Genomic DNA, 109,574 nt, shown 5'->3' on the forward strand with positions numbered 1-109,574 from the left:
GAGAATGGAGGACAACACCAAAGGAAAACCCACGACCACCACACGCACACAACGCACGAAGATGGCCACAGGGGTTACAACATTGGCATCAACACTTGGCACACTGTTGAGTTCTCAAGAACCGGACACACACCTCAGCTCGGCCCTTTCGGGCTCTGCCGGGGAAGTGCTCCCAGCTTAGACCATCCGCCGGCTCTCACCGACCAGGCCCTGTTGCTCATCCCGCTGCTTCCGCTACTGTCACCAGTGGCTCCGGCAGCTCCCCAGCGGGCTGGGCAACGAGGAAGAACACTAGACCTCGCGCAGCGCCGATGCAAGTCGGCTGCGCCCTGGAGCCGGAAGTCGTTGCAGGGCACCACCTCTCACGGCTCCCGCAGCCCTCGCGCGCCACACCCTCCCCCACCGCGGACGGCCCCGACCCGGCAGGATGAGCGGGTGAGCGCACCGCAGGAGCCCCACGCCCCCCTCCCGCCGCAGCCGGCGGGCGCGGCGCACCCGTCCGCCGAGCACGCCCGGATGGCCGAGTCCCCCGGCGCCGACGGTCCCTGGCGCCTGTGGGGGCCCTACGTCGCCGGGCGCCAGTGGGGCACCGTGCGCGAGGACTACTCCGCCGGCGGCGACGCGTGGTCGTCCTTCCCCTTCGACCAGGCCCGCAGCCGCGCCTACCGCTGGGGCGAAGACGGTCTCGGCGCCGTCTGCGACCGCTTCGGCTTCCTCAACCTCGGCGTCGCCCTGTGGAACCGGCGCGACCCCATCCTCAAGGAGCGGCTCTTCGGGCTGGCCAACGAGGAGGGCAACCACGGCGAAGACGCCAAGGAGCACTGGTGGGCCGTCGACGGCACCCCCTCGCACAGCTGGATGCAGTGGCTCTACCGCTACCCGCACGCCGAGTACCCCTACGAGCAGCTGCGCGCCGAGAACGCCCGCCGCGGCCGCGACGAGCGCGAGTACGAGCTCGGCGACACCGGCGTCCTGGACGAGGACCGCTTCTTCGACGTCCTCGTCACCTACGCCAAGGCCTCCCCCGACGACCTGTGCGTCGTGATCAGCGCCACCAACCACGGCCCTGAGGCCGCCCCGCTCGACCTCGTCCCGCAGCTGTGGTTCCGCAACACGTGGGTGTGGGGCCTGGACAAGCGCCGCGGCACCCTCGAGCAGGTCCTGCCGCCCACCCTCACCGTCGGCGGCCTGGAGGCCGTCGAGTGCGAGCACGCCCACCTCGGGCGCTACTTCGTCGCCGCCGAGGGCTCGCCCGAGGTGCTCTTCTGCGAGAACGAGACCAACGCCGTCGAGCTCTTCGGCGCCGCCCGCAACGCCACCCCCTACACCAAGGACGGCATCGACCGGCGGATCGTGCGCGGGGAGACCGGCGCGGTCAACCCCGGCCGGCAGGGCACCAAGGCCGCCTTCTGGTACCGCTTCGACGCCGTCGCCCCCGGCGAGACCGTGCAGGTGCGGCTGCGGCTGTCCCACAACGCGCCGACCCTGGACACCTTCGGCGCCGGCTTCGACGCCGTCCTGCGCGACCGGCGCGTCGAGGCCGACGCCTTCTACGACGTCGTCCTGCACCCCGACCTCGACGCCTCCGACCGGCACATCGCCCGCCGCGCCTACGCCGGGCTGCTGTGGACCAAGCAGCTGTACCGCTACGACGTGCGCCAGTGGCTCGACGGCGACCCCGCCGGCGAGCCCGCCCCCGACTCGCGCCGCCAGCGCGGCGGCCGCAACACCAGCTGGCGCCACCTCGCCCTGGCCGACGTCGTCTCCATGCCCGACGAGTGGGAGTACCCCTGGTTCGCCGCCTGGGACCTCGCCTTCCACACCATCCCCCTGGCGCACGTGGACCCCGAGTTCGCCAAGGAGCAGCTCGTCCTCATGTGCCGCGAGTGGTCCATGCACCCCAACGGGCAGCTGCCCGCCTACGAGTGGGCCTTCGGCGACGTCAACCCGCCCGTGCACGCGTGGGCCGCCTGGCACGTGTACCGCCTCGACGGCTACCGCGACCAGGGCTTCCTCGTGCGCGTCTTCACCAAGCTGCTGCTCAACTTCTCGTGGTGGGTCAACCGCAAGGACGCCCACGGCTCCAACCTGTTCGAGGGCGGCTTCCTCGGGATGGACAACATCGGCCTGTTCGACCGCTCCGCCGAGCTGCCCCCCGGGTACCGGCTGGAGCAGTCCGACGCCACCAGCTGGATGGCCTTCTACTGCCAGCAGATGTTCAAGATCGCCCTGGAGCTGTCGCGGCACGACCCCGCCTGGGAGGACGCCGCCACCAAGTTCCTCGAGCACTTCCTGTCCATCGCCCAGGCCATGACGCGCTTCGGCTCGCACGACGTGTCGCTGTGGGACGAGGAGGACGGCTTCTTCTACGACGTCCTGCTGCACCCCGACGGCACCGCCGAGCGCATGCGGGTGCCGTCGATGGTCGGGCTGCTGCCCGTCCTCGGCGCCACCGACGTGCCCTCCTGGATCGCGCAGGAGTGCCCCGACCTGACCTCCCGGCTGCGCTGGCTGCAGCGGCGCCGGCCCGACCTCACCGAGCCGCTGCTGACCCGCTCCGGGCCCGAGGGGCGCCGGATGATGCTCTCCCTGCTCGACCGCGAGCGCCTCGTGCGCATCCTGGAGCGGATGTTCGACTCCGAGCAGTTCCTGTCCCGGTACGGCATCCGCTCGCTGTCCGCGGCCGTCAAGGAGCAGATCACCACCTCCGTCAGCGGCCGCGACTCCTCCATCGCCTACGAGCCCGGGGAGTCGCGCACCGGCATGTTCGGCGGCAACTCCAACTGGCGCGGGCCCGTGTGGTTCCCCGTCAACGTGCTGCTGGCGGACAAGCTGCGCACCTACGGGCGCTTCTTCGGCGACGACCTGACCATCGAGGTGCCCAAGGGGTCCGGGAAGCGGATCAACCTCGTGCAGGCCGCCGACCTCGTCGACGAGAGCCTCGTCGACCTGTTCCGGCCCGTGGACGGGCGCCGGCCCGCCGACGGGCAGCGCATCGAGGCCACCGACAGCCCCCTGTGGCGCGAGCACCCCACCTTCAACGAGTACTTCGACGGCGACACCGGCGAGGGGCTCGGCGCCACCCACCAGACGGGGTGGACCGCGCTGGTGGCGCACCTGCTGCACCCGCGCCTGCCCCCGGGCCCGCCCGGGCGCTGAGGGCGCTCAGAGCATCAGCAGGCCGCGGACGACGGCCGCCAGGCCACCGGCCAGCGCCACCGCCATCACCAGGCGCTGGCCGGCGTCCACGGGCACGCGCGGGGCGACGCGCTCGCCCACCACGGCGCCCGCGACCAGCGCGAGCGCCGCGACCAGCCACGTCGAGCCGGGCACGTCCGGCGGGCCCTTGACCGCCAGCGAGGAGGCGTTGGCGACCAGCAGGAAGCACTGCATCGTCGCCACGAACGTCTCCCGCGGCCAGCGCTGCGCCACCCCGTAGGCCGCCGCGACCGGCCCGCCCACCCCCGCGGCCACGTTCATCGCCCCGCCCAGCGCGCCCGCGCCCACCGCCACCAGCGCACCGCCGCGCACCGCGCCGCGGCGGCTGAGCAGCACCACCAGGTCGGCCAGCACCGCCAGCGACCCGACGACGACGAGCATCGGGGCCTCCGGCACGTCCGCGGCCAGCCGGGCCACGAGGGGGACGACCGCGAGCGCCGGCAGGCACAGCAGCAGCGCCGGGCGCCGCGCGATCCGCCGCCAGGTGCGCAGCACCACGAACGCGCACAGCGACGCCGACAGGGCGTTGCCCAGCGTCACCCCGTCGTGCGGGCCGGCGATGAGGACGAGGAACGGGGAGGCGACCAGGGCGAAGCCCAGCCCCGTCGAGCGCTGCGTCACCGCGCCCAGCAGGACGGCGGCACCGACCAGCGCGGTCGTCACGACGGGCACCGCGCCATCCTCCCCGCGCGGCGCGGGCGCTCGCGGCGGGGGTCGCGGCGGTAGGGGCACCACCCGGTCGGCCCCTGCGCGGGCCCGTGTCGGAGGCCGATGCCACTCTTGCGGAGCCGGTGCACGCCGGCGTCGAACCACGGCGCGAGAGGCGGTGCGGGCGGTGTCCCCGGTGGCGGTCGTCGTCGCGCTGTCCGCCGTCGTCTCCCTCGCCACGGCCGTGCTGGCCTGGCGGCGGCGCGGCCTGGCCCGCTCGGCCACCCCGCTGGCCGTCGGCCTCGTGGCCGCCGCGGCGTGGGCCGGGGCGGCCGCCGCGATGCACGCCGGGCTGCCGACCGCCGTGCAGGACCGCCTCGTCCTCGTCCAGTACGCCGGGATCACCGGGGTCGTCCTGTGCTACCGGCTGTTCGTGGACGCCGTCACGGGGCACCGCGGCCGGCCCCGGCGCGTGGCGGCCCTGGCCGTCGAGCCCGTCCTGCTGCTGTCGCTGCTCGTGGCCGACCCGTGGCTGCACCTCGTGCACGCCGAGGTGACCTACGTGGGCGACCCGGCCGTGCGCACCCCCGTGCCCGGGCCCGCCTTCTGGGCGCACACCGTCTACAGCTACGCCGTCCTGGCCTGGAGCGCCGCCGACCTCGTGCGGCTGCGGCGCAGCGCCACCGGGCCGCTGCGCCGGCAGACCACCACGATGCTGCTGGCGATGGCCGCGCCCGTGGCCTTCAACGCCGTGAGCATCTCCGTGCCCGCGCCGTACCTGCCGGTCGACATCACCCCGCCCGCCTTCGTCGTCACCGGGGTGCTGTTCACCGTCGCCGTGGTGCGCCACGAGCTGCTGCGGCTGGTGCCCGTCGCGCGCAGCCTCGTCGTCGACACCGTCACCGACGCCGTGCTCGTCGTCGACGCCGCCGACCGCGTCGTCGACCTCAACCCCGCCGCGCGGGCGCTGCACCCGGGCGCGGACGGGGAGGTGGTCGGGGTGCCGCTGGCGGAGGTCGCCGGGCCCGTGCTCGCCGCGGCCGTCGGCGACGACGAGGGCGAGACCGTCGTCGCGCTGGAGGACGGGCGCAGCCTCGACGTGCGCACCCGCTGGATCCGCGACGAGCGCGGCGACCTCGTCGGCCGGGTCGTCGTCGCCCGCGACGTCACCGGCGTCCTCGCCCAGCAGCGCGCCCTCGAGGACGCCAACGCGCAGCTGCGCGCCCACGTGGAGACCATCGACCGGCTGCGCGCCGACCTGGCCGAGGAGGCCGCCCGCGACCCCCTCACCGGGCTGCGCAACCGGCGCCGGTTCGTCGACGACCTCGCCGGCCGGCTGACCGCGGCGCTCGCCGCCGGGCAGCCGCTGTCGCTGGTGCTGCTGGACGTCGACCACTTCAAGGCCGTCAACGACACCCACGGGCACGCCGCCGGCGACGCCGTCCTGGTGGCGGTGGCCGGGGAGCTGCGCCGGCACGCGCGCGCCGAGGACGTCGTGCGCTACGGCGGGGAGGAGTTCGTCGTCCTGCTGCCCCGGCTGGACGCGGCGGCCGCCGCCGAGCGCGCCGACGAGCTGCGGCGCGCGTGCGCCGGGCTGGACGTGCGCGCCGGGACCGGCGGCGAGGCCGTGGAGGTCACCGTCAGCGCCGGCGTGGCCACGGCCCCCGAGCACGGCGGCACCCCGGACGAGCTGCTGCTGGCCGCCGACCGGGCGCTGTACGCGGCCAAGGCCGGCGGGCGCGACCGGGTCGCGTCCGCCGGCTGAGCCTCACCAGATCCGGACGCGCTCCGCCGGGTCCCGCCACAGCCCGTCGCCCGGCTGCACGCCGAACGCCTCGTGGAACTCGTCGAGGTTGCTGACCACCTGGTTGCAGCGGAACTCCGGCGGCGAGTGCGGGTCGATCGCCAGGCGCCGCGCCACCTCCGCCGGGCGCACCTTGCCGCACCACACCCGCGCCCAGCCGGCGAACAGCCGCTGCGGTCCCGTCATGCCGTCCAGGACCGGGGCTTCCTGCCCGCCCAGGGCGATCGTGTACGCCTTGTGCGCGATCGTCAGGCCGCCCAGGTCGCCGATGTTCTCGCCCACCGTCAGCGCCCCGTTGACGTGCTGGCCCGGCGTCTCCGGCGGCTCCAGCGCGTCGTACTGGGCGATCAGCGCGGCGGTGCGCTTGCCGAACTCCTCGCGGTCGGCGTCCGTCCACCAGTCGCGCAGGTTGCCGTCGCCGTCGTACTTGGAGCCCTGGTCGTCGAAGCCGTGACCGATCTCGTGGCCGATGACCGCGCCGATGCCGCCGTAGTTGGCCGCGTCGTCGGCGTCCAGGGAGAAGAACGGCGGCCGCAGGATCGCCGCCGGGAAGACGATCTCGTTCATGCCCGGGTTGTAGTAGGCGTTGACCGTCTGCGGGGTCATGAACCACTCGCCGCGGTCCACCGGGGAGCCCAGCTTCGCCAGCTCGCGGTCCACCTCGAAGGCGAACGCCCGCCGCACGTTGCCGACCAGGTCGTCGCGCTCGACGCTCAGCGCCGAGTAGTCGCGGAAGACGTCCGGGTGGCCGATCTTCGGGGTGAACTTCCCCAGCTTCTCCAGCGCGCGGTCCTTCGTCTCGCGCGTCATCCAGTCCAGCGCCTCGATGTCGACGCGGTACGCCTCGACGAGGTTCGCGACCAGCTCCTCCATGCGCGCCTTCGCCGCCGGTGGGAAGTGCTCGGCCACGTACAGCTCGCCCAGCGCCTCGCCCAGGTTCGACTCCACCAGCCCCACGCCGCGCTTCCAGCGCTCGCGCAGCTGCGGGGCGCCGGTCAGCGTCGTGCCGTAGAAGGCGAAGTTCTCCTCCACGAACGCCGAGCTCAGCAGCGGCGCCGCGTGGTGCAGCACCCGCCAGCCCAGCCAGTCGCGCCAGGTCGCCACCGGCGTCGAGGCCAGCACCTCCGCCAGGCCCTGCAGGTAGCCGGGCTGGCGGACCACGACCTCGGCGAAGGCCTCCTCGGGCAGCCGCGCGGCCGCCAGCCAGGCGGCGGTGTCCACGCCCGGCAGCAGCGCGTCGAAGCCGTCGCGGTCCACGAGGTTGTAGGTGGCGTTCGCGTCGCGGTTGCGCACCCGGTCCCAGTGGTGGCTGGCCAGCTCCGTCTCCAGCGCCAGGACCCGCTGCGCCGCGCCGGCCGGGTCCGGGCGCCCGCCCAGCTCCAGGACCCGCTGCACGTGGCGCACGTACGCCTCGCGCAGCTCGGCGGAGGACTCCTCGCGGTAGTACGACTCGTCCGGCAGGCCCAGGCCGGACTGCGTCACGTAGACGACGTAGCGGTCCGAGCGGGCGTTGTCGGTGTCCACCCAGTAGGCGAACGGCCCGCCCGTGCCCGAGCGCTCGAAGGTCCCCAGCAGCCGCACCAGCGCGGGCAGGTCCTCCACCGCGTCCACGGCGGCCAGGTCGTCGGCCACGGGGGAGGCGCCCAGCGCCTCCACCCGGTCGGTGTCCATGAAGCTGGCGTACAGGTCACCGATCTTCTGGGTGACCGACCCGCGGGGCGCGCCCCCGGCGGCCGCGCGCTCGACGATGACGCGGCACTGCGCCTCCGACTCGTCGCGCAGCCGCACGAACGCGCCGTCCACGGCGCGGTCGTCGGGGATCTCGGTGGTCGCCAGCCAGCGGCCGTTCACGTGGCGGAAGAGGTCGTCCTGCGGGCGGACCGACGGGTCGGCCCACTCGTCGGTGCCCGCAGGACGCTGGTCCGTGCTCGTCATCACCGCAGCCTACGGCGACGGGACCTCCGAGGACCGGGCCAGGCTGCGACGCACCGTGAACAGCAGCACGACGTTGAGCAGCGTCACGGTGACCACGACGGCCGCCATCGCCTCGTGGTCGCCGCCCAGCACACCCGTCAGGGTGCCGATGCCGCCGCCGAAGCCGGACTGCACCGCCGTCACGAGCGCCGCCGCGGCGCCCGCGCTGGCCCCGTACGGCTCCAGCGCCAGCGTCACCGAGTTGGGCATGATCAGCCCGAGGCTGCCCAGCAGGAGGTACAGCGGCACGACGATCACGAACACCGAGCCCGGGCGCGCCAGCAGGGCCGCGGCCGTCAGCAGCGCGAACGCGCAGGCCAGCGCCACGCCCAGCCGCAGCAGCGCCGGGGACCCGAAGCGGCCCACGAGCGCCGCGTTCAGCTGGCTGCCGCCGATGAGGGCCGTGCCGTTGACCGCGAACAGCGCCGCGAACGCGCCGCTGGACAGCTCGTACGTCTCCCCCAGCACGAACGGCGAGGTCGCCACGTAGCTGAGGATCACCGACATCGCCAGGCCCGGCATCGCCGCGAACGCCAGGAAGCGGCGGTCGCGCAGCAGCGCCCCGTACCCGGCGAACGTCCGGCGCACCAGCGCCGCGCGGCTGCGGGTCACCGGCTCCGACGGCGTGCGCGGCTCCGGCACCGCGTCCGGGCGCACCTCCGGACGGGTCTCCGGCAGCCGCCGGTGCACCGCCACGAGGACCAGGACGCCGACGACCGCGAGGACCGCCAGCACCGGCCGCCAGCCCCACCAGGAGTCCAGCACCCCGCCCACGGTGGGCGCGAACAGCGGCGCCACCCCGATGACGAGCACGATGCGCGACATCAGCCGCGCCGCCTGCGGGCCCACGAACAGGTCCCGGATGACCGCCATGCCGATGACGGCGCCCGCCGAGGCGCCCACGCCCGCCAGCACGCGGAAGGCGACCAGCGAGGGCAGGTTCGGGGCGACCGCGCACAGCAGGCACGCCAGGACGTAGACGGAGAAGCCGATCACGGCGGGCCGGCGGCGGCCGAACGCGTCGCTGAGCGGGCCCACGAGCAGCTGGCCGAGGGCCGCGCCGACGAGGACGCCCGTGATGGTCATCTGCGCGCGCGCCGGGGTCGTGCCCAGGTCGGCGGCCACCTGCGGCAGCGCCGGCAGGTACAGGTCGATGGTCACCGCGCCCAGCGCCGCCATCGAGCCCAGCAGCACGATCAGGGACACGGTGGAGCGGCCGGTCATCGCCGGCCGGGCGGGCGCGGCGGCGCCGGGGGTGGTCGAGGAGGCGGTGCTGGAGGAGGGGGTGTGCGGGGGCCGGGAGGGCGCGGTCATGCGCTAGGGGTCCTCAGGGAGCTCGGGCGGTGCCGTCCCCGACCGCGGGCTCGAGCGGGGAGCGTGGCAGGACGGGGCGGGACGCCCACCGTCCCCGCCAGCGTAGGGGTGAACCGGTTCGCCCGTCGCCCCAGTTCCGCGCCGGTCCCGCGCCTCAGACGCCGATCAGGGCGTCGAAGGCGTACTCGTCGACGATCGGCACGCCCGCGGTGATCGCCCAGCGGACCGCGTCCGCGCCCGAGCCGGCGTCGTTGGCGACCAGCAGCGCCGTGCCCGGGCCGGCGACGTCGTCCACGGCCAGGCCCGCCGCGCGGGCGCGCTCGGCCACCACCGGCCGCGGGGCGGAGAACGCCCCGCTGAACGCGATGCGGGTGCCGGGCGTCAGGGGCTCCCCCCACCACCAGGTGGGGGCGGTCGCGGGCAGCGTCGTCACCCCACGGGGATCGGCACGGGCGCCCGGCGGCTTGACCGCGGCTCAGACCCCCGCGCGCGAGGGCTCCGGGGCGCTCGCGGGGGCCGCGGCCGGCCGGCGCAGCAGCGCCGCGGCGGTCCCCACCGCCCCCAGCACCACCAGCGCCGCGGCGTAGCCGACGGCCACGGTCACCAGGCCCAGCCGCGGGGCGAGCAGCCCCGCCAGCACCGACGGCAGGCCGAAGGCCGTGTAGCTGAGCACGTACACCGCGGACAGGACGCCCGCCCGCTCGGACGGCGGGGCCGTGGTCAGCACCGCGCGCAGCGCGCCCTGGAAGCCCGCGCCGAAGCCCACGCCGGAGACGAGCGCGCCCAGGACGAACAGCGGCGTCGAGCGCAGCTCCAGCGCCACCACGAGCACGGCGGGGCCGAGGACGAAGGCCGACGTGCCCAGCAGCACGACCCGGGCGGGGCGCGCCGCGCGGGTCAGCACGCCGACCACGGCGCCCGTGCCGGCCACGCACGCCACCAGCAGCCCGCCGACGAGGTGGTCGCCGCGGCCCAGGACGCCCGCGGCGATCGAGGGGCCCAGCGACAGGAACAGCCCGCCCAGCGCCCAGCTGCCCACGAACGCCGGCACGAGGGACACCAGCACCGGGCGGGTCGGGCGCGGCACGCGCACCGCCGGGCGCAGCGAGGCCAGCGCCCCCGGCACCCGCGGGGCGGCGTCCGGCAGGCCTAGCAGCAGCGCGCCCAGCACCGCCAGGGACGCGGCCAGCACCAGGTACACCGTCGCCGTGGGCGCGGGGGCGAACTGCACGAGCAGCGCCGAGCCGACCGCGCCCAGCGTCAGGCCCACCGGGGGCGCCGCGCCGTTGACCAGCTGCGCCGTCGCCGCGCGCCGCGGGCCGGCCAGGTCCAGCAGCGCGGCGCCCAGCGCGCCGAGCACCGCGCCGGTGGCCAGGCCCTGCACGACGCGGGCCAGGACCAGCCAGCCGGTGGAGTCCGCCGCCGCGAACAGCGCCATCGCGGCCACCACGCCCGCGGTGCCCGCGACCGCCACCGGCCGCCGGCCCAGGTGGTCCGACAGCGAGCCGACGGTCAGCAGCGCGACGAGCAGCGCCGCGGCGTAGACGGCGAACACGCCCGTCACGGCGGTGGCGCTGACGCCCCAGCGCTCCTCGTAGACGGGGAAGACGGGGGACGGGGCGGCCGAGGCCGCCACGAGGACGGCCAGCGCGACCGTCGTGAGGCGGAAGCCGGCGGCGGGTGACCAGCGGGGGATCGACACGGGAGCTCCTCGGACCGGGACGGTGGTTCGCCGGAGCAACCGCGGTCCAGCACCGGGTGCAATCGCCGCCGGACCACCGCTGTTCCCGGCCCACCGGCGCGGGCGCGTGGCAGGGTCGCCGCGTGACCGCCCTCGACGCCCTCGACACGCCGTTCCTCGTGGTGGACCGCGCCGTCCTGCGGCGCAACGTCGAGCGGCGGGCCCGCTGGGCCGCCGACGCCGGGGTGGCGCTGCGCCCGCACGCCAAGACGCACAAGTCCGCCCACGTCGCCGCCGCCCAGCTCGCCGCCGGGGCCGTCGGCCTGACCGTCGCCACCGTCGGCGAGGCCGAGCACTTCGCCGCCGCCGGCGCGGGCGACCTGTTCCTCGCCTACCCCGTGTGGGCCGGCGGCGCGCGCGGCGAGCGGCTGCGCGCGCTGGCCGGGCGGGTGCGCCTGCGCGTCGGCGTCGACTCCGCCGAGGGCGCCCGGCAGCTCGCCGCCGCGTGCGGGGACCTCGCCGAGGTCGCCGTGGAGGTCGACAGCGGCCACCACCGCACCGGCGTGACCCCCGACCGCGCCGCCGGGGTGGCGCTGGCCGCCGCGCGCGCCGGGCTGCGGGTGGCCGGCGTCTTCACCTTCCCCGGGCACAGCTACGCGCCCGGCGCGCCGGCCGACGTGGCCGCGCAGGAGCTGGCCGCCCTGACCGCCGCCTCCGAGGGCCTGCGCGCCGCCGGCCTCGACGCCCCGCTGCGCAGCGGCGGGTCCACCCCCACCGCCGGACTGGCCGCCGAGGCCGCGCTCGACGAGGTGCGTCCCGGCGTCTACGTCTTCGGCGACGCCCAGCAGGTCGAGCTCGGGCTGACCGCGTTCGAGGACGTGTCCCTGTGGGCGGAGGCGACCGTCGTCAGCCGCCGCGACGGCGTCGCCGTCCTCGACGCCGGCAGCAAGGTCCTCGGCCGCGAGCGCGCCGCGTGGGCCAGCGGGTACGCGCGGCTGCCCGACGCGCCCGGCGCGCGCGTCGTCGCCCTCTCCGAGCACCACGCCACCGTCGACCTCGGCGGGACCCCCGTGCCCGCCGTCGGGGAGCGGGTGCGGGTCGTGCCCAACCACGTGTGCCTGGCCGTGAACCTCGTCGACGAGCTGGTGGCGGTCGGGCCGGAGGGGGTGGAGCGCTGGCCGGTCGGCGCGCGGGGGCTCAACAGCTGACGGTCCTCGACCGTCCGCGACCACCGCGGGGGGTCAGGCGCGGACGTAGGTGCGCACGCGCCAGCGCAGGCCCGTGCGGGACGTCGCCCAGCCCTCCGCGGGGTCGGTGGACGCCAGGACCCAGCCCTCGCCGCGCTCGGGGGCGCGGGTGTCGCCCTCCACCTGCGCGTCGACCTCGGTGACCACCAGGCGGTCGGCGCGCTCCAGCACCGCCGCGTACACCTGCGCGCCGCCGGCGACCCAGACCTCCCCCGGCCCGGCCAGCGCCGCGTCCACGTCCGCGACCACCTCCGCGCCCGGCGCGACGTACCCCGCGTCGCGGGTCAGGACGACGTTGCGCCGCCCCGGCAGCGGCCGGTAGCGCTGCGGCAGCGACTCCCACGTGCGGCGGCCCATGACCACGGTGCCGCCGTCGGTGGCGCGCTGGAAGTGCGCCAGGTCCTCCGGCAGCCGCCACGGCAGGGCGCCGTCGCGGCCGATGACGCCGTTCGCGGACTCGGCCCAGATCAGCGAGAGCACGCCGGCCTCAGACCGCGACCGGGGCCTTGATGGCCGGGTGGTGCCGGTAGCCGACGACCTCGAAGTCCTCGTACTCGTGCTCGAACAGCGACGGGGCCCGGCGCACCCGCAGCTGCGGGAACGGGTACGCCTCGCGGCTCAGCTGCTCGGTCACCTGCTCGACGTGGTTGTCGTAGACGTGGCAGTCCCCGCCCGTCCAGATGAACTCGCCCGGCTGCAGGCCGGTCTGCCGGGCGACCAGGACGGTCAGCAGCGCGTAGCTGGCGATGTTGAACGGCACGCCGAGGAACAGGTCCGCCGAGCGCTGGTACAGCTGGCACGACAGCTTCCCGTCGGCGACGTAGAACTGGAACAGGGCGTGGCACGGCGCCAGCGCCATCTTCCCCAGCTCCCCCACGTTCCACGCCGAGACGAGCATGCGCCGCGAGTCCGGGTCGGTGCGCAGCGTGTGCAGCACCTGCGCCAGCTGGTCCACGTGCTGCCCGTCCGGCGTCGGCCACGAGCGCCACTGCACGCCGTAGACGGGGCCGAGGTCGCCGTCCTCGTCGGCCCACTCGTCCCAGATGGTCACGCCGCGCTCCTGCAGCCAGCGCACGTTGCCGTCGCCGCGCAGGAACCACAGCAGCTCCAGCGCCACCGAGCGGAAGTGCACCCGCTTGGTCGTCACGAGCGGGAAGCCGCGCGAGAGGTCGTAGCGCAGCTGGTGGCCGAACACGCTGCGGGTGCCGGTGCCCGTGCGGTCGGCCTTGGGGGTGCCGTGCGCCATCACGTGGCGCAGCAGGTCCTCGTACTGGGTGTCCACCACGGTGCCCATCCTCCTCGTCCCCGGGTCCGCTCGGTCCCGCTCAGGCCAGCGCGCCGGCGCGCTCGGCGCGCGGGTCCACGTCGAAGTCCGCGTCGTGCAGGGCCTCGCCGCGCACGACCTCCGCCAGCCGGCGCAACCACGCCGCGCCCGCCTCGTCGTGGACGGTCGTGCGGGCCACGTGCACCGGGTACGGCTTGTCCGGCACCCCGTCGGCCGGGCGCACGTCCACGTGGGCGACCGGGTGGCCCTGCTCGTGCAGCCAGTCGGCCATCGCGTAGTCGGTGCGCGAGTCGCCCGCCGTGCGCCACGCCCGCGGCAGCGCGCCGTCGCCGGCCAGCAGCCGCAGGGCCACCTCCGCGCCGCGGTCCTTGCCCAGCAGCACCGACTCCAGGTCCGTGGAGATGATCGTCGGGTCGATGCGCCAGCCGACGCGGCCGTCGGCGTCCGGGCGCTCCTCGCCGCGGTGGGCCACGCCCAGGCCGAGCCCGGCGAGCAGGTCGAACACCTCGGCCTCGAAGCGCTCCTGCGCGCGCAGGTAGACGTCGCTCGCGACGTCCAGGCGCTGCTCCAGGGAGACCATCGCCCGCTTGCCGGGGTCGACGAACATCGTGTCCGCGTACCGCTCCTGCGCCAGCGCCTCCACGCGGCGGGCCGCGTCGGCGGGCACCGCGAGCGCCTCGTCCACCCGCACCTCGCCCAGCCCGCCGGAGGTCACGGTGGCCCACACGGCGCCCTTCTCGCACACCGCGTGCACGCGGGCGCCCGCCGGCAGGCCCGCGGCCAGCAGCGGCGGGACGACCTGCTCGCGCAGGAACCGGTCCGAGCGGCCCGTGTTGAACACCAGCGGCACGCCCGCGGCGGCCAGCTCGACGAGGCTGTCGACCAGGCCGGGGGCGCTGACCGTGCGGGTCACCGGGCTGGCGACCGGCCCGTCCACGTCGAGCAGGAGGCCGAACGGCGGGCGGGGGGCGTCGGTCGCGGGCACGTGCCCAGTGTCCCCGACCGCCGGGAGGCGCTGCGCCCCGCGGCGTGCGCTACTGCTGGCACCCCTCGACGACCCGGGAGGACCCCGTGCCCCGCCCCGACCTCGACGACCTGCTGCGCCGCGGCCTGACCTGCGGCGACCCGCTCGCCGACGCCCTCGCCGAGGAGGTGGCCGCGCACCCCGCGTCCCGGCGCGCGTTCACGACGGGCCTGGAGCGCGGGCTGGCCGCCGTCCCGGACGCCGCGCCCGCCGTCCGCGACCTGCTGGGCGAGATGGAGCGGGTGGCGGCCTCGGTGGACGGCGACGTGCTGGACGGGGCGGCGCGCGCCTCGTGGACCATCCCGTTCGCCGCGCACGCCCTCGACGTCGGCGCGGGCGCCCTGCTGCGCTCCTACGCCCCGCCGGACCCGGCCGCGGTGCTCGTGTCCACCGGGCAGCTGACCGAGCAGGCCACCCGCCGGCTGCTGGACACCGCGCGCTGGCTCAACGCCGCCTCGCTGCCCGGTGGGCTGCGGACGGGTCGCCCCGGGTACGTGGAGACCGGGCGGGTGCGGCTGCTGCACGCCGTCGTGCGCCGGGCGGTGCGCCGGCGCGACCCCGACGGGCCGCTGCCGCTGCACCAGGTGGACATGGCCCGCACCTGGCTGGACTTCACCCTCGTCACGCCCGACTGCGACGAGGCCCTCGGGCTGGGGCTCACCGCCGAGGAGCAGAACCGCCTCTACACGTACTGGCGGCACCTGGGCGCGCTGCTGGGCGTGGACCCCGACCTGCTGCGCGGCGTCGTGGACCGGCGCACCGCCGTGGACCTGGACCGGCGCATCGAGGCGCTGACGGGGCCGCCGAGCGCCGATTCGCGGGCGCTGACCGCCGCGGGGCTCGGGGCGCTCACCGAGGGGCTCTCGGACGCCTCCGGCGTGCCGCGGCGCGTGGCCGGGCCCGTGGTGGCGGTGGTGGCGCGCGCCATGCACGGGCCGCGGGTCGCCGACGCGCTGGGCGTGCCCCGGTACGGGCCGTCGCACCACCTGGTGCCCCTCGTCGCGGCCGTCCTGCGCCGGCGGCGGCGCCGGCTGCGGCAGCGGCCCGCGGCGTGGCACGCCGTCGTCGCGGCGAACATCGAGCAGGGCCGGCGGTTCGTGGAGGCGGGGGAACTGCCGGCGCCGGAGCTGCCGCGGCTGCCCCGGGTGCCGCGGGTGCCGCGTCCGCGGGCGGTGGGCGCGCCGGTCACCGGCGGGCGGTGAGCCCCTCGTCCACGGTTCTCAGCAGATCGGTCAGCACGGCCTCGCGGTCGGCCGCGCCGAGCCCCGCCAGCGGCCCCTCGACGAGGAGGACGGCCAAGCCGTGCACGGCGGCCCAGGCGGTGGTGCCCGCCACGGCGCGGCGGTCGGGATCGAGGTCGCCGGTCGCCGCGAGCTCGTCCAGGCGCTCCTGCAGCAGCCACCACGGGTCGGGGTGCGGGTCGCGGGGGTCGGCGGCGCCCGGTGGGCCGGCGACGGCGGCGCCGTCGAAGGCCGCGCGGAAGAGGCCGGGTTCGGCCACGGCGTACTCGACGTAGCCACGGCCGACGGCGCCGAGGCGGGCGTGCGCGGCGCGCGGACCACCGGGCACGCCGGCCAGGCGCTCGAGCATCGCGCGGGCCATGTCGCGGCGCGCGACGGCGGCGACGGTGGCCAGCAGGTCGGCGTGCGAGGCGAAGTGGCGGTAGGCGGCGTTGGGGCTGACGCCGACCTCGCGCGCGATCTCGCGGACGACGAGGGCCGCCGGCCCGCCGGCCCGCACGGCGGCGGTGGCCGCCTCCACGAGGGCGTTGCGCAGGTCGCCGTGGTGGTAGGTGGTGCGGTGCGCGCGACCAGGTGTGGACACCGTCCACACCCTGCCCTATGTTGACAGCGTTCACATGAGGCGGACCGGGAGGCCACCGTGGCGACAGTGCAGCGAGGACGACGGACCACCCGGCTGGAGGGCGACGGCGCCGTCGTCTTCCTGGTGGGGATGCGGGTCAACAGGGTGCGCGCCGTGCGGCGCTGGGCGCCCGTCGCGGCCGCGATGCCGCGCATGCTCGCCGAGCTCGGTCGCGACCCCGCGCTCGGGCTGCTGGGAGCCCGCACCTGGGTGTCCGGGCGCACCGTCATGGTCGTGCAGTACTGGCGGTCCGTGGAACTCCTGCACGCCTACGCCGCCGCGCACGACGCCGAGCACCTGCCGGCCTGGCGGGCCTTCAACCGTGCCGCGCGCGCGGGCGACGGCTCCGTCGGCGTCTTCCACGAGACGTACCTGGCCACCCCCGGCACCACCGAGACGATCTACGTCGACATGCCCGGGACCGGGCTGGCCGCCGCCACCGGGTCGGTGCCCGTGAGCTCCCGCACCGACCGCGCCGTCCAGCGCCTGGCAGGCAGCGCGGACCCGCTCGAGCACGCCTGAGGCGCCCGGTGGCGCCACCGGGCGGACACCGGGCGGGCACCGGTCAGGCCGTGGCGGGGACCTCGGCGCCGGCCAGGTCCAGGCGGCCGTGGGCGGCGGCGTGGCGCACCGAGTCGGCCGCCGCCGCGAGCGACGTCCAGCGCGGTGCGTACCCCAGCAGCCGGCGGGCCTTGTCGATCGAGACGGAGTGGCTGCGCGACAGGTGCTCCCAGCTGGCGTCGGCGTGCTCGCCGGCCGCGGCGCGGAACTCCTCCCACGGCACGTGCCGCAGCACCGGCTCGCGGCCGAACCACGCCGCCGCGCCCGCCGCGAACCCCAGCACCGTCAGCGCGCGGTCCGACACGACGTGGAAGGCCTCCCCCACCGACGCCGACGGCCGCTCCAGCGCGAGGTGGAACGCCTGCGCGACGTCCTCGGCGTGCACGTGGTGCATCGTCTCCAGGCCCAGCCCGGGCACCAGCACCTCCCCGCCGGTGGCCAGGCGGCGCCACACGTCCGGGTCGAGGTTGCCCACCGGGCCGATGACCGGCCAGCCCGCGCCGCTGATGTGACCGGGGTGCAGCACCGTCGTGGGCAGCCCCCCGCGGCGGGTCTCGGCCAGCAGCAGGCGCTCGGCGGCGTCCTTGCCGGTGCCGTACTCCCCGAACGGCTCGCGGGGGTCGTCCTCGCGCAGCGGGGAGGCCGCCGCCCGCCCGTGCACCCAGATCGTCCCGGCGTGCAGCAGGTGCGCGCCGCGCGGGCGCAGCGCCTCGACCAGCTGCGCCGCCGACTCCGGCGTGAAGCAGACCATGTCCACGACGGCGTCGGGGGCCAGGTCGGCCACCCGCCGCCCGAAGGTGCCGGCCGCGTCCTCCGCCTCCCGGTCGACGACGACCCGCTCGACCCGCTCCCACGCCGGGTGCGGGTGGTACGGCTGGCTCACCCCCCGGCTGAGGGCGACGACCTCGTGGCCCGCGGCGACCAGCCGGGGGACGAGGTGGGTGCCGGTGTGACCGGTGGCTCCGACGACGACGACGCGCACCGCGCCAGTCTCGGGGCGGCGGCGGTGTCGCGCCCGCCGGGCACCACCCGGGGCGCGCGCGCCGGCCGCGGTCCGTAGAGTCCGCCGACGTGCAGACGAGGACGCTGGGCAGGACCGGCCGCCAGGTCGGTGTCGTGGGGCTGGGCTGCTGGCAGCTCGGCGGTGACTGGGGGTCGGTGAGCGAGGACGACGCGCTCGCCACGCTCGGCGCGGCCGTCGACGCGGGGGTGACGTTCCTCGACACCGCCGACGTGTACGGCGACGGGCGCAGCGAGCGCCTCGTGGGCCGCTTCGCGCGCGAGCGCGGCGGTGACGGGCTGGTGATCGCCACCAAGATGGGCCGGCGCGCCGACCCGCACGTCCCGGACGCCTACTCGCTGGACAACTTCCGCGCGTGGAACGACCGCAGCCGCGAGAACCTCGGCGTCGAGACCCTCGACCTGGTGCAGCTGCACTGCCCGCCGCCGGACGTGTACGAGCGCGACGCCGTCTTCGACGCCCTGGACACGCTGGTGTCCGAGGGTCGCACCCGCGCCTACGGGGTGTCCGTGGAGACCGTCGCCGAGGGCCTGGCCGCCGTCGCCCGCCCCGGTGTCGCCTCGGTGCAGATCATCCTCAACCCGCTGCGGCTCAAGCCGGTCACCGAGTTCCTGCCCGCCGCCGCGGAGGCCGGTGTCGGGGTCGTCGTGCGCGTGCCGCTCGCCTCCGGCGTGCTGTCGGGCAAGTACGACGAGACGACGACGTTCGGCGACGACGACCACCGCACGTACAACCGCGAGGGCAAGGCCTTCGACATCGGCGAGACCTTCGCCGGGGTGCCGTTCGAGGTGGCCGTCGCGGCCGCGCGCCGGCTGCGCGAGGTCGCCGGTGACGCGCCGCTGGCGCAGTTCACGCTGCGCTGGATCGTCGAGCAGCCGGGCGTCAGCGTCGTCATCCCCGGCGCCCGCAACACCGAGCAGGCCCGCTCCAACGCCGCGGCCGCCGACCTGCCCGCGCCGACGGGCGAGCAGCAGGACGCCGTCCGCGCCGTGTACGAGGAGCTCGTCGCCGAGCACGTGCACCACCGCTGGTGACCCGCCGGCGGCGCCCGCCCCGCGGGCGCCGCCGCAGCGGTCTCAGGTCCAGTACAGGACGCGCGCGGCGGGCAGCTCGCGCGCCAGGGCGTCCTCGAACCAGCCGCGCAGCTCGCGCGTCGTGGCCGCGTCGTAGACGTACTTCACGGCGCCGAACTTGCCGTGCTTGCGGGAGCGCGCCGACTCGTCCAGGTCGAGCTTGGTGCGCGGGTACCAGTCGAGCTGGACGTCCTTGCTCTTGGGCGTGAACCGGTGGGTGATGCACTCCACTGTCAGGTCCAGGCCGGGCACGCCGTCCAGCTCGGCGGCGGCCGCGGCCAGGAGGGCGCCGTACTCGGCGCGCCAGTCGTCCACCGGCATGATCGGCGCGATCGTCAGGCCGACGGGGTAGCCGGCGCGCGCCAGGCGGCCCAGGGCGGCCAGGCGCGCGGGCACCCGGGCGGTGCCGCCCTCGAAGCGCTCCACGTCGCGCACCCCGACCGACGCCCGCACGCGCGTGCGACCGCCGTGCGGCAGGGCCAGCAGGTCCTCGACGTCGTCGTACTTGGTCGTGAACCGCAGCTGGACCGGGCCGGCCCACTCGTGCGTGCCGAAGTGGGAGATCGTCGCCGACAGCGAGCCGGTGACGTGTTCCAGGGCGAGCGGGTCGGTGTAGCAGGACGCCTCGAAGGTCGTGCCCTCGTGACCGCGCGCGGCCGTGCCGGTGGTCACCGACCCGGCGCCGACGACGTCGTCGAGACCGGCCAGGACGCGCGGCAGGTCCGCGTACACGCGGGTGATGGGCGGGCCGGACAGCGACCCGGCCAGGTAGCAGTACTGGCAGTGCCCCGGGCAGCCCTGCGCGATGGGGAACGACCAGTCGGCGCTCGGCGGGATCGGCACGGGCTTGCGCGTGCTGGCGGCGCTGGTGACGAGGGCCAGGGTGCGCTTGGCGTCGCCGTAGCTGGCGTCGCGCAGGTTGGGCAGGCGGTCGCCGGACAGGAACCGCACGTCCTGGACGCCGGCGCGCTCGAGGCGCTGCAGGACCTGCTGGCCGTGCGGCTCGGCGGCGGCGGAGGCGGTGACGAGGACGGTGCGGGGCGTCCAGCGGACGGGGCGCGCGGGGCGGTCGGTGGACGTGGCGGAGGTGGCGGGGGTCTCGGTCGGGGTGCTGCTGGTGGGTGCGGCGGGCACGTCGTGTCCAACCGCGCGCACCGCGTGGACCATCCGCTGCGGGGTGTGACCTCCCCTACCCCCCCACCGTGATCTTGCTGGGAAACCCTGCAAGATCACGGCAGGGGTACGCGGTGATCATGGATGGGTGAAGGTTCACCCGTGCATGATCACGGCGGGAGGAAGGGGTCAGCCGGGGGCGAGGGAGCGCAGGGCGCCGTCAGCGTCGAGGTGGACGGTCAGGCGGGAGGGGGAGAACTCCATCGTCACGACGTCGCCGGGGCGCACGACGCGCACGACGCGGCCCTCGGCGCGGGCGCGGTCCTGCGCCTCCTGCCGCGTCAGGTCCCGGTACGCCTCGAACCAGGAGACGTCGAACGGGTCGTCGGCGCTGCTCACGGGACCGAGGGTGCGCCGGTGCGGGCCCGGCCGCGAGCCGAGGTGCGCGAGCGCGGGCCGCCGGAAGACTGGGCGGGTGCTGCACCGCGCCTTCCACGTCCTGGCCGCCACCCGCCGCGCCCGCGCCCTGCACCCCACCGGGGCGCTCGTGCCCGCCCGGCTGCACCGGCGCGGGCTCGGCTCCGGGGCGACGGGCGTGCCGTGGCTGGACGAGGCCGCCGACGAGCCGGCCCTCGTGCGCTTCTCCCGCGCGGCGGGGCTGCCCGTCCCGCTGCCCGACGTCCTCGGGCTGGCCGTGCGCACCTGGGACGGCGACGGGCGCCCGCGCGACCTCATGCTGTCCACGACCGGCACCCGGCCGCGGGCCCGCCGCTTCATCGTGCCGCGGCGGGCGTGGGGCAGCACCTACTCCTCGGTGCTGTCGTTCGCGAGCCCCGCCGGGCCGCTGCTGCTGGCCGCGCGCGCCGACGCCCGCGACCCGCGCGCCTTCGAGCTGGGCGTCGCCCGCCCGCACGGGCGCTGGCACCCGTTCGCGGACCTGGAGCTGCTCGCGGACCCCGAGCGCGCCGGGGACGACGACGGGCCCCGCTGGGACCCCGTCCTCAACCCCGTGCCCGGTCTGGAGATCCCCCCGCCGTGGCGGGGCGTGCGCGAGGCCGCCTACGCGGGCTCGCGCGAGGGACACCCCGGCCGGGCGGGGGCGTCGGTCGCGCGCACCCCCTGAGCCGGGTACCAGTGCTCCTCGGGCTCGGCGCGCCCGAAGTGCCAGCCCTGCGCGTAGCGCCAGCCCCGCTCGGCCAGCAGCCGGGCCTGCGCCGCCGTCTCCACGCCCTCGGCCAGCGCCTGCAGGGACAGGCCCGCCGCCAGCGCCGCGACGGCGTCGGCGATGCGCGCGCAGTCGCGGTCCCCGGGCAGGTCGGCGACGAAGGAGCGGTCCAGCTTCACGCCGTCCACGGGCAGCCGCCGCAGGTACGACAGGGCCGCCCAGCCGGTGCCGAAGTCGTCGATGAAGACGGGCACGCCCCGCGCTGACAGCGCCCGCAGCTCGGCCACGGGCACCGGGTCGTCGGCCAGCAGCGCGGTCTCCAGCAGCTCCACGACCAGCCGCTGCGGTGCGACGCCGCGGCGGGCCAGGCCCTCGGTCACGGTCGCGGCCCACGTGCCGTCCAGGCGGCGGGCGGACACGTTGACGGCCACGTGGACGCCGGGGCGGCGCTGCAGGAAGTCCAGCGCGGCCGTCAGGACGACGGCGTCCACGACGGCGTCCAGGCCGCTCTCCTCCGCGGCGGGCAGGAAGTCGGCCGGCAGGAGCAGGCCGCGCTCGGGGTGGCGCCAGCGCGCGAGCGCCTCGAAGCCGACGCGGCGCTGCTCGCGCAGGTCCACGACCGGCTGGTAGTGCACCTCCAGCTCGCCGCGGCGCAGCCCGCGGCGCAGGTCCTCCTCGGCGTCCAGGGAGCGCAGGGCGCGCTCGCGCGCGGCCGGGCAGTGCAGCCGCACGGCGCCGCGACCGGCGCGCCCGGCCTCCCCCAGCGCCGAGGAGGCGTCGCGCAGCAGCGCCTCGGCGGCCCGAGCGGCCTCCTCGGGCCCGGCGCCGCCCGCGTCGGGGCGGGCGAGCGCCACCCCGGCGCGCAGGGTGGTGGTGACGTCGCGCCCGGCCAGCGGGACGACGAGGGGGGCGGCCAGGCGCCGGGCCGCGCGCAGCGCCGTCGCGGGGTCGGCCACCGCGCCGAGGACGGCGACGAACTCGTCCGGCGCCACGCGGGCCACGAGGTCGCCGGCGCGCAGTCGCTCCGGCAGGGCGCGGGCCACCACGGCCAGCAGCTCGTCGCCCGCACCGCGGCCCAGGGCGTCGTTGACGACGGCGAGGCGGTCGACGTCGCAGTGCACGACGGCCAGCGGCGCGGGGGCACCGGGCCCGTCGGCGCCCAGCAGCGCGGTCAGCGCCGCCAGGAGCGCCGGGCGGCCGGGCAGGCCGGTCAGGGCGTCGCGCCCGGCGCCGGCGGGCAGGGCGCGCGCGGGTTCGGCGCCGTCCCCGGCCGGGGCCAGGCGCGCGACGACGACGGGGCGGCCGGCCGCGGCGCCGCTGAGGCTGAGCGAGGAGCGGGCGGCGAACGACGTCCCGTCGAGGCGGTGCACGACGCCCTCGGCGCTCAGCGGCGGCGCTCCGGCGCCGGCGGCCAGCAGCCGCGCCACGGCGGCGGGCAGGTCGAAGAGGCCGCCGTCGACGCGCACGACCTCGTGCAGCCGCCGGCCCAGCAGGTCGCGGGGGCGGCCGGCGACGAGCGCGCAGTAGGCGGGGTCGACCTCCAGGACGACCCCGTCGTCGTCGGTGAGCGCGGTCCCGGCGCGGTCGGACCCCGCGCGGGGCGCGCGCCGGCCGTCCGCCCCGGGCTCCACGAGCGCACCGTGCGTCACAGCGCCTCCTCTCGACGCCTCCGTTCTAGAAGATGCCCGGTGCGCGGCCCGTTGTCGACCGCGACGGCGTGTCACCGCGCTGCGGCACCGTCGTCGTCGCGGCCGCGGGGGCGCCGGGCAGCGTCTTGGCGAAGAAGGTCGTGCCGGTGAAGGTCCCGCGCGGGGACAGGGCGTACCTCTCGACGGTGCCCACCCGCCGCCAGCCCCAGCGGGGGTAGACGGACTCGGCCGCGCTGCCGGTCTCGGTGTCCAGCACCAGCAGCCAGCGCCCGGCCCGCGCGGCCTCCGCCTCGGCGGCGGCCACCAGGGCGCCCGCCGTCCCGCGGCCGCGGGCGTCGCGGTGCACGAGCAGCTTGGCCAGCTCGGCGCGGTGGGCGCCGTTGGCGGGACCCGCGGGCACGAGGGACACCGTCCCGACGACGCGGCCGCCCCCGCGCGCCACCCACGTCCACGCCCCGCCGGTCAGCCAGGACGCCCACCAGGCGCGGGCGGCGGCCGGGTCGGGGACGGCGGGGAAGCCGACGCTGGCGCCGTCGTCGACGGCGTCGCGCAGGACGTCGGCCAGGCCGTCGAGGACGTCGGCGGGCGGCGGGACGGGGACGCGCTCGATCTCCACCGGCGCATCCTGCCCGCGCGTCCTGCCCGGTGCCGCCACCCGCCCGGTCCCCCGCTGGACGCCGGGCGCCCGGCGGCGGTCCCATGGGGCGGTGACGGGCGGAGCGCGGGAGGGCTGGCGGGCGGGGCGCGCCGGGCGGGCGTGGGCGGTGTACCGGGCGGTGCGCACGGCACCGGCGACCGCGCTGGCGCTGGTGTGGGCGCGCGCGCACGGGGCGCAGGTGCGGGTGGGGCCGGACCTGTTCGTGGAGTGCTCGGGGATGCCGCGCGGCACGTACGGGCGCGGAGGCACCACGGTGGGCTGCGTGTGGCTGCACGGCGGGCTGGGCGGGCCGGAGCGGCGGCGCCACGAGGTGCGCCACGCCGACCAGTACGCGCTGCTGGGGACGGTGCCGTTCCTGCTGCTGTACGGGCTGAACGCGGCGCTGACCCGCAACGAGCCGCACCGCAACGTCTTCGAGCGGTGGGCGGGCCTCGCCGAGGGGGGTTACGCGAGCGGGACGCCGGGCTCGCGCACCCGGACGGCGAGGACGGCGATGTCGTCCTCGGCGGCGCCGGCCACGAGGTCCAGCAGCCGGTCGCAGACCTCGTCGGGGGCCAGGTGGGCCAGCTCGCCGGCGGTGCGCCGCAGCCAGGCCAGCCCGTCGTCGACGGAGGCGCCGCGGCGCTCGACGAGGCCGTCGGTGTAGAGCAGGACGGTCGCCCCGGCCGGCAGGCCGTGCACGTGGTCGGCGCGCGAGCACTCGGCGTCCAGGCCGAGCAGCAGGTCGGGGTCGGTGCGCAGCAGCTCGGCGCGCCCCGGCCCGCCGTCCTCGCCGGGCAGCAGCACGACGGGCGGCGGGTGCCCGGCGTTGGACCAGCGCAGCCGCCAGGTGGAGCCGTCGGCGACCTGCTCGACGGTGGCCAGGACGGCCGTGGCCAGGGCGCCCACGCCGAGGTCGCGCATGGCGCGGTCCAGTGCGGTGAACGCGGCCGCGGGGGACACCTCGAGGCTGTAGCCGATGCCGCGCAGCAGGTTGCGCACCTGCCCCATCGCGGCGGCGGCCTCCTGGTCGTGGCCGGTGACGTCGCCGATGACCAGGCAGGTGGTGCCGGTGGCGGTGAGGAAGGCGTCGTGCCAGTCGCCGCCGACCTGGGCGTGCTCGGCGGCGGGCAAGTAGCGCACGGCGATCTGCAGGTGCCCGGGCTGGGGGGCGGCGGTCAGCAGGCTGCGCTGGAGGGTCTCGGCCAGCGAGCGCACGGCCTCGGCGGCCTCGCGCTCGGCGCGGCGGGCGCGCACGCGGTCCAGGGCCTGGGCGGTGGAGGCGGCCAGCGCGGACAGGACGTCGCGCTCCTCGACGGAGACGGTCCGCTGCCCGCGCCAGGACAGCCCGAGGGCGCCGACGAGGCGGTCGGCCACGCGCAGCGGGCGGGCCGCGGCGCCGCCGCGCTCGTCAGCGGTGAACTGCGCGACGCCGTCGAGGGCGCGCTCCAGCAGCGGCACGGACGGGTCCTCGCGGTCGCCGAGGACCCGCAGGGGCGCCCCGCCGGCGGGGTCGACGAGGCCGAGGACGACGCCGTCGGAGTGCACGAGGTCGGCGGCCTTGGCGGCCAGGACGCCGAGGACCTCCTCCTCGTCCTCGGCGTCGGGCAGCGTCTGGGCGACCTCGACGAGTCCGCGCAGGCGCTGGGCGTGCTCGGCCTGCTGGTCGGCGCGGCGGCGCTCGGCCTCGTAGGAGCCGGCCACGGACAGCGCGTCGCCCAGGGAGGAGGCGACCAGGCGCAGGAACCCCAGGTAGGCGGCGTCGACGGCCAGGTGGGGGCTCAGGCGCACGGCCAGGACGCCGACGGACTCGCTGGCGCGCACGCCGGGGATGCGCAGCCAGGCGGTGCGCCCGTCGGGGCCCTCGGCGACGACGGCGTCGCGGGCGCCCAGGTCGTCGGGCGGCGGCGGCAGGCGGTGCTCGCGGCGGGCGCCGGGCAGGTGCAGCTCGGCCAGCGGCATGTCGGCGGGGTCGGTGGCCAGGACCTCCAGGGCGCGGTCGGGGAAGTCCTCGCGCGACTCCAGCTCGGTGGCCAGGTCGCCCAGGCGGGTCAGCAGCTCCAGGCGGCGGCGGTCCAGGACCTGGTTCGTCGTCTCGGTGGACAGGTCGAGGATGCCGGCGAGGCCGCCGTCGTCGTCCATCACCGGGGAGTAGGAGAAGGTGAACCAGCACTCCTCGAGGAAGCCGCGCCGCTCCAGCATGAGCGGCATGTCCTCGACCCAGGTGGCGTGCCCGGCGCGGGCCTGGGCGAACAGGGGCTCGATGGCGTCCCACGCCTCGGGGAAGACCGCGCGCACGGGCCGCCCGAGCGCGCCGGGGTGCTTGTCGGCGACCATGGCGGCGTAGGCGTCGTTGTAGAGCATGGTCAGGTCGTCGCCCCAGCACAGGAGGGCGGGGAAGCGGGTGTCGAGGACTGTCTGCAGGGCCCGCAGCAGGGAGGCCGGCCACGTCGCGGGGTCGCCGACCGAGGTGGCCGACCAGTCGACCGCCTCGTAGGCCGGCTTCAGGTCGCCGGCGCGGGCGAACAGGACGCGGTGCGGCACCTGCTGACCGTAGGGCATCCGGCGGGCTCGTCCACCCGGGCGAGCGGCGGGAACACCCGGCCGGGCACAGTCGTTGAAGGGTCAACCAGATCGTCGAGGGAGGACACCATGGCCGGCATCGAGATCGGCGTCAGCTCGTTCGCGGAGACCACCGCCGACCCCGTGACGGGCGAGGTGATGAGCCACGCGCAGCGGCTGCAGGAGGTCGTCGAGGAGGTCGTCGTCGCCGACCAGGTCGGCCTGGACGTGTACGGCCTCGGTGAGCACCACCGCCCCGACTACGCGGCCTCCGCCCCCGCCGTCGTGCTGGCCGCCGCGGCCGCCCGCACCCAGCGCATCCGCCTGACGAGCGCCGTCACCGTGCTGTCCTCCGACGACCCGGTGCGCGTCTTCCAGGACTTCGCCACGCTCGACGGCCTGTCCGGCGGGCGCGCGGAGATCATCGCCGGGCGCGGCTCCTTCATCGAGAGCTTCCCGCTGTTCGGGCAGGACCTGTCCGACTACGACGAGCTGTTCGCCGAGAACCTCGAGCTGCTGCTGGCCGTGCGCGCCTCCGAGCGGGTGACGTGGCGCGGCGGGCACCGCCCCGCCATCCACGACCGCGGCGTCTACCCGCGGCCCGTGCAGGACCCGCTGCCGGTGTGGATCGGCGTGGGCGGCAACCCGCAGTCGGTCGTGCGCGCCGGCACCCTGGGCCTGCCGCTGGCCATCGCGATCATCGGCGGGATGCCCGAGCAGTTCGGCCCGCTGGCCGACCTGTACCGGCGCGCGGGCGAGCAGGCCGGCCACGACCCGGCGACGCTGCGGGTGGCGACCCACTCGCACGGCTTCGTCGCCGACACCACCGAGCAGGCCGTCGAGCTGCAGTTCCCCTCGTACCAGCACGCGATGAACGTCATCGGCCGCGACCGCGGCTGGCACCACTACAGCCGCACCAGCTACGAGGCCGGGCGCAGCCGCCGCGGGGCCCTGGCGGTCGGCTCGCCCGAGGACGTCGCCGAGAAGATCCTGTGGCAGCACCAGCACCTGGGCATCGACCGCTACATGCTCCACGTGAGCACGGGGACCATGCCGCACGCGGAGGTCCTGCGGGCCATCGAGCTGCTGGGCACCAAGGTCGCCCCGATCGTGCGCGAGCGCCTCGGGGAGTGATCCCGGCCGGCCCGGCGCGGGTGTCCGGCGCGTTCCCGGCCGGTGACGGACGGGTTGCCCCCGGGTGACCGGCGGGTTCCCGGCGGGTGACCGGCGGGTTTCGCCGCGCAGGTGACGAGCGGGTCACGGAGTGGTCCAGGACGGTCATCGACGTCCTGGACCTCTCCGGAACTGCCCTACCCTCGTCACGTGCCGTTCACGCGACTCCGCCTGATGACGGACTACCAGGCCCCCACCCCGCTGTGGGCGCCCGCCGACCTCGGGGGCTTCCCCCTGACGCGCACGCACCTGGACGACCTCGGCCTGCCGTGCGAGCTGTCCAACGACCTGCTGCGCTGGCAGGCCTTCTTCGACGAGCACCACCCCGTCGAGCTGTGCGGGTGGGACTCGCCCCTCTCGTGCGCGCAGTACGTCTCGCAGGGCGTCACCCTGCAGCGGCGGCTGTCCGAGGAGCTGCCCGGCGCGCGGGTCGACCTGGACCTGTGGCCGGTGCCGTCGGAGGACCACCACGACGAGCACCACCACGAGGAGCCGCGCCGGGCGTTCTCGCCGGCGCGGCCCACGGCGGGCGCCGGCCGCGCCTGAGCCCGGCCGGCACCACCGCGGGACGACCGCGCGTCAGTCCCCGGGCCAGTACCCGGTGAGGCGCTGGAAGGCCACCGCTCCCCCGCGGTCGGCGGCCGCCTTCACCACCGCGAAGACCATCCCCTGCAGCGCCGCGGCGAGCAGCACCTCCTTCCAGGGGTACTCCGCCTGCAGCGCGTCGGGCGCGTCGTCCTCGCCGGAGACCTTCTTCCACACGCGCTTGACGATCGCGCCGGCCAGCACACCGCCGAGGACACCGCTCGCGAGGCCGATGGGCCGGTAGGCCAGCTTGGCGCCGTTCACCGCTCGCGCCGCACGATCAGCCAGACGGCCACGGCCGTGGCCACGACGATGGCGCCCAGCAGGACACCGCTCTGCTGCTTCGGGCTGCCCGGCGCCTGCGCGCTGGTGTCGTGGACCTTGGAGGTGACCACGGACAGCTTGGCGGCCGCGGTGGCGCGGGCGTCCTCGGCGGCGTGCCGGGCCTGGCCCTTGACCTCCTCGACCTTGGCCTGGGCCTGCGCCTTGACGTCGGCCTTGGCGGCCAGGGCGTCGGCGGTCTCGGCCAGGCGCTCGCGCGTGACGGCGATGTCCCTCTCCAGGGCGTCGCGGTCGGCGGGCGGGCCGCTTCGCGGGTCGTGGGGAACGGTGCTCATCGGCGGAAGCCCTCCTTGACGGCGTCGACGTCCTTCTTCACGCCCTCCACGGCGGCCTCGGGCACCGGCGGGGTGGCCTGCTCGATCTCCTTCTTGCCGACCAGGCCGGCCACGGCGGCCAGCGCGAACAGCACGACGGCGACGATGAGCGCGGCCAGCCACGGGCTGACGACGAGGGAGAGCGCGAGGATCGCGGTCGTCACGACCGCGCCGATCCCGAAGAAGGCCAGCAGCCCGGCGACGGAGAAGGCGCCGATGCCGAGGCCGGCCTTCTTGCCCTTCTCCTTCAGGTCCATCTGCGCGAGCGCGACCTCGTCGCGCACCAGGCGCGACATGTGCTGCGTGAGGTCGCTGACGAGCTGGCCGACCGACGCGTCGGCCGGGGAGCCCTGGCGGGCGCCCGTGGCGACCGGGCCGGGACCCTCGGTGCGGTGCACGCTGAGGCCGTCCGCCGACGCGGCGGTGGCCCCGCTGGACGGGGAGCTCGTGGGTTGGCTCATGCCCGGTGTCCTACCCCGCCCCGCGCCCGGGGAAACCCGGGGCGCGGGACGGGTGTGATCACCCCATGTGGGGGTAGCGGTGGTCGGTCGCCGGCACGAACGTCTCCTTGACGACCCGGGGGCTGGTCCAGCGCTGCAGGTTGAGCACCGAGCCGGCCTTGTCGTTGGTGCCGGAGGCGCGCGAGCCGCCGAACGGCTGCTGCCCGACGACGGCGCCGGTGGGGCGGTCGTTGACGTAGAAGTTGCCGGCGGCGAAGCGCAGCGCGCTCGACGCCTCCTCCACGGCGGCGCGGTCGTCGGCGACCACCGCGCCGGTCAGCCCGTACGGGGAGCCGGCGTCCACGGTGCGCAGCACGTCGGAGAAGCGGTCGTCGTCGTAGACGTGCACGGCCAGCAGCGGGCCGAAGTACTCCTCGCGGAACGCCGCGTCGGTCGGGTCGTCGCCCAGCAGGACGGTGGGGCGCACGAAGAAGCCCTCGGAGTCGTCGTAGGCGCCGCCGGCCGCGACCTGCAGCCCGTCGGTGGCCTTGGCCCGGTCGATCGCGGCGGCGTTCTTGGCGAACGAGCGGTCGTCGATGACGGCGCCGCCGAAGTTCGACAGGTCCCGCACGTCCCCGAACGGCAGGGCGTCGACGGTGCCGAGGAAGTCCTCGCCCATCCGCGCCCACACCGAGCGCGGGACGAACGCCCGCGAGGCCGCGGAGCACTTCTGCCCCTGGTACTCGAACGCGCCGCGCACCAGGGCGGTCGTCAGGACGGCCGGGTCGGCCGAGGCGTGCGCGACGACGAAGTCCTTGCCGCCGGTCTCCCCGACCAGCCGCGGGTAGGTGCGGTAGGAGGCGATGTTCTCGCCCACGGTGCGCCACAGGTGCTGGAAGGTGGCGGTGGAGCCGGTGAAGTGGATCCCGGCCAGGCGCGGGTCGGCCAGCACGACGTCGGAGACGTCCCGGCCGTCACCGGTGACCATGTTGACGACGCCGTCGGGCAGGCCGGCGGCCTCCAGCAGGCGCATCGTCCACCACGCCGACAGCGTCTGGGTGGGCGACGGCTTCCACACGACGGTGTTGCCCATGAGCGCCGGCGCGGTGGGCAGGTTGCCGGCGATGGCGGTGAAGTTGAACGGGGTGACGGCGTAGACGAACCCCTCCAGCGGGCGGTGGTCCAGCCGGTTCCACACCCCCGGGCTCGACACGGGCTGCTCGGCGATGAGCCGGCGCCCGAACGCGACGTTGAAGCGCCAGAAGTCCACCAGCTCGCAGGGGGTGTCGATCTCGGCCTGCTGGGCGGTCTTGGACTGCCCGAGCATCGTGGCGGCGGCGATCCGCTCGCGCCACGGCCCGGCCAGCAGGTCCGCGGCGCGCAGGAACACGGCGGCGCGGTCGTCGTAGCTCATCGCCGCCCAGGCGGGGGCGGCGGCCGTGGCGGCCTCGACGGCCGCGCGGGCGTCCTCGTGGGTGGCGGTGCCGAAGGTGCCGAGCACCTCCGCGTGCGCGTGCGGCTGCACGACGTCGGCGCGCGCACCGCCGCCGAGGGCCTGCCGGCCGCCGATCGTCTGGGTCAGCTCGACCGGGGTCGCCGACTGGGCGCGCAGCTCGGCCAGGAGGCGCTCGCGCTCGGGACTGCCGGGCGCGTAGGAGTGGACGGGCTCGTTGACGGGGGCGGGGACGGAGGTCACCGACTGCACGGGGGGTTCTCCTCTTCGTGTCGGGGGTTCAGCGGCTGACGAGGGAGCGGGCGAAGAACGCGAGGTTGGCGGGGCGCTCGGCCAGGCGGCGGGAGAAGTAGCCGTACCAGTCGGTGCCGAAGGGGACGTAGACGCGCACGCGGCGGCCGTCGCCGGCCAGGCGCTCCTGCTCGTCGGTGCGGATGCCGTAGAGCATCTGGAACTCGCCGCGGGGCTCCCCGTCCGCGGCGGGTTCCCCGAGCAGCTCCTCGGTGATGGCGACCAGGCGCGGGTCGTGGGTGCCGGCCATCGGGTAGGCGCCGCCGTCGAGCAGGACGCGCAGGCAGCGCACCCACGCCCGGTCCACGTCGGCGCGGTGCTGGTGGGCCACGGACGCCGGTTCGGCGTAGGCGCCCTTGACCAGCCGCACCCGGCTGCCGGGGTGCGCCAGGTCGCGGGCGTCGGCGAGCGTGCGGTGCAGCATCGACTGCAGGACGCAGCCCACCCGCGGCACGTCCGCGCGCAGGGAGCGCAGCGTCTCCAGGGTGGCGTCGACGGTGGCCGAGCCCTCCATGTCGAGGGTGACGTCGACACCGCGGGCGGTGGCGCGCTCGACGAGGCGGTGGGCGCGCTCGGTCGCCGCGCGCGGTCCGTCCGGGCCGAGGGCCTGCCCCAGCGCGGACAGCTTCACCGACACCTCGTCGCCCTGCGCGAGGCCGGCGTCGGCGAGGCGGTCCACGAGCTGCCCGTACGCCTCGACGGTCGCGTCGGCCTGCGCCGGGTCGGTGACGTCCTCGCCGAGGACGTCGAGGGTGGCGCGCAGGCCGCGGGTGCGCAGCGCGGTCACCGCGCCCAGCGCCGCCTCGACGTCCTCGCCCGGCACGAACCTGCGCACGACGGGGCGGCTGAGGCCGCTGCGCGTGACCACCGACCGCACCGACCCGTTGCCCGCGACACCCAGCACCAGCTGACCGAACACGGCTCGCCCCTCTCGTCGTCGGCGCCCGTGCGAGCGCCGTGCGTCCGACGGTAGGAGCGGCGGGCGGGCTGCGGGAGGGACGAGCGTCACGTCCTGGCCCGCTTCCGTCATCCAGATGTACGACGATGGGCGGGTGACGCGCAGGGACGGCGGGACGGACGGCGCCGCGGCCGAGCTGCAGGAGCTCGTCGACGAGGTCGCCGCGGCCACGGGCGCGCCCACGACGCTGGAGGACCGCGACCTGCACCTGGTCGCCTCCTCCGGGCACGACGACGTCATCGACGAGGTGCGGCGCACCTCGATCCTGCGGCGGCGCTCCAGCGCGCAGGTGCAGGAGCTGTTCGGCGGGTTCGGCATCGCCCGCGCGCAGCGGCCGCTGCGCATCCCCGGCGGCGCCGTCCCCGGTCTGCTGGGCCGCTGGTGCGTGCCGGTGCGCTGGCGCGGCGTCACCCACGGGTACCTGTGGCTGCTGGACCCCGAGGAGCGGGTCAGCGCCGCGCGGCTGGACGCCCTCACCGACGTGGCCGTGCAGGTCGCCGCGACGCTGGCGCTGCGGGCGCGGGCGCGGGACCGCTCCTCGTGGGCGGTGGGCGAGCTGCTGTCGGGCGACGCCGGGTCGCGGGCGCGCGCGGTGGAGGAGCTGCGCCGCGACGGGCTGCTGCCCGCCGACCCCGCCGCGCCGGTGGTCGTCGTGGCGCTCGCCCCGCGCGACGCCTCCCCGCTGGGGCCGGTGAACTCCTGGCTGCTGCCGCGCGGGGTGCTCAGCGCCCCCGTCGGGCACCGCGCCGCGCTCGTCGTGCCCGCCGGCGCGCCCGAGGCGGCGGGGGTGGCGGCGCGTGCCGCCCGGACGCTGACCGCGCAGCACCCCGGCGGGGTGGCCGCGGGGGTGTCCGGGCCGGTGGCGGCCGGCGACGGGCACACCGGCTGGCGGCAGGCCGACGCGTGCCTGCGCGTGGCGCGCGGCGCCGGGGGCGGGGCCGGCGGGGTGTCGGTGCGGGCGTGGGAGGGGCTGGGCGCGCACCGGTTGCTCGCGCTGGCCGAACCGGCCGCGCTGGCCGCCGTCGTCGTCGACGCCCGGGCGCGCGCGCTGCTGGACGGCGACCCCGACCTGCTGCTGACGGCCCGCACCTACCTGGACCTGGCCGGCAGCGCGCAGCGCACCGCGCGGGCGCTGTCGGTGCACCGGCAGACGCTGTACGCGCGGCTGCGGCGGGTGCGGGAGGTCACCGGTGTGGACCTCGACGACGGGCGCGAGCGCCTGGCGCTGCACCTGGCGCTCGTGCTGGCGGAGGAGAGCGGGGGCTGACAGCCGGCAGGGCACCAGGGGTCTTCAGCCGGCGTCCGTCGGCACGTCACCGCCCCCGGCGCGGGGCACCGCCCGGGCCGGGACCGGGTCGCAGTCCGCCCGGCCGGTCCCGTCGACCCGCGTCGTCAAGGGTGGCCCGCCGAGGCCCGCGCAGTGGCGCAGCTGCCGGGGGGCCTGCCCGGAGCCGCCGGGAGCCGGCGCGGCGAGCGCGTCGCGGCGGATGGTGACCGCGGCGAGCAGCCCCCCGGCCACCAGCACCCCGGCCGAGATCCACACCGCCGTGCCGAACCCCGCGTCGAAGGCGGCCGGGTCGTCGTACACCTCGCCGCGCAGGCCCGCCAGGGCCGGGACGGCGGCGACCGCCGCGAGGCCGGCGGTGCGGGCGACCGCGTTGTTGACGCCGGACGCCGTGCCGGCGTGCTCGGGCGGCGCCGCCGCCAGGGCGGTGGCGGTCAGCGGGGACACCACGACCGCCAGCCCGAGACCGAACACCAGGACCGCCGGCAGGACGCTCCCGGCGTAGGTGGCGCCGGCGTCGACGCGCTGCATGAGCAGGACCCCGCCCGCGCAGACCAGCGGCCCGACGGCCATCTGCGTCCGGGGTCCGATCCTGGTGGCCAACGCGCCCGAGGGGGCGGACAGCAGCAGCACCACCACCGTCACCGGCAGCAGGGCGGTGCCCGCGGCCAGCGGGGAGAACCCGGCGACCACCTGCAGCTGCACGACGAGCAGGAAGAACACCGCCCCGAAACCCCCGTAGACCACGAACGTCACGGCGTTCACGGCGCTGAACCGCGCGTCGGCGAACGCCGTCAGCGGAATCACCGGCCGGCTGACCCGCCGCTCGGTCACGACGAAGGCGACCGCGGCGGCCAGCCCGACCGCCAGCGCGGCGAGCACCGCTGCGTCGACGCCCTCCTCGCCCGCCGCGATCAGGGCGTACGTCAGACCGGCCAGCGCGGCCGCGCCCAGGAGCGCACCCACCGCGTCGACGCGGCCCCCCGCTCCCGGGTCCCGCGTCTCGGGGACGTGCCGCACCGCCAGCCACACCGCGCAGCCCGCTACCGGCAGGTTCACCAGGAAGACCCAGCGCCAGGACGCCGTCTCGACCAGCCAACCGCCCAGGAACGGCCCGACGGCGGTCGCCACACCGCCCAGCCCCGACCAGGCACCGATGGCGCGACCGCGGTCCTGCTCGGTGAACGACGCCTGCAGCACCGCCAGGCTCCCGGGGACCAGCAGCGCCGCACCCACCCCCTGCAGGGCCCGGGCCGCGACGAGGAACCCCGTCGACGGGGCCAGGCCGCACAGCAGTGACGCCGCGGCGAACCAGACGACGCCGACCACGAAGATCCGCCGCCTGCCGAACCGGTCCCCCAGCACGCCCCCGAGCAGGATGAACGAGGCGAGCGTGAGGGCGTACGCCGTCACCACCCACTGCAGCGACGTGAACCCCGCGCCCAGGGAGGCCCCGAGCGCCGGCAGGGCCACGTTCACCACCGTGGCGTCGATGCCCGCGAGCCCGGAACCCAGGACGCTGGCCACCAGCAGCCACCGCCCCGCGGCCGAGTCGAGGCGCAGGGGCCGTCCCCGGTCCTCGTGCTCCTCGGCGGGAGTGCCCGACGGTCCCACCCCGGCCACCCTAGGACCGGGCGGGACGCTCGGGAACAGCGGCGGAGCGGTGACCTCCCCGACGCCGTCCCCCCGTCGGCTCAGACGGTCGGGACCGTGCCGCCGTCGACGACGTACTCGGCGCCCACGATCGCCGAGGCGCGGTCGGAGACGAGGAACCCGACCAGGTCGGCGACCTCCTCCGGCCGGGCGAACCGCCCGAGCGGCACCCCGCCCAGGGAGTCGAGGAGCGCCTCCTCCGCCGCGGCGCGGGTGGTCCCGCCGCCCTCGGCGAGGCGGTCCAGGAAGTCCCCGTAGGTCTCCGTCGCGATGCCGCCGGGGCTGACGGCGTTGACCCGCACCCCGCGGGGCGCGAGCTCGTTGGCCAGACCCTTGCTGTAGGTGCGCAGCGCCGCCTTGGCCGCGGCGTAGGCCAGGGTCGCGTCGTGCAGCGGGAGCTGCCGCTGGATCGAGGTGACGTGCACGACGACCCCGGAACCCGCCCGGACGACCGCCGGCAGGAGGGCGCGGTCGAGCCGCACGGCACCCAGCAGGTTGAGGTTCAGCTCGGACAGCCAGTGCTCCTCGGTGAGGGCCGCGAAACCCCCGGCCGGCGTCGAGGAACCCCCGACGACGTGCACGAGGACGTCCAGCGCGCCGGTGGCCCCGGTGATCGTCTCGGCCACGTGCTGCGCGCCGGCGACGGTGGACGTGTCCGCCGCGACGAACCGGTCGGGCCGGTCGTAGTCCTGGGGCAGCGTGCGGGCCGTCGTCCACACGTCGGCGCCCATCTCCCGCAGGCGCGCGACGACGGCCCGCCCGGTGCCCTTCGACCCGCCCGTCACCAGCGCGCGCCGGCCGTCGAGGCGGTCCTTCCCGTCGGTGCTCATCACGCCGCCTCGTGGTTCGCGATGACGAGCTCGGCGATCAGGCCCCCGCGCAGCGTGAAGCGGTAGTCCAGGTCGGCGACACCGCCGGGGAAGGTGCCCTCCAGGCGCAGGGTCACCACCCAGTGCTCGTCGTCGACGCGCCGGGCGCCGGTCTGCTCGGTCGTGTACTGGAACTCGGCGCCGGCGTCGCGCACGAACGCCCGCACCTGCTCGCCTCCCCGGAAGGTCTCGCCCTGGTCGACGACCACGACGTCCTCGGCGAGGAACGCCGAGGCCGCGTCGGCGTCGTGGACGGTGCTGGCGGCGAGGAACGCGCGGACGGTGGCGGGGAGGGCGCCGGAGCGGTGGTCGAGATCGTGGTCGGTGCGTGTCATGCCGCCACCGTGCGGCCTCGCGGCGCGGGAGGGTCAAGCGCTGGACCCTCCCCCGGGGAGAGCCCCCACACTGACGCGGTGCTGACCATCGGGGAGTTCTCGCGCCTGACGCGCCTGAGCGTGCGGACCCTGCGCCGCTACCACCGGACCGCCCTGCTGGAACCGGCCGTGGTGGACGAGGGCACCGGCTACCGCTACTACGCCGTCGAGCAGGTCCCGACCGCCCAGGTCGTCCACCGCCTGCGGGAGCTGGACGTCCCCCTGGCCGACGTGCAGCGCATCCTGCGCACGCCGGACCCCGGTGTCCGCTCGGCCCTGGTCGCCGAGCACCTGCAGCGCCTGGAGGAGCAGCTGGAGCGCACCCGGGCCGCGGTCACCTCGCTGCGCCGCCTGCTGCGGCCCGACCCCGCCCCGGTCGAGGTGGAGCTGCGCGCCGAACCCGCCCGCACGGTCGCGGCGGTGGGGGCCGTGCTCGGTGCCGGCGACGTCGAGGCGTGGTTCGCCGGCGCGGTGGCCGAGCTGGAGGCGGCCGTGGGTGACCGCGCGAGCGGACCCCTGGGCGGCACCTACGACGACGCGCTGTTCGAGGAGGGCCGCGGCCGCGCCCTCGTCTACCTGCCGACGCCCACCCCGCCGCGCACCGGCCGGGTCCGCGCCGTGACGCTGCCCGCCGTGGAGCTCGCGGTGACCGTCCACGTCGGCGAGCACGACGGCGTCGAGGTCACCTACGGCGAGCTCGGCACCTGGGTCGTGCGGAACGCGATGTCGGTCGCGGGGTCCGTGCGGGAGGTCTACCGCGTCGGACCGCGGGACACGAGCGACCCGGCCGCCTGGCGCACCGAGATCGGGTGGCCGGTCTTCCGGGTGACGTAGGGCCCGGCGCGCGACCGGCCCGCCGCCGAGCGGGGCCGCGGAAACCGCGTTGCCCCCGGGTGCGCGTCCCGGCGACGCTGCGCCGGTGCCCGCACCGAGGTTCCACCCGGACCAGGTCCCCACCGACGCCGACCTGGTGCGCCGCCTGCTGGCGCAGCAGCACCCGCGGTGGGCGCACCTGCCGGTGCGCGCGGTGGACTCCTTCGGCACCGACCACGACGTGTACCGCCTGGGCGACGACCTCGCCGCCCGCCTGCCCAAGGTGGCCTTCGCCGCCGGGCAGGCCGTCCTGGAGTCGTCGTGGCTGCCGCGCCTGGCCCCGCACCTGCCGGTGGCGCTGCCGGAGCACCTGGCGGCGGGGCGACCGGGGTGCGGCTACCCGTTCGCGTGGTCGGTGTGCCGGTGGCTGCCCGGGCGCGCGGCCTCACCGGCCACGGACGACACCGAGGCGCTGGCGTCGGACCTGGCGGGGTTCCTGGGCGCGCTGCACGCCGCCCCGACCACGGGTGCGCCCGCCCGCCGCGCCGGGGCGCGCGGCGGCCCGCTGGCCGAGCGGGACGCGCAGGTGCGCGCCGCGGTGGCCGAGCTGGGCGACCGCGTCGACGCGCGCGCCGTGCTGCGCGTGTGGGAGGAGGCGCTGGACGCGCCGGGCTGGGACGGACCGGAGGTGTGGGTGCACGGGGACCCGCTGCCGGGCAACCTGCTCGTCCGCGACGGGCGCCTGTCGGCGGTCATCGACTGGGGCGCGCTGGCGGTGGGCGACCCGGCGTGCGACCTGCAGGGCGCGTGGAACCTCCTGGGCGCCGCGCACCGCGCGCGCCTGCGCGACGACCTGGCCGTCGACGAGGCGCAGTGGCTGCGGGGCCGCGGCTGGGTCGTCGCCCAGGCCGTCGTGGCGCTGCCGTACTACTGGGGCACGAACCCCGGGATCGTCGCGCAGGGCCTGCGCGCGCTGGGCGAGGTGCTGGCGCCAGGGGACTGACCGCCGCGGTCAGCCGCCCGGCGTCAGCAGTTCGTCCAGGTGCCGGCGCACGAGCCGGTGCGCGCGCTCGGCGTCGACCCGGCCGGGTTCGGCGACGCGGGCGGTGGCGAGCCCGTCGAGCAGCGCGAGGAGCGCGGCGGCCTCGTCGCCCACCCGCTGCGGCGGCAGGTCGGGCCGGGCCGCGGCCAGCAGCCGCGCCAGCGCGTCCTCGACGCGCTGCCAGGCGGCGCGGTAGGCGAGCGCCGTGGGTTCGTGGACCGCGGCGCGGGCCACGTGCGCGAGCCAGACGACGGCGGCCGGGCGCTCCTCGGGGCCCGCGGGCACCAGCCCGGCGGCCACGGCCCGCAGGGCCTCGCCGGGTGTCGGCGCCCGCTGGACGCGCTCGGCGAGCTGCGCGCTCACCTGCTCGTCCACGCGCCGCATGGCGGCGGCGAGCAGCGCGTCCTTCGTCGGGAAGTGGTGCTGCACGGCGCCGATCGAGACGCCCGCGCGGGCCGCGACGCGCCGGATGCTCAGGCCCTCGAAACCCTCCTCGGCCAGCAGGGCGACGACGGCGTCGAGCAGGTCGTCGGACGGTGCGGGCACGCCCGCATCGTCGCACCGGTGCGCGGGGCTCCCGAACCATACGATCGTATGGTTTCCTGGTCCGCGTGAACGCACCTCCGACGGCCGGCCCCACCACCCGCGTCGCGGCGCTCGACGTCGCCCGGGGCCTGGCGATCCTCGGGACCCTCGCGACGAACATCTGGATCTTCACCGACCCGCAGGGCCTCGTCGGCTACCTCACCGGCGGGACGCTCGCCGAGCGGACGCCGCCGGCGTGGCGGGCCGTCGAGCTGCTGGCGCAGCAGCTCGCGCAGGGCAAGTTCCTCGGGCTGCTGACGCTGATGTTCGGCGTCGGGCTGGAGCTGCAGCGCCGCTCCGCCGTGCGCGCCGGGCGGCCGTGGCCGGGCCGGTACTGGGTGCGCGCGCTCCTGCTGTTCCTCGACGGGCTCCTGCACTTCGTCCTCGTCGCCGAGTTCGACGTCCTCACGGGTTACGCCGTCACGGCCGTGGTCGTCGCGGCCGTGCTGGCCACCGGCGAGCGCGCGCAGCGCCGGTGGCTGGTCGGCGCGGCTCTCGTCCACGGCGCGCTCCTGGCGCTGGTGACGACGGCCCTGCTCGCCGCGCCCGGCGCGGACGGCGGGCCGGCGCGCCTGGACCCCAACCCCTACGCCGACGGCTCGTTCGGGGACCTGGTGCTGTTCCGCCTGGAGAACCTCGTGCTGTTCCGCGCCGAGCCGGTGTTCGTGCAGGCGCTGTCGGTCGCGGCGTTCCTCCTCGGCGCCCGCCTCGTGCGCGCCGGGGTGCTCGAGGAGCGCGGGACCCGCCTGCGCCGGCGCCTGCTCGCGCTCGGGGCCGCGGCCCTCGTCGCGGACCTGGCGCTCGGGCTGCTCGGCGGGACGGCGGGTCTGGTGCTGGCCCGCTACGGCACCGCTCCGCTCGTCGCGCTGGGGCTGCTGGCGCTCGTCGTGGAGGTGGTGCGCCGGCGGTCGCGGCTGGGGTTCGCGGGCCGCCGGCTGGCCGAGGTCGGCCGGACGGCGCTCAGCTGCTACGTGCTGCAGAACCTGGTGGCGTCCGCGCTCTGCTACGGCTGGGGCCTCGGGCTGGCCGCGCGCCTCGGCCCGGACGCGCGGGTCCCCGGCACGCTGGCGCTGTACGCGCTGGTGGCCGCGGCCGTCGTGCTCGCCGCGAACCGGTGGGTGCGGCGGGGCGGTCAGGGACCGGTCGAGGCGCTGTGGCGGGCGTCGGCGCGGGCGCTCGGGGGGCGCTGAACCCGTTCCCGGTTCAGCGACGGGCGACGCTGCGCGCGGCGGTCAGCTCCTCGGTGCGCTCCCACACCAGGGCGGCGAACTCGCGGTCGCTCACCGGGGCCCGGAACTCCTCGAACCCGACGAGCGCGTCGCCCCGCGCCCCGACGGGCCCGGCGAACAGGTCGGGGCGGACGTCCGGGGAGGTGACCGCGAACAGCAGCGGACGCGCGCCCTGCTCGGGTTCCCGCGCGCCCCACAGCGCGCCGAGCACCGCCGCGAGCGCGCGGTCGCGGCGGGAGGTCAGCCCGGTGTTCATCGGGGTCCGCACCATCCCGGGGTGCGCGGCGATCGAGCGCACGGGGGAACCGGCGGCGCTCAGCCGCCGCTGGTGCTCCACGGTCCAGGTCATGTGCAGGGTCTTGGTGCGCGCGTAGGTGCCGCCGCGCGACCACCGGCGCCGGCCGTCGAGGTCCTCGGGGCCCAGGCGCACCGGGAACCGCCGGTAGAGGTTCGTGCCGGTCGTGACGATCCGCGGGTCGGGGGACCCGGCGAGCTGCTCGTGCAGCAGCCGGGCGAGCAGCGCGGGGCCGAGGTGGTTGGTGGCCAGCTCGAGCTCGTGCCCCTGCGGGCTGGTGCGGCGCTCGACCCCGCCGACGCCGGCGTTGTTGACGAGGGCGTCCAGCCGCCGGCCGCGCAGGCCGGCGGCGAAGCGCCGCACGCTGTCGAGGTCGGCGACGTCGAGCTCGGCCGGCTCGAGGTGCTCGCGGGGGGCGGTGCGGGACAGGGCGTCGCGGACGGCGGCGCCCTTGTCGAGGGAGCGCACGGCCATGACGACGTGGGCGCCGGCGGCGGCGAGGGTGCCGGCGAGGAGCTCGCCCAGGCCGCTGGAGGCGCCGGTGACGACGACGGTGCGACCGCTCTGGTCGGGGACGTCGTGGGCGCGGAAGGGGACGGCGGGGACGGGCACGGCGGGCCTCCTGAGGGATGTGGAACGTGTTCCGTTTCGACAGCGTCGCAGAACCGGAACATGTTCCGCAAGGGCTCGCCTCGCCTACCCTCGACGCGTGAGCACGCCCGACGCCCCCGGTGCCGCACCGCTGCGCGCCGACGCCGCCCGCAACCGCGAGCACGTCCTCGCCGTGGCGCGCGAGCAGCTGCGCCGCGGGGCGCCGCTGCCGCCGATGAAGGACCTGGCGCGGCTGGCCGGTGTCGGCACCGGCACCGTCTACCGCCACTTCCCCACCCAGCAGGCGCTGCTGGCCGCCCTCGGCGAGGACGCCACGTGCGAGCTCGCCGTGCGGGTGCGCGCCGCCGCCGAGGAGGACGACCCGGTGCGGGGGTTCGCCCGGGTGGTCACCGCCGTGGTGCGCGGGGTCCTGCACGACCCGGCCGTGCGCGCGGCCGTCACCGGCGCCGGTCCCGGCTGTGCGCCGCCCACGCGCGCGGCGGTGCAGCTGGACGAGGCGGTCGGGCAGCTGCTGCGCCGGGCCCGCGCCGCGGGCGCCGTGCGCGACGACGTCGACGCCGACGACGTCCGGCTGCTGGTGCTCGGCCTGGCCGCGGGGCTCGCGCCGGTCGCCGGCGACGACGCGCGCGTCGAGCGGCACGTGCGGGTGCTGCTCGACGGCCTGCGGGGCCGGGCCTGAGGGCGAGGACGCGCGGGGGCTGACAGCCAGCCTGCGAGCACGCCCCGCACCGCGGCGTGTCTGCCCCCGTCCGACGGCGTGTCGCACGGTGCCCGCAGGCTGGCTGTCAGCACCGCGCACCGCCCGGGTGCCAGGCTGAGCCGGTGGCCGACGACGCGAAGGACGAGCTGCACCGCTACCTGCGCGAGGGGCGCGAGGCGCTGCTGTGGAAGCTGGAGGGTCTCGGCGAGCGCGACGCGCGGCGCCCGCTGACCCCCACCGGGACGAACCTGCTGGGGCTGGTGAAGCACGTGGCGGGGGTGGAGGCCGGGTACTTCGGGGAGGTCTTCGCGCGCCCCTTCCCCGAACCGCTGCCGTGGACGCAGGACGACGCCGAGCCGAACGCGGACATGTGGGCGAGCGCGGAGGAGTCGCGGGCCGGTGTCGTCGACCTGTACCGGCGGGTGCAGGAGCACAGCGACGCGACGATCGCGGCGCTGCCGCTGGACGCGCCCGGGACGGTGCCGTGGTGGCGGCCGGAGAGCCGGTCGGTGACCCTGCGCCGCGTCCTGGTGCACGTGGTCGCGGAGACCCACCGCCACGCCGGGCACGCCGACGTCGTGCGCGAGCTCGTCGACGGCGCGGCGGGCCTGCGCCCGGGCGGGTCGAACCTCCCCGAGGGGGACGCCGCCTGGTGGTCGGCGTACCGGGCGCGCCTGCAGCGGGTCGCGGACGAGGTGGGCGGAGGTGCCTGAGCGGTCGGCGGGAGGCGCTCAGCTCTGCCGCGCCGGCCGGATCGTCAGGTCGCCGATCTCGACGTCCTCGGGCTGCTCGACCGCGAAGGCGACGGCGCGGGCGACCGCGTCGGGGTCGAGGCCGAGGTCGGCCATCTCGCGCTGGACCTGCTCGCGCACGGCCGGGTCGTCGACCGCGGTGTCGACGAACTCGGTGCGCACGTAGCCGGGGGAGATCGACGTGGTGCGCAGGACCCCGTCGGTGCTCTCCTGCCGCAGCCCCTCGAGCAGGGTGCGCACGGCGTTCTTCGTCCCGGCGTACACGGCCTGGGTGGGGACGATCTTCAGGCCGGACGTGGAGACCACGGTGACGAGGTGGCCGCGGCCCTGGCGGCGGAACACAGGCAGGGCCGCGGCGATGCCGTGCAGGACGCCCTTGACGTTGACGTCGACCATGGCCGACCAGCCCGCGACGTCGAGGTCGGCGACGGGGCCGATCCTGCTGGTGCCGGCGTTGCCGACGAGGACGTCGAGGCGGCCGAAGCGCTCGAGCGCGAGGGCGACGAGGGCGTGCAGGTCGTGCGGGTCGGTGACGTCGACGCGGGTGGCGACCGCGCGGCCGCCGGCGGCGGTGATCTCCTCGACCACCCGGTCCAGCCGGTCGGTGCGGCGGGCGCCGAGGACGACGGCGGCGCCGCGGGCGGCGAGGTGGCGGGCGGTGGCCTCGCCGATGCCGCTGCTGGCACCGGTGACGGCGACGACCTTGTCCTGGACGGTCACGGGGGACTCCTCTCGCGGGGCCGCGGGACCGGACGGGCGCACGAGCGCCCGCGCGTCGCGGCGGATAAGGTGGACACATGTCCGGATACGCCGACGACCCTAACGGACACGTGTCCACTTCTGTCAACACCGGTGCAGCGGGCGGCAGGAGCCCGCGCGCGGACGCCCAGCGCAACCGCGACCGGATCGTCGAGGCGGCCCGCGAGCTGGTGCGGGCACCCGGGGAGCTGAAGCTCAACGCCGTCGCCAAGGCCTGCGGCATCGGGCAGGGCACCCTCTACCGCCACTTCCCCACCCGCGAGGCCCTCCTGGCCGAGGTGTACCGGCACGACGTCGACGAGCTCGTCGCGGCCGCGTCCGACCTCCTGGCGACCCGCGCACCGCTGGCGGCCCTGGAGGGCTGGTTCGAGCGCGTCGCCGCCTACGCCCGGGTCAAGAACCACGTGTTCGCCGCCGTCGAGGCGGCGACGTGGCAGGACCTCGCCGCCCACAGCCTCGGGCCGATCGGCGAGGCGGTCGAGCGGCTGCTGGCCGCCGGCCGCGCCGACGGCAGCGTCCGCGTCGACGTCGACGCCGGCGACGTCGTCGTGCTCATCAGCTGGCTCTCGCGCCTGGACGACGACGAGCTCGACGCGCGCGGACCACGGCTGCTCGCCGTCGTGCTCGACGGGCTGCGCGCGCACCGGGCGCAGCCGGCGGGGCGGAGGTCCACCGGCCGATGAGTTCAGGCTCGGGCGCCGGTCTCCCCGCGGGGACGACGGCCGGTTCCGGGCCGCGCCGTCGCCGGACCACTGCCGCCCACGACCGAGGAGCCTCCGGTGCCGCAGATCCGCCGCTTCGACCACGTCGGGATCACCGTCGCCGACCTCGAGCGGGTGACCGAGTTCTTCGTCGCCCTCGGGCTGCGGGTCGAGGCGGGCCCGATGACGGTCGAGGGCGAGTTCCTGGACACCGTCATCGGCATCCCCGGCTCCCGGACCCGGATCGTCGTGCTGCAGGCGCCGGAGGGCGGCACGTCGGTGGAGCTGTCCACGTTCGAGCGGCCGGAGCACCAGCCGGGCTCGCCCACCGCGATGGCCACCGAGCTGGGGCTGCGCAACGTGGCGTTCGAGGTGGACGACCTGGACGCGGTCGTCGCGCAGCTGGCCGAGGGCGGGTACGAACTCGTCGGCGGCGTCGGCGCCTACGAGGGGATCTGGCGCATGGCGTACGTGCGCGGACCGGAGGGGATCATCGTGTCCCTGGCGCAGCGGACCGGCTGATGCGTCACCCGGCGGAGGTCAGGGATTCCCCGGCCGCGGCGTCGCGAGCACCGGCTCGCGCGCGGGCGGGACCGGGTCGCGGTCCGCGCCCACCGCGACGAGCGCGGCAGCCAGAGCGCAGCCGGCGGCGCTGACGAGCAGCACGACCTGGAACGGCAGCACCCCGACGAGCAGCGCACCCACCGCGATCGACGCCGTGCCCGGGACGGAGACGACCGTCTCGTACCCGGCGGCGACGCGGCCCATCACGGCGTTCGGGGTGCGGCGCTGCAGCGACGTCGCCGCGGCCACCGCCAGCACCGTCAGCCCCGCGCCGACGAGGAGGAACCCGGCGAGCACGACCGGCAGCGGGCCGACGGCGGCCGCGCCGGTCCCGGCGGCGACGAGGGCCGCGCCGGCGGCCACCAGGCGTTCCTCGCCGACCCGGGCGGCGAGCAGGCCGGCGCCGACACCGCCCGCGACGGCCCCGGCGCCCTGGACGCTGACGAGGACGCCGACGAACTCCGGCGGCCGGTGCAGCCCGTCCTCCACCAGCGCGTAGACGGTCGCCTCGACGAGTCCGACCGAGGCGGACAGGACGAGCGTGCAGCGGACCACGCGGCGCAGCGCCCGCGTGCGCCGCAGGTGCACCAGGCCGGCGAGGACCTCCCGGCGCCGGCGCACGCCCACCGGTTCGGCGGAGGCGGTCCGCTCCCCCGGGAGCCCCCGGAGCCGCAGCCGCAGCAGCACGACGACCGCGAGCAGGAGGGCGACGGCCGTCGCGGTGGCGACCCACCGGCCCCCGGCGGCGGCGAACAACCCCGCGCCGGCCAGCGGGCCGACCAGGCGCAGGCCCTGCCGCACCGTGCCCAGCGCCCCGTTGGCCGCGCCGAGCAGGTCCGCGGGCAGCACCGCCTGCACGAGCCCGGACACGGCGGCGTTCGTCACGACACCGGCGGCGCCGCACCAGGCGGCGACGGCGAACAGCAGCCACAGCTGCTCCGGTCCGCGGACCAGCCACAGGCAGGTCACGGCGGCGGCACCGGCGGAGTCCACCCCCACGAGCACGGTGCGGCGGGGCAGCCGGTCGACGAGGACCCCCGCCAGCGGGGCGAGGACACCGGGCGCGGCCATCGCGAACACCACGAGCCCGGCGACGGCGCTGCTGCCGGTGAGGGTCTTCGCCCAGATCCCCAGGACGAGCAGCAGCGTCCACTCCCCGAGCATCGACAGGGTCTGCGCGGCCAGCAGCAGCCGGAACTCCCGGTGCCGGAGCAGGTCACGCACCGCCGTCGTCCTCGCGCTGCGCGGCGACGGTTCTCGTGTCGGCGCGGGGCAGGAGGTGGGTCAGGACGTCGACGACGCGGGAACCCTCCGGGACCACGCCGTCGAGGGTCCGCCGCTGCAACGGCGCGATGAGCGCGGTGACGGCCGCGGACAGGTCGGCCAGTTCCCGCTCGGTGATCCGCAGCGTCCAGTCCGAGGTGCCGGCGACCTCGCGCCACGGGTCGCCGGAACGGCGGCGCGACCAGCTCTGGACGAGCTCCTGGTTGCGGGCGTCCAGCACGGTGCCCAGCGCCTCCACCGCGGCCCGCTCGGCCGGCGACCCGCCGGCGGTGACGCGGTTGCCGACGGGGACGCGCCGCCACGGCCGGTTCCTGCCGCGGCCGCCCTCGGCCTCCTCGACGAACCCGAACCGGGCCAGCTGGCGCAGGTGGTACGAGCACGACGCGGCCGAGTCGCCGATCCGCTCGGCGCACTCGCTGGCGGTCAGCGGTCCCTCGGCGATGAGCAGGTCCAGCAGCTGCAGCCGGCGGGGGTGCGCGAGGGCCTTGAGGTGCTCGGGCCGCTGCAGGTTCCGCAGCGGCACCCCGCGCTCGTCGCTGACGGTCGGCTGGTCGTCCCCGGTGGTCACCGTCGAAAGGTATGCTTCGAAAGAGAGTTTTTCAAGAAGGGGTCGGGAGACGTGCGGCACCCGACCGGTGTACGACGGGACCGTGACCGGCTCCTCCCCCGCGGCGCTCAGCGTCCTGACCCTGCGGGAGACGGCCCGGCCGCCGACGACGGGCACGGGCTACCGGCGGAGGGGCGAGCGCGTTCCGCGGCTGCGGCAGCCCCCGCCGCACCTGGACCTCCTCGTCGACGGCGTCCCGCTGCAGCGCCTCCTCGTGGAACTGCCCGTCCCCGAACCGGGGACGTACGGGTTCGGGGACACCTTCGACCTCGTCAGCGTCGCGGACCTCGCCCACCCCGGGTACGCCGCCGGCGACCTGCGCCGCCTCGCCGGGGAGCTGCCGCCCGACGACGAGCTGTGGCCGCTGGAACCCGGGCGGCTGCCGCTGTACGTGTGCCCGATCGACGGCGACCTGGCCTGCGGCGCCGTCACCGTCGCCGTCCACCACGACGCGACCACGACGACGTGGAGCGGTTTCCGCCTGCAGAACGGGTACTCCGACGACGAGCTCGGCCTCGACCTGTCGGCGCTGGGCCCGTTCGTCTTCGCGCGCGACGCCCACCGCGACGTCCTGCTGCGGGCGGCCGACGACCTCGACGCGCTGGAGGCCGAGGACCGGGCGGCGGAAGAGGCGCACCGGCGCGAGCACGGCCCGCGGGGCCGGTGGCGGCGGCTCACCGGACGCTGAGGGGGTCCCCTCACGCCGGCCCGCAACCCTCTCCCGTCCGCAGGGCCGCCACGTCCGGGCAGCGCACGTGCTCCCAGCCGCCGGAGCCGAACGAGTCGTCCGTGGCGTCGGTGAACACGTCGACACCGGCGCCGTCGGGCAGCAGCCGGTAGTGCGTCCTGACCGGGTCGCCCTCCTCGGTCAGAGTCGTCACCCGGACCTCCGCCCCCTCGCGCGCGGCGCCCGGCGCCGTCAGGCACGCCAGCACCGGCGGGAGCCAGGCCGCACCCAGCGGCACCTCCACCGGTGGGCACGTCGGGTACGGGACGCGGTCGGTGAACGCCCGCGGGGCGCGGCCGGGAGCGGTCACCTCCCAGGCCGCCCACACCGCCCCGGCGACGGCGAGGACCAGCAGCAGCACCGCGAGGACCGTCCCGGCCGGCGGGCGGCGGGTGGGTGGTGCGCTGGTGGTCACCTGTGCAGGGTGACCGTTCCGCGGTCCTTGCGGAGCCGGATCAACCCGACGTCCAGGGTGTCAGGTCCCCTGCGGTCGCCGCTGTCGATCTCGGCTCGCGGCATCCGGTCACCCAGCGCATCGGCGTAGGTGCCGAACTGAGCGGCGGTGCGCTTCGAGGCAGTGGGTGGGACAGCCGGTCCTGCTCGGTGCTCAGCCTCCCGGCATCCGGGCGAGGTGCTCCCACACGCGCCGAGCCGGGGACGGCGCCAGCCGACTCGCCGTGTCGGCGGCGAGCGAGACGCTGTACCCGGCGAGCGCGCCCGGCACCCCGTCGGCGTGGTCGGCGAGCGCCCGGCCGGCGGACAGGCCGCTGCGGAGCGCCGCGCCGATGCCCTCGCCGGTGAGGGCGTCGACGAGCCCAGCCGCGTCCCCGCACGTCACCGCTCCACCCTCGTGGTGCCAGCGCCGCTGCGTCCCGACCCACAGCGGCCCGGTACCACCGCGCGGGCGACCTGCGGGGCGCAGCCCGTGCTCGGACACGAACCGCTCAAGAGCCGGCCGCAGCGCCGCCGTGCCGTCGGTCACCGAGCACACTCCGACGTTGCCGCGTCCGCCGGAGAGGGGGAACTCCCACGCGTACCCGGTGAACGGTGTGGCCCCGAAGTGGAAGTCCGCCGACGTCGTCGTGGAGCCCTCGACGTACACGGACAGGGACCGCGCGATCGGGGCGTCGAGCCCGATGCCCACCTGCCGGAGGAGCCTGCCGTGGGCGCCGACCGCGAGCACGACGGCGTCCACCTCGACCGGCGGCCTGCCCGCGACCTCGACGGTCCACCGGTGGTCCCCGGTGCGGTTCACCGCGACCACGCGGTGGTCGTGGTGGATCGTGCAGCCGCGCGCGGCGACGGCGTCGCGCAGCCGCTGGTCCACCGCGGCGCGCGGCGCGACCCAGCCGGGGCCCGCACCGGCCGACGTCCGCCACAGCCGTCGCCCGCCAGCCCACAGCCCGACCTGGTCGAAACGTCGGGCCCCGGGCGGAGGGTCGGCCTCCAGGTCCACGCCGACCGCTCGGAGGTGCTCCACCGCGTCAGGCAGGAACGCGTCGCCGCACGGCTTGTCCTTGCCCGGCGGTCCCTGCTCGTACACCGTGACGGCGTGGTCCTGCGCGGTGAGCACGGACGCCGCGGCGCAGCCCGCCAGACCGGCCCCGACCACGGCGACGTCCACGGTGTCCCTCACGCCACCACTCGGGCGAGTCCTGAGGTCAGGCTCTGGCGCGCCATGTCGCACAGCACTGGCAGGACGGTGCTCGCGTCCACGTCCAGGTGGGCGAACCCGTCCTCCACCTCGCGCACCAAGGCGACGCCACGGGCGGCGACCACCTCGACGACGAGCGGCGCGCCGAGCACCCGGACGATCGCCGGCCGGACGTCAGCACCCGGGTGGGTGGCGCCGAGCGCCGCTGCGCAGTCGGCCACGACGGCGAGCACGGCGCTCCAGCGGTCAGCACGCAGGTCCTCCGCGACGTCCACGACATCGTCGACCCACCCGCCGAACCGGCCGATGGCGAACGCGAGGTCGCGGAAGGCGTCCGCCTCGAGCCCCGGGGGCCAGCCGCGCACGCAGAACGGCACGAGCGATCCCGCCCAGATCGGGTGCGTGGACTTCCCGACGACCCGCTCCAGGACCTCGCCACCCGGCGCGCCGCGCGACGCGGTCAGGTCGACGCTGGCGAGCTCGGCGGCGAACGCGGCACGCGTGGCCTGCGTGAACTGCTCGCGGACGACGGCGTCATCGCACCACGCCCGCCCGCCGACCACGGTGGCGATGACCGAGGAGGCGAGTCGGCACAGGGCGTCGGCGAGGAGCGACCGCGACGGCGCGGGCGCGAGCGGGGCGCCGTCGGCCCAGCCGTCGGGGTCCATCGCCCGGTGGAGCCAACCCGCCACCGGCGCGAGCTCGTCCGGCACCTCGTCCAGCAGCCCGTCCAGCAGCACCGTGAACATCCCCAGCTGCAGGGCGAGCTCCTCCACCTCCGGTGTGGTGTCGCCGAACACCGCGTGCTCGAGCGCGCTCGCGCGGGCCATCGAGATCACCGGTGCCTCGGGGAACGCGTCGAGGAACCGGTAGCGCCGTTCGACGGCCATCAGGCCCGAGAGCTGGTCGACGAAGGGACCGAGCCACGCCGAGCGGGTCTGGATCCGCGTGAACGCGGCCAGTCCGGCACCGGTGGCGTGGGCCACCCGCTGGTCCGAGTCCGCGAACGGACCCGGCAGGTGCTGCGCCAGCGCGCGGAGCTGCTCGCGGCGCAGGTGGTCGACGGTGCGCTCCAGGACGTCCACGGCGGGCGGTGGTCCGTCGCGGCGGATCAGTGCGACCCCTTGTTGTGGACCACCCACCCGCCCGCGACGTAAGTGTGGGTGCCGTCCAGCAGCAGGTTGTGCACGACCGTTGCCGGGTCGGCCGCCGCCACGCTGACGGAGGTGACGGCGCGCAGCGCGGCGCACGGGCGCCGCTCGGACCGGCCAGCCGACACCAGCACCTCGACCCCCACGACCCGGTACAGGCGGTCCCCGGCACGCAGCTCCCTCGCCCGGAGCGCGACGCCCTCGGCAGCCAGGGCCCACGGATCGACGCACCGCCAGCCGTCGTCGGAGGCGAACGGGTGCTCGGCGGTGACGAACGGCCGGCCGCCGTCGAACCCGTGGAGCGCCCGGTCCCCGAGGGTCGGCCTCTCGACGCCGACCACGGTGTTGACGCGGCCTTCCACGTCGAGCACCTCGTCGCCGACCCCGACCAGCTCGATGGGCCGGGAGGTGCCGTCGGCCATCAGCACCGGAGTGTCCCCGACGAAGCACGACGTCGCCGTGGGCGGCTGGGGCCTCAGCTCGACCACCTTCCAGTAGCCGTTGATCCCGTAGGCGGGGAAGTACGCGATGTCGGCTGAGGTGAAGTTCACGGTGGCGGAGTCGAACCCGCCCGCGGAGTGCGTGACGCTGATGCCCTCGTACCCCCAGTCGGCGTTCCAGATGCCGTTGCCGTCCGTCGCGGCGCAGTTGAAGGTCCCGGTGACGCACGCGTTGGCGAAGGGCAGGGCGACGTGGGTGCTGGCGTTGCGGATGACGCCTCCGATGAGAGCCATCTGTTCACTCCCTACTGCTCGGGACCGGTCGGGACGGTGGTGTCGGACGGCTCCTGGCCGCGCAACGACGCGACCGCGACCGCGACCGCGTTGTCGCGCCGGGGGGCTACCCCCGGCAGCAGCTCACCACGGGCGCGCCGCATGCGCGCAACACCGCTCTCGCTGTCCAGGTCGACGCCGAGAGTCGGCGGCACGCCGCGGACGAGCTCGCCCAACCGGGCCACCATGCTGCGCAGGTCGGCGACCGGGAAGGCGATCGACGGGAGCAGGCCGCGCAACGACTCGACGTCGAACTCGGTGTCCCGGAACCGCAATCGGCGGTCCCTGGTGGCCTCGGCCAGCCGGTCGAACGACTCGATCGGCATGAACTGCTCGAGCTGCTGCGCGAGCTCGTAGATGTCTCGCGCGTCGTCGACCTCGCTGATCACCAGATCGCGCAGGTCCGTGTCGTCGGGGGGCATCCGCTCTCCTCCTGTCGTGCGGCTGGTTGGCTGCTCCTGCTGGTGGGTGGTGCGGGAGGCGCCGCGGTGACGGCGCTCGCGTCAGGTCCTCGACGCGACCACGACGGTGTAGCCGCCCAGGACCACCCCGCCGACGCGCTGCTGCAGGTGCACGACGACGACCTCGTCGTCGCGCAGGTCGTCGGGTGCCGCCACGCGGGCGGCGACCGTCCGGGACGTGCCGGCCTCCAGCGGGACCCCGAGGGCGCGGGCGCCGTCCTGCGGTGCCGAGCCGCCCTGCTCGAGGAGGGCCGCGGCGAACCGCTCGTCGACCGTGCGCTCCAGTCGCCCCTCCTGACCGGTGTCCTCGACCTGCACGTGCCGGACCAGCGTCTCGTCGGGGCGGTCCGTGAACGCCGGCCCGGTCCTGACGGGGTGGCGGCGGGCTCGGCGCACGGCGCCGGCCGCGATCCGGTGACCCTGGGTCCCGGGCCGGTGGTGCTCGAGCATGGCCGCGGGCGTGAGTCGGGCGGCGTCGGTGAACGACACGGCCGCGTTCGCCAGGTCGCTCACCTCACCCCGTCCGGTGAGCGCCAGGCGGTGCGGACGGACGACGACCTCCGCCGTGACGGCGAACGGGAACGCGTTCGTCAGGGTCAGCGAGTAGGTCGTCCGCGCCGCGGCTGACGGGTCGATCACGTGGAGGTTGCGCTGACCGACGTGCCGGTCCGTCGCCGGGCTGAAGGGCGCCCGGATCGGGTCGGCGATCCAGCTGGAGACGCTCACCACCACGCACTCGTGGCCCTCGTTGACGAACGCGGGGACCCAGGGCACCGGACAGGGCACCTCGACCGAGCTCAGGGACGGCACGTCAACCCATTCCTCACCGATGAAGTGCATGCTCTCGGGGACCAGGCCCATCGACGGGTCGGCCCAGTGGAACTGGACCTGTACAGGGACGGCCTGGAACGCCCCCAGGTTGAGGACCCGGGCGATGAGGGTGTTCTGCTCGCCGGCGACGGGGTTGCCCGCCGGGTCCGAGGAGAGCACCCGGATGTCCGGCGAGGTCCAGTACGCGACGCCCGGTGGGACCGGCCTGGCGCCGATGTCCGACAGGGCGTGCCGTACCAGCAGGAACGGGGTGACCGGCGGCAGCCGTCCGTTCCGGTCGGCACCGGGCCCCCGGCCGCGCACCCATCGCTGCAGCAGGGCGAGGTACTCCTCCGTGCGCCGGCGGACCTCCTCGGCGCGCCGCTCGTCGAACTGCTCGGGAGTCACGTCCTCGTCGTCACGGTGCTCGTCGCGGACGAAGCCACCCGGGTCCGTTCTGCCGAGTCCGCTCACGGCTCCGGCTCCACGGCGACCGGGTCGCTCATCGCGCCCCGCACCTGCCAGGTGAGCCAAGCCGTCCCGCGGTCGCCGTCGAGGTTCCAGTCCGGGACGTCGGTCGCGTTCGTCATGAGGTCGATCGCGTTGTCGACCGCGTTGGCGAACGTCACCGGCAGCTGGGTGCCGGGGACCCGTCGCTCACCCGGCGGCCAGGTGGTCCCGGTCTTGACGTCGTTGTCCGGCGTGAGCGGGTTGGCCGCGGCGTCGTCCAAGGCGAACGGGGGGTACTCCGCGCGCAGGTAGGCCGTCGTCTCCGGCTGCTCGACGCCCGGTGAGCTCGCGTTCGGCATCCGCGTCCAGGTGCCCAGCGAGCCGTCCCACGCCTTCGTGGGGAACGGTCCGGCCCGGCGGTGGATGGCTGGGCCTTCCAGCCCGTCGGGGAACAGCGGCCGGGACTTGGCGAGCCGCTTGCCCGAGTCGAAGGTGTACGGGACGCCGAGCAGCGTGATCGTGGTGGTGTCCAGGGCGAGCTCGCCGGGGTAGGGGTGGCTGAAGGCCCCGAGGGTGAGCAGGTCGTGGAGCGCGCGCAGCCCGTTGTTGAAGTACTGCCGCAACCAGTAGAGGTCGCAGCGGAGTCTGGCCCAGTCGATCTGGGTGGCGCCGTCGATCACCAGGGCGACGCCCGCGATCACCGCTGCGGCACCGGCGGCCCCACCACCGAAGAACAGCGATGCGATGCCGAGCACCGCCAGGACGACTCCGCTGACGATCTCACCCACGTCCGGGTCGAGCTCCGGTTCCGGCACCGCAGGTCCGGAGCCGCTGCCCGGGTCGCCCGGAACGTTGGGATCCACCCACGACGGCACCGGACCGCAGTCCCCGGGTGGTCCGCCGAGCGGTGGGGGCGCGCAGCCGACGACGTCCCCACTGGTCTGGAACCACAACTTCATCCACGTCATGCAGTAGGCGCCGTTGAGAGCCGGCTTGCGGAACCGGCTGGTCAGCGGTGGCGGCCCGTAGGCCCGTTCCCAGGCCGCCATCCAGAAGTCGGCGAAGTCGTCCGGCAGCACGGCGGGGAACGGGTCACCTCGGCGCAGGCCGGCCATGACCGCGACCGGGTCCATGGGGGCGAGAGCGATCCGGTCGTGCAGGCGGGCGTTGCAGAGCGGGGTGAAGGCGGCGTACCCGGGGGTCGGGGTGTCGCCGTTCATGCTGGCCGGCGTCCGGTAGAACCCGTGCGCCCACACGTCGACGTAGTTGGACACCCAACGCGCACGCCACCACTGCTGGCGGTACGAGGACCCGACGGTGGAGTTGAGGAACGGGCTGAAGCCCACGCTGGTCGACACCGAGCACAGGTAGCCGTACGCGTAGGCCAGGAACCTGTCGTCTCCGGTCTCGCGGGCACGCTCGAGCAGTGCGGTGGCGAACTTCCCGGGGTGCTTCCAGTGGAGCCACTCGCGCGGCGTCCAGACCACGGGAGCGGGCGGCACGGTACCGACCGGGACGTTGACCGCCGGACGCATGCCGGTCGTGATCGCGGTCCCGATCGCGGCGACCCGGGGCAGGAGCGAGTCGACGATGGTCTTGAGCTGGTCGGCGAGCGACTCGATGACGGCGACCTCCCCGCTGTCCTGGAGGTCTTGCAGCGCGCCCAGGTCCTCGTCAGCGACGATCTGGTCGAGCCGGTCGAGCAGCCGCCGCATCTCGTTGATGACGTGGAGCGCTCCCGGGTCGGCCGAGGTGCCGTCGCCTCCCGCGATGGCCAGCACCTGCGTCCACAGGGATGCGTACGGCCCCTGCGGTGCAGAGGGTCCCTCGCCCGGCGGGTCGCTGGGGATGAAGTCTGCGAACGACGGCCCGACGGCGCCCAGCGCTGCGAACTCCGGGTGGGCTCGCATGACTGCCGCGACGGCCGTGACCGCCGGTTCGCTCGAGGTCTCCATCCGCTCGATGGCGCGGTCGAGGACGACGAACTGGGTGGCTATCCCGGGCATCGGTCCTCCTCGACCACACCGGCCCGCGTGGACGTCCACCGTTCAGGGCCGTGTCGCACCTGCTGGACGCCCAGATACGTTCCTCCGCGCGGAGATGCGCGTCAAGGGGTGGTGACCTGGTCACGCCCTGCCCGGCCAGGACGGCGGTGCCGGGCTCCGGTTCGGGCCTCGACCACGCGCGGACCGGGCCCCGTTCCGTCAGCCGAGGAGTGCCCAGGAGTGCCGTGGCCGGGGGGATGTGCAGCGTCCGGTCGGGGGTACGCGCCCATGTCCGGGCCGGGTCCGGCCGGGGTGGAGGACGGCGACCCGCACGAGGTCGGGGCGTCGTCGTGCGCGTCGGCCAGCGCCGTCCCCGCGTGGGCCGCCGACGCGTGAGCGTCGCGGGCTGACAGCCAGCCTGCAAGAACTCGGGGCCAGGCGGCGTGTCGCGGTCGCTGCGACGGCGTGTCGCGCAGTCCGTGCAGGCTGGCTGTCAGCCTCCCGGGCTTCAGCGCGATGGTTCCGGCGCCAGGTCCTGCGTCCCCACCACCCGCAGCAGTTCCAGCCGCTCGGCGGTGCCCGTCCCCGGCTGGGGGCGGAACAGCACGAGGCTCTGCCCGGACGGCGGGCTGACGACGAGGTCGCACTCCAGTTCCAGGCGGCCGACCTGCGGGTGGTGCAGGACCTTGCGGGTGGTGCGCCGGGCGCCGACCTCGTGCAGAGCCCAGACCTCGCGGAACTCCGCGCTCTCGGCGGTGAGGGCGTCCACGAGCGCGCGCACGTCCGGGTCGCCGGCGCGGGCGCCGCTGGCCAGGCGCAGGTCGGCCACGTACTCGCGGCCGAGCTGCTCGTGCTGCGCGGCGTCGTAGCGCCCGCGCAGCCCGGGGTCGGTGAACCACCGGTACACGAACGCGCGGCGCAGGCCCCGCTCGGCGGCGAACGGCCCCAGCAGCGCGACGTTGAGGGGGTTCTGCGCGAGCACCGTGCTGAGGTCGTCGGTCACCAGCGCCGGGACCGTCGGGGCGAGGGCGTCCAGCACGCACATCAGGCCGGCGTCGACCCAGCCCTGCGCGCGGTGCCGCGGCGGGGGCGCCTGCCCGGCGAGGCGGTGGACGTGGTCGCGCTCGTCGAGGGTCAGGCGCAGCGCGCGGGCGATCGCGCCCAGCACCTCCGGCGACGGGCGCGATCCGCGGGCCTGCTCGATGCGCTCGTAGTGGTCGGTGGAGATGGCCGCCAGCACGGCCACCTCGTCGCGGCGCAGACCCGGCGCGCGCCGGCGCCCGCCGGCGACCAGGCCGACGTCGGAGGGTTGCAGCTGCTCGCGGCGGCGTCGCAGGAAGTCGCCCAGCGCCCGACGGTCCCCGGTGCTCATGACCCGAGCATGACCGGCTCGCCGCGCGCCAGGCACGGACTGCCGGTCCGGGGCTCGGCTGTACGCCTGAGACCCGTCGGGACCCCCGCACGCTGGACGGGCAAGCCCACCACCGACAGGGAGGACGATCCCCGTGAGCACCACCACCGAGAGCACCCCGCAGCGCGTCGTCCTGGTCACCGGCGCCAGCCGCGGCCTCGGCCGCAGCGCCGCCCGGCACCTGGCCGCCGCCGGTACCGGCGTCATCGGCACGTACCAGTCCAACCGGGCCGAGGCCGACGCGATGGTCGAGGAGGTGCGCGCCGCGGGCGTTCCCGCCGCGGCGCTGCGCCTGGACGTCGAGGACGCCTCGACGTTCGGGGCGTTCGCCGGCGAGGTCGCCGACGCGGTGCGCGCGGCGGGTGCCGAGCACCTGCACGCCGTCGTCCACTTCGCCGGGTTCGGCCTCTTCGCGCCCTACGCGGAGACGACCGCGGAGCAGGTCGAGCAGATGCTGCGCGTGCACGTCAGCGCGCCGTTCCTGCTGACGCAGGCGCTGCTGCCGCTGATGACCGAGGGCGGGCGCGTCCTCAACGTCTCCTCCGGCCTGGCCCGCTTCACCAACCCCGGCTACGCCGCCTACGCCGCCGCGAAGGGCGCCGTGGAGGTCCTGACCCGCTACCAGGCCGCCGAGCTGGGCCCGCGCGGGATCCGCGTCAACGCGCTCGTGCCGGGCGCCATCGCCACCGACTTCGGCGGCGGCGTGGTGCGCGACGTCGAGGAGGTCCACCGGGCCGTCGCCGGCGCCATCGCGCTGGGCCGGGTCGGGGAGGCCGACGACATCGGCGCGGCCGTGCCGGCGCTGCTGGGCGACGGGATGCGGTGGGCCAACGGCACGCGCATCGAGCTGTCGGGCGGCCAGTCGCTCTGACGGCGCGCGGGCCGGCGCGTCAGACGTCGAGCAGGCGCGTCGACGCCCGCACCGCGGCCTCCGCGGCGGCGGGCGAGCGCCGGCCCAGCCCGCAGGAGGTCGCCACGTCGACCCGCCGGCCGAGGGCGTCCTCGACGAGGGCGAGGACCCGGTCCTGGTCGGCGGGCGCCTGCTCCTCGTGGGCCAGCCCGGCGACCACCCGCACGTCGGCGGGCACGACGTCGCGCAGTGCGCGCAGCGGGGCGTAGAAGGCGGGGTCCACGGGCGGCGGCGCGTCCCCGCCGGAGAACGGCAGGTGCACGAACTCCAACGGCCGTCCCGCCGGCCGGGCGCGCACCAGGGCGGCGGTCAGGTGGACCAGGGGCGCCGCGTCCGGCAGCTGCCGCAGGGCGCGGTGCCCCAGGTCGCCCAGGCACAGGTGCACGCCCCAGCGGGTGCCCGCGGGCGCGTCGGCGACCGGGCGCACCACCTGCCGGGCCAGCACCCGCGCGAGCGCGGGCCGCAGCGGGGCGGGCGCGGCGGTGACCGCGACGAGCTCGACGGGCACCTCCAGCTGCAGGACGACCGAGGACCCGCCCGCGGCGGCCACGCGGGACAGCTCGCGGCGCAGGGCCCGGCGCACGACGCCCGCGGTGCGGGGCACCGCGGCCGGGCCGAAGGCGAACAGCGCCAGGTCCAGGTGGCCGGGCACCCCCACCTGCAGGGGCAGGTCGGGCGTCGCGGGGTGCCCGGAGGCCGCGAGCACGCGCAGCTCCTCCTCGGCGTGCTCGGCAATCCGCAGGTCCAGGTGCTCCGGGCGCAGGCGCAGGCCGCGGCGCACCGCGAAGCGGTCGACGTCGTCGTAGTCGGCCCAGTCCCCGGCGCGGGTGCGCCGCAGGACCGGTTGCTGCGCGAGGCGCTGCACGGTGGAGACCACCCACCGGGAGCGGTCGCCGGTCTCCCCGCCGGTGAGCCGGCGCAGCCGGCCGGACAGCTCCTGCACCTGCCAGGCCAGCGCCCGCTCGGCGTCGGGGAACTGGGACAGGGAGCCCACCAGGTGCAGGGATCGCCGCTGGTCGGCCGGGACGGTGCTCACGTTCTCCACCACAGATCGCCTCACAGGTGTAAGTTAACGACTGTTCACGGGAGGTGCCGCGGCCAGTCTCCACCGCCTCCCGGCCCCGCCGCCACGACTCCGGAGGACCCGATGAGCACCACGACCGTCCAGCGCCCGCGCACCACCGCCCGCCGTCCCGGCCCCCTGGCCACCACCGTGGCCGCGTGGTCCTCCGCGGCCCTCGTCGCCACCGGGTTCGCGTTCGTCGCCACCGCGCCGATCGCCGTGGTCGCCGCCGGTGCCTGGCGCGACCCGCAGCTCGGTCCCGCGCGCGTCTGGGTCACCGTTCTCGCCACCGCCCAGGCGACGCTGCTGCTGGTGTGGCGGACCGCCGACGACCCCGAGCGCAGCCTCACCCGCAGCCTCGACCCCGTCGTCGCCGGCGCCGTGGTCCTCGTGGCCGTCGGCACCGCCGTCACCTGCCACGTGCAGCGACGCCGCTCACGCCTCGCGCAGGGGCCCCTCGTCCAGGCGTGACAGCGACCTGACCAGCGAGTCGGCCAGACCCTCGGGCCACGGGAACAGCGGCGTCGTCGTCCGCAGGTCCGCCAGGCCGTGCAGCCCCACCCACAGCGCGACCGCGTCCGCGGGCACGTCCGCGCTGGTGGAGGCGCCCGCCTCCACGCACTCGGCCAGGCGCTCGACGAGGACGGCGAAGGCGTCCATGCCCATACCGGCGCGCTCGGCGCGCTGGGCCTCGTCGGCGCCGGCGGAGGCGTCCCACACCCCGCCGAACATCAGCCGGTAGCGCTGCGGCTGCTCGCGGGCGAAGTCCAGGTACCCCTCGCACACCGCGACCAGCCGCCCCACCGGCGTGGACGCGCCCGCCGCGGCCTCCCGCAGCCGCCGCGCGAGGTCCGCGAACGCCTCGTCCACGACCGCGCGCAGGACCGCGTCCACGTCCTCGAAGTGCCGGTAGATCGACGGGGCGCTGATCCCCGCCGCGCGCGCCACCGCCCGCAGCGTCACCGCGCCCGAGCCCTCCTGCAGCAGCTCGCGCGCCGCGTCGAGGATCTCCCCGCGCAGCCGCGAGCCCTCCCCCCGCGGGTTGCGGGTCCGCCGGACACCGGGCTGCGCCTCGCTCACCGAGGTGAACCTACGGCCGCCCGGCCGGCCGGCGGACCGGGGCTGACAGCCAGCCTGCGGGCACCGCGCGACACGCCGTCGCAGGGGGCGCGACACGCCGCACCCCGCGGACAGCCCGCAGGCTGGCTGTCAGGGTCGGCGCCGCGGACGCTCCACCCGTCAGCGCACCACCGCCCGCGCCCGGTCGCTGACCAGGTCCACGGCCAGGGTCAGCGCCACCAGCACCGCGAGGGTCGTCGTCACCGCGGGCCAGTCGAAGGTCTGCAGGCCGGTGGCGAGCACGGCGCCCAGCCCGCCGCCGGCGAGCAGCCCGACGAGGACCGTGTCCCGCACGGCGACCTCCCACCGGTACAGGGCGTGGGCGAGCACGGGCCCGGCCGCGCGCGGCGCGGTGCCGTACAGCCAGCCGCCGACCGGGCCCGCGCCCAGCGCCTCCAGCGCCCGCGCGGGCCGGCGGTCCAGCTCCTCGAGGGTCTCGGCGGTCAGCCGTCCCAGGACGCCGAGGGTGTAGACGCCCAGCGCGAGCGCCCCCGGCAGCGGCCCGGGCCGCAGCACGAACAGCAGGACCAGCGCGTGCACCGGCGGCGGCACGGCCCGCAGCAGCAGCAGGACGCCCCGCACCAGCGCCCCGGCGGCCCACCGCAGCGGCCCGGGCCGGCGCGGCGGGCGGGCGGCGACCCCGGACAGCAGCACCGCCCCCGCGGTGGCCAGCGCCACCGCGACCACGGACACCTGCACCGTGACGACGGCGGCGGCGGCCAGGGAGCCCAGCAGCGGCTCCGACACGTCCGGCGGCCAGGCCAGGGACAGCAGCAGCGCCAGCTGCTCGCCGGTGCGGTCCGCGACGAGGGTCGCCGGGCGCAGCGCCAGGTACCACCACGACCACGCCACGAGCACCGGCACCGCGAGCACCGCCGCGACCAGCCCGCGGTCGCGGCGCAGCCGGTCCCCGGCCACCGGCGGCGGGTCGGCCAGGCGGCGGCGCACGGCCCGGCCGGCGACGACGGCGCCCACGCACAGGAGCGTCAGCGCGTACACGCAGCTCCACACCTGGTCCCAGCGCAGCGAGCTGAACGACAGCGACAGCTGGTAGCCCAGGCCGCCCGCGCCGACCAGGCCGAGGACGACGGCCGAGCGCACCGCGCACTCCAGCCGGTAGGACGCGTACGCCAGCAGGGCGCCCGCGGCCGGCGGCAGCAGCCCGTACAGCGCGGCCGCCGCCCGCCCCGCCCCCGCGGCCCGCAGCGCCTCGTGGGCGCCGCGGGGCACCTCGTCGAGCAGGTCCGCGAACACCTTCGCGGTCACCGCGCCGTAGGGGACCCCGATGGCCAGCACCCCCACCCACGGGTCCAAGCCGAGGACGTTGACCAGCAGCAGCCCCCACACCGCCTCGTGCAGGCCGCGCGGCACGGCCACGGCGGCGCGCGCCAGCGTCCAGCCCGCGCGCCGGCGCCCCCACGTGCGGCGGGCCAGGACGACGGCGCCCGTCGCGCCCAGCAGGACGGCCAGCGCGGCACCCAGCACTGCGTAGGCGACCGTCACCAGGGCGCTCGTCAGCAGCACCCGGACGAACTCGGCCGACAGGTCCGGGGACAGCGCCCCGGCGGCGGAGCGGCCCGCCTGGCGCAGCCCCGCCGGGTTGAGCACGTCGCCGGAGAACACCCCCGTCCCGGCCAGCGACCACAGCACGAGGGCGGCGGCGCCCAGCCCCCACGCCCACCGCGCGCGCGACCGGCGCAGCCGAGGGGCGGCGATCGCCGTGCTCACGCGCCGACCCCGTAGAAGTCCGCGAGGTCCGCGGCGCTCAGCGAGGCGGCCGGGGCGTCCAGGACGAGGCGGCCGCCGACGAGGCCGACGACGCGGTCGCAGTGCCGCAGCGCCAGCGCGGGGTCGTGCAGCGCGGTGACCAGGGCGCCGCCGCGCTCGGCGGCCAGCTCCGTCAGCAGCGCCAGGACCCGCCCGGCCAGGGCGGGGTCCAGCGCGGACACCGGCTCGTCGGCCAGCACCAGCTCGGGGCGCTGCACGAGCACCCGGGCCACCGCGACCCGCTGCCGCTGCCCGCCGGACAGTCGCTCGGTGCGCTCGAACGCCCGGTCGGCCAGGTCCACCCGCTCCAGCGCGTCGAGCACCTCGGGCAGGCCCTGCGGGCGCAGCAGCGACCACGCCGCCCGCCACGCCGGCCAGTCCGCCAGCCGGCCGGCGTTGACGTTGTGGACCACGCGCAGCGGGCCCACCAGCTCCAGGTGCTGGTGGACGGTGCCCACCCGCGCGCGCAGCCGCCGCAGCGCGCGCCCGGACAGGGCGGACGGGTCGGCGCCGAGGACCTGCGCCGCGCCCGCGGTGGGCGTCACCGACCCGGTGAGCACACCGATCAGCGTCGACTTCCCGGCGCCCGAGGGCCCCACCACGGCGACCCGCTCGCCGCGCCCGACCACGAGGTCGAGCCCGGCCAGGGCCGTCGTGCCGCCGTGGCGGACCTCGACACCGGACAGCCGCAGGGCGGCGCTCAGAGGAGCCCCAGCTGCTCGCCGATCTCCTCGATCTCGGCGTGGTCGGACGCCCGCGCCGGGACGAACGCGCCGGCGCCGAACAGGTCGAGCACCTGCGCGTCGTCCGGGTCGTCGGCCGAGAGCCCGAGCAGGTAGCCGGTGAGCCGGTCGGGCAGGTCCTCGCCCAGCCGTTCGACGGCCCGCGGGCCGAGCAGCCAGTGGTAGTCGTGGTACGGCGGGGTCCGGGCGTAGACCCCGACGGCCGGGTCGACGGCGCCCTCGGCGCTGCGGGCGGTCCACACCTGCTCGTTGAGCGCGCCGGCCTCGTAGCTGCCGGAGGCGACCAGCTGCAGCGTCGCGTCGTGCGAGCCGCTGAACGCCGGGCCGCCGGGGAAGCCGCGCGGGTCCACGCCCTGCTCGGTCAGGGAGTGCGCGGGCATGAGGAACCCGGACGTCGAGGTCTGGCTGCCGTAGGTGAACCGCAGCCCCGCCAGCGCGGTCAGGTCGTCCGACGGCGCCAGGCCGGTGGCGGTGTTCACCACGAACACCGAGCGGAACGCGGTGTCGATGTCGCGCTGGGCCAGGACCACGGCGCCGGGGGTCTGCCGGCGCGCCTGCACCCCGGTCAGGCCGCCGAACCAGACGAGGTCCAGGTCGCCGGTGCGGAACAGGGACACCGCGGCGGCGTAGTCGGTGACGGGCCGGTAGGCGACGTCCAGGCCGGTGGCCGCGGCCATCGAGTCCGCGAGGGTGCCGTACAGGCGCTGCAGGACCTCCGGGTCCTGGTCGGGGATCGCCCCGACGGTCAGCTGCCCGCCGCTCCCGGAGGGGGAGGCGGCGGAGGAGACGGGGGAGGTGCGCCCGCCGCAGGCGGTGAGGCCCGCGAGGAGGGCGGAGGAACCGGCCGCGGCCAGCAGGCGGCGGCGCGGGGGGAGGAGCGGTGCTGCTGCGGGGCCACCCGACCGGACGGCGCGAGGGCCGGCGGTCACGTCGTCGTGGCGAGGACGGGAGCGGGCACGGGGGACCTCCTGGGGTCTGGGGGGCGGACGCGGTCATCGTGGCGCACGCGCCGCGGGCGGGCCCGGTGGCGGCCGCCGGGTGGTGGGAGCGGCGCGGCCGGGTGATGGTCGGGGGCATGGCCACCGACACCCCCGACGTCCCGCTGCGGGCGCGCGAGCACCTGCACGCCCTGCACACCCGCCTGACCGACGTCCAGGACGCCTACCAGGGCGACGAGGAGCGCCCGCTCGGCGGGTTCCTCACCCTCATGGGCGTCTTCGCCGGCGGCGTGGGCGGCGCGGCGCTGCTGGCGCGCGGCCTCGGCCGCGAGATGCCCGACCGCTTCAGCGCCCAGGACCTGTTCCTGCTCACCGTGGCCACCCACAAGGCCAGCCGGCTCATCTCCAAGGACGCCGTCACCGCGCCCTTCCGCGCCCCCTTCACCCGCTTCGTCGGCCCGGCCGGCGACGGGGAGAACATGGAGGAGGTCCGCGGCAGCGGCCTGCGCCACTCCGTCGGCGAGCTGCTGACCTGCCCGTTCTGCACGTCGGTGTGGGTGGCGACCGGCCTCGTGGCCGGCGGGGTCCTCGCCCCGCGGCTGACGCGCAGCGTCGCCGCCATGCTCACCGCCGTCTTCGGCTCCGACCTGCTGCACCTGGCCTACGACGCCGCCAAGCAGCTGCCCGAGCGCGCCCAGCCCGACGGCGACTGACGGCAGGGGGCCGGGACCCCGCGGCGCTGTTGCCGCCCCCCGCCCCCGCGCCCACCGTCGCGATCACCGACGTGACCGAGCACGACCAGCCGAGGACCGGGGAGGGACCGTGGCCGACGAGCGCGACGGCGTCGAGAAGGTCGCCGACATCATCGCCGACATCAAGACCTGCATGCTGACCACCACCACCGAGGACGGGCGGCTGGTCAGCCGCCCCATGGCCGTGCAGCAGGTGCGCTTCGACGGCGACCTGTGGTTCGCCGCCGACGACGACTCCGCCAAGGTCGCCCAGGTGCGGCACGGCTCCCCGGTCAACGCCGCCTTCGCCACCCGCGACGCCTGGCTGTCGCTGGCCGGTACGGCCGAGGTGGTCCACGACCGGGCCAAGGCCGAAGAGCTGTGGAACCCGGGCCTGGCGGCCTGGTTCCCGGACGGCCCGGGGACGCCGGGCCTGGCGCTCATCAGGGTGCACGCCCAGAGCGCGGAGTACTGGGACACCCCCGGCGGCACCGTCACCACCCTGCTCGCCCTGGCCACCAGCAAGCTGCGGGGCAGGCGCCCGGACGTCGGCGAGAACGAGACCGTCGACCTGGACACCGGCTCCCCGGGCACGGCCGGCTGACCCCCCTCCCGGCTCGGCGTGCCGGGTCGCGCACCGGCTGCGAGGGTCGGCGGGTGAGCGCATCGGGGAACGGGAGCGGGCGGCGGGTCGCCGTCGTGACGGGCGGGTCAGCGGGTCTGGGGCGCGCGGTCGTGCGGGAGTTCGCCGCCCGCGGGTACGACGTGGCCGTCCTGGCGCGCGGCGCCGAGGGCCTCGCGGGAGCGGTCGCCGACGTCGAGGCCGCCGGCGGCCGGGGCCTGGCGGTGCCGTGCGACGTGGGCGACGCCGAGGCCGTCGAGTCCGCCGCCGCCCGCGTCGAGGCCGGCCTCGGGCCGATCGACGTGTGGGTGAACAACGCGATGGCCAGCGTCTTCGCGAAGTTCTGGGACGTCGACCCCGCCGACTTCGACCGCGCCACCCGCACCACTTACTACGGCTACGTCAACGGCACCCGCGCCGCCCTCAAGCGGATGGTGCCGCGCGACCGCGGGACGGTCGTGCAGGTCGGCTCCGCGCTCGCGCACCGCGGGATCCCGCTGCAGTCGGCGTACTGCGGGGCCAAGCACGCGGTCCAGGGGTTCACCGAGAGCGTCATCACCGACCTGCTGTCCGAGGGCAGCTCCGTGACGGTGTCCCTCGTCCACATGCCCGGGATGAACACGACCCAGTTCGGGTGGGTGCGCTCGAAGCTGCCGAAGCACCCGCAGCCGGTCGCGCCGATCTACCAGCCGGAGGTGTGCGCGCCCGTCGTCGTCGACGTCGCCGAGCGCCCCCGCCGGGAGACGTGGGTCGGCGAGGCCACCGTCGGCACCATCCTCGGCAACCACCTGGCCCCCGCCCTGCTGGACCGCTACCTGGGCCGCACGGGCGTGTCCGGTCAGCAGACCGACCTGCCCGCCAGCGCGATGGTCGGCGACTGCCTCGACGAGCCGGTGCCCGGCGACCACGGCGCGCACGGGATCTTCGACGAGCGGTCGTGGTCGCGCAGCCCGCAGGTGTGGGCGCAGCGGCACCGCCGGCCGCTGGGGGCGGCCGCGGGGCTGGCCGCGGCGGTCCTGCTGGCGCGCGGCCTGGTGCGGCGGGGCTGAGGGGGCGGCGTGGACGCGGCGACGCGCGACCTGCTGCAGGAGCTGCTGCGCACGTACGGTCCCGGCGGTGACGAGGAGGCGGTCCGCGACGTGTGCGCGCGGGAGCTGGCGCCGCTGGTGGACCGCTCGTGGGTGGACGCCGCGGGCAACCTCGTCGGCCTGCTGGACGGGCCGGCGGGCAGCGCGCGGGGAGCGGTGCGCGTGACCGCGCACCTGGACGAGCTGGCGCTGGTCGTCAAGCGCGTGGCGCCCGACGGCGACCTGCACGTGCAGCCGCTGGGGACGATGTACCCCGCGAACTTCGGGCTGGGGCCGGTCGACGTGCTGGGCGACGCCGAGGTGGTGACGGGCGCGCTCGTGCTCGGCTCGGAGCACACGACGCGGGAGACCCCGCAGGTGTGGGCGACCAAGCCCGACGGGGGGGACCGCGCGATGACCTGGACCGACGTGCGGGTGTTCACCGGCCGCTCCCCGCGGGAGCTGGCCGACGCGGGCGTCCACGTCGGCAGCCGCGTCTGCGTGCACCGCAGCCGGCGCGAGCTCGTCGACCTCGGCGGGTTCACCGGGTGCTTCTTCCTCGACGACCGCCTCGCGCTGGTCGTCCTCCTGCGGGCGCTGCGCCTGCTGCGGCGGGAGGGTGGGCCCGCGTGCGACGTGTACGCCGTCTTCAGCACGCGCGAGGAGGTCGGCGGCGTGGGCGCGGCGTACGCGGACCGGACCCTGCCCGGCGAGGAGGTGCTCGCCCTGGACGTCGCCCCCGCCGAGGACGAGTACGGGACGTCGCTGCACCCCGGGGTCGTCGTCCCGTACGCCGACGCCACGGCCGTCTACGACCGTCGCTGCGCCGACCGGCTCGTCGAGCTCGCGGAGCAGCAGGGCGTGCCGGCGCAGCGCGCGGTCCTCGGCTCCTACGGCAGCGACGCCTCGGACTCCTCCACCGTCGGCCAGGTGGCGCGGGCCGTCGCGCTCGGGCTGCCGACGCTGTCGACGCACGGGTTCGAGGTCGTGCACCGCGACGTCGTGGACGGGGCTGCCCGGGTGCTGGCGGCCTACCTGCGCTGAGGTCCCCGCGGCTCGCGGGCCCAGCGCGGCGGGGACGAGCTCGTGCGCGGGGTGCTCGTGGACGTGGCGGCCGCCGGGAGGCGTCGGGGCGCCGTCCGCGACGAGGTGCCGGTGGCCCGGCGCCGTCCGGCCTCAGGCCCGCGACAGCCCCGTCCGCGCCCGCTCCAGCGCGTCGCGGAGGGCGCTCCGCAGCGCGCGCACGGCCGGGTGCCCGGCCGTGCCGCGGCGCGCGCCCGTGTAGAGGCGGCGCACCGGGTCGCCGGGCAGCGCCACCAGCCGCAGGTCGGGGTGCAGCTGCGTCCACAGCAGGTCCGGCAGCAGCGCGACGGCGTGCCCGGTCTCCACCAGGTGCGACTGCAGCAGCGGGTCGGGGGTCTCGATGCGCACGTCGGGCTCGAACCCGGCCGCCCGGCAGCGGGCCACCGCCCAGCGCGCCGGCAGCGACGCCGGCGGGTCCATCACCCAGGGCGCCCCCGCCAGCGCGGCCAGGTCCTCCGGCAGCCGGGCCAGCGGGCCGTGCCGCGGCAGCGCCAGCCGCAGGCCGTCGTGGGCCAGGTCCTCCTCGTCGACGCCGTCCTCCAGCACCCGCGGCAGGCCCGGGTACTCCTCGCCGAGCACCAGGTCGACGTCGTGGGCGAGCAGCGCGGCGAAGGCCTCCTCGGGCTCCAGCTGGGTGATCTCCACGCGCAGGGCCGGGTGCTCGGCGGCCAGGCGCGTCAGCGCGGCGGGCACGAGCGCCAGCAGCACCGTCTGGAAGCTGGCCACCCGCACCGTGCCGGTGACCTCGCTCAGCGAGGCCGCCAGGTCGGCCTCGGCGCGCTCCAGGCGCTCGATGACGGCGTCGGCGTGCCCGACGAGGACGCGCGCCGGGGCGGTCAGCCGCACCCCGCGCCCCACCCGCTCCAGCAGCCGCACCCCCGTCTCGTGCTCCAGCAGCGACAGCTGCTGCGAGACGGCCGACGGGCTGTAGCTGAGCGCACGGGCGACGGCGGCCAGGGTGCCGCGCCGGTGCAGCTCGCGCAGCAGGCGCAGGCGGTGGACGTCGAGCACGGACACCTCCCGATTGTTCAGCTCAGCTGACCGTTCTCCTCCAGAACAGTTCGCTGGACGCCACAGTAGCCGCCCCTCGACAGTGGAGCCGTGACCACCGCCGTCGCCCGCCCGGGCCCCGCCGTCCTGCTCGTGCTCGGCTCCTGCCTGTCCCTGCAAGTGGGCGCCGCGGCCGCCAGCCACCTGTTCCCCACCGCGGGCAGCACGGGTGCGACGGCGCTGCGCCTGGGCGTGGCCGCCCTCGTGCTGGTGGCCCTGGCCCGGCCGCGGCTGCGCACGTGGACGCGGGCGCAGTGGCGGGCCGTCGCCGCGCTCGGCGCGTGCCTGGCCGCCATGAACGGCACCTTCTACGCCGCCATCGACCGCATCCCCCTCGGCACGGCCGTCACCGTGGAGTTCCTCGGCCCCCTGACGCTGGCGGCGGTGCTGTCCCGGCGCGGGCGCGACCTCGTGTGGGTGGGCACCGCCCTGGCCGGCGTCGTCCTGCTCGGCACCGCCGGGCACCCCGCCGACGTCGACCTCGACCCGGCCGGCGTCGCGCTGGCCGCCGTCGCGGGCGTCTTCTGGGCCGGGTACGTGCTCACCGCCGGCCGGGTCGGGCGGGCCGTGCCGGGGCTGGGCGGGCTCGCGGTCGCCACGGCCGTCGCCGCGCTGCTCGTCCTGCCGCTGGGCGCGCCGGGCGCCGCGCGGGCGCTGGGCGAGCCGGGACTGCTGCCGCTGGTCGTCGCGACCGCGCTGCTGGCCTCCGTCGTGCCGTACGCCTTCGAGCTGGCGGCGCTGCGGCGCCTGCCCGCCGCCGTCTTCGGCGTCCTGCTCAGCCTGGAGCCGGCGCTCGCGGCGGCCGCCGGGTTCGCGCTGCTCGGCGAGCGGCTCAGCGCGGCCGGGGTCCTGGCCATCGGCCTGGTCGTCGCCGCGAGCGCCGGCTCGACCCTGTCGGCGCGCCGGCGGGCGGAGGGAACGCCACCGCGCCTGCCCCGGCCCCGCCGCTCGGCCCGCTCCCTGCGGTCTCCCGCTCCCCCGCGCTGACCCCGCCGCCCTCCCCGCCCCCCCCCGTGATCTCGCAGGGCTCCCCAGCGAGACCACGGGAGGCATCGCGCGGTGATCATGGATGGGTGAGCAGTCACCCGTCCGTGATCACGGCGAGGGGGCGGGGCGGGCCGGCGGCGGGGACGGTCAGGGGGCCGGGTCGCCGGCGGTGTCGAGGGCGGTGGTGACGCGGCGCAGCAGGGCCAGCAGCTGGGCACGCTCGGCCTCGTCGAGCACCTCGAAGGCCGTCGCGGCCGACGCCCGGGCGCGCTCGTGCAGCTCGGCGTGGACGCGGCGGCCCTCGTCGGTCAGCCGCACCAGCGCCACCCGCCGGTTGGCGGGGTCCTGCTCGCGGCGCAGCAGGCCGCGCTCCTCCAGCGGGTCGACGAGGTCGGTCACCGAGCGCGGCGCCACGCGCAGGCGCTCGGCGAGCTCCCCCATGCGGGGTGCCCGCTCGCAGCGGCCGAGGACGCGCAGGAGCCGCGCCTGGGCGGGGGTGACGCCGAGGTCGCCGGTCTCGGCGTGCGCGCGGTGGCGCAGGCGGTGCTGCAGGCCGCGCAGGGCGTCGGCGATCTCGACCGGGTCGGGCACGGGAACACCGTAACGGACGTTGAGGTTGCCTCACCATGAGGTAACCTCAACGTCACTGACCCCGACACCAGGAGGTCCGCCCGTGCGCGGAGACCCCGCCCAGGACCCCTTCCGCCCCGACCGGCGCACCCGGCCGGCCCCCTCGACCGCCACCAGCCGCGCCGACGTCGCGCGCGTCCTGCGCCTGTTCCGCCCCCACGTGCGCACCCTGTCCGCCGTCGGCGCCCTCATCGCGCTGTCCGCGCTCGCCGGTGTCGCCGCCCCCTTCCTCCTGCGCGAGATCGTCGACGTGGCCCTGCCCACCGGCGACCTGCGCCTGCTCGGCTGGCTCGTCGCCGGGCTGCTCGGCATCGCCGCCGCCACCACCGCCCTCGACGTCGTGCAGGGCCTGCTGACCACCCGCGTCGGCCAGGCCGTCATGCACCGCCTGCGCGTCGCGCTCTACACGCACCTGCAGCGGATGTCGCTGGGCTTCTTCGCCCGCACCCGCACCGGCGAGGTGCAGTCGCGCATCGCCAACGACGTCGGCGCCATGCAGACCGTCGTCACCAGCACCGGTGCCGACCTCGTCTCCAACCTCGCCACCGTCGTCGTCACGTCCGTGGCGATGCTCGCCCTCGACTGGCGCCTGGCGCTGCTGTCGTTCGCCGTCCTGCCCTCCTCGGTCTGGCTGAACCGGCGCGTCGGGCGGATGCGCCGGCGCATCACCGCCGAGCGGCAGCGGCAGATGGCCGAGATGTCCGCCACCGTCGAGGAGACGCTGTCCGTCTCCGGCATCCACCTGACCCGCACCACCGGCCGCACCCCCGAGGTCGTCGAGCGCTTCACCCGCCAGTCCGACGAGGTCGCGGGGCTGGAGGTGCGCTCGGAGATGGCCGGGCGCTGGCAGTGGTCGCTCATCACGCTGACGATGGCCGCCGTCCCCGCCCTGACCTACCTGCTCGGCGGGTGGCTGCGCGGCACCGGCTCGGCGCTGACCATCGGCACCCTCGTCGCGCTCGTCACCCTGCAGGCGCAGCTGTTCCGCCCGCTGGGCGCGCTGCTGCGCATCGTCGTGCGCCTGCACGCCTCGATGGCCCTGTTCAGCCGCGTCTTCGAGTACCTGGACACCCCGCCGGAGGTCGTCGAGCGGCCCGGCGCCCGCACGCTGCCCCGCCCGCGCGGCCGGGTGGAGTTCCGCGGCGTCTCGTTCGGCTACCCCGGCGCGGAGGCGCCCACCGTCGCGGGCGTCGACCTCGACGTGCCCGCCGGCACCTCCCTGGCCGTCGTCGGCGCCACCGGCTCCGGCAAGACCACCCTCGGGTACCTGCTGGCCCGCCTGTACGACACCGACGACGGGCAGGTCCTGCTCGACGGCGTCGACGTGCGCGACCTGACCGCGCGCTCGCTGTCGGACACCGTCGGCGTCGTCACGCAGGAGACGTTCCTGCTGCACGCGAGCGTCGCGGAGAACCTGCGCTTCGCCAAGCCCGACGCCACCGACGCCGATCTGGAGCGCGCCGCGCGCGCCGCGCAGGTGCACGACCTGGTCGCCGCGCTGCCGCAGGGCTACGACACCGTCGTCGGCGAGCGCGGGTACCGCTTCTCCGGCGGGGAGAAGCAGCGCATCGCCCTGGCGCGCACGATCCTGCGCGACCCGCCGGTCCTGCTGCTCGACGAGGCCACCAGCGCGCTGGACACCCGTACCGAGCGGGCGCTGTCGGCCGCGCTGGGCGAGCTGTCCGCCGGGCGGACGACCATCACCATCGCGCACCGGCTCTCGACCGTGCGCGGCGCGGACCAGGTCGTCGTCCTGGACCGCGGCCGGGTCGTCGAGCGCGGCACCCACTCCGAGCTGCTGGCCCGCGGCGGGCGCTACGCCGAGCTGGTCGCGGCCGACGGCGCCCGCGAGGACGCCGGGGACGCGGAGGACGACGTCCCCGCCCAGGCCGTGCGCCCCTGACCCCTCCGCTCCGCCCCTCCCCGCCGTGATCACGGATCGGTGAAGGTTCACCCGTGCATGATCACGGCGGGAGGAGAGGGGCGGGTCAGGCCGGGGGCATCAGGACGGCGTCGATGAGGTAGACCGTCGCGTTGGCGGTCTGGACGCCGCCGCAGACGACGTTGGCGCCGTTGACCGTGAGCATCTCGGGCGAGCCGGAGACCTCCAGGTCACCGCCCTGGACCGTCGTCAGGGTGCCGGCGTCCGCCACCATCTGCGGGTCCATCTGGCCGGGCACCACGTGGTAGGTCAGCACCGTCGTCAGCGTCTCGGCGCCCTCGGGCGTCTGCAGCGTCTCCACCGTCGCCGGGTCCAGCGCCGCGAACGCGTCGTCGACCGGGGCGAAGACGGTGAACTCATCGCCGTTGAGGGTGTCGACGAGGTTCACGTCGGGGTTCAGCTGGCCGGACACGGCCGCCGTCAGCTGCGTCAGCAGCGGGTTGTTCGAGGCCGCCGTCGCCACCGGGTCGGCGGTCATGCCCTCGACGGAACCGGGGCCGTCGGGCACCTGCGCGGCGTAGTCGGCGCAGCCCGGGCCCACGGGGCCGGCGGCCATCTCCATCTCCGGCGAGGCCGACTCCGAGGGGGTCTCCATCGGCGTCTCCGACGGCGCCTCCGACGTCGTCGTGGTGTCCGTGGCGGCGGTGTCCTCGCCGCCGCCGCAGGCGGCCAGGCCCAGGCCGGCCGCGCTGACGAGCGCCACGAGGGACATCACCCGGCGGCGGGGCCGCACCGCGGTCGTGGTCGTCGTGGTCTCGGTGTCGCTGGCTCGGGTCACGGGGTGCTCCTCCGGTCGCTGCGGTCGGACGCCGGTCGGCGTCCTTCACCGGGGGTTCGCGGCAGGACCCCGCCGCGGATGCGTCGATCGACCGACCGTGACCCGATCGTGACCTGAGGTACCCGTCCTCAGAGGACGGGCAGGCCCGGCGCGTGCCAGCCCTGGAAGCCCTCCGGCAGCGGCTCGTCCGGCGACCAGCGGCCCGTGACGGCCTCGCCGGCCGGTTGCCAGGAGCCCTCCCGCCAGCGGTAGGTGCGCTCGCGGGTGTCCAGGCCCTCCAGGGCGTCGTCCACCAGCGCCGTGCGCCAGGTGACCAGCCCCGGCTCCTCGACGGTGACGCCCGCGCTGCTGGCGCGGGAGGCGTCCACCCACCACTGCTGCCCGCCCGAGAACTCGTCCGGTTCGGGCGCCGACAGCACCTCCAGCGCGCCCGCGCGCCAGGTGAGCACCGTGAACCACGACGTGTGCGCGCCGACCGTCGACAGCAGCAGCAGCTCCTCGCCGGCCTCGCCGTCCAGGGCGGTCGAACCCCACCAGGCGTCCGTGCCCAGGCCGTCGCCGACCCACTCGTCCACGGGCACCGCCCGCGTGACCAGCGCGCCGGCGGCCGTCGCCACCCGCACCTCCACGCCCTCGCCCGGCGCGGCGGCGCTCACCAGCGCCACGTCGTCGGCCGCGCCGTCGCCGTCCACGTCGACGCGCTCCAGCAGGCGGCAGGCCGCGAGGTCCCCGCAGGCGTCCGGCGCCGGGGTCGGCGCAGCGACCGGGGCCCCCGGGGACGCCGCGTCCCCGCACGCCGACACCGCCAGCAGCACCGCGGCGACGAGCGCTCCCGCGCGTCCCGGCACCCGACCCACCACGACTCCTCCTCGGTCCCGCGCCACCCCCGCGACGTCAGGACGCCGCAGGGTAACCCCGCGCCGACCCCCCGTGCGGGGAGTTGCCCACGGGCAGCACCGCGAGGAACCCCTCGACGGTGCGGCGGGCCGGGAACCGCTCCGCGCTGGCCCGGGCGGCGGCCCGGTCGGCGGCCCCGTCGAGCACCGCGGACACCGCGGCGGCCAGCGCCGACGGCTCCCCCTCGGCGGTCAGCCCGGCGCCCGGGCCCAGCAGCTCGCCCACCGCGGACCCGGCGTGCGCGACGACGGGCGTGCCGCACGCCAGCGCCTCCAGCGCCGCCAGCCCGAACGTCTCCACGGGTCCCGGCGCCAGCGCGACGTCGGCGCGCGCCAGCGCCCGCGCCACCTCGTCGCGCCCGCGCAGGAACCCCGGGAACCGCACCGGCAGCCCCCGCGCGCGCCGCTGCAGCCGCGCCCGCTCGGGCCCGTCGCCGGCGACGACCAGCTCCACCCGCCGCCCGTCGCGCACCAGCTCGGCCACCGCGTCCACGGCCAGGTCCACGCGCTTCTCCCGCGACAGGCGGCTGGCCACCACGAGCTGGGCGGTGCCGCCGCCGGAGCGCAGCCGCGGCGCGAAGCGGTCCAGGTCCACGCCCAGCGGCACCCGGTGCACGACCGCGCCCGGCAGCCGCGCGAACTCCTCCGCCGCCCAGGCCGTCGAGCACACGACGGCGTCGAAGCGCGCCGCCAGCCGGCGGTTGGAGACGTCCGCGACGTGCCGCCACAGCGCCGCGACGGGCGAACCCGGCCCCGGCCGGCCCGGCAGCCACGGCAGCAGCACCCGGTCCAGGCGCTCGTGGCTGACCACCAGGTGCGGCACGCCGCGCTCGCCGGCCCACCGGCCCAGCCCGCGCAGCGTCAGCCGGTCGTGGACCTCCAGGCGGTCGGGGCGGAAGGCGTCCAGGACGCGCGCGACCCGCCGGTGCCCGGGCAGCAGCCGGTACCCCGTGCCCGGCACGCGCGGGGCGGCGACCTCCCGCACCGCGCCCCACGGCTGCTCGCGCAGCGCGTCGCGCTCGCCGGGCACCACGACCAGGACGTCGTGCCCGGCGTCGGCGTACCCGCGGGCGAGGGTGCGCAGCAGCGTGCGCACGCCCCCCGAGGCGGGGGCGACGAAGTTCGCGACGAGCGCGGTGCGCGGGGTGCTCACCCGGCCAGGACCTCGCGGTAGGTGGCCAGCAGGTCGTCGCCGACGCTGGCCCAGTCCCGCCCCGCCACCGACGCGCGCGCCGCACCGGCCAGCTGCGCGCGCCGCACCGGGTCACCGGCCAGCGCCGCGACGTGGTGGCGCAGGTCCCCGGCGGACCCCGGCGCGAACAGGGTGCCGTTGACCCCCGGCTCGACGAGGTCCAGCAGACCGCCGGCGGCGGGCGCGACCACCGGCACCCCGCTGGCCAGGGACTCCTGGGCCGCCTGGCAGAACGTCTCCGCGCGGCCGGTGTGCACGAACAGGTCCAGGGAGGCGAACGCCGCGGACAGGTCCGTGCCGCCGAGCATCCCCAGGAAGCGGGCGCGCGGCAGCAGCCGCTGCAGCTGCGCGCGCGCCGGGCCGTCGCCGACGACGACCAGCCGCACGCCCGGCAGGGACTGCACGGCGGCCAGCAGCCCCAGCTCCTTCTCGGGCGCCAGCCGCCCCACGTAGCCGACGAGGACCTCCCCGCGCCCGGCCAGGCGCCGGCGCAGGTCCTCGTCGCGGTGGCCGGGGGAGAAGCGCTGCAGGTCCACCCCGCGCGGCCAGCGCGAGACGCGGTCCACGCCGTGGTCGCGCAGCTGCTCGCAGGCGGCGCGGCTGGGCGCCAGGGTGCGCGCGGCCATGCCGTGCACGCGGCGCACCCACCGCCAGGCGGCGCGGGTCAGGCCCGTCAGCCCGTAGCGGGCGGCGTAGCCGGGCAGGTCGGTCTGGTAGACGGCGACCGCGGGCACCCCGAGGCGGCGGGCCAGCGGCGCGGCCTGCGCGCCCAGGACCGCGGGCGCGGCCAGGTGCACGAGGTCGGGGCGGAACTCGCGCAGCGCGCGCGACAGCTCCCACGTCGGGTACGCCACGCGCTGCTCGGCGTACAGGGGCAGCGGCGCGGAGGCGACGCGGACGACGCGGACGCCGTCGTGCTCGGCGGGACCGCGGCCGGGGGCCACGACGACGGCCTCGTGGCCGCGGCGGGCGAGGTGCTCGACGACGCGCAGGACGGACCCGGTGACGCCGTTGACCTGCGGCAGGAACGACTCGGTGACCACGGCGATGCGCACGTGCCCCACGGTGGACGGCGGGCCGTTGCCGCCCGGCGATCACGGCGCGGAGATCGACTGAACGCTGCCCGAACTTCTCCCCCGCCCGCCCCCCGGCTCCCGCGTCCTGCCGCCCCGCCCGCCGCCCCCCGCGGTGATCATGGACGGGTGAGCCCTCACCCGTCCATGATCACCGCAGGTCGAACCCCTCCGTGATCTTGCTGGGAATCCCTGCAAGATCACGGGAGGAGGAAGGGCGGGTCAGGGGCGCGGCGGGGCGAGGCGGGCGACGACGGCGAGGACGCCGTCGAGGTCGGCCTCCAGCGCCGGGCGCACGGCACCGGTGCTGGCCTGGCCCCACAGCCCGTCGCCGACCAGCTGCAGGGTGCGGGCCAGCGCCGGGTCGCCGACCTGCTCCTCGATGAGCGCGCGCCAGGACTCGGCCGCGGCCGCGTAGCCGGCGGCGGCGCGCGGGTCGCCGTCCTGGGCCAGGCGCAGCACCGCGACCATCGCGCGGTGCAGCGGGTCGTCGACCGGCGCCAGCGACGTGCGCACGTAGTAGACGGCGGCGCCCTCGGGGGCCTCGCGCATGGCGGCCAGGTCGTCGGCGACCACGCGCTCGGCGCGCGCCAGGAGGGCGTCGACGAGGGCGTCCTTGGTGGCGAAGTGGTACAGCAGCCCGCCCTTGGACACGCCGGCCTCGGCGGCGACGGCCTCCAGGGTGGCCGAGCGGGGGCCGGTGGCGACGACGACGGCCGCGAAGGCGTCCAGGAGCCGTTCGCGGGTGGTGGGCAAGGGTGTCGCGGGGGCCGGCACGGGCTCCAGGGTAATCGGCTGGCCAGCCGGACCGTCCAGCCGGTACAGTAACCGTCCAGACGGTGCAGAAACTCCCCCGCACGTGCCGGGGAGCCCGCCGTCCAGCCGGTCGGAGAACCTCGACGGGCCAGCGCGGCGCCACCGGCCCGCCGCGCGGTCCTGGACACCCCATGCCCCTGCAGCCCACGCCCCAGAACCCCACGCCCCGCCACGTGCCCGCGCCCCGCCGCACCGGCACCGGCGACCGCCGCCCCTGGCTGGCCCTGGCGGTCCTCGTCCTGCCCGTGCTGCTCGTGTCCGTCGACACGACGGTGCTGAGCTTCGCGCTGCCCGCGATCAGCACGGCGCTGGCGCCCAGCGGCACGCAGCTGCTGTGGATCGTCGACGCCTACCCGCTGGCCCTGGCCGGGCTGCTCATCCTCATGGGTTCCCTCGGCGACCGCTTCGGCCGGCGCCGCCTGCTCCTGGTCGGCGCGACCGGTTTCGGCGTCGTCTCCCTGCTGGCCGCGTTCGCCACGTCCGCCGAGCAGCTCGTCGCCGCGCGCGCCGCCCTCGGCGTGTTCGGCGCGACGCTCATGCCGTCCACGCTGTCGCTGCTGCGCAGCACGTTCCCCGACCGCGAGCGCCGCCGCACCGCGTTCGCCGTGTGGGCCGGCGCCTTCGCCGGCGGCGCGGCCCTCGGCCCGGTCGTCGGCGGGTGGCTGCTGGAGCACTTCTGGTGGGGTTCGGTCTTCCTGATGAACGTGCCCGTCATGGTGCTGCTGCTCGTCCTCGCGCCCGTGTTCGTGCGCGAGTCCAAGGACCCCGCGCCCGGGCCGGTGGACCTGCTCAGCGCCGCCCTGGCCGTCGTCGCGATGACCGGCGCGGTGTACGGGATCAAGTCGGTCGCCAAGGACGGCGTCGCCGTCGAGGCGCTGCTGCCGCTGCTGGTCGGCGCCGCGGTCGGCGTGTGGTTCGTGCGCCGCCAGCAGTCGCTGCGCGACCCGATGCTCGACGTCGCGCTGTTCCGCGTGCCGGTGTTCCGCGCCGCCGTGCTGGCGAACCTGCTGAGCATCCTCGGCATGACGGGGATGCTGTTCGCGACCTCGCAGTACCTGCAGCTCGTGCTGGACCTGCGGCCCGTCACCGCCGGTCTCCTCCTGCTGCCGGGCGCGGTGGTCTCCATCAGCGCGGGCCTGCTGGCGGCGCGGCTGGCGCGCCGGTACCCGCTGGCCACGCTGATCCCGCTCGGGCTGCTGCTGGGGACCGCCGGGTACGCGGTCGCCGCCACCCTCGGGCCCGGCGGCGCGGACGCCGGACGGCACGCCGTCCAGCTCGCGCTGGCGTTCGTCGTCCTGTCCGCGGGCACCGGGCTGGCCGAGACCCTGACCAACGACGCGATCCTGGCCACCGCGCCCGCCGAGCGCGCCGGCGCCGCCTCGGCGATCTCCGAGACGGCCTACGAGGTGGGCGCCGTCCTCGGCACCACCGTCCTGGGCAGCCTGCTCACCGGTGTCTACCGGGCGGGCGTGCAGGTTCCGGCGGCCGCGAGCGCCGAGCAGGCGACCGCGGCGCGCGAGACGCTCGGCGGCGCCGTCGAGGTCTCCGGGGCGCTCGCGGGCACCGACGCGACCGCGCTGCTGGAGTCCGCGCGGGCGGCCTTCGCGCACGGTGTGGACGCCACCGCCCTGGCGGGCGTCGCGCTGACGCTGACGGCCGCGGTCTTCGTGCGCCGGCAGCTGCGGCGCGGGGAGAGCACCGGCGCGGCTCCGGAGGCCGGGCGGACGGCGCCGGTCGCGGGCACCCGCGGCTGACGCGCCACGGGCCGCGCGGGGCTCAGCCCGGGCGTCGCGCGGCCAGCGCGGTGCGCACCCCCCACAGGTAGTCCTCCGGGCGCTCCCACGCGGCGAAGTGGCCCCCGCGCTCGAACTCGCGCCACGCGACCACGTCGAAGAACCGCTCGGCGAACCGGCGCGGGGCGTTGACGAGGTCGTGGGCGAACACGGTGAACACCGCGGGAGCCGGCACGCTCGCCCAGTCCTTCGCGGCCGCGGCGGCGTAGGGCGTGAACGAGGTCCCGACGCAGCCGGTGAACCAGTAGGCGCTCACCCACGTCAGGGCCTCGTCGGGGGTGAAGACGTCGGTGAGCGAGCCGTCGCCGTCGGTCCAGCGCAGCAGCTTCTCCACGACCCACGCCGCCAGGGCGGCCGGGGAGTCGCCCAGCCCCACCGCGAGGGTGTTCGGCCGGGTGGACTGCTCGTGCATGTACCCGCCCTCGGCCGCCTGCCAGCGGTGCCCCCGGGCGACGTACGCGCGCTCCTCGGCGTCGAGGTCGCCGGGCGGGTCGACGAGGAAGCGGTACTGGGAGACGTCGGTCAGGTGCAGGGCGGCGACGAGGTCGGGGTGCCGGGCGGCGAGCGCCTCGGCGACGTCGCAGCCGACGTCGCCGGCCGAGACGACGCACGGGCCGAACCCGCCCTCGCGCACCGCGTCGGCGACGGCGTCGGCCGTGGCGGTGGCGGACAGCCCCCCGGTGGGGACGGGCGCCGCGAAGGGGAAGCCCGGCAGCGCCGGGGCGACGACGGTGACGTCGGCCAGGTGCGGCAGCAGCCGCTCGAAGCGCAGGACGGAGTCGGGCCAGCCGTGCAGGAGCAGGACGACCGGTGCGTCCGGCGCCGCCCGGGCGACGACGGCCCGCACGGGCACCGGGGTCCGCTCGGTGCGCTCCCACGGCAGCGCCGCGACGCGCTCCTCGTGGGCGCGCCAGTCGTAGGCGTCGCGCCAGTGCTCCAGCAGCGCGTCGAGCAGGGGGGCGGGGACGCCGAGCGGGCGGTCGAGCTGGACGTGCGGCACGCGGCGGTACCGGCGCAGGCGCTCGCGCAGGTCGTCCAGGTCCGCCCGCCCGGTGCGGGGCAGCTCGTCCGGCCTCACGGTGTCCCGCCCGTCCTGCTCGCCGCACCGCCGGGGCCGGCGCCGAACAGCGCCCGCGCGCAGCGTCGGTGCGCGGCGGCGACCTGGTCGGCCTGGTGCTGGGCGCCGGGCAGGACGGGCCGGCCCAGCGCCGTGGCCAGGCCCGCGGCGGCCAGCGCCCGGCGGGTCAGGGCCACGTGCAGCTGCTCCAGGCGCAGCAGGGCCGCGGCCGCGCCGTCGCGGGCGGGCCGGGCCACCGGCAGCCGGTCCACGACGGGCAGCCGGTGCAGCAGCGGCAGCGCCGCGGACACCCGCCCGCCGGCCCAGCCGGCCGACTGCGCGACCCAGTCGGTGCGCACCGAGCGCTCCTGCATGACGGCGCGCAGCTCGGCGCGGTCGGCGGCCACCTCGCGGCGCAGCCGCTGCAGCAGCGGGCGCTCGACGGCCAGGTCGGGGTCGGCGGCCGCGCGGCGCAGCTCGGCGACGAGCGCGCTGGTCGCCACGAGCTGCTCGTTGAGGTAGCCGGCGAGCGCGGGGTCCACGCCGGGGTCGGGGTCGACGGGCCGTCCCAGCCGCGCGGCGACGGCCGCGCCGAGGCGGGCCGGGACGCGGCGGCCGACCTCGCGGACGCCGGCGAGCACGGCGTCGGGAACACGCAGCACCGCTGCCTCCTCCGGTGTCGTCGTCACGGGGCGGGTGGGTGACGCTACCGGCCGGGGGCGTGCGGACGCTGCCCGGAGCGGGTGCGGCCGATCGGGTGAGCGGATCCCGGGGAACGGTCGCGTCGTCACGGGCAGTCACGTATCGTGTCGCTGAGTCACACGACCAGCGCACCGGGGGGCACGGATGGACGGCGGCGGAACGCTCATGATGGACGGCCCTGCCGTCGACACGACCGTCACCCTGATGCCCGCCGGGCCGGGCGAGGCCGCCGTGCACACCGGCACCGTCCGCTCCTGGACCGCCGGGGCCGCGGGCCTCGTCGTCACCAGCCACGTCAGCGCCGACCCCGACGCCGTGCGCGCCCTCGACGGCCAGCGCGTGTGGGTGGCCACCGACGCCGGTGATGACGGCGGCGTCGTCCCGCACGCCGTCTTCCAGGCCGTCGCCCAGGCGCACCGCGCCGACGAGCTGGCCCTGACCGGCGTCATGCTGCTCGCCTCCGAGACCCGCCGCGGCGCCGTGCGCGCCCCCGCCTCCGTGCCCGTGCACGTCGAGGGCGGCGGCACCGCCACCGACACCCGCACCGTCGACCTGTCCCGCTCCGGCCTGCGGCTGGAGGGCGCCGACCTGCCCGTGGACGCCGAGGTCGACGTCTCCGTGCACCTGGACGAGGGCCTCGACGTGCACGCGCGCGGGCACGTCCTGCGCGTCGACGACGAGACCGGCGAGGCCGTGGTGCGCTTCGTCGAGCTCGACCGCGACGCCGCCGAGGCGCTGGAGCGCACTGTCCTCACCGAGCTGGCCCGCCGCCCCCAGGACTGACCGCCCGCCGCCCCACCCCGCCGTGATCCCGCTGGGAATCCCAGCGAGATCACGGTAGTGGTCGTCGTGATCACGCACGGGTGAGCGCTCACCCGTCCGTGATCACGGTGAGGAACCGGCCGCCGCTCGGATCCCGCGCCGGCGTGCCGATGGACCACCGCGGACGTCCATCCCGGGCGCCCGCGGGACTCGAGGAGCGGGAACACGTGAAGCGCGACGTCGGGCGGTCCATCGCGGCCCGCCTCCTGGTGATCGTCCTGGTGGCCGCCGTCGGCGTCGTCACCGTCACCGCCCTGGCCGCCCTGCAGGTGCGCGACCGGATCACCACCGAGCGCGAGGCCGCCACCCGCGCGGTCGTCGAGACCGCCCTCGGCGTCGTGCAGCACTACGGCGAGCTGGCCGAGACCGGCGAGCTCACCGAGCAGGAGGCCCAGGAGCAGGCCCTGGCCGCGGTGGGGGCGCTGCGGTACTCCGGCCAGGAGTACTTCTGGATCAACGACCTGACCCCGACGATGCTCATGCACCCGGTCAAGCCCGAGCTGGACGGCACCGACCTGTCCGGCAAGACCGACCCCGACGGCAAGGCGCTGTTCGTGGAGATGGTCGACGTCGTGCGCGCCGACGGAGCCGGGTTCGTCGACTACCAGTGGCCCAAGCCCGGCGCCGACGCGCCGCAGCCGAAGGTCTCCTACGTCGCCGGCTACGAGCCGTGGGGCTGGATCGTCGGCTCCGGCGTCTACGTCGACACCGTCACGGCCGCCGCCCTCGACGACGCGCAGCGCCTGGCCGTCGTGTGCGCGCTGGTGCTGCTGGCGTGCGCCCTGCTGTCGTGGGCCGTCGGGCGCAGCATCGTGCTGCCGATCCGCCGCGCCACCGCCGCCCTCACCGGCGGCGACCTCGGCGCCCGGCTGGACACCGGCCGCGGGAAGACCGAGCTGGAGCAGCTGGCCGTCGCGCTCAACGGCACCCTGGCGCGCGCCGACGACGTCGTGCGCGAGGTACGCGCCGCCGCGGGCAACCTCGACGCGGCCGCCGCGCAGCTCGTCGGCTCCAGCGACCAGATCGCCCACGGCGCCGCCGACACCAGCGACCGCGCGCAGCGCGTCAGCGCCGAGGCCGTCGACGTGACGGGCCGGATCGGCGAGCTGGCGACCGGCGCGGGCGACATGGGCACCGCCATCGCCGAGATCACCCGCAACGCGCAGGCCGTCGCGCAGATCGGCCAGGAGGCCGTGGCCGTGGCCTCCGACACCAGCCGCGCGGTCGCCGAGCTGGGCCGCTCCTCCTCCGAGGTCGGCGGCGTCGTCAAGACGATCACCGCCATCGCCGAGCAGACCAACCTGCTGGCGCTCAACGCGACCATCGAGGCGGCGCGCGCCGGGGAGATGGGCAAGGGCTTCGCCGTCGTCGCCGGCGAGGTCAAGGAGCTCGCGCAGCAGACCGCCGCCGCCACCACCGACATCACCGGGCGCATCGACGCCATCCAGTCGGCCGTGGCCGACGCCGCCGCCCGCATCGGGCAGATCAGCGAGATCGTCGGGCGCATCGACGACTACCAGGGCACCATCGCCGCCGCCGTGGAGGAGCAGGCCGCCACGACGGACGGGATGAGCCAGCAGGTGGCCGCGGCGGTCGCCTCGGGCCGCGTCATCACCGGCACGCTGGACGGTGTCGTCGCCGCCGCGGAGCGCACCTCCGGCGACGTGGAGGGCATCCGCGCCGCCGCGCGCGAGCTGGCCGCCACGTCCGCGCAGCTGCAGGCCGTCGTGGGCTCCCCGGCCCGCTGACCCGCCGGCTCCCCGTCCCACCGCCCCACCCCGCCGTGATCCCGCTGGGAATCCCTGCAAGATCACGGCGGGGTGGGCGTTGCGGTGATCATGGACGGGTGAGCGCTCGACCGTCCATGATCACCGTGGGGTGGAGAGGGGTCAGGAGGGGTCGGGGGACGCCGGCGGCTCCGGCTCCGGCTCCGGCTCCGGCTCCGTCTCCGGCTCCGGCTGGGGCTCCGACGACGCCTGCGGCTCCGGCTGCGACTCCGGCTGCTGCGCCCACCAGGCCAGCAGCTCCTCGCGGGCGCGCTCGGCGCCCAGCGGGCCGTGCTCCATCCGCAGGTCCAGCAGGTGCTGGTAGGCGCGGCCCACCGTGCGGGAGGGGCCGATCCCCAGCAGCGCCATGATCGCCGTGCCGTCCAGGTCGGGGCGGACGGCGTCCAGCTCCTCCTGCTCGCGCAGCCGCGCGATCCGCGCCTCCAGGTCGTCGTAGGCCGCGGCCAGCCGCCGCGCCTTGCGCTGGTTGCGGGTCGTGCAGTCGCTGCGCGTCAGCTTGTGCAGCCGCGCCAGCAGCGGCCCGGCGTCGGTGACGTAGCGGCGCACCGCCGAGTCCGTCCACTCCCCGTCGCCGTAGCCGTGGAAGCGCAGGTGCAGCTCCGTCAGCCGCGACACCGCCTTGACCGTGTCGGAGTCGAAGCGCAGCGCCTTCAGCCGCTTGCGCACCAGCTTCGCCCCCACCACCTCGTGGTGGTGGAAGCTGACGCCGCCGCCCGGCTCGAAGCGGCGGGTGCGCGGCTTGCCGACGTCGTGCAGCAGCGCCGCCAGCCGCAGCACCAGGTCCGGGCCGGGCACCTGGCCGTCCGGGCCGTCCTCGCGGTCGATCGCCTGCTGCAGCACCGTCAGGGAGTGCTCGTAGACGTCCTTGTGGCGGTGGTGCTCGTCGATCTCCAGCGCCAGGGCGGGCAGCTCCGGCAGCACGTGCTCGGCCAGGCCGGTGTCCACCAGCAGCCGCAGCCCCGCCACCGGGTCCGCGCCCAGGAGCAGCTTCTCCAGCTCGGTGCGCACCCGCTCCGCCGACACGATGGTGATGCGCTCGGCCATCGCCGTCATCGCGGCGACGACGTCGGGCGCCACCCGCACGCCCAGCTGGGCGGCGAAGCGCGCCGCCCGCATCATCCGCAGCGGGTCGTCGGAGAAGGAGCTCTCGGCCGTGCCGGGCGTGCGCAGCAGCCCCGCCGCCAGGTCCCGCAGCCCGGCGTGCGGGTCGGCCAGCTCCAACGACGGCAGCCGCAGCGCCATCGCGTTGACGGTGAAGTCGCGCCGCGACAGGTCCCCGGTCAGGTCGTCGCCGTAGGAGACCTCCGGCTTGCGCGAGGCCGGGTCGTAGCTCTCCGAGCGGAACGTGGTCACCTCCACGACCACGTCGAGGTCGCCGGCCCGCTTGCGCGCGCCGATGGTGCCGAACTCGCGGCCGATGTCCCAGTGCGCGTCGCCCCAACGCTTCAGCAGCGCCGCCGTGCGCTCCGGGCGCGCGTCGGTGGTGAAGTCCAGGTCGGCCGAGCGGCGGCCGAGGAACGCGTCGCGCACGGGACCGCCGACCAGCCACAGCTCGTGCCCGGCGCCGGTGAAGACGCGGCCCAGGTCCAGCAGCACCGGCATGACGGGCTCCAGCGCGGCCACCGCCCGCGCGCGCGCGTCGTCCACCGCGCGCGCCAGCACCTCCGCGCCCGGTCCCGCGACCGCGCCGGACGGGCCGCCGGAGGGGTCGCCGCCGGGCTCGTCGCTCAGCTCGTCGGGCAGGTCGTCGCGGGGGTCGGGTCCGTCCAGCACGGGTCCGAGCCTGCCAGAGCCGCGGCGGTGCGCTGGCTACAGTGACGTGGTGGTCAAGCCTGCCCGGGAGCCGCGGAGGCGGCTGCCCACCGTGCAGGAGACCTCCTCCGGTGGGCTCGTCGTCGACACCAGCGACGGCGTGCCCCGCGTCGCGGTCATCTGCCGCCTCAACCGCGCCGGCCGCCCCGAGTGGTGCCTGCCCAAGGGCCACCCCGAGGGCGCCGAGACGCTCGAGGAGACCGCCGTGCGCGAGATCGAGGAGGAGACCGGCATCCGCGGCGTCGTCGTGGAGGGCCTGGGCAGCATCGACTACTGGTTCTCCGCCGAGGGCCGGCGCATCCACAAGGTCGTGCACCTGTTCCTGCTCAAGGCCGTCGGGGGGCGCCTGACCGTCGAGAACGACCCCGACCAGGAGGCCCTGGACGTGGCGTGGGTGCCGCTGGACGAGCTGGACGGGCGCCTCGCCTTCCCCAACGAGCGCCGCGCGGCCGAGGTCGCCGGCGCCCGCCTGCGCGAGCTCGCGTGAGCGCAGCGCCCGGGCCGGGGCGGCGCGCGCTGCCCCGGCGGGCGGTGCTGGCAGCGGGACTGGCGGCGGGGTGGGCGGCCGGGGCCGGGACGGCCGCCGCCGCGACCACCCCCTCCCCCACCCGCGCCGGCGGCAGCGGGTCGGCGTCCGCGGCGCTGCCGGTGGAGGTGGTGCTGCTGGAGGTCACGCCCGCCGCCTACGACGCGCAGGACCCCGCCCGCGCCGTCGTCACCGCGCGCGCCCGCGTGCGCAGCACCGCCACCGCGCCCCTGGAGGGGCTGCGCGCCCGCCTCGTCGTCCAGCGCAGCGCGATGATCACCCGCCCGGCGCTGGCCAGCTGGGCCGACGCCCCGCCGACCCGCTCCCTGGGCGCCGTGGCGGCCTCCGAGCCCCTCGACGTGGGCGCGGGGGCGGTGCTGGCGCCCGGTGAGGAGGCCGAGGTCGTGCTATCGCTGCCCGCCGAGCAGCTGGGCCAGGCCCGCGGCGCGCACGCCGCCGCGGTGGAGGTGCTCGCCGGCTCCCAGCGCGTCGGCCTGGTGCGCACCTTCGTCACGGCCGCCGTCACCGCCGAGCCGACCCGGCTGGCCGTCCTCGTCCCGCTGGTCGCCGGCCGCACCGCCGACCTCGTGCCGGCGGCCACCGGGGACGGCGCCGGGGACGACGGGACGACCGGCCTGCCGGCGCTGGTCGCCGAGGGCGGCCGGCTGCGCCGCGTCCTGGACGCCACCCCCGACCGGGACCTGACGTGGGCGCTGGACCCCTCCCTGCTGACCGCCGCGAGCGCCCTGACCGCCCCGGCGCCGGCGGCGCCCGACGCGCCCGCGCCGGACGCCCCGCCGCCGGAGGGGCCCGACGGGGTCGTCGCCGCGTGGCTGGGGGACCTGCGCGAGGCCGCCGGCGGCCGCGACGTCCTGGCCCTGCCGCACGGCGACCCCGACGTCGTCTCCCTGGCCCGCTCCGGCGACGGCGCCCGCCTGCTCGCCGAGGCCGCCGCCGCGGGCGCCGTCACCGGCCTGGACGGCGCCACCGTCCTCACCGGCGTGGCCTGGCCCGCCGACGAGGCCGCCGACGCCGACACCCTCGACCTCGTGGCCGCCGGCGGCGCCTCGGCCGTCGTCCTGTCCGACGCCTCCAGCCCGCTGTCGGCGGACACGGTGACGTTCACGCCCACGGGCCGCACCGACTACCCGACCGGCACGGGCGCCGTCCTGGAGGGCCTGCTCGCGGACGAGGTCCTCTCGGACGCCCTGGCCGCCGCCGGCACCGGCGACGCCACCGGCACCCAGCGGCTGCTGGCGGAGCTGGCCACGATCACCCTGCAGCGGCCCAACGACCCGCGGACCCTGCTGGCGGCCGTGCCGCGCTCGTGGGACCCGGAGCCGGCGGCCGTGGGCGCCCTGCTCGGCGCGGTCCGCGCCTCGGGGTGGGCGCGGCTGGAGCCGGTGTCGGGGCTGCTGGCCGAGCCGGTCGCCGACGGTGCGCGCGCCGCGCCGCGGCTGACCGACGAGGCCGAGCGGGGCCGGCTGCCGCTGTCGCACCTGGCCGCCGTCGAGGACCGCCTGGCGCGCGTCGACGACTTCGCCTCCGCCCTCGTCGAGCCGTCCGCGGCGCTGACCGCGCGGCGGCTGTCGACCCTGGCGCTGCTGGGGACGTCCTGGCGCGGGCACCCGGAGGAGCTGGCCGCGGCCCGCGCGCGCGGCGACGCGCTGCTGGACGAGCTGACGTCCGCGGTGCACGTGCTGGCCGGCAGCGTCCGCAACCTCGTCGCCACCCGCAGCGAGCTGCCCGTGACGGTCGTCAACGACCTCGACGTGCCCGTGGAGGTGGACGTCGTGCTGCGCCCGCGCACCCCGCGCGTGCAGCTGGACGCGGTGGCCCGGCAGACGGTCGCCCCCCGCACCCAGCAGCGGGTGGCGGTGCCCGTGCGCGCCCTGGCCAACGGCACCGTCGTCGTGGACGCCCAGCTGCGCACCCCGTCCGGCGCGCCCGTCGGCGCGCCGGAGCCGGTGACCCTCAACGTGCGGATGGGCGTGGAGGGGTGGGTGACCGGCGCCGTCGGCGGGGTGGCGGGGGTGCTGCTGGCCACGGGCGTCGTGCGGGCCGTGCGCCGGGGCCGGCGCCGCGTCGACGAGGTGGAACACGCGGACCTGGACCGGGGTCAGCGCACCGACCTCGACCGCGGCGGGGACGCCGACCGGGCCGGGGGGGCCGGGGCGCCGTCAGCGCCGCCCGGGCAGGGGTAGCCGGCGCAGCAGCGGCGCGGCCAGGTCCCGCAGCTCGTGCACCCGCATCAGCCGGCACAGCGCCACGTACAGCGCCAGCAGCACGGTGCCCGCCACGACGACGACGACCACGTTGACGCCCTGGGAGACGGTGGCCGGCGCGAACGCCTCCACCCCGGCGCGCACCAGCCCGCCGGAGACCAGCCCGATGATCGTCACCCGCACGACGGTGCGCAGCAGCAGCCGCGCGCCCACCCCGCCGCCGTCCAGGCGCCGCAGGTGCCGGCGCAGCAGCGTCAGCGACAGGGTCAGCGCCACCACGTTGGACACCGTCATCGCCGCGCCGATGCCCACGACGGTCAGCTCGGCGGGCAGCAGCAGCAGGCACACCACGTTCCCGGCGGCCATCACCAGGGCCGTCACGAGGGAGACGACGAACGCCGTGCGGGCGTCCTCGTAGGCGTAGAAGACGCGGGCGACGAGGTAGTTGACGCTGAAGGGCACGAGGCCCAGGCCCATCGCGACGAGGACGTCGCCGACGGGCCGGCCCTCGCGGACCATCGCCGCGCCGATCCACGGGCCCAGCGCCACGAACGCCGTCGTCGCCAGCGCCCCCGCCACGGCGACGGTGCGCGCGCCGTAGGAGAAGTCGCGGCGCACGGCGTCCACGCGCCCCTGCGCGGCCGCGTCCGACAGGCGCGTGAACAGCGCCGTCACGAGCGAGACCGCCACCAGGGAGTGCGGCAGCATGAACAGCAGGTAGGCGACCGTGTAGGAGGCGTTGGTCGCGGCGTTGACGTCCGCGGCGGCGATCTCGTCGCCCGCGCTGGTCATCGTGCGGCTGGTGAGGACGAAGACGAGCTGGCCGGCGGCCACGCCCGCGAACGTCCACAGCGCCACCCGCCCGGCGGTGCGGAAGCCGACGCCGCGGAAGCCCAGCCGCGGCCGCCACCGGTAGCCGCTGCGGTGCAGCGGCCAGAACAGCACGAGCGCCTGCGCGACGATCCCCAGCGTCGAGGTGCCCGCCAGCACCGCGATCATCGCGGGCGTCCAGTCGGTCGCGGGCAGGTCGCGGGCGCCGGGGGCCAGGAGCATGAACGCGCCCAGCCCGGCGATCGCCACGACGTTGTTGAGCACCGGCGCCCACATGTACGGGCCGAAGCTGCCACGGGCGTTGAGCACCTGCCCGAGCACCGTGTAGAGGCCGTAGAAGAACACCTGCGGCAGGCACCAGAACGCCATGAGGGTCGCCAGCGCGAGCCACTCGTCCGACCAGTCGTCGGTGTAGAGGCGCACCACCAGCGGCGCGGCCAGGGTCAGCAGCAGCGTCGCCGCGCCCACGAGCAGCACCGACAGCGTGATGAGGCGGTCGACGAACTCCTTCCCGCCGTCCGGGCGGCGCAGCGCCCGCACGATCTGCGGGACGAGGACGGCGTTGAGCACACCGCCCGCCAGCAGCATGTAGAAGATGTTCGGCAGCTTGTTGGCGACGTCGAACACCTGGGCGCCGACCTGGAACGTGCCGCCGAGGGCGATGAGCTGCACGAAGGTGCGCACGAACCCCAGCAGGCGCGAGACGAGCGTCCCGGAGGCCATGAGCGCGCTGGAGCGCGCCAGCTGCGCGCGCGCCCCCGCCGCCTCCACGTCACCGGGGTCGCCCGGGTCCGTGACGTCCGCCGGGGCGACGGCCGGCGGCGGGCCGGTCGGCGCGTCGGGGTCCGGTCCGGCCCCGGCCACCGCGCCGGGCGTGGTCGGGGTCGGGGGTCGTTCGGTGCTCACCGCACGATGGTCGCCGATCCGCCGGGCGTGCCCCGACGCCACCCGCCCGCCACCCGGCTCCTCCCCCGGCCCCTCACGTCCCGCGCGCGGACGCGCCCGCGGGAGCGGCGGGCGTCAGCGGCGGCGGCCGGGCACCACGGCGACGACGGTCAGGCCCAGCGCCACGGCGTCCTCGACGAGCGCGGCCTGCCAGTCCGGCACCCGCTGCCCCGCCCACGCGCGCCAGGCGGCGCCCACGTTGGACCCGACGACCGCGCCGAGCAGCCCGGCCAGGGCGGGCGCGACGACGCCCGCGCCCTCGCGCCGGCCCAGGACGCCGCCGCCGAGGGCGCCGGTCACCAGGCGCACCGGCAGGCCCGACGCGCTGAGCCGGCTGGGCGTGGCCGGCAGCTTGTCCGCGACGAGCTCGCCGCCCACGGCGAGGGTGCCGAGGGCGGTGGCGACGGCACCGCTGGGCACGGCGGCCGTGGCGGCGGACAGCACGGCCGGGCCGGCCAAGCCCAGCGAGCTGCGGGCGCCGGCGGCGACGCCGAGCAGCGCGCTGCGCGCGACGGCGCTCGCGCCGGAGGGCTCGGGGCGGTCCACGACGGCGGTGCCGCCCTCGGCGCGCCGGGCCGGGCGGGGGGCCGGCGGGTCCAGCGCGCGCAGCGTGGCGTGGGTCGCCAGGCCGAAGGCCAGGTGCGGGACGGCGTCGGCGACCCAGTCCTCGCGCGTCCAGGTGCGCACGTCGGTGACGCCGAGGGCGTGGGCGGGCCAGTCGGTGGCGGCCATGGCCACCGCGCCGGTGACGATCCCGCCCAGCACGGGCGGCATCCGCAGGCCGCAGCCGCGCAGGAACCCGACGACCTTGCCGGCGCCGACCCCGGCGACGATCCCGCCGAGGGCGCCGTAGGCCTCGGTGCGGTGGGCGCGCTCGGCGCGCGAGCCGGGCACGGGGGTGCCCCAGCGCTCGGCGGCCGCCGCGACGACGTCGGCGGGCAGGCTGCTGGGGGCGCGCCCGCGCCAAGCCATGTCGCCGTAGGTGACGGCGTTGAGGACCGTGGTGCCCGCGGCGCCGGCGACCGCGCCGGCGAGGGCACCGGACACCGGGCCGCGGCGCCGGCGGACGGCGGTCCGGGCGGCGGTCCGGGCGGTGGGCCGGGCGGCGGGGGTGCGGGTCGCTCGTGTCATGCGCACCACTGTGGGCGTGACCGGACCGTTGCGCGCGTCCGGCGACCGGGGCGCGCGGGCCCGCATAGCATGGCCGCGGCACCGGACGCGGACGGCACGGTGCAGTCACGCTCCGAGATCACCGGGGCACGGGGCGCGGACCGGGGGGCGGAGCTGGACGGCGGGACGCGGGACAGCGTGGCGGACCGCTACGTGATCGACCGGGAGGTCCCCGGGCTGCCCGAGACGGTCGAGTACCGCGCCCGCGACACCACCCTGGAGCGCTGGGTCCGCGTGCGCACGCTCGACGCCGCCGACCCGCGCGCCCCCGAGTTCCTCGACGCCGCCCGCCGCGCCGCCGTCTTGGCCGACACCCGCCTGCCGCGCGTCCTGGACGCCGGCACCGACGACGGGCGCGTGTTCGTCGTGGAGGAGGAAGTCGTCGGCCGCACCCTCACCGAGCTGCTGCGCTCGGGGCCGCTGACGGCCGGCGCGGTGCGGGCCCTGGTCGGCGAGGCCGCCTCGGCGCTGGACTCCGCGGGGCGCCGCGGCCTGCACCACACCCGGCTGACCCCCGACTCCCTCGTGCTGGGCCCGGACGGGGTGGTGCGCGTCCTCGGGGTGGGCGTGGAGGCCGCGCTGGACCCCGACCCGCCGCGGGTCTCGCCGCTGCGCGCGGCGGCCCTGGCCGACCGCGCCGACGCCGTCGGGCTGGTGGCGCTCGCGTACGCGGGGCTGACCGCCCGCTGGCCGGCCGTGGAGGGCGTCGCCGCGCACGACGGCCTGCCGCCCGCGCCGGCCGCCGAGCAGGGGCCCGTGCCCCCGCAGGAGGTGCGCCCGCACGTCCCCAACGACCTGGACACCCTGTGCGTGGTCACCCTCGGCCCGCACGAGGACGGCCCCCGCGACCCCGCCGAGCTGGCCCTGCAGCTGGCCCCGTGGACGATGGACGCCTTCGCCGAGCAGCTGCACCGGCTGCGCGGGGAGCAGGCGGCCCGCGAGGTGCGCGAGAGCCTGGGCCGCGGGGACGACCTGCCCGCCGCCGAGCCGCCCGTGCCGTTCGCCTCGCCGCGGCCCGTGGCGCGCCCGGCCCGCGACGACTCCCGGTTCGTCCTGGCGGTCGTGGGCGCCTTCGTCGTCCTGGGCCTGATCCTGGCGGTGTGGCAGCTGAGCGGCCTGGTCGGCTCCGCCCGCGACGGGGCACCGGCCGCGACGAGCGCCGCCCCGGCGCCGGAGGAGCCGCAGGACGCCGCGCCGGCGCCCGCCGAGCCCCCGGCCGAGCCGGCGCCCGCGCCCGCCGAGCCGGGTCCCGTGCCCGTCGCGGCGGCCACGGCCGTCGACCCCGAGGGCGACGGGGAGGCGCCCGGCGGCGCGGAGGCGCTGCTGGACGGCGACCCGGCGACCTCCTGGCGCGGCGAGCGCTACAACTCCCCCGACTTCGGCGGCCTGAAGACCGGCGAGGGGATCGTCCTCGACCTCGGCGCGGAGGTCGACGTCACCGCCGTCACCGCGACCGGTCCCGGCGACGGCGGCGTGCTCCAGCTGCGCGCCGGCCCGGACCCGGCCGGTCCCGTCGTGGCCGAGACGGCGCTGGGCGGGCCGCGGGAGCTGCGCCCGGCCGAGCCCGTGCGGGCCCGCGAGCTGCTGCTGTGGGTGACGCAGCTGCCCACGACCGACGGCGAGCCGCGGCTCGTCCTCGACGACGTCGCGGTGGTCGGGGTGCCCGTCGCCCCGGCCGGGGACGCGCCGCCCCCGGCGCCGTGACCCCTGCCCGCGGCGGCGGGCCGGGCGGCACCCCCGCGGACCCGCGCAGCGACGCCGAGCTCGTCGCCGCCCACGTGGCCGGGGACCCCGACGCGTTCGGGGAGGTGGTGCGCCGGCACGCCGACCGGCTGTGGGCGGTGGCGCTGCGCACGACCGGTGACCGCGAGGAGGCCGCCGACGCCGTCCAGGACGCCCTCGTCTCGGCGCTGCGCGCCGCGGACCGCTTCCGCGGCGACTCGGCGGTCACGACGTGGCTGCACCGCATCGTCGTCAACGCGTGCCTGGACCGCGCGCGCCGGCGGGCCGTGCGCCCCACCCGGCCGCTGGAGGAGGAGGTCGGCGCCGGCGACGACGCGCCCCGCACGGGCGCCGCGCTGGCCGTCGTGGCCGACGCGACCCCGTCGGTGGAGGCCCGCCTGGACGTGACGCGGGCGCTGGCGCGGCTGCCGGAGGCGCAGCGCGCGGCGCTCGTCCTCGTCGACATGTACGACGTGCCGGTGGCCGAGGCCGCGGAGGTCCTCGGGGTGGCGGTGGGGACGGTGAAGTCGCGCTGCTCGCGCGGTCGCACCGCGCTCGCCGAGCTGCTCACCGCCCGTGAGCGCGCGGGCGGTGAGGGGTGAGGGAACCCGGGGCCCCGGTGGCGCGTCGGAGGACCGGCCCCACCACGGACGGCGGGACCGCCGGACAGCCAGGAGGTGCAGCGTGAGCGAGGACGAGGAGCGGGTGGACCCGCCGGCGCCGCGCGGGGACCGCGCGGGGCGGGCCGCCGAGGACGGCTCACATAGGGGGCTCGACGAGCCGGCCGACCCGGTGGCCGAGGCGCTCTTCGACGCGCCGGACCACGACCAGGCGCGGGTGCGGGAGCTGCTGCGCGCCGAGGGCGCGCGGCCGCTGACCCTGCCCGACGACGTGGCCGCCCGTCTGCACGACGCGCTGGCGGCGGCGCAGGCCGAGCGGGCCGAGCGCGAGCCCGCGGGCGCGACCGTCGCCTCCCTGGCCGCCGCCCGTGGACGGCGCGGCCGCCGCTGGCAGCGGGCCCTGGCCGTCGCCGCGGGCGTCACCGTCCTGGCGGGCGGGGCCGTGGCCGTGGACCGGCTGGGCGGCGAACCGGCGACGACCGCGCTGACCGAGCGGGTGCCGGCGAGCGCGAAGGTCCTGGAGACCGGGCAGGACGTCGCCAACGTCGCCGTCGTGCGCGACCTGGCGGAGGAGACCCTCGACGACGCGGTCGTCGGGGAGCCGGAGCCCGCGCCCGACGAGGGCGCCGCGGCGGCCACCGGGCCGCGGCTGCTCAGCGCTCCCGAGGAACCCGCCGCCACGTCCGCGGAGGACCAGCGCCCGGCCGCCGAGCGGGTGCTGGCCTGCACCCGCGAGCTGGGCGTGGCGACCGGGTCGGTGGTGTCGGTGACGTTCGCCGCCTTCCGCGGCGACCCCGCCGCCGTCGTCGTGCACCGCGCCGGCGAGGAGGCGGAGGCCGTGGTCGTGCCGGCCGACTGCCGGCCCGGCGACGAGCCGATCAGCCGCGTCGACGTGCCCGTGCCGGACGGCGGGGACGCGCCCACCAGCTCCGACGGGTCCTGACGCCGGCGGGCGGGGGGCGGGCCCGCGCCCGCCGGGCGGGGGAACACCGGCCCCCTACGATCGGTTCTGCACGTCGGGACCGGAGAGACCGGTCCCCGTCCGAGCGAAGGAAAGCAGGTCCACCTCGGTGAGCGACGTCCGCAACGTGATCATCGTCGGCTCCGGCCCCGCCGGGTACACCGCCGCCCTCTACGCAGCCCGCGCCGACCTGCGGCCGCTGGTGTTCGAGGGGTCGGTGACGGCCGGCGGTGCGCTGATGAACACCACCGAGGTCGAGAACTTCCCCGGCTTCCCCGACGGGATCCTGGGCCCCGACCTGATGGACAACATGCGCGCCCAGGCCGAGCGCTTCGGCGCCGAGCTGGTCACCGACGACGTCGTCGAGGTCCGCCTCGAGGGCGACGTCAAGGAGGTCGTGACCGGCGGCGGGCAGACGCACCGCGCCCACGCGGTGGTCCTCGCCCTCGGCTCCGCCTACCGCGAGCTGGGCCTGGCGCAGGAGAAGAAGCTGTCCGGCCGCGGCGTCAGCTGGTGCGCCACCTGCGACGGGTTCTTCTTCCGCGGCCAGCACATCCTGGTCGTCGGCGGCGGCGACTCCGCCGTCGAGGAGGCCACCTTCCTGACGAAGTTCGCCGAGTCGGTGACGATCGTGCACCGCCGCGACGAGCTGCGCGCCTCCCGGATCATGGCCAAGCGCGCCCACGACAACCCGAAGATCTCCTTCGCGTGGAACTCCGAGGTCGTGGAGATCCACGGCGAGGAGAAGGTCTCGGGCGTGCGGCTGCGCGACACGGTGACGGGCGAGGAGCGCGACGTCGACGCGACCGGCCTGTTCATCGCCATCGGCCACGAGCCGCGCACCGACCTCGTCAAGGGGCAGGTCGACCTCGACGAGAGCGGGTTCGTCCTCGTCCAGGGCCGCACCACCGCGACGAACGTGCCGGGCGTCTTCGCCGCCGGTGACGTGGTGGACCACCGCTACATGCAGGCCATCACGGCCGCCGGGATGGGCTGCTCCGCGGCGCTGGACGCCGAGAAGTACCTCGCCGACCGCGGGGACGTCGCCCAGGACGTCAACCCGCCGCGCGAGGAGACGCAGGTCCCGCACGTGCCCGAGACGGAGACCGTGCCGCGGCCGCAGCCGCGCGAGGGTTCCGTCTCTCCCGCCTGAGCCCCGCGCCTAGGTCCCCCGTCCCACCACCGACCGCCAGGAGGCAGCCCGTGAGCGCCACCACCCCCGTCACCGACGCCGACTTCGACACCCAGGTGCTGCAGTCCGACGTGCCCGTCCTCGTCGACTTCTGGGCGCCCTGGTGCGGCCCGTGCCGCCAGGTCGCGCCCGTCCTGGAGGAGATCGCCGCCGAGAACGCGGGCAAGATCCGCGTCGTGAAGCTGAACACGGACGAGAACCCGGCCGTGGCCGCCAAGTACGGCATCACGTCGATCCCGACGATGAACGTCTACTCCGGCGGTGAGGTCGTCAAGACCGTCATCGGCGCGCGCCCGAAGCCGTACCTGCTGCAGGAGCTCGCCGAGTACCTCGGCTGAGACCGGCGCACCCCGGGGCCCCGGCCGCTCAGCGAGCGGCCGGGGCCCCGTCGCGTCCGGCGGGGTGCGCGACGGGCCGCGCGCGGTGCAGGGAGCCGCGCAGGTCGTCGGCGCTGCGCGGCGCGGAGAACAGGTAGCCCTGCCCGTGCCGCACACCCATCGCCAGCAGCGCCTGCACCTGCTCGCGCCGCTCGATGCCCTCGGCGACGACGTGGCAGCCCAGCCCCAGGCCCAGCTCGACGAGGGAGCGGGCCAGCAGGTCGTCGCGCTCGGAGCGGCCCAGCGCGGCGACGAAGCAGCGGTCGATCTTCACGGCGCCGGGGTGGAAGCGCTGCAGGTAGGCGAAGGACGCCCACCCGGTGCCGAAGTCGTCCAGCGACAGGTGCACGCCCAGGTCGCGCACGCGCTGCAGGGCGACGTCGACCTGCTCGGAGGAACCGGCCAGGCACGTCTCGGTCAGCTCCACGATGAGCGCCTGCGGCGGCAGCCCGGACAGGGCCAGCGCCTCGGCGACGGTCTCGTGCACGTCCGCCTCGCCCAGCTGGCGGCCGGACAGGTTCACCGCCGCGTAGAGGTCGGCGGCCTCGGGGACCTCCGCGCGCCAGCGCGCCACCTGCGCGCACGCCTCGCGCAGCACCCACCGGCCCAGCGGGACGACCAGGCCGCTGGACTCGGCCACCGGCAGGAACGCCGCGGGCGGCAGCAGGCCCCGCTCGGGGTGCTGCCAGCGCACGAGCGCCTCCACGCCGATCCAGCGGCCCGTGGCCAGCTCCACGACGGGCTGGTAGTGCACGACGAGCTGCCCGGCGTCGATGCCGGCGCGCAGGGCGCGGCTCTCGGCGAGGACGTCGCGGCTGCCCAGGCCCGCGGTGGCGTCGGCGCGGCGCAGCTCCAGCAGCTCGGCGACGGTGTCGGCCAGGTCCCGCAGCACCCGCACCGCGGCCTCGTCCAGCGCGCGCGGCTCGGTGTCCATCACGCACAGCGCCCCGAGGGGCAGCCCGTCGCGGCCGACGAGCGGAGCGCCGGCGTAGGAGCGCACCCGGCCGGTGCCGGTGACCAGGGGGCTGCCGGCGAAGCGGTCGTCGGCCGTGGCGTCCGGCACGACCAGCGGCTGCCCGCCGGCGACGACGTGGGCGCAGAACGACACGTCGCGCGGGGTCTGGCGCTCGTCGTGGCCGAGGACGGCGGGCAGGCCGGTGGCGGCGGCGAACCACTGCCGGTGCTCGTCGAGGAGGCTGACCGCGGCGGCGGGGGCGCCGAGCGCGCGGGCCGCCGCGGCGACGAGGGCGTCCAGCGCCGCGTCCGGGCCGCCGTCGAGGACCTGGTAGCTGCGCAGCGAGGCCAGCCGCTCGTCCTCGCGCGGGTGCAGGGGTGCTGCCACCGGTCGACCTCCGCTCGTGCGGTCCGGGCCGTCCAGCTCTTCCAGACAGCTCCGCACGGACCATCGTGCGGGAGGCGGTCGCGCTGGAGCAGCCGGACGGGTGGTGACCCCGCGTGCGTGGCCGTCAGGAGCGCCGCGCGCGGGCGACGAGCACCGCCCCGGTCAGCAGCACGAGCAGCGCGATGACGAGGCCGGTCAGCTCCCCGCTGCCCGGCCGGCACCCGGCGGAGGAGTCCTCACCGGGACAGGAGACCCACGGCTGCCAGAGGACGACGGCGACGGCGAGCGCGCCGAGGACCAGCAGCGCAGCACCGGTCCGCTGGGCGGCGCGGGCCCGCGGGGCTCGCGAGGACTCGTCGGGCGGCACGGTCCTCCCCGGTCGGCGGTTGCTCCCCGCAGGCCACCACACCGCCCACGGACGCGCTGCGCGCTCCACCGGTCCTCCCCGGAACCCGCTCACGCACCGGCCACGCGGGCCGGCGTACCCGATGCTGGTGCCGTGCGACTGGTGACGTCCGTGGAGCTGGACGAGGTGACCGAGCCCGACCCCGAGGAGCGCCGGGTGGCCGCGTCGGCGCTGCTCGCGCTCGAGGTGACCGGCGGACGGCGGGTGGTCCTGCTCGACGACCGGGGGTGGGCGGCCAGCGGCCCGCCCGGTCTGTGGTCCCGCACCTTCCCGGAGGAGGTCGAACGGACCGCCCGGGTCGTCGTCGGGCCCGACGAGCCGTTCGACGGGTCCTCGCCCGAGGAGGCCGCCGCGCGGTACTGGGCTCACCTGGCGGCCACCGCGCGCTCCCGCGGCGTCGACGTGGACGCGGAGGAGCTGGCCGCACTGCCGCACGACGTGGAGCTCGGCCCGCGGCTGCGGGCACGGCTCGCCCAGCACCCCGGCCGCTGAGCGCGCTCGGGCGCCGCTGAGCGCGGTCACGGCCTCACGAGCGGTCGAGGTCGGCGTCCCGCTGCGCGTCGGCGCGGACCAGCTGCTCCAGCGAGGCGGCGATCCGCTCCTGCGCGTCGGCGCTCCTGGTCAGGGTCGCGCGCAGGCGGCCGAGGTAGAGGGCCGTGACGACCACGAGGACCAGGATGACGGGCACGGTGACGTCCACCGGGTCAGGCTGACAGCGCGGTGCGCGGCGCGGGGGCGAACGCGTCGGACGGTGCCCGACCGGGTTCAGGCGTCCGGCGGCGGCCCCCACGGGGACAGGTCGTCGTCCTCGCCGACCGGCCACGCCTCCACGCCGGGTGCGGCCAGCACGGCGTCGACGAGGGCGGCGGAGCCGCCGACCACGGTGGAGTCCAGGTCGATGTCCGTGCCCAGGCACCAGGAGCGGTCCGCCGGCCACAGCAGGTTTGGCGACCACCCGTGGAAGTGGTCGGGCGTCGTCTGCTCCCCGATGCTCAGCGCGGCGTGCAGCGGACCGCGGAACAGCAGGTGGTCGCGGTCGGGCAGCAGCCGCAGGCGCGGTCCCGCCAGGGCCTCCCGCAGCGCCGCGGGAGCGGGCGGCTGCCGGCACTCGGCCGGGTCCTCGGCCGGGTCGTCGGCGTCGTCGGCGTCGTCGGCGTCGTCGGCCGTCAGGACCGCCACCGCGTCGCCGCCGTGCAGCCAGCCGCGCCCGTCCCACAGGGCGTGGAAGCAGTCCTGGCCGCCGGTGGACGGGGCCAGGGCGTCCGGCAGCGGCGCCAGGACGGTGGCGTCCAACGTGCCGACGTACGTCGAGACCTGGTCCCACCGCCCGGCGAGGGTCACCGGCAGGCGCGCGCCCGGCGCGGGGACGGTGACGTCCTCCCAGCGCATCAGCGCGGACGGGGTGCGGCCGGTGCGCTCGCACACCTCCGCCCACGTGCGCACCCGCAGCGGCCGGCTGGCGTCCACCGGGTGCAGGACGCGCGCGTACGCGGCGTACCCGCGGGGCACGACACCGCCGGCGCTCCAGCCGTGCCCGAGGCGCGGGACGATCCACGCCCCGACCGCGGGGTCGGGCACCGCCCGCAGACCTTCGAAGCTCACGGGACCACGGTGCCCGCCGCGGCGACCGGGGAGCGCCGGTTCCGTCCTCCACCGCCCGGTCGGGCGATGAGTCCGGCCCGCCGGCGGGGTCGGAGCCTCGACGGCGGTGCACCGGGAGGAGCGGACGTGGGACAGCGGGTGCGGGTGCAGAACTTCGGCGTCTCGGCCGACGGGTACGGCGCCGGGGAGGGGCGGAGCCTGGAGCGGCCGTTCGGCCACGCCGACCCGGTGGACCTGCTCGGGTGGGCGATCGCCACCGAGAGCTTCCCGAACCGCACCTCACCGGGCGGTTCGCGCGGTCTGGACGACCACCTGGTGCGCGACTTCCACCGCGGCATCGGCGTGGAGGTGATGGGCCGGGGGAAGTTCGGCCCGCAGCGCGGCCCGTGGGAGGACCACGAGTGGCGCGGCTGGTGGGGCGACGAGCCGCCGTTCCGCACGCCCGTCGTGGTGTGGACCCACCACCCGCGGCCGTCGTTCGCGCTGGGCGCCACGACGTTCCACTTCACCGGCGGCGAGCCCGCCGACGTCCTGGCCGTGGCGCGCGAGCTCGCGGGAGGTCTGGACGTGCGGATCGGCGGCGGCCCGAGCACGGTCCGCGCGTTCCTGGACGCCGGCCTCGTCGACGACCTGCACGTCGCGGTCGCGCCCGTGCGGCTGGGCGCGGGCAGCAGGCTGTGGGAGTCGCCCGACGAGCTGGACGACCGCTTCCACCACGACGTCGTCCCCAGCCCCAGCGGGGTCGTGCACCACCTGTTCTGGCGGCGCTGATCCCGCGGTCACCCGTCGGTCAGGCACTCGGCGTCGTCGGTGCGCCCGGCGTCCGGTCCCCCGACGGCGCGGACCCGCACCTCCTGGCCGGCGCGCGCCTCGACGGTCGTCGCGCACGCCCACACCGGCACGGGGGCGTAGGCACCGGAGCCGGCGTCGGCCGGGCAGGACAGCGGGACGTCCTCACCGGGCGCGCACTCGCGCTGCTCCACCCGCAGGCGGTACCGGCCGGGGGCCACGTGCTGCACCAGCCCCTCCCCGCCCTCGACCACGTCGACCGCGGCCGCGGCGACCGGTGCCCCACCGGGCTCGGTCTCGACGTGGACGAGGACGGCGCTGGGCGCGTCGGCCAGCGGGCTGGCGGCGAGCGCCGTCACCCGCACCGGGACGTCACCGGGCCGGGAGGCCGACGGGGCCGTGGGTTCCGGCGGCGCGGGCGCCGAGCAGCCGGCGAGCGCTGCTAGCAGCACCACCCACGGCGCAGCGCGTCTCACCCCGCCAGTTCCGCGTCGAAGCGGTCCCGCGCCTCCTCCACCGCCGGCAGGTGCGCGGTCGTCCAGCGCAGCAGCGCCTCGACGGGTTCGCGCAGCGTCTTGCCCAGCGGGGTGATGCGGTACTCGACGGCCACGGGCCGGGTGCTGACGACGGCGCGCTCGACGACGCCGTTGCGCTCCAGCCGCCGCAGCGTCGCGGTGAGGGACTTGCCGGTCACGGCGGGGATCGCGCGGCGCAGCTCGCTGAACCGCGACGGGCGCTCGCACAGCTCCTCCAGGACCTGCAGCGACCACTTGTCGAGGACCTGGTCGAGCAGCTCCCGGTGCGGCGCGGCGATGCGGAGCGCCTCGGGGTGGGTGGTTCCCGGCACGACACCTCGTCTCGTTGAAGTTCCCGGCGACCACCGAGTATCACAGGGATACCGAGGTCGCGGAACCCTCCGCACCCACCGACCCGACGAGGAGCCCCCGTGCCCGTGCAGCTGTCCAGCCCCGACGGCCTCATGCAGCCCGTCCCGTACCACCACGTCGCCGTCGCCACCGGGACGCGGCACGTCCACGTCGCCGGCCAGATCGCCCGCGACGCGGACGGGCGGCCGCTGGCCCCCGGCGACCTCACCGGGCAGGTCGCCCACGCCCTGCGGAACACGGCCGCCGGCCTGCGCTCCGCCGGCGCCGGCTTCGGCGACGTCGTGCGGCTGACGTTCTACGTGACCGGCTGGACCCCGGAGGAGATCGGCCCGTTCATGGCCGGTGTCGAGCAGGTCACCGCGGAGCTCGGCCTGCCGTCCCCCCTGCCCCCGGCCTCGCTCATCGGCGTCAGTCACCTGTTCGAGCCCGACGTGCTCGTCGAGGTGGAGGCGACCGCCGTCCTGCCGTGACCGCCGGGTCAGCCCGCGGGCGTCCGCCGCTCCAGCAGCGCCGCGCACACCCAGTAGGCGAGCGCGGCCAGTCCTCCCCGGGCCAGGGACCCCACGGCGAGCACCAGCGTGACCAGCGCACCCCAGGGGACGGCACCGGACGCACCCCCGGCCTGCTGCAGCCACGCGCCACCGGCGACCAGGAGCACCACGCCGACGGCCAGCCCCGCCAGCGCCGCCGACGCGAGGGCCCCCACCGGTCCCCCGGGACGCGGCTCGGCCTCGTCGACACCGGTCACCGCGCCGTCCTCCACCGCCCCGCTCACCCCGCCATCGTCGTCACCGCCGTCCCGCGCCGCAGGTGATCGCCGGATCCGCCCGTCCGGGAACACCTCGCCCCCTGCGACGGGGGCGGGCACCCTGGACGACACGGGAGGTGCGGTGAGCGCGGGGTGGCAGCGGGTCGACGGCGGTGCGCCGGGCGGGGACGGGCCGCGACCGGGTCCGGTCTCCGACGCGGACGACGAGCGGCTGGCCCGGTCCCTGCGCGACGTCGTCGCACCGGTCGTGCGGGCGGTGCTGCGCGCCGACGAGGTCGAGGGCGTCGGCCTGCGGTGGGGTGCCGGCGGCCGCGGCGGTGACGTGTGGGTGCGGGTCGACGCGCCCGGCGACCGCTTCACCGACCGGCTCCTGTCCCCCTGGTGGGAACCGGACCCGTCCGACGTGGACCCGCCCGCCTCGACGGCGGAGGTCGCCGAGCACCTCGCGGACCGCCTGCAGGACTGGGTCGCGGAGTCGGCGTTCGGCTGGGGGCAGCTGCGCCCGGTCGACGACCTGCCCCTCGCTCGGATGCCCTCCCTGGCGGACCTGCGCGGCGGGTGAGGGCGCGGGTCCCGCCGAGCGGGTCAGCGGCACGCACGAGCACCTGGGCGTTCCCCGGCGGAGCCGGCACCGCCGCTGCCACCATCGGTGCGTGGACGACGACGTGCGGCACCGGCTGAACCTGCTGGACGCGCTGCTGGCCGCTGCGGAACGCCCCCACGAGGTCCTCGACCTGGTGCTCTCGGCGGCCGACGCCGAGGAGGCCACCGCCGCGGTGGCGGGCGCGCTGGGGACCTCGCCGCCCGCCGCCCGCGCCGTGCTGGACGCGCAGTGGCGCGGTCTCACCCGCCAGGGCCTGCAGCGGCTGCACGCCGAGCGGGACGACCTGCGCGCGCGGGCGCCCGGGCCCGTCCTGTGACGTCGTCCCCGGGCGCGGGACCGGCGACGCGCGGCGCCTCCGTGGCGGGGGCGGTGGCCGGTGGCCTGGTCCTCGTCGCCCTCGCCCTGCCGCTGCTCGCGCACGCGGTGGCGTGGTCGGTGTTCGACCCGGGTGCGGTCGCCGGGTCCACGCTGGTGGCGATGGCCGTCGCGGCGCTGCTGCCGGTGCCGCTCGCCGCGGGTGTCGCCGCCGCGCGCCGGGCCGACGTCCGGGTCACCGCGGCGCTGGTCGGGGTGCCCCAGGCCGTGCTCGCGGTCCCGCTGCTCCTGCTGGTGGTGTGGTCGAGGGTGTGAGCCGTCAGCGCGCCGACCCCTCGCGCTGCCGCCGACGGGCCCGGCGGTCGGCGAGCGTCCCGTCCACGACGATCCACGCGGCCACGGCGGCGCCGACGAGGACGGAACGCCACAGCCCGTCCCCGAGGAGCAGGTGCAGGGCGACGACGAGCACGGCACCGGCGGCCACGGCCCGCGGGACGCGGCGCAGGACGTCGCGCTCGGGGGCGGGGGTGGGCTGCACGTCGCTGGGCGCCATCGGCCCAGCATCCCCCGGACGTGATCGCCGCAGGGGGTGATCGCCGCGACCGGCCGTGGCAAGGTGCGGCGGTGACCGTGTCCCCGTGCGGCGACGCCACCGCGGCCGCCTGGCTGCGCGACGACCCGCAGCCCTGGCACCGGCTCGTCACCCTCGGGCCGGCCGGTTTCGAGGCGTACGCCCGTGTGCGGTTCACCCCCGACCCCACGAGCCCGGGGCAGTCCGAGGGCGACGTCCCCCACGACCCGGGACCGGACGCGCCCAGCGAGCGGCAGCAGCTGCACACCGTCCTCGGCGTCCTCGCCGCTCGGACCGGTACCCCGGCGCGGTGCGTGTTCGCCGTCTGGGACGGCTGGGGCGCCCGTCCCGTCCACCCCGGCGCGACGCTGGACCTGCCGAACCGCCGGTTCTCCCTGTTCGAGGGCGCCGCCACCGACCTGCCCGCGCACGAGCAGTGGGCTGCGGTGCTCCACCCGCCGCACGGGTCGCCCGAGCAGGCGCCGCGTCCCGATCCGGCGTTCGTGTGGCCGGCGGATCGGGCGTGGTGCGTGACGAAGGACGTCGACGCGCACTACGCCGGGGTCGGTGGCACCCGCGCGGCGATCGCCGACCTGCTCGCCCACCCCGGCCTGGACGTCGTGCCCGCCGACCCGGCGCGGGACCAGCCCGCCTACCGGTGAGGCCCGCTGCGGTCGAGCCCGTGGGAACGTCCGGCCGCAGCTGTCCTGCGGCGAGGGTCAGCGCACCTGCAGGAGCAGCAGGACGGCGATCACCAGCAGCGGACCGAGCGTGGACGCCACGAGCACCCAGGTGCTGCGCGGCCCGGACCGCACGTCGTGCTCGCGCGAGAAGGACGCGAAGGCGTCACCGCCGCGGAACGACACCCGGTCGGAGCCGGGGTCGCGGCGGGACCGGTCCTCGTCGGGCTCGTCCACGCGTCCAGCCTGGCACGACGACCAGCGCCGACGGGCGGACCCGGCGACGTCGCACGGGCCGAGGACAGGTCGAGAGGGGTGGGACCCGGTGCGGCGTCCGGTGGCCCGCACCACCCCCGGCCACCGGACGCGACACCGCGTTCCCCCTGCGAGCCCGACCCGCGACCGCGGATCCCCCCGGACCACGGCGCGAGCCCCCCGGGCTCACCGGTACATCGCTGCGCGGCGCGCAGCGTTACAGCCGGCCGCCCGGGTGTCCGGCCGACCGCGCGTCGGTCCGGCCGGCGCCGCGGCGGCACACTGTCCGGGTGGCGCGGCAACCGTGGTGGAGAGCGACGAAGACGCTGGAGCAGTCCAAGCGGACGGGGATCCTGTACGCGGTCCTCGCCGGTCTGGCGTGGACGGTGATGCGGGACGACGACACCGCGTTCCTGTGGATCGTCAAGGTGACGCTCACGCTCGTCGCCGGGTACTTCCTCGCCGCCTGGTACGTGCGGCGCTCGCGCGAGGGCGACGGCGAGGGCGAGGGGACCGGGCCGGCCTGACGGGCCGTCGACCCGCGGGAGGAGATGCCGGCGGCGGGGTTCCGACCACGGCGTGACGACTCCGCCACCCGCCGCGACCGATGATCGGAGGGTGACCGACCCCCTCGTCCGCGTCCGGTCGACAGGTACCGGACGGCTGCCCCGCACCGCGGCCGGCGTGCTCGCCGTCGCCGTGCTCGTCAGCGTGGCGTGGGGCGCAGCGACCTCGGGCCTGCAGACGGTCCTGCCGTGGCCGTTCGCCGGGCTGGCCAACGCGGTGGGTCCGTGGCTGGCGCCCGCGTTCGCGGTCGGCGCGCTGGCGCGGCGTCCGTGGACGGCCGCGGTCGCGGGGCTCCTGGTGTGCGCGGGGGAGGTCGCCGGCTACTACGCCGTGTCGTCGCTGCGCGGCTTCGGCGTCAACCCCTCGATGGTCCTGCTGTGGGCGGGCAGCGGCGTGCTGGGCGGGCCGCTGCTGGGAGCGGCGGGCTGGTGCTGGCGGCGCGTGCGCGCGCTGGGCCCGGCGTCGTCGGCCGCGGCCGTGCTGGGCGCGGTCTTCCTCACCGAGGGCGCCGTCGGCTACGGCTGGTACCTGCGCCACCCCGGCGACGCGGTCGTCTTCTGCGTCGTCGGCGCCGCGCTGGTGCTCGCCCTGGGCGCCACGTCGGAGGCGGCCCGCGGCGCTCGCGCCCGGGGCGCCGGCCTGGCGGCGGCGTGGCTCGTGCTGCTGCTGCCGCTGGGCGCGGCCGGGCAGGTGGCGCTGCGCGCGGTCACGGGCTGAGTCGGCGCGGTGGCGCTGCGAGCAGCACCGGGCCGCTCAGGACGGCGCCGGTGCCACCCCGGTCAGCACCGGCACCCGCACGCTGCCCAGCAGCCGCTCCAGCGCCTGCTCGACGTCCTCGCGCCAGCTGATCGCCGTCTTCAGGTCCAGCCGCAGCCGCGGGTGGCGGTGGTGCGGGCGCACCACCGTGAACCCCACCGACTCCAGCAGGTGCGCGGGCAGGACGCACGGGTCGCCGTGCTGGTGGGCGTCGCGGTCGTCGCCGTCGCCGCCCACCGCCGCCGGGCCGCCGCCGAAGCACTCCACGGCCTTGACCCCGCGCCGGGTCAGGTCCTTCGCGGCCCCCTGCACGAGCATCCGCGCCAGCCCCTGCCCCCGGAACGCCGGCTCGATCCAGCCCGTCGTCAGCAGCACCGCGTCGGCGCTCGCCGGGGAGGTGGGGAAGGCGTCCGCCTGCCGCGGCACGTACTCCGGCGGCGCGTACACGACGAACCCGACGGCCTGCTCGTCCACGTAGACGAGGCGGCCGCACGGTCCCCACTGCAGCAGGACGGTGGAGACCCACGCCTCCTTCTCGAAGTCCGGGTAGCCGGCCTCCGCGGCCCGCCGGCCCGCGGCCTCGTCCAGCTCCCACCACACGCACCGCCGCGACGCCTTGGGCAGGTCGGGCAGCGTGTCCAGCGTCAGCGGCGCCATGCGTCGACCCACCGCGGCCGCCCCTTCCGCACGTCGTCCACAGCCTCGTCCACAGCGCCGTCGTCACACCACGCCGACGCCCGCACCACGCGTCCGGCGCGCGCACGGGCCGAAGGGGCATCCTAGGAGGACGGTACCCGCGCCGTCCCGCACGTCGCGGCACCGCCCGACCCGCGCGCGAGCGCGCCGACCCGAGGAGACCACCGTGAGCCAGCACCCGTCGTCCACCCGTCCCGGCGGCGCGCCACCCGCGTCCGCCGCGGCCGCGGGGACGACGGCCGCCGCCGCCCGCGGCAACCGCCTCGACCCCTGGCTCGACGGCTACGCGCGCCGCGCCTCGTCCATGCGCGCCTCGGAGATCCGCGCCCTGTTCTCCGTGGCCAACCGCCCCGAGGTCGTCTCCCTCGCCGGCGGCATGCCGTACCTGCCGGCGCTGCCGCTGGAGGAGATCGCCGCGATCGCCCAGCGCCTCGTCGCCGAGCGCGGCGCGGTGAGCCTGCAGTACGGCTCCGGGCAGGGCGAGGAGGTGCTGCGCGAGCAGGTCGTGGAGGTCGTGCGCGAGCAGGGCATCGACGCCCACCCCGACGACGTCGTCGTCACCACCGGCTCGCAGGCCGCCCTCGACCTCGTCGCCCGCGTGTTCCTCGACCCCGGCGACGTCGTCGTGGCCGAGGCGCCCAGCTACGTCGGCGCCCTCGGCGTCTTCCGCGCCTACGAGGCCGAGGTCGTGCACGTGCCCCTCGACGACGACGGGCTGCAGCCGCAGGCGCTGGAGGAGGCCCTCGTCCAGCTCACCGCCGCCGGGCGCCGCGTCAAGCTGCTGTACACGGTGCCCAACCACCACAACCCCGCCGGGGTGACGCTGTCCGCGGCGCGCCGCCCGCAGGTGCTGGAGGTGTGCCGCCGCCACGGCGTCCTCGTCCTGGAGGACGACCCGTACGCGCTGCTCGGCTTCGACGGCGACCCGCTGCCCGCCCTGCGGTCGGTGGACGCCACGGGCGTGGTCCACCTCGGCTCGTTCTCCAAGACCTTCGCGCCCGGCTTCCGCGTCGGGTGGGCCATCGCCCCGCCCGCGGTGCGCGAGAAGCTGACGCTCGCCTCGGAATCCTCCGTCCTGTGCCCGACGACGTTCGGGCAGTTCGCCATCGCCGAGTACCTGCGCACCTACGACTGGCGCGGGCAGGTGAAGGTCTTCCGCGAGCTGTACCGCGACCGGCGCGACGCGATGCTCGACGCGCTGGCCACCCACCTGCCGGAGCGGGAGACGGGCGTGCGCTGGACCCGCCCGCGGGGCGGCTTCTACGTGTGGGTGACGCTGCCCGAGGGCGTCGACGCCGGCGCGCTCCTGCCGCGGGCCGTGTCCGGGCGGGTGGCGTTCGTGCCCGGCACCGCCTTCTACGCCGACGGCTCCGGCAGCCGCTCGCTGCGGCTGTCGTACTGCTTCCCCACCCCCGAGCGCATCCGCGAGGGCGTGCGGCGCTTCGCCGCCGTCGTCCACGACGAGCTGGACGTCCTGCGGACCTTCGGGGCGGTGGCCCACGGCGGTCACACCGGCCGCGGTGTCGACGCGCCCGGCCCGGAGCTGGTGTGAGCGCCGCCGGACCGCGCGTGGCCGTCCTCGCCGGGGGCCTGTCGCACGAGCGCGACGTGTCCGTGCGCTCGGGCCGCCGCGTCGCCGAGGCGCTGCGCGCCGGCGGGTGCGAGGTGAGCGTCCTGGACGCCGACGCCGGGCTGCTGGCGCGGCTGCGCGACGAGGCCCCCGACGTCGTCTGGCCCGCCCTGCACGGAGCCGTCGGCGAGGACGGGGCCCTGCGCGACGTCCTGGGCCTGCTCGGCCTGCCCTACGTCGGGTCCGGGCCCGCCGCGGCCCGCCTCGCCTGGGACAAGCCCCTCGCCGCGGCCGCCGTCGCCGCGGCGGGCCTCGCCGCCCCCGAGTCGGTGGTGCTGGAGCAGAGCACCTTCCGCGACCTGGGCGCGCAGCCCGTCCTGGCCGCCGTCGACGCCTGGACCGGGGGGCGCACGGCCGTCGTCAAGCCCGCCCACGGCGGGTCCGCCCTCGGTGTCACGGTCGTCGACGACGCCGCCCAGCTCGCGCGCGCCGTCGTGGAGGCCTTCGCCTACGACGGCACGGTCGTCGTCCAGCGGTACGTCGCCGGGACCGAGGTCGCCGTCTCCGTCGTCGACACCGGCTCGGGCCCGGAGGCCCTGCCGGCGGTGGAGGTCGTCCCCGACGGCGGCCGCTACGACTACGCCGCCCGTTACACCGCGGGCCCGGCGGAGTTCTTCGCCCCCGCCCGGCTCCACGACGCGGTCGCGGCCGCCGTGGCGGAGGCCGCCCGGTCGGCGCACACCGTCCTGGGCTTGCGGCACCTGTCCCGCGTCGACCTCGTCGTCGACGCCGAAGGGGTGCCGTGGTTCCTGGAGGCCAACGTGGCCCCCGGGACCACGGAGACGTCCCTGCTGCCGCAGGCCGTCGAGGCCGCCGGCCGGTCCGTGGCCGAGGTGTACCGCGCTCTCGTGGACGCGGCCCTGCACGGCTGAGGACTCGTGGAGGACTGACGCTCCGCACCCGCGGCGGAAGTCACCCCAGCGGGCGCACCCGCTAGCCGGCCGTCCACCGCGCGGGCGCAGTCGTGGACGCGGGGAGCCGTCGTCCGGAGCACGCCCCCGTCCACCGGCGCCCGAGGGCGCGCGACGTCGGGGGCAGGGCGGAGAGACGGCTCCCCGCGTCCACGGCGGAGCCCGCCCCGGAACGCGCTAGCTGACCGGCGCCTCGGGCTTCGCGTCCAGGAGGGCGAGGATGCGGTCCAGGTCCTCCAGGCCGGCGAAGTCGACCGTCAGGCGCCCGCGGGTGCGGCCCATGGTGATGCGCACGCGGGTGTCGAGGCGGTCGGCCAGGCCGGAGGCGCGCTGCTCCAGCTCGGGCTGCTGGCGGGCCGGGTTGCGTCGGCGCGGGGTGTCGTCGGCCTCGCCGAGGGCGATAATCTCCTCGACGGCCCGCACGGACAGGCCCTCGGCGACGATGCGCTGCGCGAGCCGCTCCATGGCGCCGCCGTCCTCCAGGGACAGCAGGGCCCGGGCGTGCCCGGCGCTGAGCACGCCGGCGGCCACGCGCCGCTGCACGAGGGGCGGCAGCTTCATCAGGCGCAGCGTGTTGCTGATCTGCGGGCGCGAGCGGCCGATGCGGCCGGCCAGCTCCTCGTGCGTGCAGCCGAAGTCCTCCAGCAGCTGCTGGTAGGCGGCTGCCTCCTCCAGCGGGTTCAGCTGGCTGCGGTGCAGGTTCTCCAGCAGGGCGTCGCGCAGCAGGTCGTCGTCGGCGGTCTCCCGCACGATCGCCGGGACGGCGCCCAGCCCGGCCTCCGTGGCGGCGCGCCAGCGGCGCTCACCCATGATGAGCTCGTAGTCGTCCCCGGCCCGCCGCACGACGACGGGCTGCAGGACGCCGATCTCCCGGACGGAGTGGACCAGCTCGGCCAGCTCGTCCTCGTCGAACACCGTGCGCGGCTGACGCGGGTTCGGGGAGATGCGCTCGACGGGGATCTCGGCGAACGTCACGCCCGGGACGGGCAGCAGGTCGTCAGGCGCGGGCGCCTCGCCCGTGGACCGCTCGTCCACGGCGACGGGCTCGTCCCGGTCGACCTCGACCGCGGGGGCCGGCTCCTCGGCCGCCGTACCCGCCTCCTCGGCGGTGACGGTCTCGGCGGACGTGTCGACCGGCTCCTCCACCGTCTCCGGGTCCGCGGTGCGGACCAGGGCCAGGTCGCCGAGACGCGTCTCGACAGCGGCCTCGGTGGTGCTGTCGTCCTGCTCCGGGGCGTCGGCGAGCGCGTCGGCCTCCTGCACCGCGACGGCGCTGGGCTCGTCACGGCGCTGGTCGAAGAACAGGTCCACCGGCCGCGCTGACGGGCGCATGACGGGCGGGACCGACGCCCGGCCGTCCGCTCCGGTCCGCGACGGCCCCTGACCGGCCGCTCCCCCCGGGATGAGGGCTCCCAGCCCTCGGCCGAGACCCCGCCGCTTGTCGCTCACGCTCCACCTTCCTTCGACGCGAGACCGCGTCGTCGTGCCGTCCCGTCCGTCCACCGCGACCAGGGGTCCTCCCCCGTCGGCGCCGCACCGGTGGCAGCATCTCGCGCCGCCGACGATGTTTCACGTGGATCCACAGGCGTGTCCGCCGGTTCGGGCGCTGCACCGCGCTGGGCGATCTCCCGCGCGGCCTGCAGGTAGGCGAGCGCACCGGAGGACAGCGGGTCGTACGCCATGACGGTCTGCCCATGGCTCGGCGCTTCGGAGATGCGCACCGACCGCGGCACGAGCGTCCGCAGCACCTGCTCGCCGAAGTGCGTCCGCACCTCGTCCACGACCTGCGCGGCGAGGCGGGTGCGGCCGTCGTACATGGTCAGCAGGATGGTCGTGACCTCGAGGTCGGGGTTGAGGTGCTCCTGGATGAGTTCGATGTTCGCCAGGAGCTGCGAGAGACCCTCCAGCGCGTAGTACTCGCACTGGATGGGGATGAGCACCTCGGGAGCTGCGACGAAGGCGTTGATGGTGAGCAGCCCCAGGCTGGGCGGGCAGTCGATCAGGACGTAGTCGAACCGCCCCTCACCGGAGCGCTCGACGGCCGTCAGGTACTTCTTCACCGCCCGCAGCAGCCGGGACTCGCGGGCGACCATCGAGACCAGCTCGATCTCCGCACCCGCGAGGTCCACCGTGGCGGGAGCGCACCACAGGTCCGGCGCTTCCGCGCAGCGCTGGACGACCTCGGCGAGGGGCCGACCCTCGACGAGGACCTCGTACACCCCGGGGACCTCGGCGTGGTGCTCGACGCCGAGCGCCGTCGAGGCGTTGCCCTGCGGGTCCAGGTCGAGGACCAGGACCTTGAGGCCACCGGCTGACAGCGCAGCCGCGATGTTGACGGCCGTCGTCGTCTTGCCGACGCCACCCTTCTGGTTGGCGATCGTCATGACACGGGTAGTGGCGGGCTTGGGCAGCGGCGCCGAGACGGGTCGGGCAGCTGGAGGAGGCGGCGTGACCGGCTCCTCCTCGACCTCGTCGGTGTCCGTTCCACGTGGAACGTCGTTGAGGGGCGGGCTCGCAGGAGCGGGAGCAGCAGTGACGGTGTTGACGACATCTGTTCCACGTGGAACGTCGACTGTCGGGGCGGCTGACTCGCTCTTCTCCGATGGGCGGACGAGGGGGACAGCGTCCACCGCTCTCACCACTCGCTCGTCCGCCGCAGCGGCCTCAGACCCCGTTCCACGTGAAACGTCGGCGTACGCAGCGCTCTCGTCCACGGCGGTTGGCTGTGTGTCCTGTGATGTCCCTCCGGCTACGTCTACGGCGGCGTCTGTTCCACGTGGAACGGTTGCTTCCTGGAGGAGCGACACCGACTGACCCGCAGGTCGAGTGGTCGACGCGGCCGCAGGGCCGGTCGCTGCGGGCTCGACGGCCGGCGACGGCTCCGCGGCCGCCTGCTCCTCCGCCGCCGACTCCGTCTCGTCCGGGGCGCTGTGTCGCGCCCCGATCCACCCGAGCGGCGTGCTCTCGTGCGCGGCGCGGGGTGAGGTCGCGAACCAGCCCAGCTCAGTCACCGTGTCCCTCTCGTCCTGCGCCGGAGCGGCGCGGTGTGCAGGTGCGTGTGTCAGGAACGTCGCGCGCCCCGGCGCGCGGTCTGCCGGCGGCGCGGCGCGGCGGGTCCGGCGGCGGACGGCGTCCGCAGCGGCCCCGTCCCGCGCGGGACGCGGACGACCGTGGTGCCCGTGCCGTCGTCCGGTCCGACGTGCTCGATCGTCGGCTCCTCCGCGATACCCAGGGACCGCAGCGTCTCCGCGGCGGCGGCGACCTCGTCCGCGGCCGTGCGGCCCTTGATGGCCAGCAGGTGACCGCCGGTCGCGCACAGCGGCAGGGTCCACCCGTAGAGGGTGGCCAGGGGAGCGACGGCGCGGGCGGTCACGACGGTGCCGGTGAACTCACCGCGCACGTCCTCCGCGCGCCCGCGCGCGACGGCGACGCGGTCGCGCAGGTCGAGCTCCTCCACGACCTCGCGGAGGAAGGTGAAGCGGCGCTCCAGCGGCTCGACGAGCCGCACGGTGAGGTCGGGCCGGGCCAGCGCCAGCGGGATGCCCGGCAGCCCGGCGCCGGAGCCGACGTCCACGACGGTCGCCCCGTCGGGGACAAGCTCACCGAGGTAGGCGCAGTTCAGGAGGTGGCGCTCCCACAGGCGGGGAACCTCGCGCGGTCCGATGAGACCGCGCTCGACGCCGGCGGTGGCCAGGTGCCGCACGTAGGAGGTGGCGCGATCCACCTCGCTCCCGAAGAGGTCGGCTGCCGCTGCGGGTGCCGCACCGGGGTCCGTCGCGGGGCCGTCAACGACAGAGGGCGGGGGGGGGGGGGGGGGGGGTCGCCCCCCCCCCCGGGGGGCCGCCCTCAAACCCCCCCCCCACACCCGGGGCGCCGCGGGCCCCCCCCCCCCCCCCCCCGCGC

113 protein-coding genes are annotated in these 109,574 nt (G+C 77.0%); 47 read left to right on the forward strand and 66 right to left on the reverse strand.

Features of this window, described 5'->3' with window-relative positions:
* Positions 1 to 516: 516 nt before the first annotated feature.
* The gene (locus AB8M62_RS10690) at positions 517 to 3,159 is read left to right on the forward strand and encodes an MGH1-like glycoside hydrolase domain-containing protein (RefSeq protein ID WP_369069616.1); all 2,643 of its coding nucleotides are present in this window, start codon (positions 517 to 519) and stop codon (positions 3,157 to 3,159) included.
* A gap of 6 nt (positions 3,160 to 3,165) precedes the next feature.
* On the opposite strand, the gene AB8M62_RS10695 is transcribed toward AB8M62_RS10690, so the two are convergent.
* Complete coding sequence (locus tag AB8M62_RS10695) at positions 3,166 to 3,891, reverse strand: TSUP family transporter (protein WP_369069523.1); 726 nt, start codon at positions 3,889 to 3,891, stop codon at positions 3,166 to 3,168.
* A gap of 163 nt (positions 3,892 to 4,054) precedes the next feature.
* Between AB8M62_RS10695 and AB8M62_RS10700 the strand changes: the two genes are divergently transcribed.
* Positions 4,055 to 5,632 carry a GGDEF domain-containing protein gene (locus tag AB8M62_RS10700; RefSeq protein WP_369055396.1) on the forward strand — a complete coding sequence of 526 codons (1,578 nt, stop codon included), beginning with the start codon at positions 4,055 to 4,057 and terminating at the stop codon, positions 5,630 to 5,632.
* 3 nt (positions 5,633 to 5,635) lie between these two features.
* On the opposite strand, the gene AB8M62_RS10705 is transcribed toward AB8M62_RS10700, so the two are convergent.
* The 4 genes from AB8M62_RS10705 to AB8M62_RS10720 form a co-directional block, all read right to left on the reverse strand.
* A complete protein-coding gene (locus AB8M62_RS10705; RefSeq protein WP_369055394.1) occupies positions 5,636 to 7,606 on the reverse strand; it encodes a M13 family metallopeptidase in 1,971 nt (656 codons plus the stop codon).
* 9 nt (positions 7,607 to 7,615) lie between these two features.
* Entirely contained in the window at positions 7,616 to 8,959 is a 1,344-nt protein-coding gene (locus AB8M62_RS10710) for a multidrug effflux MFS transporter (protein ID WP_369055392.1), read from the reverse strand.
* A 154-nt stretch (positions 8,960 to 9,113) separates the two neighbouring features.
* Positions 9,114 to 9,392, reverse strand: a complete 279-nt coding sequence (locus AB8M62_RS10715; protein WP_369069524.1) for a hypothetical protein — start codon at positions 9,390 to 9,392, stop codon at positions 9,114 to 9,116.
* Between the two features lie 42 nt (positions 9,393 to 9,434).
* Positions 9,435 to 10,661, reverse strand: a complete 1,227-nt coding sequence (locus AB8M62_RS10720) for an MFS transporter (protein WP_369069525.1) — start codon at positions 10,659 to 10,661, stop codon at positions 9,435 to 9,437.
* A 122-nt stretch (positions 10,662 to 10,783) separates the two neighbouring features.
* Here AB8M62_RS10720 and AB8M62_RS10725 point away from each other — a divergent pair, with 122 nt between their 5' ends.
* Entirely contained in the window at positions 10,784 to 11,848 is a 1,065-nt protein-coding gene (locus tag AB8M62_RS10725) for an alanine racemase (RefSeq protein WP_369069526.1), read from the forward strand.
* 33 nt (positions 11,849 to 11,881) lie between these two features.
* On the opposite strand, the gene AB8M62_RS10730 is transcribed toward AB8M62_RS10725, so the two are convergent.
* Genes AB8M62_RS10730 through AB8M62_RS10740 form a run of 3 tightly spaced genes read right to left on the reverse strand, consistent with a single transcriptional unit; the run spans position 11,882 to position 14,157 of the window.
* Positions 11,882 to 12,367, reverse strand: a complete 486-nt coding sequence (locus tag AB8M62_RS10730; RefSeq protein ID WP_369069527.1) for a dihydrofolate reductase — start codon at positions 12,365 to 12,367, stop codon at positions 11,882 to 11,884.
* 7 nt (positions 12,368 to 12,374) lie between these two features.
* A complete protein-coding gene (locus AB8M62_RS10735; protein WP_369069528.1) occupies positions 12,375 to 13,181 on the reverse strand; it encodes a thymidylate synthase in 807 nt (268 codons plus the stop codon).
* Positions 13,182 to 13,212: 31 nt separating this feature from the next.
* A complete protein-coding gene (locus AB8M62_RS10740) occupies positions 13,213 to 14,157 on the reverse strand; it encodes a hypothetical protein (RefSeq protein WP_369069529.1) in 945 nt (314 codons plus the stop codon).
* An 86-nt stretch (positions 14,158 to 14,243) separates the two neighbouring features.
* Here AB8M62_RS10740 and AB8M62_RS10745 point away from each other — a divergent pair, with 86 nt between their 5' ends.
* Positions 14,244 to 15,398 (forward strand): oxygenase MpaB family protein, encoded by a 1,155-nt coding sequence (locus AB8M62_RS10745; protein ID WP_369069530.1) that lies wholly within the window; start codon positions 14,244 to 14,246, stop codon positions 15,396 to 15,398.
* Here AB8M62_RS10745 and AB8M62_RS10750 read toward each other — a convergent pair.
* Positions 15,382 to 16,020 (reverse strand): TetR/AcrR family transcriptional regulator, encoded by a 639-nt coding sequence (locus AB8M62_RS10750; protein WP_369069531.1) that lies wholly within the window; start codon positions 16,018 to 16,020, stop codon positions 15,382 to 15,384. The genes AB8M62_RS10745 and AB8M62_RS10750 overlap by 17 nt on opposite strands.
* Before the next feature lie 57 nt (positions 16,021 to 16,077).
* Here AB8M62_RS10750 and AB8M62_RS10755 point away from each other — a divergent pair, with 57 nt between their 5' ends.
* On the forward strand, positions 16,078 to 16,581 hold the full coding sequence (locus AB8M62_RS10755; protein WP_369069532.1) for a DUF4188 domain-containing protein: 504 nt from the start codon (positions 16,078 to 16,080) through the stop codon (positions 16,579 to 16,581).
* Between the two features lie 43 nt (positions 16,582 to 16,624).
* On the opposite strand, the gene AB8M62_RS10760 is transcribed toward AB8M62_RS10755, so the two are convergent.
* On the reverse strand, positions 16,625 to 17,602 hold the full coding sequence (locus tag AB8M62_RS10760) for an NAD-dependent epimerase/dehydratase family protein (RefSeq protein WP_369069533.1): 978 nt from the start codon (positions 17,600 to 17,602) through the stop codon (positions 16,625 to 16,627).
* Between the two features lie 89 nt (positions 17,603 to 17,691).
* Here AB8M62_RS10760 and AB8M62_RS10765 point away from each other — a divergent pair, with 89 nt between their 5' ends.
* Positions 17,692 to 18,675 (forward strand): aldo/keto reductase, encoded by a 984-nt coding sequence (locus AB8M62_RS10765; RefSeq protein ID WP_369069534.1) that lies wholly within the window; start codon positions 17,692 to 17,694, stop codon positions 18,673 to 18,675.
* Between the two features lie 42 nt (positions 18,676 to 18,717).
* Here AB8M62_RS10765 and AB8M62_RS10770 read toward each other — a convergent pair whose 3' ends face one another.
* Both AB8M62_RS10770 and AB8M62_RS10775 read right to left on the reverse strand, forming a co-directional pair.
* The gene (locus AB8M62_RS10770) at positions 18,718 to 19,848 is read right to left on the reverse strand and encodes a spore photoproduct lyase family protein (protein WP_369069535.1); all 1,131 of its coding nucleotides are present in this window, start codon (positions 19,846 to 19,848) and stop codon (positions 18,718 to 18,720) included.
* A 168-nt stretch (positions 19,849 to 20,016) separates the two neighbouring features.
* Complete coding sequence (locus tag AB8M62_RS10775) at positions 20,017 to 20,226, reverse strand: I78 family peptidase inhibitor (protein ID WP_369069536.1); 210 nt, start codon at positions 20,224 to 20,226, stop codon at positions 20,017 to 20,019.
* A 76-nt stretch (positions 20,227 to 20,302) separates the two neighbouring features.
* Here AB8M62_RS10775 and AB8M62_RS10780 point away from each other — a divergent pair, with 76 nt between their 5' ends.
* Positions 20,303 to 20,950, forward strand: a complete 648-nt coding sequence (locus AB8M62_RS10780; protein ID WP_369069537.1) for a hypothetical protein — start codon at positions 20,303 to 20,305, stop codon at positions 20,948 to 20,950.
* Here the strand turns inward: AB8M62_RS10780 and AB8M62_RS10785 are convergent.
* From AB8M62_RS10785 to AB8M62_RS10795, 3 genes are all read right to left on the reverse strand, one after another.
* A complete protein-coding gene (locus AB8M62_RS10785; RefSeq protein WP_369069538.1) occupies positions 20,887 to 22,641 on the reverse strand; it encodes a putative bifunctional diguanylate cyclase/phosphodiesterase in 1,755 nt (584 codons plus the stop codon). The genes AB8M62_RS10780 and AB8M62_RS10785 overlap by 64 nt on opposite strands.
* Positions 22,642 to 22,666: 25 nt before the next feature.
* A complete protein-coding gene (locus tag AB8M62_RS10790) occupies positions 22,667 to 23,257 on the reverse strand; it encodes a GNAT family N-acetyltransferase (RefSeq protein WP_369069539.1) in 591 nt (196 codons plus the stop codon).
* A 486-nt stretch (positions 23,258 to 23,743) separates the two neighbouring features.
* Positions 23,744 to 25,840 (reverse strand): SpoIIE family protein phosphatase, encoded by a 2,097-nt coding sequence (locus AB8M62_RS10795; protein WP_369055363.1) that lies wholly within the window; start codon positions 25,838 to 25,840, stop codon positions 23,744 to 23,746.
* A gap of 99 nt (positions 25,841 to 25,939) precedes the next feature.
* Between AB8M62_RS10795 and AB8M62_RS10800 the strand changes: the two genes are divergently transcribed.
* The gene (locus tag AB8M62_RS10800) at positions 25,940 to 26,974 is read left to right on the forward strand and encodes an LLM class flavin-dependent oxidoreductase (RefSeq protein ID WP_369055403.1); all 1,035 of its coding nucleotides are present in this window, start codon (positions 25,940 to 25,942) and stop codon (positions 26,972 to 26,974) included.
* A gap of 189 nt (positions 26,975 to 27,163) precedes the next feature.
* Positions 27,164 to 27,559, forward strand: a complete 396-nt coding sequence (locus AB8M62_RS10805) for an immunity protein CdiI family protein (protein WP_369055361.1) — start codon at positions 27,164 to 27,166, stop codon at positions 27,557 to 27,559.
* Between the two features lie 33 nt (positions 27,560 to 27,592).
* On the opposite strand, the gene AB8M62_RS10810 is transcribed toward AB8M62_RS10805, so the two are convergent.
* The 5 genes from AB8M62_RS10810 to AB8M62_RS10830 are packed head-to-tail and all read right to left on the reverse strand — an operon-like array spanning position 27,593 to position 31,357.
* A complete protein-coding gene (locus tag AB8M62_RS10810; RefSeq protein WP_369069540.1) occupies positions 27,593 to 27,862 on the reverse strand; it encodes a DUF4235 domain-containing protein in 270 nt (89 codons plus the stop codon).
* Entirely contained in the window at positions 27,859 to 28,215 is a 357-nt protein-coding gene (locus tag AB8M62_RS10815; RefSeq protein WP_369069541.1) for a DUF3618 domain-containing protein, read from the reverse strand. Before AB8M62_RS10815 ends, AB8M62_RS10810 begins: the two co-directional genes overlap by 4 nt.
* On the reverse strand, positions 28,212 to 28,715 hold the full coding sequence (locus tag AB8M62_RS10820) for a phage holin family protein (RefSeq protein ID WP_369055355.1): 504 nt from the start codon (positions 28,713 to 28,715) through the stop codon (positions 28,212 to 28,214). Before AB8M62_RS10820 ends, AB8M62_RS10815 begins: the two co-directional genes overlap by 4 nt.
* Before the next feature lie 58 nt (positions 28,716 to 28,773).
* Positions 28,774 to 30,399: an L-glutamate gamma-semialdehyde dehydrogenase gene (gene pruA, locus AB8M62_RS10825; protein ID WP_369069542.1), complete on the reverse strand. Its 1,626-nt coding sequence runs from the start codon at positions 30,397 to 30,399 to the stop codon at positions 28,774 to 28,776.
* Positions 30,400 to 30,427: 28 nt separating this feature from the next.
* Complete coding sequence (locus AB8M62_RS10830) at positions 30,428 to 31,357, reverse strand: proline dehydrogenase family protein (protein WP_369069543.1); 930 nt, start codon at positions 31,355 to 31,357, stop codon at positions 30,428 to 30,430.
* Between the two features lie 133 nt (positions 31,358 to 31,490).
* Between AB8M62_RS10830 and AB8M62_RS10835 the strand changes: the two genes are divergently transcribed.
* Positions 31,491 to 32,663 carry a helix-turn-helix domain-containing protein gene (locus AB8M62_RS10835; protein ID WP_369069545.1) on the forward strand — a complete coding sequence of 391 codons (1,173 nt, stop codon included), beginning with the start codon at positions 31,491 to 31,493 and terminating at the stop codon, positions 32,661 to 32,663.
* 24 nt (positions 32,664 to 32,687) lie between these two features.
* On the opposite strand, the gene AB8M62_RS10840 is transcribed toward AB8M62_RS10835, so the two are convergent.
* The 3 genes from AB8M62_RS10840 to AB8M62_RS10850 all read right to left on the reverse strand — a co-directional run bounded on the left by AB8M62_RS10840 (position 32,688) and on the right by AB8M62_RS10850 (position 35,538).
* Complete coding sequence (locus AB8M62_RS10840) at positions 32,688 to 34,295, reverse strand: MFS transporter (RefSeq protein WP_369069546.1); 1,608 nt, start codon at positions 34,293 to 34,295, stop codon at positions 32,688 to 32,690.
* A gap of 80 nt (positions 34,296 to 34,375) precedes the next feature.
* Positions 34,376 to 35,164 (reverse strand): SDR family oxidoreductase, encoded by a 789-nt coding sequence (locus AB8M62_RS10845; protein ID WP_369069547.1) that lies wholly within the window; start codon positions 35,162 to 35,164, stop codon positions 34,376 to 34,378.
* Positions 35,164 to 35,538, reverse strand: a complete 375-nt coding sequence (locus tag AB8M62_RS10850; RefSeq protein ID WP_369069548.1) for a nuclear transport factor 2 family protein — start codon at positions 35,536 to 35,538, stop codon at positions 35,164 to 35,166. Before AB8M62_RS10850 ends, AB8M62_RS10845 begins: the two co-directional genes overlap by 1 nt.
* Before the next feature lie 78 nt (positions 35,539 to 35,616).
* Between AB8M62_RS10850 and AB8M62_RS10855 the strand changes: the two genes are divergently transcribed.
* Both AB8M62_RS10855 and AB8M62_RS10860 read left to right on the forward strand, forming a co-directional pair.
* A complete protein-coding gene (locus tag AB8M62_RS10855; RefSeq protein ID WP_369069549.1) occupies positions 35,617 to 36,411 on the forward strand; it encodes a MerR family transcriptional regulator in 795 nt (264 codons plus the stop codon).
* An 85-nt stretch (positions 36,412 to 36,496) separates the two neighbouring features.
* Positions 36,497 to 37,393, forward strand: a complete 897-nt coding sequence (locus AB8M62_RS10860; RefSeq protein ID WP_369069550.1) for an aminoglycoside phosphotransferase family protein — start codon at positions 36,497 to 36,499, stop codon at positions 37,391 to 37,393.
* A gap of 9 nt (positions 37,394 to 37,402) precedes the next feature.
* Here AB8M62_RS10860 and AB8M62_RS10865 read toward each other — a convergent pair whose 3' ends face one another.
* Positions 37,403 to 37,978, reverse strand: coding sequence for a TetR/AcrR family transcriptional regulator (locus AB8M62_RS10865; protein WP_369069551.1), 576 nt, complete (start codon positions 37,976 to 37,978; stop codon positions 37,403 to 37,405).
* 65 nt (positions 37,979 to 38,043) lie between these two features.
* Here AB8M62_RS10865 and AB8M62_RS10870 point away from each other — a divergent pair, with 65 nt between their 5' ends.
* A complete protein-coding gene (locus AB8M62_RS10870) occupies positions 38,044 to 39,207 on the forward strand; it encodes a DUF418 domain-containing protein (RefSeq protein WP_369069552.1) in 1,164 nt (387 codons plus the stop codon).
* Between the two features lie 13 nt (positions 39,208 to 39,220).
* On the opposite strand, the gene AB8M62_RS10875 is transcribed toward AB8M62_RS10870, so the two are convergent.
* A complete protein-coding gene (locus AB8M62_RS10875; protein WP_369069553.1) occupies positions 39,221 to 40,153 on the reverse strand; it encodes an SDR family NAD(P)-dependent oxidoreductase in 933 nt (310 codons plus the stop codon).
* A gap of 97 nt (positions 40,154 to 40,250) precedes the next feature.
* Here AB8M62_RS10875 and AB8M62_RS10880 point away from each other — a divergent pair, with 97 nt between their 5' ends.
* Positions 40,251 to 40,832, forward strand: coding sequence for a TetR/AcrR family transcriptional regulator (locus AB8M62_RS10880; RefSeq protein ID WP_369069554.1), 582 nt, complete (start codon positions 40,251 to 40,253; stop codon positions 40,830 to 40,832).
* 143 nt (positions 40,833 to 40,975) lie between these two features.
* On the forward strand, positions 40,976 to 41,566 hold the full coding sequence (locus AB8M62_RS10885; RefSeq protein WP_369069556.1) for a DinB family protein: 591 nt from the start codon (positions 40,976 to 40,978) through the stop codon (positions 41,564 to 41,566).
* An 18-nt stretch (positions 41,567 to 41,584) separates the two neighbouring features.
* Here AB8M62_RS10885 and AB8M62_RS10890 read toward each other — a convergent pair whose 3' ends face one another.
* Positions 41,585 to 42,325 (reverse strand): SDR family oxidoreductase, encoded by a 741-nt coding sequence (locus AB8M62_RS10890; protein ID WP_369055330.1) that lies wholly within the window; start codon positions 42,323 to 42,325, stop codon positions 41,585 to 41,587.
* 77 nt (positions 42,326 to 42,402) lie between these two features.
* On the opposite strand from AB8M62_RS10890, the gene AB8M62_RS10895 reads away from it, so the two are divergent.
* Complete coding sequence (locus AB8M62_RS10895; protein WP_373694911.1) at positions 42,403 to 43,047, forward strand: TetR/AcrR family transcriptional regulator; 645 nt, start codon at positions 42,403 to 42,405, stop codon at positions 43,045 to 43,047.
* A 96-nt stretch (positions 43,048 to 43,143) separates the two neighbouring features.
* The gene (locus AB8M62_RS10900; protein ID WP_369069558.1) at positions 43,144 to 43,587 is read left to right on the forward strand and encodes a VOC family protein; all 444 of its coding nucleotides are present in this window, start codon (positions 43,144 to 43,146) and stop codon (positions 43,585 to 43,587) included.
* Positions 43,588 to 43,605: 18 nt separating this feature from the next.
* Here the strand turns inward: AB8M62_RS10900 and AB8M62_RS10905 are convergent, their stop codons facing one another.
* The gene (locus AB8M62_RS10905; protein WP_369069559.1) at positions 43,606 to 44,853 is read right to left on the reverse strand and encodes an MFS transporter; all 1,248 of its coding nucleotides are present in this window, start codon (positions 44,851 to 44,853) and stop codon (positions 43,606 to 43,608) included.
* Complete coding sequence (locus AB8M62_RS10910; protein WP_369069560.1) at positions 44,846 to 45,481, reverse strand: helix-turn-helix domain-containing protein; 636 nt, start codon at positions 45,479 to 45,481, stop codon at positions 44,846 to 44,848. The genes AB8M62_RS10905 and AB8M62_RS10910 overlap by 8 nt, the downstream gene beginning before the upstream one ends.
* Before the next feature lie 82 nt (positions 45,482 to 45,563).
* Between AB8M62_RS10910 and AB8M62_RS10915 the strand changes: the two genes are divergently transcribed.
* Positions 45,564 to 46,208 (forward strand): hypothetical protein, encoded by a 645-nt coding sequence (locus AB8M62_RS10915; RefSeq protein ID WP_369069561.1) that lies wholly within the window; start codon positions 45,564 to 45,566, stop codon positions 46,206 to 46,208.
* Positions 46,209 to 46,218: 10 nt separating this feature from the next.
* On the opposite strand, the gene AB8M62_RS10920 is transcribed toward AB8M62_RS10915, so the two are convergent.
* The 8 genes from AB8M62_RS10920 to AB8M62_RS10955 form a co-directional block, all read right to left on the reverse strand.
* Complete coding sequence (locus AB8M62_RS10920; protein WP_369069562.1) at positions 46,219 to 46,662, reverse strand: hypothetical protein; 444 nt, start codon at positions 46,660 to 46,662, stop codon at positions 46,219 to 46,221.
* 192 nt (positions 46,663 to 46,854) lie between these two features.
* Positions 46,855 to 47,883: an NAD(P)/FAD-dependent oxidoreductase gene (locus AB8M62_RS10925; RefSeq protein WP_369069563.1), complete on the reverse strand. Its 1,029-nt coding sequence runs from the start codon at positions 47,881 to 47,883 to the stop codon at positions 46,855 to 46,857.
* Positions 47,880 to 48,986, reverse strand: a complete 1,107-nt coding sequence (locus AB8M62_RS10930) for a hypothetical protein (protein WP_369069564.1) — start codon at positions 48,984 to 48,986, stop codon at positions 47,880 to 47,882. Before AB8M62_RS10930 ends, AB8M62_RS10925 begins: the two co-directional genes overlap by 4 nt.
* Positions 48,987 to 49,012: 26 nt before the next feature.
* Positions 49,013 to 49,786: a Hint domain-containing protein gene (locus AB8M62_RS10935; RefSeq protein ID WP_369069565.1), complete on the reverse strand. Its 774-nt coding sequence runs from the start codon at positions 49,784 to 49,786 to the stop codon at positions 49,013 to 49,015.
* Between the two features lie 11 nt (positions 49,787 to 49,797).
* Entirely contained in the window at positions 49,798 to 50,247 is a 450-nt protein-coding gene (locus AB8M62_RS10940) for a hypothetical protein (protein ID WP_369069566.1), read from the reverse strand.
* Positions 50,248 to 50,328: 81 nt separating this feature from the next.
* Positions 50,329 to 51,504, reverse strand: a complete 1,176-nt coding sequence (locus tag AB8M62_RS10945; RefSeq protein ID WP_369069567.1) for a hypothetical protein — start codon at positions 51,502 to 51,504, stop codon at positions 50,329 to 50,331.
* Between the two features lie 62 nt (positions 51,505 to 51,566).
* The gene (locus AB8M62_RS10950; protein WP_369069569.1) at positions 51,567 to 53,552 is read right to left on the reverse strand and encodes a hypothetical protein; all 1,986 of its coding nucleotides are present in this window, start codon (positions 53,550 to 53,552) and stop codon (positions 51,567 to 51,569) included.
* A gap of 487 nt (positions 53,553 to 54,039) precedes the next feature.
* The gene (locus AB8M62_RS10955; RefSeq protein ID WP_369055307.1) at positions 54,040 to 54,903 is read right to left on the reverse strand and encodes a helix-turn-helix domain-containing protein; all 864 of its coding nucleotides are present in this window, start codon (positions 54,901 to 54,903) and stop codon (positions 54,040 to 54,042) included.
* Positions 54,904 to 55,036: 133 nt separating this feature from the next.
* Here AB8M62_RS10955 and AB8M62_RS10960 point away from each other — a divergent pair, with 133 nt between their 5' ends.
* Complete coding sequence (locus AB8M62_RS10960; RefSeq protein WP_369069570.1) at positions 55,037 to 55,813, forward strand: SDR family NAD(P)-dependent oxidoreductase; 777 nt, start codon at positions 55,037 to 55,039, stop codon at positions 55,811 to 55,813.
* Positions 55,814 to 55,832: 19 nt separating this feature from the next.
* Here AB8M62_RS10960 and AB8M62_RS10965 read toward each other — a convergent pair whose 3' ends face one another.
* Positions 55,833 to 56,888: a hypothetical protein gene (locus AB8M62_RS10965; RefSeq protein ID WP_369069571.1), complete on the reverse strand. Its 1,056-nt coding sequence runs from the start codon at positions 56,886 to 56,888 to the stop codon at positions 55,833 to 55,835.
* 111 nt (positions 56,889 to 56,999) lie between these two features.
* Between AB8M62_RS10965 and AB8M62_RS10970 the strand changes: the two genes are divergently transcribed.
* A complete protein-coding gene (locus AB8M62_RS10970; protein WP_369069572.1) occupies positions 57,000 to 57,386 on the forward strand; it encodes a hypothetical protein in 387 nt (128 codons plus the stop codon).
* On the opposite strand, the gene AB8M62_RS10975 is transcribed toward AB8M62_RS10970, so the two are convergent.
* The 4 genes from AB8M62_RS10975 to AB8M62_RS10990 form a co-directional block, all read right to left on the reverse strand.
* The gene (locus AB8M62_RS10975; RefSeq protein ID WP_369069573.1) at positions 57,351 to 57,995 is read right to left on the reverse strand and encodes a TetR/AcrR family transcriptional regulator; all 645 of its coding nucleotides are present in this window, start codon (positions 57,993 to 57,995) and stop codon (positions 57,351 to 57,353) included. The genes AB8M62_RS10970 and AB8M62_RS10975 overlap by 36 nt on opposite strands.
* A gap of 159 nt (positions 57,996 to 58,154) precedes the next feature.
* The gene (locus AB8M62_RS10980) at positions 58,155 to 59,762 is read right to left on the reverse strand and encodes a PhnE/PtxC family ABC transporter permease (RefSeq protein ID WP_369069574.1); all 1,608 of its coding nucleotides are present in this window, start codon (positions 59,760 to 59,762) and stop codon (positions 58,155 to 58,157) included.
* Positions 59,759 to 60,430, reverse strand: a complete 672-nt coding sequence (locus AB8M62_RS10985) for a phosphonate ABC transporter ATP-binding protein (protein WP_369069576.1) — start codon at positions 60,428 to 60,430, stop codon at positions 59,759 to 59,761. The genes AB8M62_RS10980 and AB8M62_RS10985 overlap by 4 nt, the downstream gene beginning before the upstream one ends.
* 71 nt (positions 60,431 to 60,501) lie before the next feature.
* On the reverse strand, positions 60,502 to 61,401 hold the full coding sequence (locus tag AB8M62_RS10990) for a putative selenate ABC transporter substrate-binding protein (protein ID WP_444881714.1): 900 nt from the start codon (positions 61,399 to 61,401) through the stop codon (positions 60,502 to 60,504).
* 218 nt (positions 61,402 to 61,619) lie between these two features.
* Between AB8M62_RS10990 and AB8M62_RS10995 the strand changes: the two genes are divergently transcribed.
* The 4 genes from AB8M62_RS10995 to AB8M62_RS11010 all read left to right on the forward strand — a co-directional run bounded on the left by AB8M62_RS10995 (position 61,620) and on the right by AB8M62_RS11010 (position 64,946).
* Positions 61,620 to 62,195, forward strand: coding sequence for a DUF1360 domain-containing protein (locus tag AB8M62_RS10995; protein ID WP_369055299.1), 576 nt, complete (start codon positions 61,620 to 61,622; stop codon positions 62,193 to 62,195).
* Between the two features lie 109 nt (positions 62,196 to 62,304).
* Positions 62,305 to 62,817 (forward strand): pyridoxamine 5'-phosphate oxidase family protein, encoded by a 513-nt coding sequence (locus tag AB8M62_RS11000; RefSeq protein ID WP_369055298.1) that lies wholly within the window; start codon positions 62,305 to 62,307, stop codon positions 62,815 to 62,817.
* 53 nt (positions 62,818 to 62,870) lie between these two features.
* A complete protein-coding gene (locus AB8M62_RS11005; protein ID WP_369069579.1) occupies positions 62,871 to 63,884 on the forward strand; it encodes an SDR family oxidoreductase in 1,014 nt (337 codons plus the stop codon).
* 9 nt (positions 63,885 to 63,893) lie between these two features.
* The gene (locus AB8M62_RS11010; RefSeq protein ID WP_369069580.1) at positions 63,894 to 64,946 is read left to right on the forward strand and encodes a peptidase M42; all 1,053 of its coding nucleotides are present in this window, start codon (positions 63,894 to 63,896) and stop codon (positions 64,944 to 64,946) included.
* 132 nt (positions 64,947 to 65,078) lie between these two features.
* On the opposite strand, the gene AB8M62_RS11015 is transcribed toward AB8M62_RS11010, so the two are convergent.
* Entirely contained in the window at positions 65,079 to 65,996 is a 918-nt protein-coding gene (locus tag AB8M62_RS11015; protein WP_369069618.1) for a LysR substrate-binding domain-containing protein, read from the reverse strand.
* A 90-nt stretch (positions 65,997 to 66,086) separates the two neighbouring features.
* Between AB8M62_RS11015 and AB8M62_RS11020 the strand changes: the two genes are divergently transcribed.
* Positions 66,087 to 67,022: an EamA family transporter gene (locus AB8M62_RS11020; protein ID WP_369069581.1), complete on the forward strand. Its 936-nt coding sequence runs from the start codon at positions 66,087 to 66,089 to the stop codon at positions 67,020 to 67,022.
* A gap of 147 nt (positions 67,023 to 67,169) precedes the next feature.
* On the opposite strand, the gene AB8M62_RS11025 is transcribed toward AB8M62_RS11020, so the two are convergent.
* On the reverse strand, positions 67,170 to 67,613 hold the full coding sequence (locus AB8M62_RS11025) for a MarR family winged helix-turn-helix transcriptional regulator (RefSeq protein WP_369069582.1): 444 nt from the start codon (positions 67,611 to 67,613) through the stop codon (positions 67,170 to 67,172).
* Between the two features lie 82 nt (positions 67,614 to 67,695).
* Here AB8M62_RS11025 and AB8M62_RS11030 point away from each other — a divergent pair, with 82 nt between their 5' ends.
* Positions 67,696 to 69,555, forward strand: a complete 1,860-nt coding sequence (locus AB8M62_RS11030) for an ABC transporter ATP-binding protein (protein ID WP_373694913.1) — start codon at positions 67,696 to 67,698, stop codon at positions 69,553 to 69,555.
* A gap of 85 nt (positions 69,556 to 69,640) precedes the next feature.
* Here the strand turns inward: AB8M62_RS11030 and AB8M62_RS11035 are convergent, their stop codons facing one another.
* From AB8M62_RS11035 to AB8M62_RS11055, 5 genes are all read right to left on the reverse strand, one after another.
* Positions 69,641 to 70,306 (reverse strand): fasciclin domain-containing protein, encoded by a 666-nt coding sequence (locus AB8M62_RS11035; RefSeq protein ID WP_369055400.1) that lies wholly within the window; start codon positions 70,304 to 70,306, stop codon positions 69,641 to 69,643.
* A 194-nt stretch (positions 70,307 to 70,500) separates the two neighbouring features.
* Positions 70,501 to 71,232: a hypothetical protein gene (locus AB8M62_RS11040; RefSeq protein WP_369055290.1), complete on the reverse strand. Its 732-nt coding sequence runs from the start codon at positions 71,230 to 71,232 to the stop codon at positions 70,501 to 70,503.
* A gap of 34 nt (positions 71,233 to 71,266) precedes the next feature.
* Positions 71,267 to 72,421 (reverse strand): glycosyltransferase, encoded by a 1,155-nt coding sequence (locus AB8M62_RS11045; RefSeq protein WP_369069583.1) that lies wholly within the window; start codon positions 72,419 to 72,421, stop codon positions 71,267 to 71,269.
* Positions 72,418 to 73,515 carry a glycosyltransferase family 4 protein gene (locus AB8M62_RS11050; RefSeq protein WP_369055286.1) on the reverse strand — a complete coding sequence of 366 codons (1,098 nt, stop codon included), beginning with the start codon at positions 73,513 to 73,515 and terminating at the stop codon, positions 72,418 to 72,420. The genes AB8M62_RS11045 and AB8M62_RS11050 overlap by 4 nt, the downstream gene beginning before the upstream one ends.
* Positions 73,516 to 73,755: 240 nt before the next feature.
* Positions 73,756 to 74,310 (reverse strand): TetR/AcrR family transcriptional regulator, encoded by a 555-nt coding sequence (locus tag AB8M62_RS11055; RefSeq protein WP_369055285.1) that lies wholly within the window; start codon positions 74,308 to 74,310, stop codon positions 73,756 to 73,758.
* 170 nt (positions 74,311 to 74,480) lie between these two features.
* On the opposite strand from AB8M62_RS11055, the gene AB8M62_RS11060 reads away from it, so the two are divergent.
* The gene (locus tag AB8M62_RS11060; RefSeq protein ID WP_369069584.1) at positions 74,481 to 76,103 is read left to right on the forward strand and encodes an MFS transporter; all 1,623 of its coding nucleotides are present in this window, start codon (positions 74,481 to 74,483) and stop codon (positions 76,101 to 76,103) included.
* A gap of 22 nt (positions 76,104 to 76,125) precedes the next feature.
* Here the strand turns inward: AB8M62_RS11060 and AB8M62_RS11065 are convergent, their stop codons facing one another.
* Both AB8M62_RS11065 and AB8M62_RS11070 read right to left on the reverse strand, forming a co-directional pair.
* On the reverse strand, positions 76,126 to 77,220 hold the full coding sequence (locus tag AB8M62_RS11065; RefSeq protein ID WP_369069585.1) for an alpha/beta fold hydrolase: 1,095 nt from the start codon (positions 77,218 to 77,220) through the stop codon (positions 76,126 to 76,128).
* Entirely contained in the window at positions 77,217 to 77,861 is a 645-nt protein-coding gene (locus AB8M62_RS11070) for a hypothetical protein (RefSeq protein ID WP_369069586.1), read from the reverse strand. Before AB8M62_RS11070 ends, AB8M62_RS11065 begins: the two co-directional genes overlap by 4 nt.
* Positions 77,862 to 78,045: 184 nt before the next feature.
* Between AB8M62_RS11070 and AB8M62_RS11075 the strand changes: the two genes are divergently transcribed.
* Positions 78,046 to 78,684 carry a PilZ domain-containing protein gene (locus tag AB8M62_RS11075; protein WP_369069587.1) on the forward strand — a complete coding sequence of 213 codons (639 nt, stop codon included), beginning with the start codon at positions 78,046 to 78,048 and terminating at the stop codon, positions 78,682 to 78,684.
* 206 nt (positions 78,685 to 78,890) lie between these two features.
* Entirely contained in the window at positions 78,891 to 80,471 is a 1,581-nt protein-coding gene (locus AB8M62_RS11080; RefSeq protein WP_369069588.1) for a methyl-accepting chemotaxis protein, read from the forward strand.
* A gap of 141 nt (positions 80,472 to 80,612) precedes the next feature.
* On the opposite strand, the gene AB8M62_RS11085 is transcribed toward AB8M62_RS11080, so the two are convergent.
* Entirely contained in the window at positions 80,613 to 82,112 is a 1,500-nt protein-coding gene (locus AB8M62_RS11085; protein ID WP_373694915.1) for a CCA tRNA nucleotidyltransferase, read from the reverse strand.
* 220 nt (positions 82,113 to 82,332) lie between these two features.
* On the opposite strand from AB8M62_RS11085, the gene AB8M62_RS11090 reads away from it, so the two are divergent.
* Together AB8M62_RS11090 and AB8M62_RS11095 are read left to right on the forward strand one after the other, a co-directional pair.
* Entirely contained in the window at positions 82,333 to 82,809 is a 477-nt protein-coding gene (locus tag AB8M62_RS11090) for an NUDIX hydrolase (RefSeq protein WP_369069589.1), read from the forward strand.
* Complete coding sequence (locus tag AB8M62_RS11095; RefSeq protein WP_369069590.1) at positions 82,806 to 85,052, forward strand: DUF6049 family protein; 2,247 nt, start codon at positions 82,806 to 82,808, stop codon at positions 85,050 to 85,052. Before AB8M62_RS11090 ends, AB8M62_RS11095 begins: the two co-directional genes overlap by 4 nt.
* Here AB8M62_RS11095 and murJ read toward each other — a convergent pair.
* Positions 85,029 to 86,810, reverse strand: coding sequence for a murein biosynthesis integral membrane protein MurJ (gene murJ / locus AB8M62_RS11100; RefSeq protein ID WP_369069591.1), 1,782 nt, complete (start codon positions 86,808 to 86,810; stop codon positions 85,029 to 85,031). The two genes, AB8M62_RS11095 and murJ, sit on opposite strands and share 24 nt — an antisense overlap.
* Positions 86,811 to 86,924: 114 nt before the next feature.
* Positions 86,925 to 87,980 carry a hypothetical protein gene (locus AB8M62_RS11105; protein ID WP_369069592.1) on the reverse strand — a complete coding sequence of 352 codons (1,056 nt, stop codon included), beginning with the start codon at positions 87,978 to 87,980 and terminating at the stop codon, positions 86,925 to 86,927.
* Between the two features lie 177 nt (positions 87,981 to 88,157).
* On the opposite strand from AB8M62_RS11105, the gene AB8M62_RS11110 reads away from it, so the two are divergent.
* The 5 genes from AB8M62_RS11110 (at position 88,158) to trxA (ending at position 92,852) form a co-directional block, all read left to right on the forward strand.
* Positions 88,158 to 89,723 carry a hypothetical protein gene (locus AB8M62_RS11110; protein WP_369069593.1) on the forward strand — a complete coding sequence of 522 codons (1,566 nt, stop codon included), beginning with the start codon at positions 88,158 to 88,160 and terminating at the stop codon, positions 89,721 to 89,723.
* Positions 89,720 to 90,343: an RNA polymerase sigma factor SigM gene (gene sigM / locus AB8M62_RS11115; RefSeq protein WP_369069594.1), complete on the forward strand. Its 624-nt coding sequence runs from the start codon at positions 89,720 to 89,722 to the stop codon at positions 90,341 to 90,343. Before AB8M62_RS11110 ends, sigM begins: the two co-directional genes overlap by 4 nt.
* 82 nt (positions 90,344 to 90,425) lie before the next feature.
* On the forward strand, positions 90,426 to 91,304 hold the full coding sequence (locus AB8M62_RS11120) for an RsmA family anti-sigma factor (RefSeq protein WP_369069595.1): 879 nt from the start codon (positions 90,426 to 90,428) through the stop codon (positions 91,302 to 91,304).
* Between the two features lie 127 nt (positions 91,305 to 91,431).
* Positions 91,432 to 92,475: a thioredoxin-disulfide reductase gene (gene trxB, locus AB8M62_RS11125; RefSeq protein WP_369056291.1), complete on the forward strand. Its 1,044-nt coding sequence runs from the start codon at positions 91,432 to 91,434 to the stop codon at positions 92,473 to 92,475.
* 50 nt (positions 92,476 to 92,525) lie between these two features.
* Entirely contained in the window at positions 92,526 to 92,852 is a 327-nt protein-coding gene (trxA, locus tag AB8M62_RS11130; RefSeq protein ID WP_369056290.1) for a thioredoxin, read from the forward strand.
* A gap of 28 nt (positions 92,853 to 92,880) precedes the next feature.
* Here the strand turns inward: trxA and AB8M62_RS11135 are convergent, their stop codons facing one another.
* Both AB8M62_RS11135 and AB8M62_RS11140 read right to left on the reverse strand, forming a co-directional pair.
* Positions 92,881 to 94,233 (reverse strand): sensor domain-containing phosphodiesterase, encoded by a 1,353-nt coding sequence (locus AB8M62_RS11135; protein WP_369056289.1) that lies wholly within the window; start codon positions 94,231 to 94,233, stop codon positions 92,881 to 92,883.
* Between the two features lie 124 nt (positions 94,234 to 94,357).
* Positions 94,358 to 94,600, reverse strand: a complete 243-nt coding sequence (locus tag AB8M62_RS11140; protein WP_369069597.1) for a hypothetical protein — start codon at positions 94,598 to 94,600, stop codon at positions 94,358 to 94,360.
* A gap of 132 nt (positions 94,601 to 94,732) precedes the next feature.
* Between AB8M62_RS11140 and AB8M62_RS11145 the strand changes: the two genes are divergently transcribed.
* The gene (locus AB8M62_RS11145) at positions 94,733 to 95,131 is read left to right on the forward strand and encodes a hypothetical protein (RefSeq protein ID WP_369056287.1); all 399 of its coding nucleotides are present in this window, start codon (positions 94,733 to 94,735) and stop codon (positions 95,129 to 95,131) included.
* A 34-nt stretch (positions 95,132 to 95,165) separates the two neighbouring features.
* On the opposite strand, the gene AB8M62_RS11150 is transcribed toward AB8M62_RS11145, so the two are convergent.
* On the reverse strand, positions 95,166 to 95,339 hold the full coding sequence (locus AB8M62_RS11150; RefSeq protein ID WP_369056286.1) for a DUF8066 domain-containing protein: 174 nt from the start codon (positions 95,337 to 95,339) through the stop codon (positions 95,166 to 95,168).
* A 65-nt stretch (positions 95,340 to 95,404) separates the two neighbouring features.
* Positions 95,405 to 96,241 (reverse strand): hypothetical protein, encoded by an 837-nt coding sequence (locus tag AB8M62_RS11155; protein ID WP_369069598.1) that lies wholly within the window; start codon positions 96,239 to 96,241, stop codon positions 95,405 to 95,407.
* Between the two features lie 126 nt (positions 96,242 to 96,367).
* Here AB8M62_RS11155 and AB8M62_RS11160 point away from each other — a divergent pair, with 126 nt between their 5' ends.
* The gene (locus tag AB8M62_RS11160; RefSeq protein WP_369069599.1) at positions 96,368 to 97,012 is read left to right on the forward strand and encodes a dihydrofolate reductase family protein; all 645 of its coding nucleotides are present in this window, start codon (positions 96,368 to 96,370) and stop codon (positions 97,010 to 97,012) included.
* 8 nt (positions 97,013 to 97,020) lie between these two features.
* Here the strand turns inward: AB8M62_RS11160 and AB8M62_RS11165 are convergent, their stop codons facing one another.
* Positions 97,021 to 97,506, reverse strand: coding sequence for a hypothetical protein (locus AB8M62_RS11165; protein WP_369069600.1), 486 nt, complete (start codon positions 97,504 to 97,506; stop codon positions 97,021 to 97,023).
* Positions 97,503 to 97,877 carry a winged helix-turn-helix transcriptional regulator gene (locus AB8M62_RS11170; protein WP_369056282.1) on the reverse strand — a complete coding sequence of 125 codons (375 nt, stop codon included), beginning with the start codon at positions 97,875 to 97,877 and terminating at the stop codon, positions 97,503 to 97,505. The genes AB8M62_RS11165 and AB8M62_RS11170 overlap by 4 nt, the downstream gene beginning before the upstream one ends.
* A gap of 132 nt (positions 97,878 to 98,009) precedes the next feature.
* Between AB8M62_RS11170 and AB8M62_RS11175 the strand changes: the two genes are divergently transcribed.
* Positions 98,010 to 98,387 (forward strand): RidA family protein, encoded by a 378-nt coding sequence (locus tag AB8M62_RS11175; protein WP_373694916.1) that lies wholly within the window; start codon positions 98,010 to 98,012, stop codon positions 98,385 to 98,387.
* An 8-nt stretch (positions 98,388 to 98,395) separates the two neighbouring features.
* Here the strand turns inward: AB8M62_RS11175 and AB8M62_RS11180 are convergent, their stop codons facing one another.
* Positions 98,396 to 98,692: a hypothetical protein gene (locus AB8M62_RS11180; RefSeq protein ID WP_369069602.1), complete on the reverse strand. Its 297-nt coding sequence runs from the start codon at positions 98,690 to 98,692 to the stop codon at positions 98,396 to 98,398.
* 115 nt (positions 98,693 to 98,807) lie between these two features.
* Between AB8M62_RS11180 and AB8M62_RS11185 the strand changes: the two genes are divergently transcribed.
* From AB8M62_RS11185 to AB8M62_RS11195, 3 genes are all read left to right on the forward strand, one after another.
* Positions 98,808 to 99,248, forward strand: a complete 441-nt coding sequence (locus AB8M62_RS11185; RefSeq protein ID WP_369069603.1) for a hypothetical protein — start codon at positions 98,808 to 98,810, stop codon at positions 99,246 to 99,248.
* A 91-nt stretch (positions 99,249 to 99,339) separates the two neighbouring features.
* Positions 99,340 to 99,606: a hypothetical protein gene (locus tag AB8M62_RS11190; RefSeq protein ID WP_369069604.1), complete on the forward strand. Its 267-nt coding sequence runs from the start codon at positions 99,340 to 99,342 to the stop codon at positions 99,604 to 99,606.
* 53 nt (positions 99,607 to 99,659) lie between these two features.
* Positions 99,660 to 99,920, forward strand: coding sequence for a hypothetical protein (locus tag AB8M62_RS11195; RefSeq protein WP_369069605.1), 261 nt, complete (start codon positions 99,660 to 99,662; stop codon positions 99,918 to 99,920).
* A gap of 4 nt (positions 99,921 to 99,924) precedes the next feature.
* Here the strand turns inward: AB8M62_RS11195 and AB8M62_RS11200 are convergent, their stop codons facing one another.
* Positions 99,925 to 100,158 (reverse strand): hypothetical protein, encoded by a 234-nt coding sequence (locus AB8M62_RS11200; protein WP_369069606.1) that lies wholly within the window; start codon positions 100,156 to 100,158, stop codon positions 99,925 to 99,927.
* 71 nt (positions 100,159 to 100,229) lie between these two features.
* Here AB8M62_RS11200 and AB8M62_RS11205 point away from each other — a divergent pair, with 71 nt between their 5' ends.
* Positions 100,230 to 100,838 (forward strand): hypothetical protein, encoded by a 609-nt coding sequence (locus tag AB8M62_RS11205; RefSeq protein WP_369069607.1) that lies wholly within the window; start codon positions 100,230 to 100,232, stop codon positions 100,836 to 100,838.
* Positions 100,839 to 100,895: 57 nt separating this feature from the next.
* Here the strand turns inward: AB8M62_RS11205 and AB8M62_RS11210 are convergent, their stop codons facing one another.
* Positions 100,896 to 101,093 (reverse strand): hypothetical protein, encoded by a 198-nt coding sequence (locus AB8M62_RS11210; protein WP_369069608.1) that lies wholly within the window; start codon positions 101,091 to 101,093, stop codon positions 100,896 to 100,898.
* Positions 101,094 to 101,401: 308 nt separating this feature from the next.
* Between AB8M62_RS11210 and AB8M62_RS11215 the strand changes: the two genes are divergently transcribed.
* Complete coding sequence (locus tag AB8M62_RS11215; protein ID WP_369069609.1) at positions 101,402 to 101,638, forward strand: hypothetical protein; 237 nt, start codon at positions 101,402 to 101,404, stop codon at positions 101,636 to 101,638.
* Positions 101,639 to 101,729: 91 nt separating this feature from the next.
* Positions 101,730 to 102,395: a DUF6518 family protein gene (locus AB8M62_RS11220; RefSeq protein ID WP_369069610.1), complete on the forward strand. Its 666-nt coding sequence runs from the start codon at positions 101,730 to 101,732 to the stop codon at positions 102,393 to 102,395.
* A gap of 36 nt (positions 102,396 to 102,431) precedes the next feature.
* On the opposite strand, the gene AB8M62_RS11225 is transcribed toward AB8M62_RS11220, so the two are convergent.
* On the reverse strand, positions 102,432 to 103,103 hold the full coding sequence (locus AB8M62_RS11225; protein WP_369056273.1) for a GNAT family N-acetyltransferase: 672 nt from the start codon (positions 103,101 to 103,103) through the stop codon (positions 102,432 to 102,434).
* A 193-nt stretch (positions 103,104 to 103,296) separates the two neighbouring features.
* On the opposite strand from AB8M62_RS11225, the gene AB8M62_RS11230 reads away from it, so the two are divergent.
* Both AB8M62_RS11230 and AB8M62_RS11235 read left to right on the forward strand, forming a co-directional pair.
* Positions 103,297 to 104,682, forward strand: a complete 1,386-nt coding sequence (locus AB8M62_RS11230) for an aminotransferase-like domain-containing protein (protein WP_369069611.1) — start codon at positions 103,297 to 103,299, stop codon at positions 104,680 to 104,682.
* Positions 104,679 to 105,632, forward strand: a complete 954-nt coding sequence (locus tag AB8M62_RS11235; RefSeq protein ID WP_369069612.1) for a D-alanine--D-alanine ligase family protein — start codon at positions 104,679 to 104,681, stop codon at positions 105,630 to 105,632. The genes AB8M62_RS11230 and AB8M62_RS11235 overlap by 4 nt, the downstream gene beginning before the upstream one ends.
* 216 nt (positions 105,633 to 105,848) lie before the next feature.
* Here the strand turns inward: AB8M62_RS11235 and AB8M62_RS11240 are convergent, their stop codons facing one another.
* The 3 genes from AB8M62_RS11240 to rsmG form a co-directional block, all read right to left on the reverse strand.
* Positions 105,849 to 107,120, reverse strand: a complete 1,272-nt coding sequence (locus tag AB8M62_RS11240; protein WP_369069613.1) for a ParB/RepB/Spo0J family partition protein — start codon at positions 107,118 to 107,120, stop codon at positions 105,849 to 105,851.
* Positions 107,117 to 108,055, reverse strand: coding sequence for a ParA family protein (locus tag AB8M62_RS11245; RefSeq protein ID WP_373694914.1), 939 nt, complete (start codon positions 108,053 to 108,055; stop codon positions 107,117 to 107,119). The genes AB8M62_RS11240 and AB8M62_RS11245 overlap by 4 nt, the downstream gene beginning before the upstream one ends.
* A gap of 677 nt (positions 108,056 to 108,732) precedes the next feature.
* Positions 108,733 to 109,395: a 16S rRNA (guanine(527)-N(7))-methyltransferase RsmG gene (rsmG, locus tag AB8M62_RS11250; protein WP_369069615.1), complete on the reverse strand. Its 663-nt coding sequence runs from the start codon at positions 109,393 to 109,395 to the stop codon at positions 108,733 to 108,735.
* Positions 109,396 to 109,574: the final 179 nt, after the last annotated feature.

Origin of the sequence: Kineococcus terrestris (assembly GCF_041020755.1) — a bacterium.
In the GTDB taxonomy this organism is placed as follows: Bacteria; Actinomycetota; Actinomycetes; order Actinomycetales; family Kineococcaceae; genus Kineococcus; species Kineococcus terrestris.

Coding starts and splice junctions, on each gene's coding strand:
- AB8M62_RS11060 (WP_369069584.1), top strand. CDS start 74,481: ATGCCCCTGCAGCCCACGCCCCAGAACCCCACGCCCCGCCACGTGCCC.
- AB8M62_RS10845 (WP_369069547.1), bottom strand. CDS start 35,164: ATGAGCACCGACGGGAAGGACCGCCTCGACGGCCGGCGCGCGCTGGTG.
- AB8M62_RS10955 (WP_369055307.1), bottom strand. CDS start 54,903: ATGAGCACCGGGGACCGTCGGGCGCTGGGCGACTTCCTGCGACGCCGC.
- AB8M62_RS10705 (WP_369055394.1), bottom strand. CDS start 7,606: ATGACGAGCACGGACCAGCGTCCTGCGGGCACCGACGAGTGGGCCGAC.
- AB8M62_RS11105 (WP_369069592.1), bottom strand. CDS start 87,980: ATGACACGAGCGACCCGCACCCCCGCCGCCCGGCCCACCGCCCGGACC.
- AB8M62_RS10710 (WP_369055392.1), bottom strand. CDS start 8,959: ATGACCGCGCCCTCCCGGCCCCCGCACACCCCCTCCTCCAGCACCGCC.
- AB8M62_RS10935 (WP_369069565.1), bottom strand. CDS start 49,786: ATGGCTCTCATCGGAGGCGTCATCCGCAACGCCAGCACCCACGTCGCC.
- AB8M62_RS11245 (WP_373694914.1), bottom strand. CDS start 108,055: ATGACGATCGCCAACCAGAAGGGTGGCGTCGGCAAGACGACGACGGCC.
- AB8M62_RS10995 (WP_369055299.1), top strand. CDS start 61,620: ATGGCCACCGACACCCCCGACGTCCCGCTGCGGGCGCGCGAGCACCTG.
- AB8M62_RS10795 (WP_369055363.1), bottom strand. CDS start 25,840: ATGCCCTACGGTCAGCAGGTGCCGCACCGCGTCCTGTTCGCCCGCGCC.
- AB8M62_RS10895 (WP_373694911.1), top strand. CDS start 42,403: ATGTCCGGATACGCCGACGACCCTAACGGACACGTGTCCACTTCTGTC.
- AB8M62_RS10970 (WP_369069572.1), top strand. CDS start 57,000: ATGAGCACCACGACCGTCCAGCGCCCGCGCACCACCGCCCGCCGTCCC.
- AB8M62_RS11200 (WP_369069606.1), bottom strand. CDS start 100,158: ATGGCGCCCAGCGACGTGCAGCCCACCCCCGCCCCCGAGCGCGACGTC.
- AB8M62_RS10940 (WP_369069566.1), bottom strand. CDS start 50,247: ATGCCCCCCGACGACACGGACCTGCGCGATCTGGTGATCAGCGAGGTC.
- AB8M62_RS10735 (WP_369069528.1), bottom strand. CDS start 13,181: ATGGGCACCGTGGTGGACACCCAGTACGAGGACCTGCTGCGCCACGTG.
- AB8M62_RS11085 (WP_373694915.1), bottom strand. CDS start 82,112: ATGCCGGTGCTGCTGGACCTGGGCCGCGTCTTCACCGGCGCCGGGCAC.
- AB8M62_RS10850 (WP_369069548.1), bottom strand. CDS start 35,538: ATGACACGCACCGACCACGATCTCGACCACCGCTCCGGCGCCCTCCCC.
- AB8M62_RS10690 (WP_369069616.1), top strand. CDS start 517: ATGGCCGAGTCCCCCGGCGCCGACGGTCCCTGGCGCCTGTGGGGGCCC.
- AB8M62_RS10820 (WP_369055355.1), bottom strand. CDS start 28,715: ATGAGCCAACCCACGAGCTCCCCGTCCAGCGGGGCCACCGCCGCGTCG.
- AB8M62_RS10815 (WP_369069541.1), bottom strand. CDS start 28,215: ATGAGCACCGTTCCCCACGACCCGCGAAGCGGCCCGCCCGCCGACCGC.
- AB8M62_RS10950 (WP_369069569.1), bottom strand. CDS start 53,552: ATGCCCGGGATAGCCACCCAGTTCGTCGTCCTCGACCGCGCCATCGAG.
- AB8M62_RS11175 (WP_373694916.1), top strand. CDS start 98,010: ATGCAGCCCGTCCCGTACCACCACGTCGCCGTCGCCACCGGGACGCGG.
- AB8M62_RS11075 (WP_369069587.1), top strand. CDS start 78,046: ATGGACGGCGGCGGAACGCTCATGATGGACGGCCCTGCCGTCGACACG.
- AB8M62_RS11035 (WP_369055400.1), bottom strand. CDS start 70,306: ATGTCCCTCGTGGCGCTCGTCAGCGCGGCCGGCCTGGGCCTGGCCGCC.